Genomic DNA, 112,209 nt, shown 5'->3' with positions numbered 1-112,209 from the left:
GCTGGTCGTCCAGTCGTGGCTCGTCGGCGTGGGCTTCGTGGTCTTCGGCGGTGCCCTGGTCGGCCGGCTGCTCTACGAGGAGCGCTGGCACCTCGCCCGCGGCCTGGAACGCGGGCGCCGCCTGCTGCGCCGGCCGCGACGGCGCCGCTGAGGCCGGACGCACGGGGAAGGCCATCCCCCGCGAAGAGTGCAAGGATGGACACCGGCAGAGGCAGAAGAGGAAGCAGGGACACCTGCGGCACATCCGCACCACTGGTGACACCGGGACGGTCTGCACATGAACAGGAAGCCGACAGCCACCACGACGTCGGGGGTGACGTCCAGCAGCTCCGTGTTCGGTGCCCCGTGCTGGGTCAGTCTGATGACCCGCGATCTGCGTGCCGCGCAGGACTTCTACGGCGCGGTCATGGGGTGGGAATTCCGCCCGGCACGGCTCGGCGAGGAGTTCAGCGTCGCCCTGGAGGACGGGAAGCCGGTCGCCGGCATAGGAGCACTGGCCTCCGCCTTCCAGGTGGCCGTCGCCTGGACCCCGTACTTCGCCGTCCAGGACGCCGACCAGACGGCCGGCCGCATCCGCGAGCGCAGCGGCACGGTCGCCGTCGGGCCGGTCGGGTTCGTCGTCGGGCGGGGCGCCCTCGCCGCCGACCGGGACGGGGCGGTCTTCGGCATCTGGGAGGGCCAGCTCCTGTCCGGCTGGGAGACCTGGCGCGCCGCCGCGCCCGCCTGGCTGCGGCTGCGGACCCGGGACGCCTTCGAGGCCGCGATCTTCTACGGGGAGGTCTTCGACTGGGCGTGCGGCCGGCCGGGCTGCTGCGACGTGGAGTACGAGGCGGAAGAGGTCGTGCTGCGCAGCGCCGGCCACGTGGTGGCCCGGCTCAGCTCCGGCGCGCTGGAGGCCGCGCCCGACCCCGCGATCCGCCCCCGGTGGGAGGTGCACTTCCCGGTGCGCGACGTCGACGGCTGCGTGGCGTCCGCGCTGCGGCACGGCGGCACCATGCTCGACCACACGCCGGGCGTCCAGGCGACACTGCGGGACCCGGACGGGGGTTTGTTCACGGTCACCACGCGCACAACTGCTGAATGACCTTTTCCGATCTCGTGTACGCCGGTCTGGGCGTCGGCGCGCTGGCGGCGGCCGTCCTGCCCCGGGTGGCGTTCAGCCGCCCCTTCTCGATGCCGATGGTGTTCCTCGCGGTGGGCGCCGCCGTCCAGCTACTGCCCCTGCCCGTGCCCGTGGCCGACCCGGTGGGCAACCGGCTGTGGGTGGAGCACCTCACCGAGGTCTGCGTCATCGTGTCGCTGATGGGCGCCGGGCTGGCCATCAACCGGCCACCCGGCCTCCGCTCCTGGGCGGGGAGCTGGCGGCTGCTGGGCATCACCATGCCTCTGACGATCCTGGTGACCGCCGTGCTCGCGTGGGCGCTGCTGGACTGGCCGCCCGCCGTCGCCCTGCTGCTGGGCGCCGTGCTCGCGCCCACCGACCCGGTGCTGGCGGCGGAGGTACGGGTGGGGGAGCCGACCGACGCGGAGGAGGACGAGGACGAGGTCCGCTTCACGCTCACCGGGGAGGCCGGACTCAACGACGGGCTCGCCTTCCCCTTCGTGATGGCCGCCGTCGCGCTGGCCGCGTCGGCCGGGACCGGCTGGTCGGCCGACTGGGTCGGCGGCTGGGTGGGGACCGACGCGCTCGGCCGGGTCGCGATCGGGGTCCTCGCGGGGCTGGCGGTGGGCCGGCTGCTGGGGTGGATGTTCTTCCGCGCCAGGACGTCCGCGCTGCGGCTGTCGGAGCACATGGAGGGCTTCGTCGGCCTGGGCGCCACCTTCCTGTCGTACGGGGTCACGGAGCTGCTGCACGGCTACGGCTTCCTGGCGGTGTTCGTCGCCGCCTGCACCCTGCGCGCCGCCGAGCGCAGCCACGGCTACCACAAGGTGCTGCACGAGTTCACCGAGCAGACGGAGCGGCTGCTCACCGCGCTCCTGCTGTTCCTGCTCGGCGGCTTCGTCGCGGGCGGCGGCCTCGCGGCTCTGACCTGGCAGGCGGCGGCCGTCTCACTGCTCCTGGTGCTGGTCGTCCGGCCGGTCACCGGCTGGGTGGCGCAGCTGGGCTCGGCCGCCGGGCCGCGGGAGCGAATCGTCACGGCGGTGTTCGGGCTGCGGGGCATCGGGTCGCTGTACTACCTGGCGTACGCCCTCGGGGAGGACGATTTCGGCGGCCTGGACCGGCAGCTCTGGGCGGCCGTGGTCTTCACCGTCCTCGCCTCGGTGGTCCTGCACGGGGTGACGGCCGGCCCGGTGATCACCCGTCTCGACCGGATACGCGAGCGGGCCGCGCCGGGCGCTCCCCCGCCGTGACCCCGCGAGCGGGTGCCGGAGGACCCCGCCCGGCCGGACGCGGCCGGACGAACGTCGGCACCCGCGCCTAGGCCGGGAAGCGCTCCAGGAGGGCGCTCCGCTGGGCGTCCTCGCGCTCCAGGACCTCCGCCAGGACGTCGGTGTCCCGGTTGCCGCTGATCGCGTCCCGTACCAGGGCGGCCAGGGCGTCGGGGGGCAGCGCCTCGGCCTGGGTGGTGGAGGTGCCGGGGAAGGAGCGCCGTTCGCTGGCCTTCACCGGTGCGGTGGGCAGGCGGAACTCGGCGATCTGGTGCTCGGTGACGGCCAGCCGGTCGAAGTGCATCCGCACGTCGGGGGCGTCCAGCGCGGCGAAGGCCGTGACGTCCTCGGCGAGCGCGGTGAACAGGTGCACCCCGTTGGGGTCCCAGTCCCCGACGACCATGATCCGTACCGCGGCGTGGCCGCCCAGGGCGGCCCGCCGGGCGGCGGCGCGCTTGCCGGAGAGCCCGGCGGCGGACGCGTACACGGGCACGCCCCACGGGTCGGTGACCGAGGCGAGCTGCGGCACCAGGCCGGCCGTGTCGCACCAGACCTCCAGCCGGGCCTCCTGGCCGGCCTGGCGGTCGAGCCGGAAGCCCCGGACCGCCTCCAGTTGCGCCCGGCGGAAGCCCTCCGGGCCGTCGTACGCGACGGGTTCCACCACCGCGTCGGTGCCGTCGCCGATGGCGAGCCAGGAGATGCGGCCGGAGCGGCGGGCCATGCCGAGGAGGTCGACGAGGCGCTTGTAGGTGCGTTCCTGGCGGACGAGGACGCCGTCGGACACGGCCGCGTACCAGATCTGGCGGATGGTCAGGGGTAACTGCGCGGCGTACCTTCCGAGGATGAGTTCGACGGCGGCCAGCAGTTCCTGGGTGGCGGGGCGGGGCTGCCAGTCGGGCTGGTAGCCCCGAGGACGCCTGTCGGGCACCGTTGCCCCCTTCCCCGGCCGGGTGCGTATGGCGGGCCGGGACGCCCGGGCGTCCCGTTCCCTGTTCTCGGTCTGCCCACTACGGGCGCCCGAGTCACCTCCGGGCGGGGGCGGGTGCGGGTCAGCTCGCCTTGCGTCCCGCGAGGGGGGCGGTGTCCATGCCCGCGCCGTTCCGCATGCCGTCCAGCATCTCCTCGACGGCCTCCAGGGCGGTACGCCGGGGCCGCCAGCCCAGTTCCTCGTGGGCGCGCGTGCAGTCCAGGAGCGGCACGCGCAGCACGGCGTCGAAGAGGTGCGGGGAGGCGGGGATCAGGCGCATGCTCCACCCGGCCGCCAGCGCGGCCCGGATGGCAGGGCGGGGCAGGCGTACGACCCGGGCGTCGAGGAGGTCGGCCAGCCGGCGGGCGTCGAGGACCGGCTCGGCCGCCAGGTTGAAGGCGCCGCTCACCTCCTTGACGACGGCGAGCCGGTAGGCCTGGGCCGCGTCGTCGGTGTGCAGGGCCTGGAAGCGCAGGCCGGGGACGTCCGGCACGACCGGGATGGTCCGGGGCCCGGCGAGCGGTCCCGGCGCGAACCGGCCGGCGAAGATCCGCCGCTGTTCGCTCCCCGACTCCTCCTTGAACAGGAACGCCGGCCGCATCCGTACCACCCGGACTCCGGGGTTGCGGGCCTCGAAGGAGTCCAGGACACGTTCCAGGTAGGCCTTCTCCCGGGTGTAGGCGGCTCCGGGCCAGCCGTGCGTGGGCCAGGACTCGTCGACCGTCCGGTCCTTCGGTCCGGGCGAGTACGCGCCGACCGACGAGGCGTGGACGAGGACGGGCACACCCGCCGAGGAGACGTCCCGGAACACCTGGAGGCTGCCGAGGACGTTCGTGCGCCAGGTGGCCACCGGGTCGTGCGTGGGCTGGAACGCCCAGGCCAGGTGGATCACCGCGTCGGCGCCCTCGAAGTACCTGACCAGGTCGGTCTCCTCGCGGAGGTCCACGGCCGCCCAGTCGGTCCTGGGCGGTGACCAGCCGGGCAGCCGGCGGGCCAGGCCCAGTACGGACGAGATCCGGGGGTCCTCGGAGAGGGCCGCCACCACACTGGTACCGACGTTCCCCGTGGCTCCGGTGACGACGACCCGCTTACCGGCGTTCATGTTCACGGCTCCTGTCCTCCTACGGCGACGGCACTGCCCCGCCGGCGCCCCGGACGGGCGCGCGGGATCCTCCGGGTACCCCCTGTCCGGCACTCTCCACGTCATCCGGGGCGCGGGCGTGGCGGGCGACCGGCAGGGGAAGCCTGGGACGCGGGGGACGGCACACGAGAACGACATGACGAAGACGGCCCTCCTGGCGGTGGGCCGGGGTTTCGCCGAGGGGGCCGCCGGAACCGGCGTCACCGTCAACCCGATAATCGCGGGACCCACCCGAACGGGCGACGTGGAGGACGTCGGCTACGAGCCCGTCGACCGGGACCTGGCACGGAAGGACGCACAACGCGTGCTCATGCGTGAACACCGGCCCCCGTCCCTGCTCCAGCGGCTGATCGAGCCGGAGGAGATCGCCCACATGGTGGTATACCTGAGCTCCCCACAGGCTTCGGCGACGACGGGCGCGGCGGTGCGGGTCGACGGCGGTCACGTGGACTCGTTCCTGCCGCGACCGCGCCCGGCCCGGTTCCACCGGGCCGTTGGCATATGCCAGAAGCACCACCGTATCGAGTGTTGCCAAACCCCTTACAGGCCCTCTCCGCCTGTGCAACAGTCGTAACGGTCCTTCGTTTCAGAGACCCTGGCCGCCGCGCCCGTATCGGAGTACGACATGCCGTCCCATCTGTTCGCGGACCGTCCCGCCCCCCAGCCGCCCGAGCGCGGCACGCTGGACGCCCTGATCTCGCAGACCCGCAGGCTGCGCGGAGACGTCGATGCCGTGCGCCGGGACTCCGTGGCGGACGAGGACGACCCGCAGGGGCGCTGGCAGCGCGCGCTGTGCGACCTCGCCGTCCACCAGCTCGACGATCTGGGCGCCCAGTTGGGCCAGCTGAAGGAAGGGGTCCCGGACGGCCTCGCCGGCCCGGACGACCGGCCGGGGACCGAGGACACCGGCCCGGCGGACCCGGCGCCGTCCGACCCGCCGCCCACCGGCTCACTGCTCAGCCGGGTCGGCAGCGCGGAGTGGAACCTCCTCACCGACGAGGTGAGCTGGTCCGACGAGCTGTACGACATCTTCGGCCGCTCCCCCGAGGCCGGCCCCCTGACCCTGGACGAGCTGCCCTCCATGGTGTTCGCCGAGGACCAGGCGCTGCTGACCGCGATGGTGACGGGCTGTCTGATCGACGGCAAGCCCATCGACGGCGAGTTCCGGATCGTCCGCGCGGACGGCCGGGTGCGCACGCTTCACATGATGGGCGAGCCCGTCCTGGACGTCGACGGGTGCACCGCGTCGATGTGGGCGGTGTTACGGGACGTCAGCGAGCTGCGCCGGAGCGAGCGGGCCGTGCGCGAATCACGGGACTCGTTGCAGCGCCGCCAGCACATCGAGCAGACCGAGCACCGGATGGCCGTGGAATTGCAGGAGGCCGTCCTCCCGCCGTGGCGCGGCTCCGCCGGCTTCCCGCACGGCGGGCCGGCCGGGCTGGACCTGGCGGGGCAGTACCTGCCGTCCGGGACCAGCGCCACGATCGGCGGCGACTGGTACGACGCGCTCGAACTGCCGGACGGTGAAGCCCTGTTGACTGCGGGCGACCTGACCGGGCACGGCGTGTCCGCCACGTCCACCATGGCGATGCTGCTGGGCGCCCTGCGGGGCATGGCCGTCGCCGGCATCCGGCCCGGCCCGCTGATGGGCCACCTCAACCAGGTGCTGGACTCCTCGTCGCAGCCCGCCCTGGGCAGTGCCGTGTGCTGCCGCTACGAGCCGCGGACGCGGACGCTCACCTGGGCGCAGGCGGGCCACCCCGCCCCGCTGCTGTTCCGCGGCGGGACGGGGCGCGCGCTCACCCGCCCGGAGGGCGCCCTGCTCGGGGCGACCGCCGGGGCGACGTACGAGCAGGCCGAGGTCCGGCTGCTGCCCGGGGACCTGCTGGTGCTGCACACGGACGGGCTGACGCGCGGTCCGGGCAGGGACAGGCTGCTGGAGATGGCACCGCGGTTCGCCGTGGCGCGCGATGCGCAGGAGTGCGTGCGGTCGGTGGTGGAGGAGTTCGGCCGCTCACCGCGTGAGGGCGACGCCTGTGTGCTGATCGCCAGGGTCGGCGACCGGGCGTGAGTCCGGTCCGTGCGTCATCCGGCCCACGGACGTGGTGTTCCGCGGTCGTGGGCCCTACGGTCGTGACGGTCGTGGCGCGCTGGCCGGGCAAGGGCAGTGGTGGGGGTCGTGTCGCGTGCGGGTTCGGGTCGTGGCCGGGAGTTCCGGCAGCGATCACGCGCCGGGCGTGATGACGGCGCCTTCCCGTGCACACCGGCCGGGGCCGCGCGTCCCGTCGTGCGCCGTTCCGGTGGTGCCGCCGGCAGGCCCCTGTCAGGCCCGGTCCCGCCTCGGCCGCTTCACCGAACCCTTCGGCATGGCGAGCTGGATCTCCTCGCGGAGGTCCTCGATCTTCGAGTAGCCCGCGTACTGCCCGGTGAGCCGGTACATCTCCCGCAGCCGGTCCCAGGTCCGCTGGGACGAGGTCTCACCCATGGACATCAGCGCGAGCCGGGCGTACCGGTCGGCCTGCTCGGGGTCGTCCGCGATGAAGCACGCCGACGCCATGGACAGGTAGTCGAAGATCTTCGACCGCTGCCGGCCGTCGTTGCGCAGCGCCAGCGCCTTCTGCGCGAAGTACTGCGCCTGCTTGGCCGCGGCGGGCTCGTGCTCGGCCAGCGTCCGGTAGGCGAGGGCCTGCATCCCGTACAGGTCCTCGCTGCGGAAGGTCTGCATCCAGCTCGGCAGGGGCACGTCGGACTTGTCCGAGACGAACAGTTCCTCGGCCTCACCCAGGGTGCGGCGCATCGCCTGACCCCGGCCCATCGACGCCTGCGCCCAGGCCTCGATGGTGTGCAGCATGGCCTGGGTACGGGGCAGGATCTCGTCGCCGGAGCCGGACCTGGCCAGCTTCATCAGGTCCAGGGCCTCGTCGGGACGGCCCAGGTGGACCATCTGGCGGGCGGCGCGGGACAGCGCCTCGCCGGCCCGGGGCCGGTCGCCGCCCTCGCGCGCCGCGTGGGCGGCGATGACGAAGTACTTCTGGGCGGTGGGTTCCAGGCCCACGTCGTGGGACATCCACCCGGCCAGCACCGCCAGGTTGGCGGCGACCCCCCAGAGGCGGCGCTGGAGGTGGTCGGGGTGGCGGTAGGCCAGCATGCCGCCGACCTCGTTCAACTGGCCGACGACGGCCTTGCGCTGGAGCCCGCCGCCGCGGGCGGCGTCCCAGGCGCGGAACACCTCGACCGAGCGCTCCAGCGCCTCGATCTCCTGCGACCCGATGGGAGCGGCCTCGTAGCGGTCGAACCCGGCGGGGTCGGCGTGCAGGGGATTGTCGAGCCGCGGGGCGTCGGCGGCGAGAGCGGGATCGGTGTGGAGCCAGTCGTGCATGGCGCTGGTGAGTGCGGAGCCTGCGGCGAGCGCGGCGCCCGCGCCCACCAAGCCGCGTCGGTTGAGCATGAGGTCCATTCCCGTGAATTCGGTGAGGACCGCAGCCGTACGTTCGGGCGCCCAGGGCAGCCCGTCAGGGTTGTCGGTGTTCCTGACGTCCCGCCGTTTCCCGGCGCGCCCGTGTCGTACGAACCCGAGGTCCTCGATGGTCACGACACGGCCGAGTCGCTCGGTGAACAGGGACGCCAGCACCCGGGGGACGGGATCGCGCGGGGTCTCCCCCATGTCGATCCAGCGCCGGACCCGCGAGGTGTCGGTCGCCAGCTGGGGGTGGCCCATGGCCGCCGCCTGCCGGTTCACGAGTCTCGCGAGTTCCCCTTTCGACCAGCCGGCCAGGCCGAACAGGTCTGCAAGGCGGGTGTTGGGTTCTCCGGTCACGTCAAGCCCCCAGGTTCTCGGCTGAGTTGACACTAACCCGCCGGCATAGGGGTGGCGATGATTCGCCAGGGTTCGCCAGGGTGCGCCAGATGGTGTGCCACCCGCGCCCGGGTGTCAGGTAGGAAAGCGCCACCCCGCTCCGGCAATCGGCCCTCATTCCCCAGGGTGTCGGCCGGTTGCCGGGACGGGGCAGCGTACGCACATCGTCGGCACACGAAGGGATCTGTCTCTCCCATGTACACAGCATCGTCCTCCGTGTCCGCCCCGCCCCGGCCGCAGCGCACCGTCCCGGCCGGCAGCGGCCCGTACCTGGATCCCACCCAGGCGGGCCGGACCCGGCGCTGGGCGGGGACGGTGGCCGGACCGCTCAGCGGGAGAATCGACTTGTCCGGCACCCAGGGCGCCCAGTTGCGGAAGGTGATCGCGTCGGTGCACCGGATCTGCCCGGAGTTCAACCCGGTGCAGGTGATGCGGCGCAGCGGCCGCTCGGTCCTGCTCGTCGGGACCACCGGACGCGCCACCGCGGTCGCCAAGTGTTTACTGGACCACTCCCCCGCGTGGGTCGAGCGGTTCCGCCACGAGATCGCCGCCTACCGGGCCTTCGTGCGCCACCGCCCCCCGGTGCGGGCGCCCCGGCTGATCGCCGCCGACCCCGACGACTGCACGCTGGTGATCGAACGCATGCCGGGACGGGCCGCGGCGCTGACGCGGCACCCGGTGGAGGCGCCGCCCCGGGCGGACCTGCGCGCCGCGCTCGGCGCGATCACCCGGCTCAACGCGTGGCGGCCGCCCGCGGGGACGTTCGACGCCCCGCTCGACTACGGTTCGCGGATCTCGCGCTATCACGAGCTGGGGCTGTTCACCGACCGGGACCGGGACGACCTCCAGAAGCTGCTGCACGGCCTGGCGCACGCGGGCGGACGCCAGGGCATGGGCCAGTTCTGCCACGGTGACGCGCTGCTCTCCAACATCCTGCTGTCGCCGGCCGGTCCCGTGCTGGTCGACTGGGAGCACGCCGGCTGGTACCTGCCGGGGTACGACCTGGCGACCCTGTGGGCGGTGGTGGGTGACGCGCCCGCCGCCCGCCGTCACATCAGCCAGCTCGCGCAGCGCGGGGGCCCGGCGGAACGGGACGCGTTCCTGGTGAACCTGATGCTGGTGCTGACGCGGGAGATCCGTACGTACGAGACGGCCGTGCAGCGCACGATACGCGAGGCGCCACCCGTCGGTTCGGTCCCGGCCGCGCCGGGCGCGGTGTCGACCGGCGAGGAACAGCGGCTGCTGCTGCGGCGGCTGCACGACGACTGCGCGCTGGCACGGCGGGCCGTGCGCGCCGCGGTCGGCACGCGCTGACCGGCGACGAGGGGGGAGCGCGCCGCGCGCCCGGTGCCGACACACCGGTCGCGCGGCGCGCTGTCGCGTGCCCGGGCGTACGCGAGGGCGCCCGCGACGGGGCGGGGTGGCGGATCGGCGGCGGCGGGCCGCACGCCACGTCGGGTCTTCGGTCCCCGTGTCAGGGCCGCGGGGGCCACCGGCGTTTATCGGCCTCAGGGGCGGCAACGCGGTGTTGTGTCCCGCCGCGTGGCGGGACGTGCGGAAAGCTACGGGAGGTCGAGAATGGGAATCATCGCGTGGATCCTCATCGGGCTGCTGGCCGGTGCGATCGCCAAGGCGCTGATGCCGGGTCGTGACCCGGGCGGCATTCTGGTGACCATGCTGATCGGCATCGTGGGCGGTCTGCTGGGTGGCTGGCTGGGCAAGGTCATCTTCGGTGTGGACTCGATCGACGGGTTCTTCGACCTGTCGACGTGGATAGCCGCGATCGTCGGCTCGGTGATCGTTCTGGCCCTCTACCGGCTCATCGCCGGCCGGGGCCACCGGGGTCACGGGGTGCACGCCTGACCCCGCGCGGATTACGAGGAGTACGAGAGGAAGGCCGCATCATGAACGCTCCCGGCAGAAGACCCGTGCCGCCCGTCGCACCGACCGTGGGCACGGCTGCCGGGAGCGTTGCCCCGGCCGGGGCGCCGGCGGCCTCATGATCCGGGGACACACCACCGACGCGGCGTCGCTGAAGACCTACATCGAGCGGGAGATCACGACCCTGCGGTCGGAGGTCCGCCGCAAGGCGGAGACGGCCGGGGTCGCGGAGCCCACGGCCGGCCGGGCTCCCGGGCGGACCGCGGCCGCACCGGGCGCCGCCGGTACCCGATCGGCCCAGTGCCCCTGCGGCCAGGGCCACGGCGCTCCGCACCTGTGCGTGGACGCGCACGAGGGGCACGACCCCCGCACTTGTCCGTGCGCCGCCCTCCCGGCGATCCCCGTGTCGGCCGCGCTGCTGGCCCCGGTGCGCGACGACTCCGGTGGGATCACGGACTTCGTGATCCGCGCCGGGAACCACATCCGCTCCGCCGAATGGCTGGTCTCGCCGGACCAGCAGGCGGGGCAGCTTTTTTTCTCCGAGGCCCGCCCGGGTGCCGCGGCCGGCGGGCTGCCGGTCGCCCTCAAGGACGTCGTGGCGACGGGCCACGCTCTGAACGGCCTGGTCGTGGACTACACCGAGGAGCGCTACGGCCGGCTCCGGCGCGTCCAGCTCGTGCATTACGCGTCGGCGTGCGGCGACCAGGTGCTGACGACCTGGCGACCGGTGCGCAGCCAGGCGGAGCTGCTCACCATCGACGCGCAGCACCTGGCGTCCATGGGATGGGGCCGTTGGGACCTGCTGTCCGGATCGGTGACGTGGTCGGAGGGGTTGCAGCGGATCTTCCGCACGGACCCGGCGCTGCCCTGGTCGCTGCTGGAGCTGTGCGACGCGCTGGTACCGGCCGACGTGGGGCCGTTCGGGGAGTTCATCGCGTCCGTGCTGGCCGGCGAGGAGCCCGCCTGGACCCGTATCCGGTTCCTGGTGCTGGGCGAGGTCCGCACGGTCGACCTGCTGGGCCGCCCGGTGGCGGGCACGGACGGCAGGCCCTGGGCGCTCCAGATCGTGGCGCGGGACCTCACCCCGCAGATGCGCAGCCGCCGCAGGCTGGTGGAGAAGCAGGTCGAGACGGAGCAGCTCCGGCAACAGGCCGCGGCCGAGCGGCACGTGGCGTCGGCGCTGCGGGAGGCGCTGCTGCCGACGTACTCGGAGGGGCTGGCGGAGCTGGGGCTGTCGGTGGCGGCCGCCTACCTGCCGGCCGAGCCGGCTGCCGCGGTGGGTGGCGACTGGTACAAGTGCCGGCCGCTGGCGGACGGCCGGGCGCTGATCGCCATCGGGGACGCCAGCGGGCACGGCCTGGAGGCGGTCGCCCGGATGGCGCAGCAGCGCCACGCGGTGGCGGGGCTCGCCCAGACGGGGGCGTGCGGCGGGGACATCACCACCTGGCTGAACGAGCTGGTGTGCAGCGATCCCTCGTCGGCCACGGCCACGATGGTGGTCGGGGACATCGGCCCGGGGCGGATGCTGCGGTGGACGTGCGCGGGGCATCCCGCCCCGCTGCTGCTGCGCGAGGGGCACGCCTACGCGCTGCCGACGCGGCACCGGGGGCCGCTGCTGGGCGTGCTGCCGGGCCACACGTACGAGACGGCGGACTTCCCGCTCCAGCAGGGCGACGTCCTGCTGCTGTACACGGACGGGGTCGTCGAGCGGCGCGGCCAGGACATCTCCGAGGGCATCAACGCGCTGACCGGGCTCCTCGCCGCGAGCGCCGGGCTGTCGCCCCGGCGGATCGTCGACCGGCTCACCGAGGAGTACGAGCGCGGCGTCCACGACGACGACGCCTGTCTGCTCGCCGTCCGCGTCGACTGAACCGGCCGGGGGCCGTTCCGCGGAACCGGGCGGGCGGGGCGGCGCCATTGGTGCAGTCCGGTGACGTCCCGCAGGCCGCCGCGGCGCCGGGCCGGAAGCCCCCCGGAACATCTCCCCCACGCGTGAACAACCCCGTCGGCAGGCCCGATTGACGGGCGGTCCGGCAGCCGATACCCCTGTACGGGTTGGCCGCTCACCACCCGTCCCAGGAGGCCGCCTTGCCCGCTCCGGCTCGACGACACCCACGGCACGTACGGCACATGAGGACGGCGGGCGCGGCGGTGGCGTCCGTCGCGCTGCTGCTGCCCCTGGCCTCCGCCGCCCCGTCCGCGACGGCCGGGGCTCCGCCCGGCCCCGGATCGCTCCAGGGCGACTTCGCGGCGGCCGCCGCCGAGTACGGGGTGCCGCGCAGCGTGCTGCTGGCCGTCTCGTACCTCCAGTCCCGCTGGGACGGGCATGGCGGCGCGCCCAGCGTCACCGGCGGCTACGGGCCCATGCACCTCACCGACGCGCGCACCGCGCTCGCCTCGGCGCCGCACCACTCGCACGGCACGGAGGACGCGCGCGGCGACACCTCCCGCACCGCCAAGGACGTGGTGGAGGCGGCGGTGCCCGGTCCGGCCGCGCTGCCGCCCCGGCTGCGGACCCTGGAACGGGCCGCCGAGGCGTCCGGGATCGCCCCCGAGCGACTGCGCACCAGCCCGGCCGCGAACATCCGGGGCGGCGCGGCGCTCCTGGCGGCCGCCCAGCGGGAGCTGGGGCATCCGGCGAGCGCCGATCCCGGCGACTGGTACGGCGCGGTGGCGCGCTACTCGGGCGCCGACGACGCGGCGACCGCGAGAACGTACGCCGACGACGTGTACGACGTCATCCGTTCGGGTGAGCGGCGGACGACGGACAGCGGGCAGGAGGTGGCCCTGCCCGCCGACCCGGACGTCGCCCCGGAGACCTCTCAACTCGCGCGGCTGGGTCTGCGGGCCCCCCGGACGGACCGCACCGAGTGTCCGAGGACGGTGGCGTGCGAGTGGGTGCCGGCCCCGTACGAGGAGTTCGGTGCCGGCGACTACGGCAACCACGACAAGGCCCGGCGTCCGGTCTCCCAGTCGATCGACCACATCGTCGTGCACGACACCGAGGCGACCTGGGACGTGACGCTCAAGCTGGTGCAGGACCCGGCGTACGTGTCGTGGCAGTACTCGCTGCGCTCGTCGGACGGGCACGTCGCGCAGCACGTGCCGCTCCAGGACGTCGCCTGGCACGCGGGCAACTGGTACGTGAACGCCAAGTCGGTGGGCCTGGAGCACGAGGGCTTCCTGGTGGCGCCGGACGCCTGGTACACGGAGGCGATGTACCGCTCGTCCGCGCGGCTGGTGCGGTACCTGGCGAAGAGGTACGACATCCCGCTGGACCGGCAGCACATCCTGGGCCACGACAACGTGCCCGGCCCGACGACGGCGGCGGTGCGCGGCATGCACACGGACCCGGGCCCCTACTGGGACTGGGCGCACTACTTCGAGCTGCTGGGCCGGCCGTTCACCCCGACGGCGGGCCCGCACGCCGCGCTGGTGACGATCCGGCCCCGGTACGAGGCGCACCGGCCGCTCTACACGGACTGCGCCGGGCCCGGCGCGGCCTGCCCCCCGCACGGCAGCGGTGCGGTCCGGCTGCACACCGGACCCGCCGAGGACGCCCCGCTGGTCAGGGACGCCGGGCTGCGGCCGGGCGGCGAGGACTCGACCACGGGCGTCAACGACACCGGGGCGCGGGCCTCGACGGGCCAGCGGTACGCGGTGGCGGAGCGGCGCGGGGAGTGGACGGCGATCTGGTACCTGGGCCAGAAGGCCTGGTTCCACGACCCCCGGACCCGGCCGGCCTCGGTGGGCGCGCACGGCTGGGTGCTGACGCCCCGGGCCGGCCTGGCGGAGGTGCCCGTCTACGGGCGGGCCTACCCGGAGGCGTCCGCCTACCCGGCCGGAGTGCCGGTGCAGGCGGTCACGCCCCTGCCGTACACGCTCCCGGCGGGCCAGCGGTACGTGGTGGGCGACCGGGTGCCGGGCGAGTACTACTACGCGCCGGCCTTCGACACCTCGGGGCACCGGGTGGTGCGGGGCGCGGAGGAGTACTACCAGATCCAGTTCGGGCACCGGGTGGCCTTCGTGAAGGCGTCGGACGTGACCGTCTCGCGCGCCTGACGCGTGGGGCGGCGGGGGCGTACGGCGGGCGGCGGCGCGGGCGGGAAGGCGGTGGCGCGGGGGCGCGGGCGGGGGGACGCGGCGGGGGCGCGGTGTCGTCGGTACGACTAATCCGGCCCGCGGCGTGGGGCGGTGGCGCGAAGGGTAGGGGGTGGCGCGGTACGTCCACCCCCGAGGAAAGGCGCCGCGCGCATGGCTCAGCCCTTCGTCCTGCCGGATTTCTACCTGCCGTATCCGGCACGCCTCAATCCCCACGTGGAGGCGGCGCGTTCCCACACCAAGGAGTGGGCGCGCCGGATGGGGATGCTGGAGGGGTCGGGGATCTGGGACGAACGCGACCTGGACTCCCACGACTACGCGCTGCTGTGCGCCTACACCCACCCCGACTGTGACGCCGACGCCCTCTCCCTGGTGACCGACTGGTACGTCTGGGTGTTCTTCTTCGACGACCACTTCCTGGAGGTCTTCAAGCGCACCCAGGACCTCGTCGGTGGTACGGCGTACCTGGAGCGGATGCCCGCCTTCATGCCGAGCGACCTCTCGACGGGGATGCCCGAGCCCATGAACCAGGTGGAGGCGGGGCTGGCCGACCTGTGGACGCGGACCGTGCCGGGCATGTCGCCCGCGTGGCGGTCCCGGTTCGCCGAGGCGACCGAGCACCTGCTCAACGAGTCGCTGTGGGAGCTGGCGAACATCAACGAGGGGCGGATCGCCAACCCCGTCGAGTACATCGAGATGCGCCGCAAGGTGGGCGGCGCTCCGTGGTCGGCGGGACTGGTGGAGTTCGTGGCGGGGGCCGAGGTGCCGGAGTCGGTGGCCGGGTCCCGGCCGCTGCGGGTGCTGCGGGACGCGTTCTCCGACTCCGTGCACCTGCGCAACGACCTGTTCTCGTACCAGCGCGAGGTGGAGGACGAGGGCGAGAACAGCAACGGCGTCCTGGTGCTGGAGACCTTCCTGGAGTGCACCACCCAGGAGGCCGCCGAGACCGTCAACGACCTGCTGACCTCACGGCTCCAGCAGTTCGAGAACACCGCGCTGACCGAGGTCCCGCAGCTTTGCCTGGACGAGGGGGTGGGCCCCGAGGAGTGCGCCGCGATCGCCGCGTACACCAAGGGCCTCCAGGACTGGCAGGCCGGCGGCCACGAATGGCACAGGCGCTCCGGCCGGTACATGAACGAAGGAGCCGGGAGCGGGTCGCCGTCCCTCTTCGACGGGGTGCTGGGCACCTCGGCGCTGGACGTCACCACGCTGTTCGGCCGGCCCGCCGCCGCGCGGGCGCGGTCCCTCACCCATGTGCCGCACCAGCACACCGGGTCCTCGCTGCTGCCGGACTTCGACCTGCCGTATCCCCTGACGCTCAGCCCCCACCTGGACGACGCGCGCGCCAAGTCCCTGGAGTGGGCCGGCCGGATGGGGCTGCTCGACGACATCTGGGACGAGGAGCTGATGGCCGGGTTCGACCTGGCCCTGTGCTCGGCCGGGCTGGACCCGGACGCCACGGTGGAGGAGCTGGAGCTCAGCGCCGAGTGGCTCACCTGGGGCACGTACGGCGACGACTACTACCCGAGCGCCTTCGGGCGGCCGCGGGACCTCGCCGGGGCGAAGCTGTACAACGAGCGCCTGATGGCGTGCCTGACCGTCGACGCCCCCGAAGCGGGCACGGCGGGGGCGGTCAGCCCGATGGAGCGGGCGCTGGCCGATCTGTGGGGCCGGACCGCCGGGCCGATGGACCCCGGGGCGCGGGCGTCCTTGCGCGCGGCGGTGGGCGGCATGCTGGTGAGCTGGCTGTGGGAGCTGCACAACCAGGCCCAGCACCGGGTGCCCGACCCGGTGGACTACGTGGAGATGCGGCGGCTGACCTTCGGCTCGGACCTGACGATGAGCCTGGCGCGGCTGCGCCACGAGCACGACCTGCCGCGGGAGCTGTTGCGGAGCGGGACCGTGCGTGCCATGGAGAACGCCGTGGCGGACTACGCCGCCCTGCTCAACGACCTCTTCTCGTACCGGAAGGAGATCGAGGTCGAGGGCGAGGTGCACAACGGGGTGCTGGTGGTGCGGTCCTTCTTCGACTGCGACTACCCGGCGGGCGTACGGATCGTCGACGACCTGATGCGCGGCCGGCTGCGCCAGTTCGAGCACATCAAGTCGATCGAACTGCCGCTGCTGGGAGAGCGGTTGGGGCTGGACGGCACGGGGAGGGCGGCACTCGCCGCGTACGTGCGCGAGCTGGAGGACTGGCTTGCCGGGATCCTCCACTGGCACCGGAACGTGCGCCGGTACCGGGACGAGGACATCCGCTCCGGCGCCGGAACGCCCCTGCTGCGGAGGGGCCGGGACGGTGCGGCAACGCCGGCCGGCGGGTTCCCGGCGGGAGGGCCGCCCGTCGGGGGGCCGGCGGCCGGGGGGTTCCGCGCGGCGGGGCCGCGGGCCGGGGGCTTCCCGGCGGCGGGCTTCTCGGCAGCGGGCTTCCCCGGCGGGCCGACGGGGCTGGGGACCTCGGCGGCCCGGCCGGTGGGGCGGCCCTCCGCGTAGCCGCCGGGCGCGGGTCAGGACGGGCGGACGCCGCGGAGCTGGTCCAGTTCGCGGCGTTCCCGCTTGGTGGGGCGGCCGGCTCCCCGGTCCCGGACCCCCGCCAGGGCGACGTGCTCGCGGGGCGGCGGGGGCGGGCTGTTGTCCACGTACGCCTCCGCCGCCACGGGCGGGCCGACGCGCTTGGTGAGCACCTGCTTCACCTCGACGATCCGCTCGCGGCCGGCGTGGAACAGCCGTACCTCGTCGCCCGCCTTGACGGGCTGCGCCGGCTTGGCGCGCTCGCCGTTGACCCGTACGTGCCCGGCCCGGCAGGCGGTGGCGGCCTGCGAGCGGGTCTTCGTGAGCCGCACCGCCCAGATCCAGCTGTCGACGCGCGCGGTGGGGTTCCCTTCGTGTGCTGCCATGCACCCGACTGTAGTCCGCACCGGCGGGGGCCCGCCGGTGACCGGCCGGAGCCGGCGGGCGGGGCCGGGTTCAGCCCTGCTGGAAGAGCTCCGCGGGCAGCGGCTTGAGCAGCGCGTACAGGTCGTCGGTGATGGGGCGGTCCCAGCTGGCGATGGTGACGAGCACGTTGTCACTGCGGTCGAACTGCACGCAGGAGATGCGGCTCTCGGAGAGCTTGAGGCGGCGGACGATCAGCAGGTTGTCGCCCTGCATGACCGGCACGTCCTCGGTCTCGACGACCTCGACCGGCTCGTCGTTCTCCAGCGCCGCGAGGAGCTGCGCCACCTCGAAGGGGATCTGGCCCTCGGCGAGTTCCCGGGCCGGGGATCCCTCGGGGAGGTTGCCGATGATCATCGCGGGGCCGCGGCCGCCGAACAGGTCGTAACGGAGGAAGACGCCCTGGCAGGTGCCGTCGGGGGCGGGGAGGAGACCGGCGCCGAGATTGCCGGGCCAGTCCCCCGGGTCCATGGCCAGGACGTCGAAGTCCGGGCCCGCGGGTGTGGCGGCGCTGCGGCGGCGGAGGAAGGACATGCGGCCATGGTACGTGCCCGGGCTCCGCGACCGGCGCCCGGGCCCGCGCGCCCCGGGCCTCGGGATGGCCGTGTCGCGGGGGCGGGGAGACGTCCGGGATTCACCGGTTCGGGCGATGGGCGGGGCCTCGGCGGACGGGGCGCGCGGGGGCGGTCCGGGTGGGCTCCGGACGGACGGGCGGGGCGGCGGGCCGGTCAGGCGGACCGTTCCGCCAGACGGCGCAGCACGGTGAGGGCCTCGCCGGCCCGTGCGTGTTCGACGAACAGGTGGTCGTGGTGGAAACCGGCGATGACGTTGCAGCTCAGACCGGCGTCGGCGAGCTCCCGGGACACGGCGGCGGTCAGGCCGACGGCGTCGAGCGCGGAATGGACGCGGAGGGTGATCCAGCCGGCCACGTAGTGGTAGGGCAGCGAGGCGGCGTCGGCCTCGTCCTGGGACACGACGAGGGTGAGGCCCTCCGATTCGGTGACGGTGGCGACGGGGTGCAGTCCGGGCGGGACGGCGGGGCCGTCGACGGTCACGAAGACGAAGTGCCCGGGGTTGAGCTCGGGCCGCATGCCGGTGACCAGCCGGCCGAGGTCACGCTCTCCACTCATGCGTCCAGCGTAGGCCCGTGGCGGCCGGCCCCTCTCCCCCAACGCCGCGACGTGCCCCGGGACGTGCGCCGGCCATACGGCGGGCGGCGGGCGGCGGGCGGCGGGCGGCGGGCGGCGGGCGGCGGGCGGCGGGGCAGTGTCATGCGGGACATGACTCTTGCGTCGCATGACACCGCGCGACTATCATGTACCGCATGACAAAGGAGCTGCCGGCGACCGGTGACCAGCGGCGCAGTCAGCTCCTGCGGGGGGTGCTCGACCTCTGCCTGCTGTCATTGATCGCCGAACGGCCCCGCTATGGCTACGAGTTCGTGGAAGCACTCGAGGAGAGCGGGCTGGAGCTGGTGAGCGAGGGCAGCATCTATCCGCTGCTCGCGCGGATGGAGCGGGCGGAGCTGGTCGAGTCGTACCGCGCACCGTCGTCCAGCGGCGGGGCACCGCGCAAGTACTACCGGCTGACCGCGGCCGGCCGCGCCGAACTGACCCGCGGCCGGGCCGTCTGGCGGGACTTCACCGCCCAGGCCGGCCGGGTTCTCGACGAGCCGGAGAAGACCGGCAGGGACACGACGGGGGACACAGCACCATGACCAATGAGCGCGTACTGGCGGTGTGCCGCGCCAACTGGGAGTACCGCGGCATCGACGACACCACCGTGCGGGAGATGCTCGCCGAGCTCGCCGCACACCTGGAGGACGCCGCCGCGGCGGGGCGCGGGCCGGAGGACGTGGTCGGCGACGACGTCCGGGGGTTCGCCGCCACCTGGGCCCGGGCGCGGCAGCCACTGCACCGGAGGGCGGCACGGCTCGCGGCCGTGGTGCCGTCCGCGGTGGGGATGCTGATGCTGTTCTCCCACGCGCTGTGGCGGACCACCACGCTGCCCGTCACCGCCGGCCGTCTCGCGCTGATCGCCGCCATCGCCGCGGTCACGGTGGCGGTGGAACTGCGCAAGGGGCGGCTGGGACCGGCGAAGAGCTGGCTGGTGGGGGCCGTCGTCGGCCTGCCGGTCGCGTGGGTGGCCGACCGGCTGGCCGGCGACGGACCGCTGTTCTCCCTGCCCCTGTGGGTCACGCTCCTGCTCATCCTGCCGGGTGCGGTGTGCGCCGTCGCCGACGCCCGGTCCCGCAAGCGCGCGGAGCGGGGCCCCGCCGTCAGGTGAGGTCGAACTCCCCGTCCCTGGCGTTGAGCACGAAGGCGCGCCACTCGGCGGGGGTGAAGATCAGCGACGGGCTCTCCGGACGGCCGCCGTTGCGCATCGCGATGAATCCCTCGACGAAGGCGATCTGGACGTCGCCCGCTCCCTGACTTCCGGACCGCCAGTCCGCGTTGCTGAGGTCGAGGTCCGGCTTCTCCCAGCCCGCGCGCTGCTGCTGGGTGGTGATGGTCTCCGTCACGTGCCCGCTCCTCCCGGTTCGTCGTCCGCGCTCAGACTAGCCATCGGGGTCGGTCACGGACAGGGCGCGGCGCGCGGCCGGTCGCGTGGCGCCGGGCCCGGTCCGCGGCGCCGGGCCGCGGGCGGGCGCCGGTCCTCCCGAGGGTGCCGTTTCCCCGCGGGAGCAGGGAGGGGTAATACTCACAGCATGACTTCGCGTATGACAGCGACCGGCCGCGCCGCACGGGCGGGCGTCCGGCCGGTGCCGATCAGACGGGCGACGGCCCGGGACGCGAAGCGGCTGACCTCGCTGGTACGGAAGTCACGCGCCTACGAGGGTCCCTACGCGCCGATGGTGGCGGGCTACCGGGTGGGACCGGACTACATCGACGCCCACGAGGTCCACGTCGCCACCGGCCCGGACGACCGGGTGCTCGGTTTCTACGCCCTCGTGCTGTCCCCTCCGGAGCTGGATCTGCTGTTCGTCGCCGACTCCGCCCAGGGCCTCGGGATGGGCCGCGCGCTCGTCGCCCACATGTCCGAGCGGGCCCGGGCGGCGGGGGCGACGGCGGTCCGGGTCGTGTCCCACCCGCCCGCCGAGGACTTCTACCTCGGCGTGGGCGCCCGGCGGGTCGGCACCGTGGCCGCCAACCCGCCCGCCGTGATGTGGGACCGCCCCGATCTGGTCATCCCGGTCGCTCCGTAGGTCCGTGGCCCGGTAGCCCCGGCTCCGCCGACGGAATCGGCGCCGGGCGCCGGGAAAAAGTGCGGGTCCACCCCTTGCCTTCGGCGCGCGCGCTTGGATTACTGATCCCACCCGGTGGTCGACCGAATGGTCGGTCGACCACCGGACGGATGAGGACGGCCGGAGAACGGGAGTGCGGCGGATGACGGACTGGCTGGACGATGGGGAGCGACTGGGCCGCGCGGAACTCGAGACGCTCCAGTTGGAGCGGCTGCGGGCCACCCTGCGGCACGCGTACGAGAACGTGGACTTCTACCGGCAGTCCTTCGACAAGGCGGGGCTGCGCCCGGAGGACTGCCGTACGCTCGCCGACCTGGCCCGCTTCCCGTTCACCGTCAAGGCCGATCTGCGCGACCACTACCCCTTCGGGATGTTCGCGGTCGACCGGTCGCGGGTACGGCGGGTCCACGCCTCCAGCGGCACGACCGGCCGGCCCACCGTCGTCGGGTACACCGACCGCGACCTGGACACCTGGGCGGACGTGGTGGCGCGGTCGATCCGGGCCGCCGGGGGCCGGCCGGGCCACACGGTCCACGTGGCGTACGGGTACGGACTGTTCACCGGCGGGCTCGGGGCGCACTACGGCGCCGAACGGCTCGGCTGCACGGTGGTCCCGGCCTCCGGCGGGATGACGGCGCGCCAGGTGCGGCTCATCCAGGACTTCCGGCCCGAGATCATCATGGTGACCCCGTCGTACATGCTCACGCTGCTCGACGAGTTCGAACGGCAGGGCGTCGATCCGCGCGCCACGTCCCTCCGGGTGGGCATCTTCGGTGCCGAGCCGTGGACGGAGGAGATGCGGCGGGAGATCGAGGAGCGGTTCGCGATCGACGCCGTGGACATCTACGGCCTGTCGGAGGTGATCGGCCCGGGGGTGGCACAGGAGTGCGTGGAGACCAAGGACGGGCTGCACATCTGGGAGGACCACTTCTATCCCGAGGTCGTGGACCCCTTCACGGGTGAGGTGCTGCCGGACGGGGAACGGGGCGAGCTGGTGTTCACCTCGCTCACCAAGGAGGCCATGCCGGTCGTCCGCTACCGCACCCGCGACCTGACGCGGCTGCTGCCGGGCACGGCCCGGCCGGCGTTCCGGCGGATGGAGAAGGTCACCGGGCGCAGTGACGACATGGTGATCCTCCGGGGCGTGAACCTGTTCCCCACCCAGGTGGAGGAGATCGTGCTCCGTACGCCGGGACTCGCCCCGCACTTCCAGCTCCGGCTCACCCGGGAAGGGCGCCTGGACGCACTCACCGTACGGGTGGAGGCGCGGGCGGACGCCACCGGTGCGGTGCGCGACGAGGCGGGCCGCGCGCTGGTGGCGGCGGTGAAGGACGGCATCGGGGTGTCGGTCGGTGTGGAGGTGGTCGATCCGGGGACGCTGGAGCGGTCGGTGGGCAAGATCAAGCGGATCGTGGACCTGCGGACGGCGTGAGCGGCCGCCCCCGGTGCGGGGCTCGGCCGCCCGGCCGTGCGCGCCGGGGTGCTCAGCGCGCTTCCTGGAGCGGGACCTGGAGCCAGGGCGCCGGGCCGGTGCCGTCCGTCCAGGCGTCGAGCCCCTGCCGGTCCACGCAGAGGATGCCGCACTGGGCGGCGTACTCCGCGGCCGGCTCGGTGAACTCGCTGGTGGTGACGACGACGGCGACATGGGCGTCGTGGACGGCGAAGCAGGTCCCGCCGAATCGCTGGACGTCCTGGGAGCCGACCTTGTGGTCCGGTCCGTAGGCCTTGCACTGCACGACCACGCGGCGGCCGTCGGGCGCGGTGGCCACCACGTCCGCGCCCAGGTCGCCCGCCCCGCCGACGACCTCGACGTCCAGGCAGCCGTCCCGTACGCAGAGGTCGGCGACGGCCTGTTCGAAGGCGTCCGCGTCCAGGGCGGAGTAGTCCACGTACACGGCCGGCTCGACGGGGACGTCGGGCTCCACGAGCGCGACGACCGGGGCACCGCGCCGGCGGGCGGCCCGCACCAGGGACCAGGCCACGGCGAACGTGCCCACCACGGCCAGGGCGGCGGCGGGCACGTCGGCGGCGTCACCGACGGCCGCCCGCGCCATGGCCCCGCCGCCGAAGAGCAGGATGGCCACCAGCCCGAACCCGAGGACGGTGTCGCGCAGGCTGAAGCCCGGGCGGCGTACGCCCCGGCGGGTCGGGCGGGCCGTGCCTGGCCTGCGGACGGGTATCGCCATCTGCGGGCTCCCCTCGGGTGATCGGACGCGGACGATCTTGTGCTGCCCGTATGCCCCGTCGCCACGCTTTCGCACACCCGTCCGGTCCCCGGCGCGGCGGCGGGCCGGGGTGGCGGCGGGCGAGGCGTGCGGCACCGGATCGGGGGCAAGCGACCGACATTCCGCAAGAGAGGCAGGACGATGGTGCGCAGTGTGGGTGTCGAAGAGGAACTTCTCCTGGTGGACAGCCGGACGGGAGAACCGAGGGCCTTGTCGACGGCCGTACTGGCGGCCGCGGCGCGGGACCCCCGGAGCGACGAAGAGGTGTTCGAGAGCGAACTCCAGCGGCAGCAGCTCGAGTTCGCCACGAGCCCGCAGACGGTGATGGGCGAACTGGGGGACGAGATCCGGCGCTGCCGGGCGGAGGCGGCGCGGCTCGCCGAGGGGCTGGACGCCTCGGTCGCCGCGCTGGCGACCTCGCCGCTCCCGGTGAGCCCCACCATCGGGACGGGCGAGCGCCACCAGTGGCTGAAGGAGCACTTCGGCCTCACCGCCCAGGAGCAGCTCACGTCCGGCTGCCATGTGCACGTGTCGGTGGAGTCGGACGAGGAGGGCGTGGCCGTCCTGGACCGCATCCGGCCGTGGCTGCCGGTGCTGCTGGCGATGAGTACCAACTCGCCGTTCTGGCAGGGCGAGGAGAGCGGGTACGCCAGTTACCGCAACCGGGTGTGGGGACGCTGGCCGTCGGCCGGCCCGGTGGAGATCTTCGGTTCCGCCGACCGGTACCACGAGCAGGTGGCCGACATGGTGGCGAGCGGGGTGCTGCGGGACGAGGGCATGGTCTACTTCGACGCCCGGCTGTCCCACTCGTACCCGACCGTGGAGATCCGGGTGGCGGACGTCTGCCTCGACGCGTCCACCACCGTCCTGGTGGCCACGCTGGTGCGCGGCCTGGTGGAGACGGCGGCGCGGCAGTGGCGGGACGGTGAGCCGCCGGCCCGGCAGGGCGTGGCGCTGCTGCGGCTGGCCGCCTGGCGGGCCGCCCGCTCGGGGCTGGAGGGCGAGCTGATCCACCCGGTGACGATGCGGCCCGCCCCCGCGGAGGCGGTGGTACGGGCGCTGTTCGACCACGTCCGGGACGCGCTGGAGGACAGCGGTGACCTGCTGCCCGCCCAGGACGCCCTGGCCGGTCTGCTGAAGACGGGCAACGGCGCCCGGATCCAGCGGGATCTGCTGCGGCGGACCGGGAGCCTGCGCGAGGTGGTCGCGGAGTGCGTGCGCCTCACCCGGGGCTGAGACCGCACGGCCGGGGCGGGCGCCGCGCGGGGGGTGCGGGGCGGGCGGCCGCCCCGCCCGGTCCGCGGCCGCGGGTCGTGCGCGTCAGGGACTGAACGACAGGAAGACGAAGGCGGCGAACAGCACCAGGTGCACGCCGCCCTGGAGGAGGGTGGCCCGTCCGGGCACCACGGTCAGGGCGCTCACCGCCGCGGTGAGCGCCAGGAGGGCCAGGTGGAGCGGCCCCAGTCCCAGGACCAGGGGCCCGGACAGCCAGACCGAGGCGAGCGCGATCGCCGGGATGGTGAGGCCGATGCTGGCGATGGCGGAGCCGTAGGCGAGGTTGAGGCTGGTCTGCACGCGGTCGCGGCGGGCGGCCCGGACGGCCGCCAGGGTTTCGGGCAGCAGCACCATCAGGGCGATGACGACACCGACGACCGCCTTGGGCAGACCCGCGGACGCGACGCCGTCCTCGATGGTCGGTGAGACGAGTTTGGCGTTCCCGACGACGGCGACGAGGGCGAGCAGCAGGAGTCCCAGGCTCCACCAGGTCTCCCGCGGGCCGGGCGGCGCGGCTTCCTGCCCGTCGCTCTCCCGGGCGACGGGCAGGAAGTACTCGCGGTGACGCACGGTCTGCACGGCCACGAAGATGCCGTACAGGCAGAGGGACGCCGTGGCGGCGAAGACCAGTTGGGCGCCGGTGAACTCGGGGCCGGGATGACTGGTGGTGAAGCTGGGCAGCACCAGCGTCATGGCGGCGAGCGTGATGACGGTGGCGAGCGCTCCGCCGGACCCCTCGGCGTTGAAGACCGCGACCCGCCTGCGGAGGGCGGCCACCAGGAGCGAGAGGCCGACGATGCCGTTGCAGGTGATCATGACGGCGGCGAAGACGGTGTCCCGGGCGTAGGTGGACGCCTTGTCGCCGCCGCCGGCCATCAGCATGACGATGAGCCCGACCTCGATGACCGTCACGGCGACGGCGAGGACCAGTGACCCGAACGGTTCGCCGACGCGATGGGCGACGACCTCGGCGTGGTGCACGGCGGACAGGACGGAACCGAGCAGGCAGAGCCCGGCCACGGCGACGACCGGCCCGGACAGGTCGCGCCCCCAGCCCAGGGCCAGGACGAGCACGCCGAGCACGGGCACCCACGTCGTCCACTGACGGGTGAGCCGCCCCCCGCCCTGCCGGCTGCTCCGGCCGCCCGTGCCGTCGTCGGTGTCGGTGCCCGCGCCCGTGCCGGTACTCATGCCGCCACGCTGCCAGAGCGGGCGCGCCCCCGCGCGGTGAGGGCGCCGGAACGAGGGAAGTGTTCACACCGTCCGAGATGATCATGTCGATCATGCTGCCGGGGCTCCCCGCCGCCCGCTCCGGTGATGGCGGCCGCCACGGCGGGGAAGGGCGCGAAGCCGAAGAGGACGTGCTCGACACCCGGTCTCCCGGCCGGTTCCGTCTCCATGGGCGGCATGGATGCCGCAGGGGGACGGGCGAGGGAAGCCGCTTCTGATTTATCGTCAGATTCTTTCTGTGCGGCCGGTTCTTGACGGGGCCGGGGCCCGGTAAGAAAGTTTCACGTGGTGCGGATGGTGACGAAGGATTCTTTCAGCGACCCGGCGATGACCACCCGCGCCCGGATGTCCGCGCGAGCCCGCGGCACACCGCCGAGCCCGGCGGACGCCCCCGGGCGCCGGGGCGGCGGCGGGGCGGCTCCGGAACGGTTCGACGACGGTTCCGGGTGGGAAGGGCGACGGGGAGGGGGAGGCGTGATGGGCACGACGGAGGGGATGAGCCGCCGCCGGTTCGGTGGCGGGATGCTGGCCCTGGGAGGTGGGCTGATGATCGGTTCGATTCCGGGGGCCGCGGCGGCGGACGCCGGTTCCGGTGCGGGCTGGGGCGGCGGCCGGGCGACCCTGCGGCTGGGCTCGGCCGAGCGGGCCGGGCTGCTGCCCGAGCACCTCGACCGGCTGGTCGCCGAGGCCGAGCGCTTCCTGGACCCCTCCCCCAAGCACCCGTGGTACGCGGGGGCGGTGCTCCTCGCGGGGCGCGGGGCGACGGTGGCGCTGCACAAGGCGATCGGGCACGCGGTGCGGTACGCGGCGTACGACGAGAAGACGGACACGGGCGTCGAGTTGCCTCCGGAGCGGCGGATCCCGATGGCCGACGACACGGTGTTCGACCTGGCGTCGGTCTCGAAGCTGTTCACCTCCGTCCTGGCCGTGCAGCAGATCGAGCGCGGGGCGCTGGAGCTGGAGGAGAGGGTCACGGCCTATCTGCCGGAGTTCGGCGGCGGCGGCAAGCAGGACGTCACGGTCCGTCAGCTACTCACGCACACCTCCGGCTTCCGGGCCTGGATCCCGCTCTACAAGGAGCCCACACGGGAGGGGAAGCTGCGACTGCTGTGGCAGGAGGTGCCGGCCTCGCCGCCCGGGACGCGCTACCTCTACTCCGACCTCAACCTGATCTCGCTCCAGCTCGTTCTGGAGGAGCTCACCGGCCACTCGCTGGACGCCCTGCTCCGCAACGAGATCACCGCTCCCCTGGGGATGCACCGCACCCGCTTCAACCCGCCCGCGTCCTGGAGACCGAAGATCGCCGCCACCGAGGACGCCCGCGCCCCCTGGTCGGGGCTCGACCGCGGCATGGTGTGGGGCGAGGTGCACGACGAGAACGCCTACGGCCTCGGGGGCGTCGCCGGCCACGCCGGGGTCTTCTCCTGCGCCTGGGATTTGGCGGTCCTCGCCCGGACGCTGCTGAACGGCGGCGCCTACGGGCACGCCCGGATCCTGGAGCCGAAGTCGGTGGAGCTGATGTTCACCGACTTCAACACCGCCTTCCCCGGGGACGAGCACGGTCTCGGCTTCGAGCTCTACCAGCACTGGTACATGGGCGCCATGGCCACCCCGCGCACCGCGGGCCACACCGGCTTCACCGGCACCAGCCTCGTCCTCGACCCCACCACCGACTCGTTCCTGGTGCTGCTCGGCAACTCGGTGCACCCGGTGCGCGGTTGGCGGTCGGGGTCCGCGCCCCGCGTGGCCACCGCGAACAGCATGGCGCGCGCCGTCCCCGTACGCCCGGCACGGGGCCGTACCGCCTGGTACTCCGGCATGGCCCCGGGCACCGCGGCCACCCTCACCCTGCCGGACCTGACGCCCGCCTCGCCGCGCCCCCGGCTGCGCTGCCGGGTCTGGTGGGACACCGAGCCGGGCACGGACGGCGCGTACCTGGAGGCGTCCGGCGACGCGGGCGCCACCTGGCGGCCGCTGCCCTTCGTGACGACCGCGGGCCACGGACAGGAGCCCCGGCCGCACCCGGCGGGGTCGCTCAGCGGCTGGTCCGGGCGGACCTGGCACCGGCTGGAGGCCGACCTGGCGGCCTGGCGGGGCACGCCCGTACGGCTGCGCTGGCGGTACGCGACGGACCGGCTGTACGTGGGCCGCGGGGTGTACGTGGACGACATCAGGGTCCAGGACGGCGCCCGGACCCTGTTCGACGAGGCGCGGCCCGCGGACGCGGCCCGGGTCGAGGCGCACGGCTGGTCGGCCTCGGCGGACTGATCCGGAGCCGGAGGGCGGGCCGGGGGCCGGCCCGGGAGGGCCGTGCGGGAAGCCCGTGCGGGCCCGCGTCCGGGGCCGGACGCGGGCCCGGATGCGGGTTTCGCACAGGCGGGCGAAACTGAGGGGCGGGGGGTCACTCGGCGAGGAGGATGACCCTATGTCCGTGATGGACAAGCTCAAGCAGATGCTCAAGGGGCACGAACAGCAGGCCGGCAGAGGCGTCGACAAGGGCGGTGACCACGTCGACAGGAAGACCCGGGGCAAGTACAGCGGTCAGGTCGACACCGCACAGGACCGGCTGAAGGACGAGTTCGGCCGCGACCCGAACCAGGACCCGCCGACCCGCACCTGACGCGTCACGAACCTTCCCGTCCCCGGTGGCCGCCGTCCCACGGCCACCGGGGACGCGGTGCTGCCGGGGCGTCCCGCGCCGGGCACCGCGGGGTCCGCCGGGGGCCGGCCCACCGGGGTGGGGTGACGGCGGGTCCACCACCCGCCCGCGCGACTCGGCGTGCGGTCCGGCGGCGGCTGGTGAACAGTCGTGTCGAGTCCCCCAACTCGAAGGAGAAACTCATGCTTCGGCGCATCTCGCTCGTTCTGGCCGGTCTGATGGCGATCGGCTTCCTGGCCGCGGCTCCCGCCGCCGCCCACGGCTCGGACGTGGAAGGCTGCTGGGGTTCGGGCGGTCACGTCAAGGCCGGCGACGTCAAGGTCAAGCACTTCGACGCCACCTGCTGGGACGTCGGCTGATCACGAGCGATACACGGATGGGCGCCCGTGGTGGCGCCCATCCGTGTGTCCGGGGGCGGGAACCGGGCGTCAGACGCCCAGCACCGCCATGGCCGCGTTGTGACCCGGGATGCCGCTGACGCCGCCGCCCCGCACGGCCCCCGCCCCGCAGAGCAGCACATTGGGGTGGGCGGTCGCCACGCCCCACCGGCCGGCGGCCCCGCCCGGGTCGGTGGCCGCGGTGGCGCCGGTGGCCCCGCCGGCGTACGGGAAGGCCAGGTCGCCGTGGAAGATGTGGCCGCCCGGCAGCAGCAGGTCCCGCTCCAGGTCGAGCGGCGTCTTCACCTCGATGCACGGGCGGCCCTCGGCGTCGGTGGCGAGGCAGTCGGCGAGCGGTTCGTCCAGGTGCGCGTCGAGTTCGGCGAGGGTGGCCTTGAGCAGGGCGGCGCGCGTGGCGTCGTGGTCGGCGGCGAACAGCCGCCCCGGGGCGTGCAGACCGAAGAGCGTCAGCGTCTGGTAGCCCCGGGCGGCGAGCTCGGGGCCGAGGATCGACGGGTCGCTCAGCGAGTGGCAGTAGATCTCCGAGGGCGGGGCGCCCGGCAGCCGGCCGGCCGCCGCCTCCCGGTACGCGGCCGCCAACTGCCCGTATCCCTCCGCGATGTGGAAGGTGCCGGCGAACGCCTCGCGCGGATCGACCGACCGGTCGCGCAGCCGGGGCAGCCGCTCCAGGAGCATGTTCACCTTGAGCTGGGCACCCTCGGCGGGCGGCGGGGGCTCCTCACCCAGCAGCGCGGCCAGGACGTGCGGCGAGGCACCGACCAGGACGTGCCGGGCGGCGACCACGCCCTCGCCGTCCGGACCGCGGTGGACGACCTCGGCGTCGCGGCCGTCCGTGTGGATCCGGAGCGCCTCGTGGCCCGTGCGGATCTCGGCCCCGGCCGCGCGCGCGGCGTCCGCGAGGGCGCCGGTGAGGGCGCCCATGCCGCCCACGGGCACGTTCCACTCCCCCGTCCCGCCGCCGATCACGTGGTACAGGAAGCACCGGTTCTGGATCAGGGACGGGTCGTGGGCGTCGGCGAACGTGCCGATCAGCGCATCGGTGAGGACCACCCCGCGCACCAGGTCGTCGGCGAAGTGCTCCTCGACGGCGACGCCGATCGGTTCCTCGAAGAGGGTCCGCCATGCGGTGTCGTCCGCGACCCGGGCGCGCAGCTCCTCCCTGGCGGGCAGCGGCTCGGTGAGGGTGGGGAACACCCGCTCGGCGACCCGGCCCGTCATGGCGTAGAACCGCTGCCACGCCTCGTACTCGGCGTCCGACCCGGTGAGCGCGGCGAACGATTCGCGGGTGCGCTCCCCGCCCACCAGCAGCCCCGTGGGCCTCCCCCGGCGCTCGGCCGGGGTGTACGAGGAGATGGTGCGCCGGGCGACGGCGAACCGCAGGCCCAGGTCGCGCACGATCTTCGGCGGCAGCAGGGACACCAGGTAGGAGTAGCGCGACAGGCGGGCGTCCACCCCGGCGAAGGGACGGGTGGAGACGGCGGCCCCGCCCGTGCCGGGCAGCCGCTCCAGGACGAGGACGGAACGTCCGGCGCGGGCGAGGTAGGCGGCGGCGACCAGTGCGTTGTGGCCGCCGCCGACGATGACGGCGTCGTACGAGCGCTGTACGGTCATGGCCCTTCGTAGCACGCGCCCGGGCCGGCGCTCCAGTGGGCGCCGCCCGCCCCGCGCAGCGCGGCGACCCGCCGGTACAGCTCCGCGGCCTCGGCCTCCCGGCCGAGCTGCCGGAGGCAGTACGCCTGGTCGTGGCGGCTGGTCAGGGCGTCCGGGTGGGCGGGGCCCAGCACCCGGTCGCGGGCCTCGGCGACCCGCGCGTACACGGCCAGCGCCTCCGCCCAGCGGCCCAGCCAGCCGAGTCCCACGGCGATCTCCCGGCCGCTGACCAGGGTGTCGGGGTGATCGGGTCCCAGCACCCGCTCACGGCCGGCGCACACCTCCCGCGCCTCGGCGAGCGCCTCCCGCCAGCGCCCGAGCCGGCCGAGGTTGACGCCCAGGGCGTGGCGGGCGCGCAGGGTCTCGGGATGTCCGGGGCCGTGCGCCCGGGCGCGGGCGCCGACGAGGTCGCGGTACAGCTCCAGCGCCTCGTGGCTGCGTCCGAGCCTGCCGAGGCTTATGCCCGCCTCGTAGCGGGCGGCGAGCGTGTCGGGGTGGTCGGGGCCGAGGACGTGGGCGCGGGCCGCCGCGACGTCCCGGTAGGTGCCCAGCGCCTCGGCCCAGCGGCCGAGCTGCCCCAGCGCGTACGCCACCTCGTACCGGGTGACCAGGGTGTCGGGGTGCTCGGGGCCCAGCAGGCGGGCGCGGGCGTCGGCGACCTCGCGGGCCGTCCGGTGCGCCTCCTCCAGCCGCCCGAGCCGGCCGAGGTTGGAGGCCAGGTTGTGGCGGCAGCGCAGGGTGTCGGGGTGGTCGGCGCCCATGGTGCGGGTGCGTGCGTCGAGCACGGAGGCGTACACCTGGTGGGCCTCGTCGTGGCGCCCCAGCCGGCCCAGGACGTACGCCATCTCCTGACGGGCCGTGAGGGTGTCGGGGTGGTCGGGGCCGAGCACCCGGGCCCGGGCCTCGGCGACGCGGCCGAACTCGCGCAGCGCCTCGGCGTCGCGGCCGGTCCTGGCGAGCGCGTACCCGGCCTCGTACCGGCTGGTGAGGGTGTCGGGGTGGTCCGGGCCCAGGACCCGCTCCCGCTCGGCGGCGACGGCCCGGTGCTCCTCGCCCGCCTCCTCCCAGCGGCCGAGCCGCCCCAGGCGGAGGCCCGCGCCGTGCCGGCCGGCCATCCGGGCGAGCACCCCGGGCGGCGGCGCTCCCGGCGCCCCGCCGTGCGGGTCCGTCACCGGCCGGGTGGGCGCGGTGGGCGCGGGCGGGACGGAGGGGGTCGGGTGCCGGGGGCGGTACGGCGGGGGAACGGGAACGGCGCGGGCGCCCGCGCCGGCGGGGGTGGCGGGGCCGGCGGGGGTGGTCCACGCGCCGGTGAGGCCGGCCGGCGGGTCGTGCGGTGCGATGGAGTGCGGCAGGGTGGCGCCGACCGCCTTGGGGCCGGTGGTCATGCCCCGGGTCCAGGACGGCGGGTGGTGCGGGGCGCGTGGCGGCGCCGGCGGGGGGCGGAGGGCCTGGTCGGGGAACGCGGGCGCGGGGCCCGCCGGGGCGGGACGGGCGGCCGCGATACGGCGGCGGAGGTCGGCCGCGTCGGGAGGACGTCCCTCCGGGGTCTTGGCGAGCAGGTCCAGGACGGCCCGCTCGAAGAGCTCGGGGAGCTCCGCCCGGAGGTTGCGGGGCGGCTCGGGCTGGGTGTCGCGGTGGCCCACGAGTATGGCCCAGGCGTCGTCCAGGTCGAAGGGCGGTACGCCGGTGGCGATCTCGTACAGGACGCAGCCCAGTGAGTACAGGTCGCTGCGGTGGTCCACCTGGCCGCCGCTGATCTGCTCGGGCGACATGTAGTGCGGGGTGCCCATGGCGATGCCGGTGCCGGTGAGCCGGGCGCTGAACCCGACGTCGGCGCCCGGGCGGGCGATGCCGAAGTCGCAGATCTTCACCGTGCCGTCGCCGAGCCGCATGATGTTGGCGGGCTTGAGGTCCCGGTGCACGATGCCCTGCCGGTGGGTGTAGGCGAGGGCGTCGGCGACCTGTTCGGCGATGTCGACGACGTCGCCGACGGGCAGCGGGTGCTGCTGGTTGTCCTCCAGGAGCTGGCTGAGGTTGCGCCCTTCCAGGAGTTCCATGACCAGGTAGAGCAGACCGTCGGACTCCCCGAAGTCATGGACGACGGTGACGCCGCGGTGCTGGAGCGCGGCCGCGACGCGCGCCTCGCGGCGGAAGCGCTCGCGGAGCACGGTGACGACGTTCCGGTCCTGCCCGGGTCCCAGCGGTTTGAGGCACTTGACCGCCACCCGCCGGCCGAGCGCCTCGTCGGTGGCGCGCCACACCTCGCCCATGCCGCCGCGCCCGATCATCTCCTCGAGCCGGTAGCGGCCCTGGAGCAGCCTGGTCTCCCCCATCGCGTGCCATCGCCCCCGTCGAGTCCCCGTACTGCCCGTCGATCCGCGTCGCTAGGCCCTCCCCGGCCCGTCCAGTATGGCGGCCCGTCCGCCGAGTTCGCACGGGGCCGGGCGGGTGTCGGGACGCAGTCCGGTCACGGCTTTCAGGATGTGCTGCGGCGGGAGTCGCCGGCGGATACGGGAGGGGACGCAGCGCAGCAGGTTGCCAGCTCGGGGTCGTCGGCGCCGAGGCAGCCGGTGAATCCGCCGGACGCGCACCGGCCGGCCGGGGCCCGGGGGGCGACGGCCCAGGTGCCGGCGGGCCCAGGTGGCGACGGAACCGGGTGCCGACGGGCCCGGGTGGCGACGGAACCGCCCCGCACGCGGGCGCGCGGGGCGGGTGTCGGATACGGGTAGGGGCGCGGAGGTGGGGGCGGGCGCCGGCCGGCGGAGCGTGTCAGTCGCTGGAGAGCGCCTCGAGGAGGTCGCCGACCTGGGGGTCGGGGAGCCCCCGGGCGACATCGGCCTGGGCGATCATTCCCACCAGACGGTGGTCCTCGATCACCGGCAGCCGGCGCACCTTGTGCTCGGACATCTTCCGCAGCACCAGTTGCGCGTCGTCGTCCGCGTCCACGTACACCACGTCGCCCTGGGCGAGGTCGCCGGCGGTCGTGCGCGCCGGGTCCTTGCCCGCGCCCAGCGCCTTCACCACGATGTCGCGGTCGGTGAGCATGCCCTTGAGCCTGTCGTCGGCACCGCAGATCGGCATCGCGCCGACGCCGAGCTGCCTCATCATCTCGGCGGCCTGGAGGAGGGTGTCCCCCTCACCGACGCAGTCGACACCCCTGGTCATGAGCTGGCGTGCGGTGGCCATGCCGGACGCTCCTTCCTGCCGCTTCAGAGTGCGATCACCAGGGCCATGACGCCGAAGAGCGCCGCCACCAGGACGACGACGAGCAGGATCAGCACCATCGGTGCCTTCGCCCAGCCGGTCGTGGGGTTGTGCGTCTCCCTCGGCCCCGCCCCGGGCATGCTCGACTCCGCGGGCGGCGTCTCGCCGGGCGGGACGCCGCCACCGGCGTCGAGACCCGGGGTGCTGTCCGGATCGGGATCCGGGTTGGGGTTCGGGTTCGGGTTCGGGTGGGTCATGCGGTACGAGTGCGCAGGCCGGGGTCTTTCAATCCTCCCCGCGCGGCTCCGCCCGGGTCCGGCGCCGGTGGCTGGTGTCGCACCACGGGTAGCGGCGGCTGCGGCGGCAGGTGCAGACCGCGACCATGAAGCGGTCCGAGGCCGCCGTCGTCCCGTCCGGCAGCCGGATCTCCACGGGCCCCTCCATCAGGAGCGGCCCCTCCGGGTCGATCACCACCCGTTCGGCGGATCGTTCAGGTTCGTTGCGCACGGATCACCACCAGGTCCTCCTTGCGCTCCTCGGGCGCGATCAGCCCGCGCTCCTCCAGCCATCCGGCGTGCTCGGCCATGACCGGACCGAAGGGGATCGTGGTGCGCAGTTCGACACGTGCCTCCAGGCCCCCCGCCTGGAGCCGGTCCAGCGTCTCGTCGACGCCGGACAGCGCCGACTGCACCAGGAGCAGCACCCCTGTGTCCCGCAGCAGGCCCGGCGCCCGGGCGCAGAGCCGGTCGATGACCTGCCGCCCGTTCTCGCCCGCGTTCCAGGTGCGGTCCGACCCGCGCGAGGGGCGCGGGGACAGGACGTACGGCGGGTTCGACAGGATCAGGTCGAAACGCCGGCCCTCGACGGGTTCCGTCAGGTCGCCGCGGTGGACGTCGACCGGCAGGCCGAGGCGCCAGGCGTTGTAGCGCGCGACGAGCACGGCGCGCCAGGAGATGTCCACGGCGGTCACCCGGGCGCCCGGGCACTCGGCGGCCATCAGGGCCAGGGCACCGGTTCCGGTCCCCACGTCGAGCACCTCGACGCCCGGTTGCTCGCACAGCGCGCGCAGTTCGGCGCGCGCCGCCTGGGCGAGCAGTTCCGTGTCCTCCTGGGGCGCGTACACGCCGCGCGGTCTGAGTAGACGCATGCACAGCGGGTACCTCGGAGATCCCCGGCGAAACGCTGGTGAGCGGTGTGTGAGGAGTGAGCGATGAGCTTTGAGTCCGGTTCCGGTTCGGGGTCCCTGTGGATGGAGTACGCCCCCGGCCCCGCCCGTCCGGCCGTGGACGGCCCCGTCGAGACGGAGGTCGCCGTGGTGGGCGGCGGGATCGCCGGGCTCTGTACGGCCTGGGAACTCGCCCGGGCGGGGCATCCGGTGGTGCTGCTGGAGGCCGACCGCATCGCGTCCGGGGTGACCGGCCACACCACGGCGAAGCTGTCGGCCCTGCACGGCATGGTGTACGCCGACATCGCCAGGATCCACGGCGCCCGGGCGGCGCGGCTGTACGCCCATTCGCAGCAGATCGCCATCGAACGGGTGCGGGAGGTCAGCGAGGAGCTGGGCGTCGACTGCGACCTGGAGCGGCTGCCCGCCTACACCTACACCCAGGACCCGGCGCAGACGGACACGTTGCGCGCGGAGGCGGAGGCGGCCCGGGTGGCCGGGCTGCCCGCCACGTACGAGACGGACGTACCGCTGCCGTTCCCGGTGGCGGGCGCGGTCAAGGTCGAGGACCAGGCGCAGTTCCACCCCCGCAAGTACCTGCTGGCGCTCGCCGCCGACCTGGAGGTGCTGGGCGGGCGGATCTTCGAGCGGACGCGGGTCACGCGCCTCCAGGAGGGCTCGCCGTGCGAGCTCACCACGAGCACCGGGCACACCATCCGGGCGCGGGACGTCGTGATCGCCACGCACTACCCGGTGTTCGACCGGTCGCTGCTGTTCACGCGGCTGGAACCCAAGCGGGAGCTGGTGGTGGCGGGACCGCTCCCGGCCGCGGAGGACCCGGGCGGCATGTTCCTGACGTGGGAGGACAACACCCGGTCGGTGCGGACCGCCCCGATGGACGAGGACGGGCGGCGGATGCTGATCGTCACGGGCGAGAAGTTCCTGCCCGGCACGGTGGCCGAGGGCGAGGTCGGGGAACGGTTCGAGAAGCTCGCCGCATGGGCGCGGGAACGTTTCCCGGGGGTGCGGTTCACCCATCGCTGGGCCACCCAGGACAACGTCACGACGGACCGGGTGCCGTACGTCGGGCGGCTGCACGCCGGGGCGCGGCACGCCTACGTTGCCACCGGGTTCGCCGGCTGGGGCATGAGCAACGGGGTGATGGCGGGCGATCTGCTGGCGTCCCGCATCCGCGGCCGTGAGCCCGCCTGGACGAGCCTGTACGACCCGGTGCGGCTGCACCCGGTGAAGGAGGCGCCCGCGATGCTGCGGCTCCAGGCCCAGGTGGCGAAGCACTTCATCGGTGACCGGGTCCCGGGGGCGCACGCCGACTCGACGGCCGACATCCCCCGGGGCGGCGGAGCGGTCGTCCGGATCGGCGGACGGCGGATGGCGGTGCACCGGGACGCGGCCGGGACGCTGCACGCGCTGTCGGCGCGCTGCACCCACCTGGGGTGCGTCGTCCACTTCAACGACGAGGAGTGCGCGTGGGAGTGCCCGTGCCACGGCTCGCGGTTCGACGTGGACGGCAAGGTGGTGCAGGGGCCGGCGGTACAGCCGCTGGAGCAGATGGACGTCGAGGACACCGAGGAGGGCGCATGACGGAGCCCGGCGCTCCCCTGCCCGAGGAACGGGGCCCCCTGTCGGCGGCCGTGCTGCGCGTGCTGCGGGACGCGGACGCCGGCGGGGCGGCGCCGGAGGCGACCGTGGCCGGTGCCGACCCGCTCGGCGAGGACCTCCAGCTCGCGCTGTACCTGTCGTACGAGCCGCACTACCGGGCCCTGGAGGGCGTCGCGGACGACCGCGAGTGGGACCCGGCACTGCTGGCCCTGCGGCGGCCCATGGAGGAGGCGTTCCTCGGAGCCCTGCGCGAGGCGGTGCCCGGGGACGGCGACGTGACCGCGGCACTGGAGCCGCTGCTGGTGGAGCCGGTCGACGGGCACGGTGTCTCCCACCGGCTGATGGCGGACGGCACCTGGGAGCGGATGCGGGAGTACCTGGTGCACCGCTCGCTGTACCAGCTCAAGGAGTCCGATCCGCAGGCCTGGCTGATCCCGCGCCTGGAGGGACAGGCGAAGGCCTCCCTGGTGGCGGTGGCGTTCGACGAGTTCGGCGGGGGGCGCGGCGAGCGGGTGCACGCGCGGCTGTTCGCCGAGCTGATGGAGGGCGCCGGGCTGGACTCCTCGTACGGCCGCTATCTGGACCTCGCCCCGGCGACGACGCTGGCGACGGTGAACGTGATGTCGCTGTTCGGCCTGCGCCGCTCGCTGCGGGGCGCCGCGGCGGGCAACTTCGCGGTCCTGGAGATCACCTCGCCGCCGGGGGCCCGCCGGATGGCGAAGGCCCTGGAGCGGCTGGACGCCGAGCAGCGGTGCGTCCGGTTCTTCACCGAGCACATCGAGGCGGACGCGGTCCACGAGCAGGTCATGCGCCGTGACGTCCTGGGCGACCTGCTGGCACGCGAGCCGGGCCTCGCCGCCGACGTGGCGTTCGGCGTCCGGGCGACGGTCTGGCTGGACGAGCGCTGGGAGGAGCGGGTGCTCGCCGCCTGGGACCGGGGCCGGTCGTCCCTCCGGGGGCCGGTGGCGGCGTCACCGTCGGCACCGGGGACGGCGGCGGACCCGTCGGAGCCGGTACGAACGGTTTAGCGGGCGCGGGAGCGGCGGGAGCGCGAGGGCCCCGGGGCGCGCCGGAACGCACGGCGTGGACCCGGGGCCGACCGCCGCGGAGGGGCGGGCGGCGGGAACGGGCGGCCGGTGCGGCGGAGACGCCGGGCCGCCGGCGGCCGACGACCGAGGGGGCCGGAGGCCGAGGGGCGGCGGGGGGCGGGCAGGCCTTCGGGCCACGCGGCCGGGTGGTCGCGTGGCCCGGGGCCGTCCGGTCAGGGGAGGAGCTCGTCCAGGGCGGCCTTGCCCTTCTCGGCCAGCCTGCGCTCGGCCCAGGCCAGATTCTTGGGATTGACGTCACGTCCTGACGCGAGGACCAGGTCTTCCGCGTTGAAATCGCCTTCGGCGCCGCTGTGCAGAAGCCTGTCGGGCGTGACGCCCTCTCGCCGGGAGGTCGAATCGGGCTCAGCGTTCATGCCGCCTCCTTGCTCGTCCTGAAGACATTGTCGTCGCCGGGTACCCCGATCGCATCCCCTGCACCAGGCGCGACCGCGAACGATCGGATGCCGCCGCCCGGCGCGTCACCGCGTGCCCCCCGGAGGTCACGTGCGGTGCCGGCGGCCGGCGCCGGCCGCCGTCAGCGGACCAGGGCGGCGGCCTCCCGCACCGTGAGCCCGCCGCCCTCCGCGTGTGCGCGGGCGTACGTGTCGCCGTCCAGGACGGCACGCAGCTCCCGTTCGGCGCGGAGCCGGATCTCCTGTGCCGCCTCGGCGGAGAACTGGCGGAAGCCCGTACCGCCGGGGCCGTCGGCGTGCCGGTCGTACGCGCCGAGGAGCCGGGCCCCGTCCCGGGGGTCGCCCTGCTCGGCGAAGGCCCAGGCCGCGGTGGGGAACTGGCCGATGATCAGACGTGGAGCCACCATGTACGCCAGCGTCTCCATCCGGCGCACGGCCACGGCGAGGCGTTCCCGGGCGCCCGCGTGGTCGCCGTCGAGGCAGTCGAGCCAGCCCCGCAGCCCCAGCAGCATGCCGGTGAACAGGTCCGCCGTGCCGGTCGGCAACCCGGCCTCGATGACGTCCAGCTGCTGCCGGGCGAGGGCGACGCGACCGGTGCGGCCGTAGTGCTGGGCGAGCAGCAGCCGGGCGGTGCCGACCTGCTCGACGGCGGGTTCCGCCGGGTCCTCGGCCGCCTCCCGCAGCATCCGCTCGGCGGTCTCGCGCTGCTCCGGTCCGGCGTCGCCCTGGAGGCGGAGGTGCGCCAGCCGGGCCCGGAAGAGCGGTCCGAGGCCGCGCGCGCCGGAGCGCTCGGCCGCCTCGGCGGCCCGCTCGAAGTCCCGGGCGGCCCCGGCGTGGTCGCCCTCCCGCTCGTGGTGCTCGCCCCGGGCGCTGTGGGCCTCGGCGATGCCCCACGGGTCACCGGCGGCCTCGAAGCGGGCCAGGGCCTCCTCCGCGTCGTCGCCGGCGCCGGGCATCACCTTGGCCCGCATCAGCAGGGCGAACCCGAGGTCCGTGTCGTCGCCGTACGCCCGGCAGCAGGCCACGAAGGCGTCCATCGTCCGGGCCAGGTCGGGGAACTCGCCCAGCAGCAGCCGGACGAAGAACCACATCGTGCCGGGCTGGCGGCTGTTCTGCGGCATTCCGGGCCGGTAGGCGTCGGCGACCGCCGTCAGGTGGGCCCGGTTGCCGGGCTTCTCCATCGTGGCGGCGCCCTCGCTGCCGTCCGAGGCCAGCGCCATCAGCCGTACCCCGCGCCGGGCCTCCCAGAGCTGTTCCTCCTGCCACGGCGGCGGCAGGTCGGTGCACGGCCGGGCCAGCGGCACGGCGCGGCGCACGCCGTGGTCCCCGTCCGGAAGGAACGGGTCGGGACCGAGGGCGGCCACCTCCGCCGACCAGGCGCGGACGTCGGCCAGGTGGCCGCGTAGCTGCCAGAACCAGCCCAGGGACAGGACCATGCACAGCCCCTCCTGCTCCTCGCGCAGATCGACGGCGGTCCGCAGGGCCGCGCGGACGTTGTCGTGCTCGGTGTCGAGCGTCTCCAGCCACGCGGTCTGCCGCGGGCCGTGGAGCTGCCGGCCGGCGGTACGGACGAACTCGCGCACCGCCGTGAGGTGCCGGCGGGCGGTGCTCTCCCGCTCCCCCGCCTCGGCGAGCCGTTCGGCGGCGTAGTCGGCGACGGTCTCCAGGAGCCGGTAGCGCATCCCGTCCCCGCCCGGCCGGGGCACGGCGACGACGAGGGACTTGTCGACCAGGGAGGTGAGGGCCTCCAGGGTGCCGGGTTCGGCGCAGACCTCCTCGGCCAGGGCGAGGGAGCAGCCGCCGGAGAAGACGGCCAGCCGCCGCAGGACGACCCGCTCGGTCGTGTCGAGCAGGTCCCAGGACCAGTCGACGACCGCGCGGAGGGTCTGCTGGCGCGGCAGGGCGGTGCGGCTCCCCCGGTCGAGGAGGCGGAAGCGGTCGTCGAGCCGGTCGGCGATCTGGCGCGGCGTCAGGGCGCGCAGCCGTGCCGCGGCCAGTTCGATGCCGAGCGGCAGCCCGTCGAGGCGGCGGCAGAGCTCGGCGCACGCCTCCGGGTCGTCGTCCGTGCGGAAGCCGGGGCGGGCGGAGGCACCGCGGTCGGCGAGCAGCCGGAGCGCCGCGTCCTGGCGCAGTGGTTCGACGGGGCGTACGGCTTCGCCCGGGACACCGAGCGGTTCGCGGCTGGTGGCGAGGACGGTGACGCCGGGGCAGCGGGTGAGGAGGGTGTCGGCGAGGGTGGCGGCCGCGTCGACGAGGTGCTCGCAGTTGTCGAGGACGATCAGGAGCCTGCGCCCGGCGCAGTGGTCCACGAGCTGGGCGAGCGGTTCGCGCGGGGGGCCGTCGGCGGCGCCCCAGCGCGGGGGCTCGCGCACGCCGAGGGCGTGCAGCACGGCCTCCGGGACGTCGACCCCGTGGCGTACGGGGGCGAGTTCGGCGACGCAGGTGCCGTCGGGCCAGGCGTTCTCGGCCCGCGTGACGGCGTCGGCCGCCTCCAGGGCCAGCCGGGTCTTGCCGACCCCGCCGGGCCCGAGCAGGGTGACCAGCCGCCGGGCGCGCACCTCCTCGGTCAGGGCGGCCAGTTCGCCGGCCCGCCCGACGAAGGAGGTGAGCCGGGCGCGCGGGGCGCCGGGCGCGGGGGGTGCGGCAGGCGGGCGTCCGGTCCGCGCGTCGCCCGCCAGCAACTCGGCGTACAGCGAGGTGAGGTCGGGGCCGGGATCGGTGCCGAGCCGGTCGGCGAGCCGGGTGCGGACGTCCTCGTAGGCGGCCAGTGCTTCGGCGGGGCGGCCGGCGGAGCGCAGCGCCCGGATGTGCAGCGCGGCCAGGGGCTCGTCCAGGGGGTGCTCGGCGGTGAGCTCGGCGAGCCCCGCCAGGGCGGCCTCCGGGCGGCCGAGCGCGACCTCGGCGGCGAGCCGGTCACGGCGCGCCGCGGTGCGGCGGCGTGCGGCCCGTACGGCGAGGGGGTCGTCGTCCCGGTCGGGCAGGTCGGCCAGGGCGGGACCCTGCCAGAGGGCCAGTGCCCGGTCGAGCAGCCGGGCGGCGGCGGCCGGGTCGCCGGTGCCGAGCGCGGCGGTGCCGGCGACCGCGAGCCGCTCGAAGCGGAACAGGTCGACGTCGTCGGGGCGGGCGTCGAGCCGGTACCCGCCCGGGACGGACACGACGGCGTCCCGCCCCAGGGCCCGGCGCAGCCGCCCCACCAGCGCCTGTAGCGCGGCCGGTTCGTCCGCCGGAGGGGTACCGGTCCACACCTGGCCGGCCAGCCGGCCGACCGGGACGGCCCGCCCGCCGGCCGCCGCCAGCGCGGTGAGCAGCGCCCGCAGCCGCGCCCCGGCGACCGGCGCCTCCGTCCCGTCGGGGCGCACCGCGCGGGTGGCGCCGAGCACCCGGTAGCGGCACGGGCCGTCCCCTTCCCCGAGGGGGCGGCCGTCCGCCGCCGGGGCGTGCGCGGGCGGGCCGCCCGCGGGGCCGTGTGCCGAACCGTCTGCCGAGCCGTCTGCCGATGCCGAACCGTGTGTCACCGGCTCATTGTGACCCTGGCGGGCGCCCGCGTCGCCACGGATTTCCGGTACCTCGGCCGGTGCGCGTCCACGCCGCCGTACGGGGCGGAGGGGCGGCCGGTCGCCCGACCGGGGCGGCCCTCACGGCGGTCGGCGGGCCGGCGGCCGGGGCGCGGCGGGGTCACTTGGCGAAGTCGCCGCTCACGGTGGTCCGTTCGCCGTCCTGTCCGGTGGCGGTGATGGTGTAGCGGTCGCCGGTGGCGGCGCGGGTGCCCTCGGCGTGGTTGTACTGGGCCGCGAAGACGTGCCGGCCGGCCGGGGCGCCGCGGCCGGGCTTGAGCGTCCAGGTGTAGCGGAGGGCGCCGTCGCGGTCCTCGCGGACGGAGACGGTGAAGTCCTCCTCGGGCAGCGTGCGCCAGTGGCCGGTGCTGGCCACGCCGCCGGTCTGGGCGACCCGCAGCTCGACGGTGAGGGCGGTGAGCGGTCGGGGTGCGGTGAGGGTGATGTCGCTCTGTGCCCAGAAGCGGTTGCTGTGCGGGTCCACGACCCCCTCGGCGCGCAGGGGTGCGGCGGGCGCGGCGCTGGTGCCCCGGTCCGGCCGGTCGGTGTCGAGGACGGTGGTCGCGGTGTAGCCGCCCGCGACCAGCACCGCGGCGACGGCGGCGGTGGCGGCGGCGACCCGGGCCCAGGAGGTGCGCGACGGGGGGCGGTGGTGGCGCGCGGCGGCGGCCGGTGCCGCCATGCCGCGTTCGACCCGGGCGAGGATGCGGGCGCGGTCGGGCTCGTGGGCGCGGGCCGCTTCCCGCAGCCGCTGCTTCAGCTGGTCCATGTCTTCCCCACCAGGTGCGTCGCCGCCCGGTCGCCGAGCAGCCGTTGGAGCTGCGCCATCGCCTTGGACGTCTGGCTCTTCACCGTACCGACCGAGATTCCGAGGGCGAGGGCGGTGTCCCGTTCGGAGAGGTCGAAGGCGTGGCGCAGGACGACGCAGGCGCGTTTGCGGAACGGCAGGGTGCGCAGCGCGCCCTGGACGTCGACGACGGCCGGTACGTCGGGGCCGTCGGTGTACGGGGAGTGCTGGGACCAGAACAGGGCGATGCGGCGGCGCTCGCGCACGGCGCCGCGGATGCGGCTGCGGGCGAGGTTGGCGACGACGCCGCGGGCGTACGCGGCGGGGTGGTCGGCGGCGCGGACCCGGTCCCAGCGGTGCCAGAGCGCGAGCAGGGCGTCGGCGGCGATGTCGTCGGCCGCGTCCGGCTCGCCCGTCAGCAGGTGGGCGAGGCGGGCCAGTTCGGCGTAGTGGCGCTCGAAGAAGTCGTGGAACTCCGTGGCGGCGTCATCGGCCGGTGTCCCCACGGTGGCCCCTCCCCGCGCGTCGCGTCGCGCACTGCGTAACCCGGCCGTCGCCGGTGTGTGCTGATGTGTGCTCGCAGGGCCCCCTCCGCCACGATGCGAGGCCGTGATCCTAACAAGCGTTCGCCCAGGGTGTGTCAGCCGCCGAAGGGGACGCCCGGCAGGCCCTGTCCGGCGTCCGGGAGCACCAGCAGCGAGCCGTCCGGGTGGCGGGGGCGGGACAGGCCCGTGCGGGCGGTGGTGACGTAGAGGTCCCGCAGCCCGGGCCCGCCGAAGGCGCACGCGGTGGGCCGGTGCACGGGCAGTGGGACGACCTTGTCGAGGGTGCCGCCGGGGGTGTAGCGGCGGATCGCGGCGCCGTCCCAGAGGGCCACCCAGACGCAGCCGTCGGCGTCGACGGTGAGGCCGTCGGGGAAGCCGGCGCCCGGTTCGATCGTCACCAGGGGGCGGCGGTCGGTGAGGCGGCGGCCGTCGTCGGAGAGCCGGCACACGTCCACGCGCCGGGTGGGGCTGTCGACGTAGTACACCAGCGTGCCGTCGGGGCTGAAGCCGGTGCCGTTGCTGACGGTGACGCGGGGCAGGAGGGCGGTGGCGGTCCCGTCGGCGGCGATCCGGGTGAGGGCACCGCCGCCGTCGGCCTCGTCGTACCGCATGGTGCCGGCCCACAGGGACCCGTCGGGTGCGACCACGGCGTCGTTGCCGCGCCGCCCGGGGACGGGGTCGTGCACCAGCCAGCGGAAGGGGGCACCGCCCTCGCCGTACAGCCCGATGCCGTCCCGCAGGCTGACGACCAGTCCGCCCGTCGAGCGGGGTTTGGCGGCGCCGACGTGCTGGCCGGTGGCCATGACCGTCCGGCGGCCGGTCGCCGGGTCGTACGTGTGGACGCGGGCGCCGAGGATGTCGACCCATATCAGCCGCCGCGCGGCGGGGTCCCAGGTGGGGCCCTCGCCCAGCTCGGCGTGCTCCCGGACGGCGACCCGCACGGCCGGGTGCGCCGTCACCGGGCGCCACCGCGGTGGCCGAGACGCAGGGAGAGGTCCTCGGCGCCCTTGGCGGCGAGGGCGGCGAGCTCCGCCTCGCGCTGCTCGGTCCACCGGATCACGGGCACCGAGATGGACAGGGCGGCGACGACCCGGCCGCTGCCGTCGCGGACCGGGGCGGCCACACAGCTCACGTCCGGGTTGGACTCGCGGTGCTCGGTGGCCATGCCGCGCTCGCGGACGGCGGCGAGTTCGGCGCGCAGGGCGTCGGGGTCGGTCACACTGGCGGGGGTCATCGCCACCAGGTCGCGCCCGTCGAGGCGGGCCTCCAGCTCGGCGTGCGGCAGGGAGGCGAGGAGCATCTTGCCGACGGAGGTGCAGTGCGCGGGGAGCCGGCGGCCGGTCGCGGAGACCATCCGCACCGCGTGCGTGGAGTCGACCTTGGCGATGTAGATGACGTCGGTGTCCTCCAGGATGGCGAGGTGGACGGTCTCGTCGCACGTCTCGGCCACCTCCTGGGCGACCTGCCGGCCTTCGGCGGCCAGGTCGAGCTGTTCGGCGTACCGGCTGCCGAGCTGGTAGGTGCGGACACCCAGGCGGTAGCGGCCGGGCTGCTCGGGGACGGGCACCAGGTAGGAGCGGGCGGCGAGCGTGGTGAGCAGCTCGTGGACGGTGGTGCGGGGCAGTCGGAGCCGGCGGGTGACCTCCGGCGCCGAGAGGGTCCCGTCGCCCTGGAGGAACAGCTCCAGGATGTCGAGCGCCCTGGTCACCGCGGGAACGAGACGCCCCATGCCGTCCACCCACCCCTTCGTTCGAAACTTCGACCTTTGATCGGTATGACGAACACAGGCTAACCACAGGCGACTTCACCGGGCAATGGCCGGGGACGGATCCCGTTCGGGCGGAGACGCGCGAACCATTGACACCTTCCGGACCGCTGATTACGGTCACGCCAAGATTTCGAACGAGTGACGAAATATCGAACAAGCACGAGAGGGCAACCGCCGTGCGCATCACGGGAATCAGCACTCATGTCGTCGGGACCCCCTGGCGCAATCTGACCTACGTACGCGTCCACACCGACGAAGGGCTCACCGGCGTCGGAGAGACCCGCATGCTGGGGCACACCGACGCCCTGGTCGGCTACCTCAAGGAGGCCGAGACCAACCACATCGCCGGCTCCGACCCGTTCGCGGTGGAGGACCTCGTGCGCCGGATGAAGTACGGCGACTACGGCCGGGCGGGCGAGATCGTCATGTCGGGCATCGCGGTCGTCGAGATGGCGTGCTGGGACATCAAGGGCAAGGCGCTGGGGGTGCCCGTCTGGCAGCTCCTCGGCGGCAAGGTGACCGACAGGGTCAAGGCGTACGCCAACGGCTGGTACACCACCGAGCGGACCCCCGAGGCCTACCACCGGGCGGCCAAGGGCGTCATGGCGCGCGGCTACCGGGCGCTGAAGATCGATCCGTTCGGCACCGGCCATTTCGAGCTGGACGCGGAGCGGACCCGGTACGCGGTGTCGCTGATCGAGGCGGTACGGGACGCGATCGGGCCGGACGCCGAGCTGATGCTGGAGATGCACGGGCGGTTCAGCCCCGCGACCGCGGTACGGCTGGCGAAGGAGATGGCGCCGTTCGCCCCGGCCTGGCTGGAGGAACCGGTGCCGCCGGAGAACCTCAAGGCACTGGCCAAGGTCGCCGGGAAGGTGGACATCCCGGTGGCCACCGGTGAGCGCATCCACGACCGGATCGAGTTCCGGGAGCTGTTCGAGTCCCAGGCGGCCGACATCATCCAGCCGGACCTGGGGCACATCGGCGGCATCCTGGAGACCCGAAAGCTGGCGGCGACCGCCGAGACGCACTACACGCTGGTCGCCCCGCACAACGTGGGCGGCTCGGTGCTCACCGCGGCGTCCCTCCAACTGGCCGCGTGCACGCCCAACTTCAAGATCCTCGAACACTTCAACGACTTCGCGGACGCGGACATCAAGAAGGTCGTCAAGGGTGCTCCGCTGGTGGACCCGGCCACCGGCTGCTTCGAGGTGTCGCACGCGCCGGGCCTCGGCGTCGAACTCGACGTGGACGCGGCGGCGGAGTTCCCCCAGCAGCGGGCCCGGTTCGACCTGTGGGCCGAGGGCTGGGAGATGAGGGCGCCGAAGTGAGCCGCCCCCCGAGCGGCGCGCCCGGGACCCGGCCCAGCCGCGCGCTGCTCGTCGAGCGCCCCGGCGCCCACCGGCTCGTCGAGCGGGACGTGCCCGCCCCCGGCCCCGGCGAGGTCCGGGTGCGGGTGGCCGCGGCCGGGATCTGCATGAGCGACCGCGAGGTGTACGACGGACACCGGGACCCCGGGTACGTCAGGTACCCGGTGGTCCCGGGCCACGAGTGGTCCGGGACGGTCGAGGCGGTGGGCGAGGGCGTCGACCCGGCGCTGGCCGGCCGGAAGACGGTCGCGGAGGGGTTCCGCGCGTGCGGGGCGTGCGAGCGCTGCCGGTGCGGCGAGACCAGCCTGTGCGCGGGCGGGTACGCGGAGACGGGGTTCACCGAGCCCGGTGCCTTCGCCGACCACGTCACCGTGCCGGCGCGGCTGCTGCACCTCCTGCGGGACGACGCCGACCTGCGGGCCGCGGCCCTGCTGGAGCCCGCCGCCGTGATCGCCGCGGCGGTACGGGCGGGGCGGCCGCGCCCCGGTGAGCGGGTCGCGGTGGTGGGCGCGGGGACCCTGGGACTGCTGGCCGTGCAGTTGCTGGGCGCCTCGTCCCCGGCCGAGCTGACGGTGATCGACCCGCGGACGGCGCGGGGCGACCAGGCACTGCGGTTCGGCGCGAGCGAGTCGCTCGACCCGGCCGAGGCGGTCCGGCTGGAGGGCCGGTTCGACCTGGTGGTCGAGACGGCGGGGGCACCGACCACGGCCGCGTCCTCGTGCCGGCTGGCGCGCCGGGGCGGCCGGGTGGTGCTGACCGGGATGTTCACGCCCGGCGCGGCCGGCATCGACCCCGTCCACCTGTCGCTGAGCCAGCTCGAGATCCGCAGCGTCTTCGGTGCCCCCTCGTCGGCCTGGTCGGACGCGGTACGGGCCTTCGGGCTCGGGCTGCTCGACCCGGCGCCGCTGATCACGCACGAGTTCCCGCTGGAGCGGTTCACGGACGCCGTCGCCCTGGTGGGCGGCGGCGACCCGAAGACCGGCAAGGTGCTGCTGCGGCCCTGAGGCCCGCCCGCCGCGCCTCCCCGAGCCGTACGGCGGTACGGGGCGCCCTGCTCGCCCCCGTACCGCCGTACGCCCAACAGCGCGAACGACGTCCGGAATACCGAACCGAACACCAAGGAGCCCTGTGACCGTCCCGTCCGCACCAGCACCGGCGCCTCGCCGTCCCGGCGCCGAGGCCCTGGCCGTCATCGGCCATCCGGCGCCCGTCGCCGACCCCGCCGACGCCTCACCGCACGCCTTCCCCGACGGCGGGACCTGGCGCACCGAGATCCCGTCCGTGGAGGGCCCGGAGGCGCTGGCCGTCGTCCTCGAGGAGAGCGCCCGGCTCGACGTACCGGTCCACCGGGTCAGCCAGGGCAGCGGCGTCTGGATGCTCACCGACGCCGAGATCACCGGGATGGTGAAGGCCTGCGCGGAACGCGACATCGAGCTCTGCCTGTTCACCGGCCCGCGCGGCACCTGGGACATCGGCGCGGGAACCCGCACCGACTCGGGCGGCGCGGGGCTGCGCGCCCGCGGCCACGACGCGCTGGCCGGCTGCGTGGAGGACGCCTGCCGCGCCGCGGCGCTCGGCGTGCGCTGCCTGCTCGTCGCCGACGAGGGCGTGCTGTGGACGCTGCACCGGCTGCGCGCGGCCGGCCACCTGCCCGCCGACACCACGTTCAAGCTGTCCGCGCTCACCGGCCCGGTCAACCCGGCCTCGTACGCGGTGTACGAGCGGCTCGGCGCCGACTCCGTCAACGTGCCCTCCGACCTGACACTGGACCACCTCACCGAGATCCGGCTGGCCGCCCGGGCACCGATGGACATGTACGTCGAGGCGCCCGACGACCTCGGCGGTTACGTCCGGATGTACGAGGTGGCCGAGCTGATCCGGCGCGGCGCCCCGCTGTACCTGAAGTTCGGCCTCAGCCGCGCGCCCGGCATCTACCCGTACGGCGCGCATCTGCGCGACACCGCGCTCGCCACCGCCCGGGAGCGGGTCCGCCGGGGACGGCTCGTGCTGGACCTGCTGGCCCGGCACGGCGCGGACGGCGGGATGTCCCCGCTCGGCTCGCGACTGCCGGGCGAGCTCCCGCGCTTCCCCGTCCCGACAAACGTCCCGGCCAACGTCCCGACCAACGTCCCGGCAACCGTCCCGGAAGGCGACTGATCCATGCGCATCTCCCGCAGAACCGCGGTGGCGGCGTCGCTCGCCGCGCTGCTCACCGTCTCACTCACCGCCTGCGGCCAGGAGGCCAGGGGCGGCAGCCGCTACAAGCCCGCGGGCGGCAAGGGAGGCACCATCGGCCTCGCCATGCCGACCAAGGCCTCGGAGCGCTGGATAGCCGACGGCGAGAACATGGCGGAGCAGTTCCGGAAGGCGGGGTACGACACCGACCTCCAGTACGGCGACGACAAGGTCGAGAACCAGATCGCCCAGATCGAGAACATGATCACCAAGGGGCGCACGCTGCTGGTGGTCGCCGCGATCGACGGCTCCGCCCTCACCGAGGTGCTCCAGCGGGCGGAGGACGCGGGCATCCCGGTGATCTCCTACGACCGTCTCATCATGGGCACCGAACACGTCGACTACTACGCGTCGTTCGACAACGAACGGGTCGGCCGGCTCCAGGCGCAGTACATCGTCGACGCGCTGAGGCTGGGACCGGCGACCGCCCGGGGCGCGTCCTACAACATCGAGCTGTTCGCGGGCTCGCCCGACGACAACAACACGAAGTACTTCTGGAACGGCGCCCTGAAGGTCCTCCAGCCGTACCTCACGAGCGGCCGGCTCGTGGTGCGCAGCAAGCAGACGCGGATGAGCCAGGCGACCACACTGCGCTGGGACGGCGGCACCGCGCAGAAGCGGATGGACGACCTCCTCAGCAAGAACTACGGCGAGGAGCGCGTCGACGCGGTCCTCTCCCCCTACGACGGGATCTCCATCGGCATCATCTCCGCCCTGAAGAGCGCCGGTTACGGCACGAAGAGCCGGCCGCTGCCGGTGGTCACCGGGCAGGACGCCGAGCTGGCGTCGGTGAAGTCGATCATCCGTGGCGAGCAGACGCAGACCGTCTTCAAGGACACGCGCAAGCTGGCCGCGCGGGCGGTGGAGATGGGCGACGCCGTGCTCAACGGGAAGAAGCCCGAGGTCAACAACACGAAGGACTACCACAACGGCAAGAAGACCGTGCCGTCGTTCCTGCTGGACCCGGTCAGCATCGACAAGACCAACACCACGCTCCTCGTCGACGAGGGCTACTTCACCGCCGGGCAGCTCAAGTGACGCGGCCCGTGGCGGACAGGCCCGTACTGGAGATGCGCGGGATCACCAAGACGTTCCCCGGCGTCACGGCGCTCTCCGAGGTGAACCTCACGGTTCGGCCCGGGGAGGTCCACGCGGTCTGCGGCGAGAACGGCGCGGGCAAGTCGACCCTGGTGAAGGTGCTCAGCGGGGTCCACCCGCACGGCTCGTACGAGGGCGAGATCCGCTTCGAGGGCGAGCCGGTGGCCTTCAAGGACATCCGGGCCAGCGAGCGGCACGGCATCGTGATCATCCACCAGGAGCTGGCGCTCGTCCCGTACCTGTCGATCGCCGAGAACATCTTCCTGGGCAACGAGCGGGCGACGCGCGGGCTGATCGACTGGAACGAGACGCTCCGGCGGGCGGGCGCGCTGCTCAAGCGCGTGGGGCTGCGGGAGAAGCCGCAGACGCCGGTCGCCGACCTCGGCGTGGGCAAGCAGCAACTGGTGGAGATCGCCAAGGCGCTGGCCAAGGAGGTGAAGCTGCTCATCCTCGACGAGCCGACGGCCGCGCTCAACGACGAGGACAGCGCCAAGCTCCTCGACCTGATCCTAGGGCTGCGCGACCAGGGCATCGCCAGCATCATCATCTCGCACAAGCTGAACGAGATCCGGCGGATCACCGACTCCGTGACGATCCTCCGCGACGGGCGGACCATCGAGACCCTGACGGTCCGGGAGACCCCGGACGCCGAACCGCGACTGTCGGAGGACCGGATCATCCGGGGCATGGTCGGCCGCGACCTCGACCAGCGGTTCCCGGACCGCACGCCGTACGAGGGCGACGACGCCGGCCAGGTCGCGCTGGCCGTACGCGGCTGGACCGTCCGGCACCCGGTCGACCACCAGCGCACGGTCGTCGACGACGTGTCCCTGACCGTGCGGCGCGGCGAGATCGTCGGCATCGCGGGGCTCATGGGCGCGGGCCGTACCGAGCTGGCCATGTCCGTCTTCGGCCGCTCGTACGGCATCCACGCGGCCGGAACGGTCGAGGTGGGCGGGCGGGAGGTGGCGACGAAATCCGTGCCGGCGGCGATCGAGGCAGGCCTCGCGTACGTCACCGAGGACCGCAAGACGTACGGCCTGAACCTGATCGACGACATCAACCGCAACATCTCCCTGGCCTCGCTGCCGGGGATGCGGCGCCGGGGCTTCGTCGACGGGCACCACGAGCGCCGCGTCGCCGAGCGGTACCGCACCACGATGAACATCAAGGCGCCGACCGTCTTCGAGCAGGTGGGACGGTTGTCGGGCGGCAACCAGCAGAAGGTCGTCCTCAGCAAGTGGATCCACGCCGACCCCGAGGTGCTGATCCTCGACGAGCCGACGCGCGGGATCGACGTGGGCGCCAAGTACGAGATCTACACCGTCATCGACCGGCTCGCGGCGCAGGGCAAGGCCGTGCTGTTCATCTCCTCCGAACTGCCGGAGCTGCTCGGGATGTGCGACCGGATCTACACGATGGCCGAGGGCCGGCTGACCGGTGAGGTCGCCCGCGCCGACGCCACCCAGGAAGTCCTGATGCGCCGGATGACCACGAACAGAAGCTGAGGCCCCGCCATGACCACCACGACCACTCCCCCACGCCCCCGGCCGCAGGACGCCCCGCCGCGGCCGTCGGCGCTCGCGCTGCTGCTCGACGGCGTGCGCGGCAACATGCGCCAGTACGGCATGCTGATCGCGCTCGCGTTCATCGTCGTGCTGTTCCAGATCTGGACCGACGGCACGCTGCTCCTGCCGAACAACGTCTCCAACCTGATCCAGCAGAACGGCTACATCCTCATCCTGGCCATGGGCATGATGATCGTCATCATCGCCGGCCACATCGACCTGTCCGTCGGCTCGGTCGTCGCCTTCGTCGGGGCCATGTCGGCGGTGATGATGGTCAAGCACGACATGCCGTGGGTGCTCGCGCTGGTGCTGTCCCTGCTGATCGGCGCGGTCTCGGGCGCCTGGCAGGGCTTCTTCATCGCGTACGTGGGCATCCCGTCGTTCATCGTGACGCTGGCCGGCATGCTGCTCTTCCGCGGGCTCACGCAGATCGTGCTGGAGGGGCAGTCGATCGCCCCGTTCCCCGACGGCTTCCAGAACATCGCCAAGGGGTTCATCCCCGAGATGGGTCCCTACACGCAGTACCACAACCCCACCCTCCTGCTGGGGCTGGTCGCGGTGGTGTTCCTGCTGCTGCGCGAGTGGCGGGACCGGCGGCGGCAGCTCGCCCACGAGCTGGACGTGCCGCCGTTCGCCCTGTGGGCGCTGAAGTGCACCGCCGTCACGGCCGCCGTTGTCGCGTTCACACTGACGCTGGCCAGCTTCCACGGCGTGCCGGTGGTCATGCTCATCATGTGCGCGCTGCTGATCACTCTCGGCTACGTGATGCGCAACGCGGTGATCGGACGCCATGTGTACGCGCTGGGCGGCAACAAGGCGGCGGCGAAGCTGTCGGGCGTCAAGGACAAGCGGGTCACCTTCCTGGTCTTCGTCACCATGGGCGTGCTGGCGGCCCTGGCGGGCTGCGTGTACGCGGCCCGGCTCAACGCGGGCACCCCGCAGGCGGGCCTGAACTTCGAACTGGAGGCGATCGCCGCGTCGTTCATCGGCGGTGCCTCGATGAGCGGCGGCGTCGGCACGGTGATGGGCGCCGTGATCGGCGGCCTGGTGCTGGGCGTGCTGAACAACGGCATGTCGCTGGTCGGTGTCGGCACCGACTACCAGCAGGTCATCAAGGGGCTCGTGCTGCTCGCCGCGGTCGGGTTCGACGTCTGGAACAAGCGCAGGGCCGGCAAGTAGTCCACCCCTTCGAGAACTTCGGGAGTTCTGATGGAGACGAGCAGACGGACGGTGCTGGCGGCCGCGGCCGCCGCGGGACTCACGGCGGCGGCCCCGGCCACCGCGTACGCGTCGGGAGGCGGGAGACCGGTGAGGGAACTCTTCGGCAGGCTCGCCGACGGCACGAAGGTGCACCGCTGGACGCTGGAGAACGGCGGCACGCGGCTGAAGGTGCTGTCGTACGGCGGCATCGTGCAGTCCCTGGAGACACCGGACCGCCGCGGCCGGTACGCCAACGTGTCGCTGGGCTTCGACGACCTCGACGCGTACGTGTCGTCGTCGCCGTTCTTCGGGGCGCTGATCGGCCGGTACGGCAACCGGATCGGGGGCGGTCGCTTCACCCTGGACGGCACGGAGTACCGGCTGTCCGTCAACGACGGGCCGAACAGCCTGCACGGCGGCGCCCAGGGGTTCGACAAACGGGTGTGGGACGTGGAGCCGTTCTCCGACCGCACGGGCGTCGGCCTGGTGCTGCGGTACGTGAGCGCGGACGGCGAGATGGGCTACCCGGGCACGCTGAGGGTGACGGTGACGTACACCCTCACCCCGCGCGGGGACTGGCGCGTCGACTACGCGGCGACCACCGACCGGGCCACGGTGGTGAACCTGACGAACCACACCTACTACAACCTGGCGGGCGAGGGCAGCGGTGACGTCCTGGGCCACGAGCTGCGGCTGGCGGCCTCCCGCTACACCCCGACCGACGCGACCCTCATCCCGACCGGCGAACTGGTGCCGGTGGCGGGCACACCGTTCGACTTCCGTCGCGCGAAGACGATCGGCGAGGACATCCGCACGGCGCATCCACAACTGGTCCTCGCCCAGGGGTACGACCACAACTGGGTGCTGGACAAGGGCGTCACGGCCCGCCCCCTGCCCTTCGCGACGCTGCGCGACCCCGGCTCGGGGCGCACGATGACGATCGCGACGACCGAGCCGGGCGTGCAGTTCTACTCGGGCAACTTCCTGGACGGCACGCTGGCCGGGCCGTCCGGGCGCACGTACCGGCAGGGCGACGGGCTGTGCCTGGAGACGCAGCACTTCCCCGACTCGCCGAACCGGCCGGCGTTCCCGTCGACGGTGCTGCGGCCGGGCCGGACGTACCGGTCGACCACGGTGCACGGCTTCTCGGCGCGCTGAGCCGGCGCCTCAGACGGGCGCGACCGTGCGGAGCAGGAGCAGGGCGATGTCGTCGTGGCGGGGAGCCGACTCACGGGCGTGGCCGATGAGCGCGTCGGCCAGGTCGTCCATGCTCTCGTCCCCGCTCCAGGCGAGCTGCCCGGCCAGCTCGGCGGTCGCGTCGTCGATGTCGACACCGGGTGACTCGACGAGGCCGTCGGTGAAGAAGGCCAGCACGGTGCCCAGGGGCAGGGCGAGCCCGGCCGTGGGGTAGTCGGCGGCCGGGTCGATGCCCAGGAGCAGGCCGGGCGGCATGTCGAGCGCCTCGGTGTGCCCGTCCGGGTGGCGCACCAGGGGCGGCGGGTGGCCCGCGGTGGCGAGCAGGGCCCGGTGGTGCTTCAGGTCGATGTGCGCGTACAGGCAGCTCGTGAACAGGCCCGGGTCGAGGTCGGTCAGCAGGCGGTTGGTACGGGCGAGGACCTCGCCGGGCGGCGCGCCGGCGCTCGCGTGGACGGCGGCCCTCACCTGCCCCATGAGGGCCGCGGCCTCGACGTTGTGGCCCTGGACGTCGCCGATGGTCGCGGCGGCGGTCGTGCCGCTGAGCCTGATCAGGTCGTAGAAGTCACCGCCGACGCCCGTGCCGTGGCCGGCGGGCAGGTAGCGGGCGGCGACCTCCAGTCCGGGGACGTGCGGAAGGGTGTGCGGCAGCAGGCCCGCCTGGAGGCGCCGGGCGAGTTCGTGCTTGCTGTCGTAGAGCCTCGCCCGGTCCAGGGCCTGGGCGAGGAGACCGGCCAGCGAGGTGAGGATGGCCCGCTCGCCCGGGTGGAAGTTCCGCGGCCGGTCGTAGCCGAGGACCAGCGAGCCGACCGGGCGGCCCGAGGCGATCAGCGGCAGGAAGGCCCAGGCGGCGCCGGCGCTGCCCAGGACGACCGCGTCGGGGAAGTCACGCTCCAGTTCCGCCCGGCTGCCGAAGAACAGCGGGGCCCGGGTGACCAGGACGCGGGCCGCCGGGGTGTCGGAGGCCAGCGGGGCGGAGTCGAACCGGGCCACGGCCTCGGCGTAACCGCGGTGGCCGACGACCCGCAGGCGGCCGTCCTCGGCGGTCAGCAGGGCGAGGGCGTGGACGCCGAGGGCAGGGGTGATCTGGTCGGCGGCCTGGTCGATCACCTCCTGCACCCCGGCGGCCTCGGTCAGCGTGGCGGCCAGGTGCATCAGGTGGTAGAGGCTGGTCGCCCGGCTCGGCAGGACGGACTGCGGCGTGTGCTCCTCCTCTTCCTGGCGGGTGCTGCCCGTACCGGCGGCGCCTCCTTCCGGGTCGGCCGGGGTGATGCGGACGCTGATGCCGGTGGCGTCCGGGTGCAGCTCGAAGCGGAGCCAGTGGTCGGGTGGGCGCAGCGTGGTGAACGACGTGGTCCGGCGGCTGATGACCGCCGCGCGGTACCGGTCCTCGACCGCCGGGTTGTCCATCCAGGGGAGCACTTCCCACGGCAGGGCGCCGGTCAGTTCCTCGGCGGCGACCCCGAGGAGGTCGGCCGCCTCCTCGGTGAAGAAGGTGACACGGCCGTTCAGGTCCAGTGCGCAGCTCCCGCCGGGCAGGCGGTGGACGAACTCCACCGCCGCCGTGGCCTCGATGGGCCCGGGGGTGCGCCGGGTGGGACGGACGATCCGGGGGGTCCGCCCCGGGACCACGGGCCGGCCCTCGTCGTCCGCGCGGGCCAGGATCTGCGCCATGCGGTCGCAGCCGCTGTGGACGGCGTCCTCCTCCGGCGCGGCGAGCCGCGGTGCGTGCCCCCCGGGCCACAGCAGCACCAGGCCGCCCCCTGTGGTGCCCGCACCGGAGATCGGGGCGGCGGCCAGGGAGAACGCGTACGGCAGGACGAGCCCCGGCCGGGGGTAGCGGCGGGCCATCTCCTCCCGGTCCCCGATCCACACCAGCCGTCCTTCGGCCACGGCGTCCGCCAGGGGCACGGGGTCGCGCGGCATGACCCGCATCCACGGGGCGGCGAACTCCAGCGAGACGCCGCTCAGCACCGCCAGGCGGAGGGCGCTCTCCCCGGGCGGGCGCAGGTAGACCATGCCGATGGCCGCGCCCGTCCGCCGCATGGCGTCGGACAGGGCGGTGCCCAGCGACCGCAGGCCCGAGCCGGCCTCCTCGGGGTTCTTCACGCTTCAAGCGTGCCCCGGCGGACCGCCGGGCGCAGTTCGGCGATGGCGGGGAGCGGTTCGGCAGTGGCCGGGAGCGGTTCGGCGGTGGACGGGCCGGCCGGTTCGCCGGGTGCCCGGCGCACGGGGTCAGTGAGCGGCCGGTCCTTCCCGCAGCCAGGCCAGCCTCTCCTCGGCCGCCCGCAGCCGGGGGTGTCCGGGGCCGTGGATCCGCCGGTAGTCGCGTACGCAGCGGTCGAGCAGTTCGGCGGCCTCGGCGTGCCGGCCCACGTCGATCAGTACGTTGGCGAGGTTGTCCCGGACGGCGACGGTGGCGGGGTGGTCGTCGCCGTGCAGGGTCTCGCTGCTGTCGAGGATCGCGCGCAGGATGGGGACGGCGTCCTCGTAGCGTTCCATGCCGTGCAGGACGGCGGCGAGATTGTTGCGCGCCGACAGCGTGGACTCGTGGTGCGGGCCCAAGGTCGCGTCGGACACCTGCACGACGGTACGGAGGTGCTGTTCCGCCTCGGCGTAGCGGTCCAGCCGGCACAGGACGGCGCCCAGGTTGGTCCGGGCGGCGATCGTGCGCTCGTGCGCGCTCCCGTACCGGTCCTCCAGCCGGGGCACGAGGCCGCGCAGGGCGCGCTCGGCCTCCTCGTGGCGGCCGCACCTGATCAGCGCGGCGGCGTGGGTGTTCGCGGAGGTCAGGACGTCGGGGTGGTCGGGGCCGAGCAGCCGGACACGGCGTTCCAGGACGTCCCGCAGCAGCGGCTCGGCCTCAGGGGCGCGGTCCAGGTCCTGAAGGACCGCCGCGAGGCCGGTCGCGCAGGCCAGTGTGCCGGGGTGGTCACGGCCGAGCGTCTCGGCGCGGCGGCGGAAGGTGTCGCGCCACGCCTCCTCGGCGAGGCGCAGGTCACCGGTCTCGTGGAGGAGGCCGGCGAGTTCGGCGGAGGTGCGCAGGGTCTCCTCGTCGCGGTCGCCGAGGACGGTCCACTGGGTGCGTACGACGTGCTGGTAGAGCTCGACGGCCTCCCCGCCCCGCCCGGGAGCGGACGCGAGGACGCGGGCGAGGGCGCGCATGGCGGTGAGGGCTTCCGGGTGCTCGGGGCCCAGCCGGTCGATGGCGGACTGCGCCCGCATGGCGGCGGCCTGCTCGGGGGAGATGTCGATGCGGAAGACTTCCTGCTCCTCCCCTCCCTCCATCACCTCGGAGAGGGTGATGTGTCCCCCGCCGGGACGCCTCGTGCCTCCGGACTCCGCCGTGGGCGGCTCGCCTGTTCCTGGTGGGTTCTCGTGCGTCCGGTGAGGCAGCGGCTGGGCGCCTGCCTCCCGGCCGTCCTCCGCGGCTCGCCGCCGCCACCATCGGCTCATCGTGACAGCCTCCTCGTCGCTCCGGGTGTCGTCAGGCGCCCGCGTGCACGTGTGCCGCCCACAGGCTGGGACTGGCCGCGAAGGCGGCGCGGCAGCGCAGGACCGCCTGGTGCAGGGCGGTGGCCGCCCTCGTGTCGTCGAGTTCCGGGCCGTCGCCTGCCGCGCCGGCACACAGGCCCTGGTAGAGGAGGCGCGTGACGCGGACGGCCACCACGTCGTGCACCGGCCAGAGCGTTCCGACGGCACTCGGGTATCCCGCGAGCTGGAACGCCGAGGTGATGTGGATCGCCTCGTCGGCCAGTTCGCCGCCGCCCCGCGCGGTCTCGCAGGCGGAGAGCACCGCGAGCCGCGCGGCGGGCAGGTCCAGCCGGGAGATCGCGCGGACGGTCAGCGGACGGGTCGGGTGGTCGTGCACCAGGAGCCGGCCGTTCGAGGGGTCGTCCGGTTCGCTGACCCCGTGGCAGGCGAAGTGCACGTAGGGGTGGTGGGGCAGGGCTTCCATCACCTGCTCGAAGGTGGCGTCCTGCCCGTGCAGTACGTCGGTGGGGACGAGGCCCCGCAGCACCTCCACCTCCCGCCGCGCGCCGCCGAGCGGCCGGGCGCCCGGGGTCTGCGGGAGGGCCACGGCGAGCAGCCGGCCGTGCGGTCGCGGCGCGGCGGCCCGGGCCCTGGCGTACCGGAGGGCTCCGACCGTCGGGGTGTACGAGGAGACCACCCGGTCCAGCACGGTCCGGGGTCCGGGCCCCGCCGGATACGGCGCGGGGGCGGCTCCGTCGCCGGGCACCGTGCCGGGGCCCTCGCCGTGGTGACCGGCCGCGTGCAGCGGCAGGGAGGCGAGGGCGCCCCCCGGCGACCACCAGAGGCGCGGCCACTCGTGACCCGGCGGGGGCCCGTGCAGGCCGAGCCGGTCGAGCACGGGGCCGGTGACGTGGTCCCAGGTCCAGCGGAGCACCTCGTCGACCGCCTGCTGGGCCGCCCGGTCGCGGGCGGGGTCGGCCGCGTCGGCGAGTGCGCGTGCGAGGCGGTCGGCCTGCTCGCCGACGGCCTCCGGGGTGGCGTCGGGCAGCGGCACGAGAACGACCTCGCCGTCCCGCAGCACCAGTGCGTCACTGCGGTACGCGCTGCAGTAGGCGAGCACCACCGGGCCCCGGTCGGCGCACGCCGCCAGGGCCCGGGGGGAGGGCGCGGCAAGGAAGTCGGAGAAGCCGGGCCGGGAGCGGATCTCGGCGACCAGGTCCTCCAGTTCGGCGGCGAGGGCGTGCCGCCGGTCGGTGGTGTCGGCCGGCAACAGGCCTTGCGCGGTGTCCGCGACGCCGGCGGCCTCCAGGGCGTCGAGCCGTTCCCTCAGCCGTGCGAAGCGTTCGGCGAGTGCGGGGTGGGCGCCGCGCAGGCGTCCGAGCCCGTCGCGGGTGGCCATGGCCCGGCCCAGCAGGACACCCCGGCCCTGCTCCAGCAGGAGCACCGCCTGCTCCGGCCGCCCGGCGTTGACCGCGCACGCGGCGGCCTCGGCGGCCAGGCCCCGCACCCGGGACAGGCCGCGCTCCTGGTCACTGCGGACCAGCCGGCCGGAGGCGGCGAACGGCAGCAGGTCCAGTGCCAGCCGGTAGCCCGGCAGGGCCTCGGCCCAGCGCTGGCCGTCGGCGGCGGCGGCGCCCCACTCCCAGGCCGCGAGGACCCGCTCGTGGGCGGGCAGGGCGGTGGTTTCGGCGGCCTGCCGGTAGGCGTCCTCGGCGGCACGGAGCACTCCCCGGTCGCCGTCCCGCTCGTACAGGGCACGCAGCGCGTCCCCGTACGCCTTCAGATGGCCGCCGTGGGTCGAGGTGTGCTCGGTGACGGCCCATACGGCGCGGCCCAGTTCGCTGACGGCCTGCTCCAACTCGCCCGGCGCGCCGGTGACATGGTGCTTGGTGAGCCGGGCGGAGCCGAGGTTGGAGAGGACCATGGCGAGCGCCGGGTCGCCGTAGGGGGCCTGCCGGGCTGCTTCCTCCAGCAGTGCGACGGCTTCGTCGAGGTCCGCCACGTCGGCGGTGTCGTCGAACCGGGCCCGCAGCGCGTTGGCCAGGTGGTTCAGCCGGTCGGCGCGCGGTAATCCGGCCGCGGGTGCCAGGGCGAGCGCCCGACGGGCCGCGTCGATCGCCTCGCCGGCGGCCGCGGTGTCCCCGGTAGCTCCGTGCCAGCTCTGCAGCACCACCCCCAGGTTGCCGAGACGCACGACCTGGGCGGCGGGCGGTGCCTGGGACGCGTGGAGCGCTTCCCTGGCCAGTCGGGCGGCTTCCCACAGGGAGGTCAGGTCGTCGGTCTGGAGGGCGCGCTGCCGCAGGGTGACGGCGAGGTTGGCCAGGGTCCCGGCGTACTCCTCCGTGCCCGGTTCCTGCTCGGCGAGGGCGGCGCGCAAGGTGGCGACGGCCTCGTCGAGCAGCGCCGCGTCACCGGTCCGCTGCGCCAGCCTGTGCAAGGTGTTCCCGAGGCTTTTCAGCCTGTTGGCGTGCTCCGGGGTGCCGGGGCGGAACAGGGTCAGGGCCTCGCGCAGCAGGGCCGCCGACTCCTCCAGCAGGGCCGGCTCGTCGGTGGCCTCGGCGGCCAGGCGCAGCGCGATGCCGAGCCCGGCGAGCCGCTCGGCACGGGCCGGGGAGCCGTGCGGGCACTCTGCCAGGGCCATGCGGTGGGTCCGCAGCATTTCCGGGAGGTGGGTGTCGTCGGAGGCGTGCTCGTGCCACTGGCGCAGGCCGTGCCCGAGGTTCCCGAGGACGAGCGGGCGGTCGGGGTCGCCGGGCGGGACGGCCTCCACGGCGGCGCGCCACAGGTCGAGGGCCTCACGCAGGGCATCGAGGTCCCCGTCGACGAGGTACGCGTCGTGGCGCAGCCCGGCGAGGTTGCTCAGGTGAACGCGCCGGGCGGGCGATCCGGCCGGCAACACCCGGAGCGCGCGCCGTCCGGCGTCCGTGGCGCGGAGGAGGTCCGCCGCGGGGTCCCGGGCGCCCGGCCGGCCGGGCGTCCGTGCGGCCAGCCCGTGCCGCAGACGGAGCACCTCGACGAGTCCGCCCAGGGACTGCGCCGCGGTCTCGGCCTCCTGGGGCAGGAGGGCCGCCCGCTCGAACGCCTCCGCCGCCCGGTCGAGGTCCTCGGGTCGCTCCCGGACGGCGAACCTCTGCTGGTGGGCGATGCCCAGGAGCCGTACGTCCTGGGGGTTCGCCGGCTCACGGGCCGCCTGCCGGCGCCCCAGCTCCACCAGGGCGTCCAGGTCGTCCGGGTGCCGCACCAACTGGTACCGGCTGTGGAGGGCGACCATGAGGTTGCCCGCCCGGGTGGCGGCGTGCGCGGCGTCCACCGCCGGGGACGCGAGGTACCGCCGGTAGAGGTCGATCGCCGTGTCGAGGGCCTGCCGGTCGCCCGTCCGGAGGTGGTGGGCCAGCAGCCGATCGGCCTCCCGTCCCGCGTCGGGGTCCTCCGCCGCTCGCGCTCGGTTCGTGCGGAACACGCCCACCCCCCGGTGTCACGCGGCCGTGACCGCGGCCCCTCGATACCGTCGGCCCGTGCTCACGATAGCGAACGGACCGCCGGACCGCGGTCGTTCGGTGGACGTACAATCACGGCGACCGACATCCGGCGTCCGAGGGGGAACGGTGGAGATCGAGACCGGGGGGCGAAGGGGGCCGCGAGCCGGACACGCCAGGCTGGGAGAGCTGTGCCGGCGGCTGACGGACGACTCCGGACCGCTGGAGCTCGGTGAACGGGGCCTGGGGCTCGTCGAGTCCATCGTCTCCGGCCTGCGGGCCGGCCGGGCCCCCGAGGAACTGGAGGACGTCTTCGACGAGTTGGAGGAGGAGCTGCTCGTGGCCGGGCACAGTGCCGGCCTGGGCTCCTACCGCACGACTCCGCCGCCCCCGCCCGGTTACCAAAGTCTCCCCGTCGCGGGGCCGGGGCACCCGGCGTTGCACGTGCTGGCCTGCCCGCTCGGTCACTGCGGGCGGGTGGAGGCACCCGCCGAGGAGGCCCCGCACCCGGGCTGCCGGGTGTTCGACCGGCCGCTGCGCGCGGTGCCCCTGCGGTGACCAGTGCCTTCCTCAGCGCGCTGGGCGGCCGGATCGCCGAGCGGTGGCTGACGCTGCTGGCCCTGCCGGGGCTGCTCTTCCTCGCCACGCTGACCACGGCCGTGGTGCTGGGGCACGAGCGATGGGCCGATGTCGGGCGGCTGCGGTCCTGGCTCGACGCCCTCGCCTCCTCCCCCGCCTCGGGGAGCACCGGAACGGTCGTCCTGGTGGCTCTGGGGGTGCTGGCCGGTGCCGCGGTGACGGGTGCGGCGGCCCAGAGCCTGGGCGCGGGGGTGGAGCTGCTGTGGTGCGCGGAGCCGCGCGGGCCGCTGCTGCGGCGGCTCGCCGACCGCCGGCTGCGCCGCTGGCGCGCCGCCGACGCGGCCTTCCGCACCGCGCTGGTCACGGCCGGCCGGGCACGCATCGAGGGGGCGCCGGAGGCCGACCGGCTCGCCGCCGTCGCGGAGCGCCGCTACGCCGACCGTGGCCGCATCGCCGCGGCGCCGCCCCGTCATCCCTTCGGGACGGGTGACCGGCTCGCCGCGCCGGGGCAGCGGCTCTGGCGCGCCCACCGGGTGGACCTGGCAGCCGCCTGGCCGCACCTGTGGCTCCTGGCCTCCGACGGCACACGGGCCGAACTGCACGCCGCCCGCGTGCGGCTGAGTGCGTCGGCACGGCTGTGCGCCTGGGGCGCGGGGTACCTGGTGCTGGCGTTCTGGTGGTGGCCGGCGGGGCTGGCGGGTGGGGTCGCGGTCGTCGCGGGGGTACGGCGCGGGCGGGCCGCGGCGGAGGCGTTCGGCGAGCTCACCGAGGCGCTCGCCGACCTGCACCTGCGGGACGTGGCGGCGGCGCTGGGCGTCGAGTGCGACGGGAGCGTCGACCGGGTCGTCGGTGAGCGCCTCTCCCGGGCGCTGCGCAAGGAGCCGGAGCCCGGGCAGGGCGGCTGATCCCGGGTGCGCCCGGGCGCGCGCCGCACGGCCCGCCGGGTGCCGGGGCGCGGGGAGCGGTGCCGCCGGGAAGGGGGCCTTCCCGGCCGGCTCGGCCGGGGGTCCGGGTGCCCGGCCGGGTGTCCGGGTGCCCGGGTGCCCGGCCGGGCCTTTCCGCGCTTCTATCCCGCCTTGATCCGCATGAAGGTGACGGAGTGGGCCGGGAAGGTGTACGTGAACTCCTCGCCGATCCCGCGAAGGGTGGACGTCCGGGGCCGGACCGGCCGGGCGTCGGCGGTGTTCACCGCGTCCGGTGCCCCGGTGAGGGTGATGAGCCGGGCCGTGGGGGCGACCTTCGCCGTACCGAGGTCGACGCGGGTGCGGGCGGGCGCGGCCCCGGCGTTGACGACCTTGACCACGAGGTCACCCTTGTCCCGGGTGACGACCTGCCGGAAGGGTTCGGCGGGCTTGTCGTCGGTGAAGCTACCCCATTCCCGTCCGTCGAGGTAGAGGGTGACCTGGCGCCCGCGGACCTTGACGTGGATGTCGTAGGTGCGTCCGGTCTCGATGGTGGTGGCGTTCTCGGTCAGCGTCTCCTTGCCGCCGTCCACGGCCGCCTCGACGGCGGAGCGGGTGTTGTTCCAGCCGCCCAGGTTCCACCAGTAGTGGTTGCCGGTGTCCCGGACGCCGAAGGCGATCAGGAAGCCCTCCCTGCCGGACTTCTTTGTGGCCTTCAGCCGCAGGTCGTAGTCGTGCCAGCCCTTGTCGCCCGCCGTCACCAGGGTGTCCTCGGCGGTCGCGTCGGTCTGGAGGTACGCGCCGTCCCGGACCGTCCAGTCGCCCCGCCCGGTGGCCCGTGTCCAGCGGGTGTCGCCGGCCGAGAAGTCGTCCTCCAGGAGCGTGGTCCCGTCCGCGGCGGTGACCTCCACGTCGTCGTACGCGGCGCTGGTGGCCCACGTGGACAGGCCGACGGCCCCGGTGATCGGGCCGGAGACGGCGGGGGTGGTGGTGGCCCGGCTGGGTACGACCCGGTCGCCGGTGTTGGTCATGAACAGCTTCTGCACCTCGTAGCTGGTCGAGCCCCAGGAGCGGTGGTTGTCGAACCAGATCATGTCGGGGCGCCACTGCGTGGTGTCCGTGTCGGCGAGCAGCGGGGCGTAGGAGGCGAGCCTGACGACGTCGGCGTTGCGCTCCAGGCCGGTCATGAAGGCGGCTTCCGCCAGCGCGTTGCGGAACCGGTCGTCGCGCGAGGCGTACTCGCCGAGGAAGACCTTGGGGCCCTTCCGGTCGTAGGCGTCGTAGCGGTCGTTGTGCCGCAGGAACCACTGCGGGCTGTTGTAGTAGTGCTCGTCGACCATGTCGACGCGGGCTTCCCGGTTGAGCTGCCAGGCGCGGTCGGAGACGCTCCCGGCGTCGTCGGGCCCGGAGTTGCTGATCACCGTGATGTCCGGGTACCTGGCCGCGATGGCCTCGCGGAACGCGGTGAAGCGGCTGAGGAACTGGTCGGGCAGGGTCTCCTCGTTGCCGACGGCGAGGTGGGTCAGGCCGAAGGGCTTCGGGTGGCCCATGGCGGCACGCTTGCGGCCCCATGCGGAGGTGGCGGGGCCGTTGGCGAACTCGATCAGGTCGAGCGTGTCCCGGATGTGCCGCTCCAGCAGCGCCGGGTCGTCGGTGGCCCGGTTCTCGCCGCAGCCGGTGACCAGGGCGGGCACCACGGGGAGCGGCATCGCGCCGATGTCCTCGGCGAACTGGAAGTACTCGTAGTAGCCGAGGCCGTAACTCTGGTGGTAACCCCAGAAGTTGGCGTTGACGGCCCGCTGCTCGACCGGGCCGATGGTGTCCTTCCACTGGTAGGAGCGGCGGCGTTCCCAGTCCGGCGCCTCGTACGCCCGGTGGCTGCCGGTGTTGACCAGGCAGCCGCCGGGGAAGCGGAGGAATCCGGGCTCCAGGGCGGCGATCTTCTCGGCGAGGTCCTTGCGGAGCCCGTTGGCCCGGCCCTTGTAGGTGTCGCGCGGGAAGAGCGAGACCATGTCGAGGCGCAGGGTGCCGCCGCCCGCCGCGGTGACGGCGAGGCGCCCTCCGGTGGTCGTCACCTCGGGGGTGAGCGTGCCGGTGTACTTGGTCCAGCGGTCGCCGCGCACGGTGATGCCCAGCGGCGTGGACACGGGGGTGCCGTCGGCGGTGCGCAGCTCGGCGGTGAGGCGGGTGCCCGCGGCGCTGTCGGTGCGCGCCCAGACGGAGAAGTCGTGGCGGGCGCCTTCCCTGAGCGCCATGCCGGCCCCGTGGCCGCTGTTGACGATGCCGAAGCGGGCGCCCTCGCCGCCGGCGCCGGTGAGGGCGAGGCGGAGGTGGTGGCGGTTGCGCTCGTTCAGGCGCTCGGCGTCGTCGACGACCTGGAGGGTGCCGGTGGCGCCGCCGGTCGCGGTCTGCTGCCAGGCGGTGAGGGGGGTGAAGGACCGGTTGTCGGCGGGGCCGAACTCGAAGGAGCGGTTCCGGACGAGCTCGGCGTACAGGCCGCCGTCGGCGGCGTTGTTGATGTCCTCGAAGAAGACGCCGTACATGGTCGGACCGATCGCCGGGCCGGCCCGGTCGGGGGTGACCGTGATCGTGTGGTCGGCCGGGGGTGGGGCGTCGGCCCGGGTGGGGGCGGCCATGGCCGTGCCCACCATGAGGGCCGCCAGCGCGAGGACGAGCCTCGGCCGTATGGGTGCCATGTGTGTGCTCCTGGATGTCTTCAGTTGTTCGAAATACCGGACGTTGACCAGAACTTCGAACAGGAAGATAGGGAGGGGCAGTTGGGGCGTCAACCCTCCCGGCCGCCCGCTTCCGATTACCCAGCGGTAGGGCCGTCTCACCGAACGTCGACCGCCACCGGCGCCCGTCCGGCCCGCCGGGCGGCGCCGATGCCTTGGCGTTCCCGCCCGACCGGCTCGACAATGAGGGGGATGACGGACAACCGGGCACACAGCGGCGAGATCGGGCCCACCGAGCGGCTCGCCATGAACCGTACGGGCAGCTTCGACTGGGACCTCGACGCGGGCACGATCGACATCGACGAGGCGGGGCTCCTCGTGTTCGGCCTGGCGCCCGGTACGTTCGACGCCCGGCCCGCCTCCCTGGTGCACCGGCTGGAGACCGAGGAGCGCGCCCGGCTGGACGCCGTGATCAGGGAGGCGCTGTCCAGCGGCCGGTCCTCGTACGCCGCGCGCTTCCAGATCCCCCTGGACGACGGTTCCGTGCAGTGGACGCACGTCCAGGCCCGCATCCTGCGCGACCGGGACGGCCGGGCCCACCGGATCGTCGGGATCGTCCGGGACGCCACCTCCGAGATCACCCACTCCGCCTTCGTGCTGGAGCTGGAGAAGCGCCGGAAACGGCAGACCAACATGGTGGAGCGCACCACCCAGGCGCTGTCGCGCGCGGTGACGGTGGACGACGTCACCGCCGCGCTCACCGGCCCCGGGGGCCTGGCCCGGCTGGGGGCCGACGGCTTCGCGCTGGGCCTGGTCGAGAACGGCTCGCTGAACATCATCGCCCTCAGCGGTGAGTCCCTGGACGTCCTGGAGCACTTGCGGATGCGGCGGCTGGAGCCCGGGATGCCGCTGGCGGAGACCGTGCTGAGCGGGCGCCCGCTGTTCAGCAGCTCGTTCCAGGAGCTGATCAAGGACTACCCGGTGCTGGCCCCCTTCGCCGGGAGGATGCGGTTCCGGGCGGCCGCCTACCTGCCGCTGGTCGCCCAGGCGCGCACGCTGGGCGGGATGGCGCTGTTCTACCGGGGGCGCACCGCCTTCAGCGCCGACGAGCGGAACCTCTCGCTGGGGCTGGCCGCCATCGTCGCCCAGTCGCTCCAGCGGGCGATCCTGTTCGACGAGGAGCGCGAACTCGCCACGGGCCTCCAGGCCACCATGCTCCCCCGCCGCATCCCGGCGGTCGAGGGTGGGGAGATCGCCGTGCGGTACCACTCGGCGTGGAGCGGCCGGCAGGTCGGCGGCGACTGGTACGACGTGGTCCCGCTGCCCCGGGGGCGGGTCGGCATCGTGGTCGGTGACGTCCAGGGTCACGACACGCACGCCGCCGCCATCATGGGCCAGCTCCGGATCGCGCTGCGGGCGTACGCGGGCGAGGGCCACGCCCCCTCCACGGTGCTCGCCCGGGCGTCCCGGTTCCTCGCGGAGCTGGACACGGAGCGGTTCGCCACATGTACGTACGCCCAGGTGGACCTGGATTCGGGCACGGTACGGGCGGTGCGGGCGGGCCACCTGGGGCCGCTGATCCGGCACACGGACGGGCGCGTCGGGCGGCCCAAGCTGCCGGGGGGCCTCCCACTGGGGGTGGCGTCGGTGTTCGGGGACGAGGAGTTCCCCGAGACGCGGCTGGACCTGGTGCCCGGCGAGACGCTGGTGATGTGCACCGACGGGCTGGTCGAACAGCCGGGGGCGGACATCGGGGAGGGCATGGACGCCCTGGAGGCGGCGGTGAGCAGCGGGCCGCCCGGCGCGGAGGCGCTGGCCGACCACCTGTCGCAGCGGTTCTGGGAGCGGTGGGGCGCCGGTGACGACGTGGCTCTGCTGGTGCTGCGGCGCAGCCCGGACCCGGGCACCCCGCGGGCGCCGCGCATCCACCAGTACATCCACCAGGCCGACCCGCAGGGGCTCTCGGAGGCGCGGGCGGTGGTCCGGCGGGCGCTGCGGGACTGGGACATGCGGGCGTTCGCGGACGACGCCGAGCTGGTGACCGGGGAACTGCTCGGGAACGTGCTGCTGCACACCGAGGGCGGCGCGGTGCTCACCCTGGAGGTGCTGCCGGAACCGGTGCGGCGGGTGCGGCTGACGGTGCAGGACCGTTCCAGCGCCTGGCCCCGGCGCCGTACACCGGGCGAGGCGGCCACCTCGGGGCGGGGACTGCTGCTGCTGGACGCGCTGGCCCTGCGGTGGGGCGTGGAACCGCGCGGCGAGGGCAAGGCGGTGTGGTGCGAGATCGGCCCGTCGTCACGGGGCGGACGAACGGGCGGACGACCGGAGGAGGCCTGAGGCCATGGACCCCGTCGAGGCACTGGACCGGATCGCCTATCTGCTGGAGCGGTCACTGGCGCCGACGTACCGGGTGCGGGCCTTCCGCACCGCGTCGGCGGCGCTCTCGGCGCTCGGCGAGGGCGAGGCGGCCGAGCGGGCGGCGGCCGGGACCCTGGAGCGGCTGAAGGGCATCGGCCCGAAGACCGCGCAGGTGGTGCGGGAGGCGCTGGCCGGGGAGGTGCCGGCGTACCTGCGGAAGCTGGAGGGCGAGGCGGAGGCCGCGCCGGGGCTGGGGGCGGAGCTGCGGGCGGCGCTGCGCGGCGACTGCCACCTGCACTCCGACTGGTCGGACGGCGGGAGCCCCATCGAGGCCATGGGTCGGGCCGCGGCGGCGCTCGGCCACGAGTGGGCGGTGCTCACCGACCACTCGCCCCGGCTGACGGTGGCCCGCGGCCTGACGGCGGACCGGCTGCGGGAGCAGCTCGACGTGGTGGCGGAACTGAACGAGGGCTGGGCGCCCTTCCGGCTGCTGACGGGCATCGAGTGCGACATCCTGCTGGACGGTTCGCTCGACCAGGAGGACGAACTCCTGGACCAACTGGACGTGGTGGTCGCCTCGGTCCACTCCAAGCTGCGGATGGACGCCGCGCCGATGACCCGGCGGATGGTGAGGGCCGTGAGCAACCCCCTGGTGGACGTCCTGGGCCACTGCACGGGCCGGCTGGTCGGCGGGAAGCGGCCGGAGTCGGAGTTCGACGCGGAGCGGGTGTTCGCGGCGTGCGCCGAGGCGGGCACCGCGGTGGAGATCAACAGCCGGCCGGAGCGCCTGGACCCGCCCCGGCGGCTGCTGCGGCAGGCCGTGGACGCCGGGGTGTTCTTCGCGGTGGACACCGACGCCCACGCCCCGGGGCAGCTCGACTGGCAGGTCCTCGGCTGCGCCCGCGCCGAGGAGTGCGGCGTCCCGGCCGACCGCGTCGTCAACACCTGGTCCGCCGAGGACCTGCTCACCTGGACCCGTACGCGCCGGGCCCCCGGGGCCGGTTGAGGCGAGGCGCCCGCCGGGGGGGCGGCCGAGGCGCGGGCCCATGGGGGCTGCGGAAGAATGCCGTCGCCCGGGCCGCGTGCCCTTCGTACACTGGCGCGCATGGCATGCCGTATCAGTGAGCTGGTCGTCGACTGCGCCGATCCCGAGCGGCTCGCCGCGTTCTGGGCCGGGGTCCTCGGGTACGTCGAGCTGGAGCGGGAGGACGACGGGAGCATCGCGATCGGGCCGGCCGGCACCGGCTTCGGCGGGCCGCAGCCCGTCCTCGTGCTCAGCCCCAGCGACGATCCGCGGACCGGGAAGCTCCGGCTGCACATCGACGTCAGCGCCACCGACCGCTACCAGGACGCGGAGTTGGAGCGGCTGCTGGGGCTCGGCGCCCGGCGCGTCGACGTCGGCCAGACCGGCACGGAGGACTGGCACGTGCTGGCCGACCCGGAAGGCAACGAGTTCTGCCTCCTGCGCGGCCGGATCGAGCCCGTCTGACCACGGGCCGGGGTGGACTCGCGCCGCATGCGGGCGGGTCGGGGTCCGCCGCCTATCACGGGGGACGTACCGATGATTCGGTGTGGCGGCCCGTAAGGCCCTGGCTCGACCTTGCGGTATCCACGCGATGCCCGGCAGGGCACGCTGCCCGTGCCCTGCGTTGCCCGTTTCTGGCATGAGGCGCGGACAACGCCCCCCGTAATAGCGGTTTCGCGGACCGGCGGCGCCCGGTGGACGAGCCGATCAACCCGTCCAGGATGCAGCAATCCCCACGGGATTTCTTCTGATGCTTCTTCCGTGAAAAACCTTCGGCCAACGGACGGGCCCCGGAGGCCGGATCGTCACGCTCCGGGCCCCCCACCCCGCTGTTCCTCCGCTCCGGCCACCTCCTCCGCCATCCGCCGGCGCTCGGCGGACAGGGCCCAGCGGTAGGAGAGCGCCGCGAGGGTGGGAGCGCCCCAGCGGGCGCGCAGCACGCCGAGTTCCTTGGTCAGGGTGCGCAGCCCGATGCTCAGCCGCCGGGCGGTGATGCGCTGGTCGACGCCGGCCGCCGTGTCGATGAGGATCTCCCGCTGACGGTGGGTCAGTCCGCCGCCGTCGTCGGGGGCGGCCCGCCGGGGGTCGCCGTGCCAGATGTCGGCGCGCCGCCAGGCGTCCTCGAACCCCTCGGCGATGAACGCGACCAGCGCCCGGTCCATCACGTGCCAGGCGGCGTGCGTGGGCGTGGAGTTGACCACGTGGTCGGGGATGAAGGCCTGGCGCCGGTCGACGACGACACAGCTCTGGTACGGGGCGGCCAGCGTGCGGAACTGGGCGCCCCGCGCGGTGAGCCGGGTCACCCGGTCGCGGGTCGCCGCGTCGTCCCGCTCGCCGTCGCGGTACAGGGTGCGCACCCGCACCCCGCGGGCCAGGGCGCGGACGTCCCGGGCGAACGCGGCCTCCAGGGCGTCGGCGCCGGCGGGGCCGAGCGGCTGGGCGGTCAGCAGCTCGGTCTCGGCCTGGCCCACGGCCTCGCCGATCCGGGCGCCGACCTGCTCGGGCTCGGCGAGGAACTCGCTGCCCGCCCCGGAACGCCACTTGGCGCGCTCGAAGTGCAGGGCCAGTTCGTCGGCGACGGCGGGGACGGCCGCCATGCCGGCGGCCCGGGCGGCCAGCTCCCGCAGCCCCTCGTCGAGCCGCCGCCGGCCCGCCTCCTGGGGGTCCAGCGCGATCGGCGCCCCGGGCCGGTCGGGGTCGACGGTGACCAGGTGCCAGGCCAGCAGCTCCCGGAGCGCCGCGCCGTCCGCCGGGCCGGCGGGCTCGCCCCGGGTGATCGACGCGTACAGGGCCCTGGCGGCCGGGGACAGGGCGTCGGGGCCGCCGGCCGGCGCACCGGCCCGCTCCTCGGCCCACCCGGGCGCGGGCGCCCGTCCCCGGTCCCCTTCCCGGGCGTGGGCGGCGGAACCGCCGCGCACGGAACTGTCCTCTTCCATCGCTCTTGCCCCCGTTTACGCCTGCGTGTGTGCGCCGTGCGCATGTACGCACCACGCGAACGCTTGATCGCTGACGTGCGACGGGCCAGCGTACCCGTGTGGCCCTTCCGCGCTCTGTTCCCGCGAGGGGCCGCGGCACACCACGGCGGCCACGGCACCACCGGCGGCCGCCCCCTTGGGGAAGAAAGCGTCATGGACAAGCTTGCACTGCGTCTCCTGCTCAGCGAGCGCCGGGCGTCGATCACGCCGGAGAGCCAGGGACTGACACGCCCCACACGGCAGGGCAGGCGTGCGCGCGGGCTGTCCCAGGCGCAGATCGACCAGATCCTGCACCGCGCCCCGGACACCTACGGCCGTCTGGAGTCGGGCCGTTACCCCAATCCGCCGGTGGACCTCCTCCAGGACGTGGCGCGGCTGTTCCGCATGAACGAGCAGGAGTGGATCGCGCTGTGGCGGTACGCGCTGGGCCAGGACCCGCCCCGCCCGCTCGACTTCCGCTCCGGGGAGGAGCTCCCCGGCGTCTGGCAGGAGATCCTCCGCGGCGTCTCCCACCCCGCGTACATCAACGACCGCTCATGGAACGTCCTGGCGCACAACGCCCCCTTCGCGGCGCTGTTCCCGCACCGCCGGGTGCCCGCCAACGCCATGCGGTGGATGACCGTCGAACCGGGAGCCCGGGACGTCCTCGCGGACTGGGAGACCGCCTGGGCCCCGCTGGTCCTCCCCCAGCTTCGGGTGGCGCTGGCCGCCGACCCGTCCGACAAGACGCTGTGCGCGATCGAGCAGGACGTCCTGGCCGACCCGGTGGCGGCCCCGCTCTACGAGGAGGCGAGCTCCTACAGCCACCTCGACGGCGACCAGCGGCCGCTGTGCCACCCGGTCCTGGGGCGCGGCTGGGTGACCATGTGCGCGGCCCAGCCCATGGCGGCCCCGGGGTCACGGCTGATCGTCCTGGTCTTCCACCCCGGCCCGCGCCGCCTCCGCACCCCGTCGCTGCGCGCCCGGCCGGACGACCCGGTGGACCGGGCCGGGACGGGCGGGTGAGGCACCGCCCGGAAGGGGTACCCGGGGCGGACGTCCGTCACCGTCCACCGGGAAGGGCAGCATCGTGCGCGATTCCGCCGAGTTCACGCGGTCCGCGAGCCGTTTCACGGACCGGATCACCGCCGACGGCCGTGACGGCCGGCCGGTGGAGGCCGGGCGGTACCGGCTGGTCGTCAGCCGGGCCTGCCCCTGGGCGAGCCGCTCCCTGGTGGTGCGGCGGCTGCTGGGACTGGAGGAGGCCCTGTCCCTCGCCGTCGCCGACCCGGTGCAGGACGAGCGGAGCTGGCGCTTCACCCTCGACCCCGACGAACGGGACCCGGTCCTGGGCATCCGCTTCCTCGGCGAGGCGTACGAGGCCAGGGAGAAGGGGTACGACGGCCCGGTGAGCGTGCCGGCGCTCGTCGACGTGCCGAGCGGGCGACTGGTGTCCAACGACTACCAGCGGATCACCCTGGACCTGTCCACCGAGTGGCGGGCCCTGCACCGCGAGGGCGCGCCCGACCTCTACCCGGAGGCACTGCGCGACGAGATCGACGAGCGGATGGAAGGCATCTACCAGGACGTGAACAACGGCGTGTACCGCGCCGGGTTCGCCAAGGGCCAGGAGGCGTACGACGCGGCCTACGCGCGGCTGTTCGCCCGGCTGGACCAGTTGTCGGAGCACCTGGCCGGGCAGCGCTACCTGGTCGGGGACACGATCACCGAGGCGGATGTACGGCTGTTCACCACGCTGGTGCGGTTCGACGCCGTCTACCACGGCCACTTCAAGTGCAACCGCAACAAGCTCACCGAGGACCGGGTCCTGTGGGCGTACGCGCGGGACCTGTTCCAGACGCCCGGCTTCGGTGACACGGTGGACTTCGACCACATCAAGCGGCACTACTACGTGGTCCACGAGGACATCAACCCGACGCGGATCGTGCCGCGCGGCCCGGACCTGCGGGGCTGGCGGGCGCCGCACCACCGGGAGGAGCTGGGCGGGCGCCCGTTCGGCGACGGCACGCCGCCGCCCCCTCCCCCGCCCGGCGAGGTCGTCCCTCCGCTGTGACCCCTCCCCGTACTGCCCGGGCGCCCGGGAGCCCGGGGCAGTACGGGGAGTGCGGCTAGGACGCCTGCCAGACGGTGGTGGCGTTGCAGAACTCCTTGATGCCGTGCCCGGACAGTTCCCGCCCGTACCCCGACCGCTTGACGCCGCCGAACGGCAGCGCGGGGTGGGAGGCCGTCATGCCGTTGACGAACACTCCGCCCGCCTCCAGGTCCCGGACGAACCTCCGGACGTCCTCCTCGTCCCGCGTCCAGACGTTGGAGCTGAGGCCGAAGTACGTGTCGTTGGCGACCGCCACCGCCTCCTCGGCGTCCGCGACCCGGTAGAGCGTGGCGACCGGGCCGAAGGTCTCCTCCTGGTGGATCCGCATGGCGGGCGTGATGCCGGTCAGCACGGTCGGCTCGTAGAACCAGCCGCGCTCCAGGCCCTCCGGCAGGTGGCGCGGCCGGCCGCCGCCGCACAGGACCGTCGCACCCCGGCGGACCGCGTCCTCGACGAGCTCCTGGAGCCCGTCCCGGCCGGACTCGCTGGCCAGCGGCCCCACGTCGGTGGACTCGTCCATCGGGTCGCCGACGGTCAGCGCGGCCATGCCCGCCGTAAAGCGCTCGCGGAACGCGTCGAAGACGTCCGTGTGGACGATGAAGCGCTTGGCGGCGATGCAGGACTGGCCGTTGTTCTGGGCGCGGGCGGTGACGGCGACCCGGGCGGCCTCCTCGATGTCCGCCGAGGGCATCACCACGTACGGGTCGCTGCCGCCGAGTTCCAGGACGGTCTTCTTGATCTCGTCACCGGCGACGGCGGCCACGGAGCGGCCGGCGGGTTCGCTGCCGGTGAGGGTGGCGGCGGCCACCCGGTCGTCGCGCAGGATGCCCTCGACGGCACGTGAGCCGACCAGCAGCGTGCGGAAGCAGCCGTCGGGGTAGCCCGCCCGGCGGAAGAGGTCCTCCAGGTAGAGCGCGGTCTGCGGGACGTTGGAGGCGTGCTTGAGCAGCCCCACGTTGCCCGCCATGAGAGCGGGGGCGGCGAACCGCACCACCTGCCAGAGCGGGAAGTTCCACGGCATGACGGCCAGGACGGGGCCGAGCGGGCGGTAGTGCACGCGCGCGTGGACCGCGCCGGAGTCCCGGATGTCGGCCTCGGGCGGGTGCTCGTCGGCGAGGAGCCGCTCGGCGTTGGCCGCGTACCAGCGCATCGCCTTCACGCATTTGGCCGCCTCCGCCCGGGCGGCGCCGAGGGGCTTGCCCATCTCGGTGGTCATCGTGCGGGCGATGTCGTCCCGGTCGGCCTCCAGCAGGTCGGCGGCGCGTTCCAGCAGGCGGGCCCGCTCGGCGAACGTGGTCGTGCGGTAGCCGCGGAAGGCCGCGTCGGCGGCGGCCAGGCACCGTTCGATCCCGTCGGGCGTGAGCTCGTCGAAGGTCTTGAGCGTCTCGCCGGTGGCGGGGTTCACGGTCGCGATGGGCATGGGCGGGTCCTCCTCGCAGTGGCTGCCTCGACCCTGCCGCCCAGGTCGCGGCGCCGCAACGCGAACGTCCGCGGCGCCCGGGCGGCGGGTTATGACGGGTCTCTCGGGTAACCCGTGGCGGTATGGCACACACAGGTGATGACAAGGAAAGAGGCGCCGGGGCGCCGGAGGAACCCACCGACCTGTCGGCCGGCTCCTGGCGGGCGGTCCTCAAGCGCACCGGCAAGGAGTTCATGGACGACGAGCTCCCCGACCGGGCCGCGGCCCTGACGTACTACAGCGTCCTGTCGATCTTCCCCGCCCTGCTGGTCCTGGTGTCGGTCCTGGGTGTGATCGGCGAATCGGCGACCCGCGCGGTGCTGGACAACCTCCAGAAGCTGGCGCCGGGGCCGGTGCGGGACATCCTCGGCGACGCCGTCAAACAGCTTCAGGACAGCCCGGGGGCCAGCGGCGTGGTGGCGGTCATCAGCCTGCTCGGTGCGATCTGGTCGGCCTCGGGGTACGTGGGCGGCTTCATCCGCACCGCCAACGCCGTGTACGACCTCCCGGAGGGCCGCCCGGTGTGGAAGCTGACCCCGCTGCGGGTCGGGCTGACGCTGGTGCTGATGGTGCTGCTCGCGGTGAGCGCGATGATCGTGGTGTTCACCGGCCCGCTGGCGGCCCGCGCGGGAGAGGCGATCGGGCTGGGCGACGAGGCGGTCACCGTGTGGAACATCGCCAAGTGGCCGGTGCTGATCGTCCTGGTGATCGTGATGATCGCGCTGCTGTTCTGGCGGGCGCCGAACGTGCACGGGCAGGGCTTCCGCTGGCTGAGCCCGGGCAGCGTCCTGGCGGTGCTGCTGTGGCTGATCGCCTCGGGCGGTTTCGCGCTGTACGTGGCGAACTTCGGCTCGTACAACAAGACCTACGGGACCCTGGCCGGTGTCATCACCTTCCTGATCTGGCTGTGGCTGTCGAACCTGTCCATCCTGCTGGGGCTGGAGCTGGACGCGGAGCTGGCCCGGCAGCGGGCGATCAGCAGCGGGATGCCGGAGTCGGAGGAGCCGTACGTGGAGCCGCGTGACACCCGCAAGTGGCCGGCGGAGCTCCGCGAGGAGACCGAGGGGACCGAGGGGACCGGCGGCGACTCCCGTCCCCACTGAGGGCGCCGGCCCGCTCCCACGGGGGCGGGCGGGGGCGGTCCGGGGGGCGCGCGGAGCGTGCCCCCCGGACCGCCCCGGGTGTTCAGCGGGTGTTTCCGGCCGGGGCCATGGTGGCCCCGGCGTCGTCCAGGTCGTGCAGGAGCTGCTGGAGCTCCGCCACCAGACCGCCCACCGAGGTGGCGGTCTCGCCGTCCTGGTCGACCAGCCGCGCCTTCAGGCGCCGGTGGGCCTCCCAGGCCCGCCCCAGGGCCTCCTCGCGGCCGTCGCCGACGTCTCCGGCGTCACCGGCGTCTCCGTCTCCGCACCGGCCGGGGGCGCCGTCCGGGCCGCGGACGCCTCCCGGTGCGCGGAGGGCGGCGCTGTCGGCCTCGCACACGTCCGCGAGGGCGTACAGCAGCGGCGGGACCTCCGCCAGGACCGTGTCCGGCGGGGGCCGCAGCCGGGGGCTCTCGCCCGCCGCCTCCACGAGGGTCCGGGTGAGCGCGGTGAGATGGTCGGCGATCCGCTCCCAGGCGGCGTCCCACTGCGTGGACGGCAGTGCGGGTCCCGGACGGCGGATGCGCCCCGCCGGGTTGAGCCGGAGGCTCTCCCGGGTCCACATCCGCGCGTTGCGGAGGTCCGCGAGCCGCTGCGGCAGCGTCCGCGCCCGGTTGTGCCACTCCTGCGCCTGGTGGCGGGCGTGACCACGCTCCATCTCACCGGCCATCGTCCGCAGCAGTTCCGCGCCGTCGCGCGGCACCCGGCACAGGGACTCGTGGGCGTGCCGCAGGTGGACGGGTGGCAGGACGAGCGCGTTGACGGCGATGCCGATGACCGCGCCGAGGAGCGTCTCCAGCAGCCGGTGCAGGATGTCGAACCCGCTGTACGAGCCGTAGACCAGGACGAACAGCGCCGTGGTGGAGGCGTACACGCCCTGGTCCTCGAAGCGGGAGTAGTTGCCGAGCAGCGCGGTGACGGGCAGTACGAGGGCCATCGCCGCCATGGTGTCGCCGGTCAGTCCTGCGGCGGCCGCGGCGAGGACGGTGCCGGCGGCGATGAGCACGACCTGCTGGACGCCCGTCCGTACGGAGCGGTAGACGGTGCTCTGGACGAGGGCGACCGCCGTCCAGGGGGCCATCAGCGCCAGCGGGGCCTGCCACCACCAGCCGGCGACCGCCCAGGCGAGGATGGCGGCCCCGGCGGCCTTGACGGCCTGCACGGCCAGGTCCCGCTCCGGACCGGGGCCGGTGAGGGCCCGGCGGACGGACCGGCCGACCGCCGCGGCCTCCCAGCCGGCCCGGTACCACAGGTCACGCGCGCGTGCGGCCGGGCTCACGGGAGCGGGGTGCCGCCGGTGGCGTTGACGATCTCCCCGGTGATGTAACTCGCGCCGGACGAGGCGAGGAAGACGTACGCGGGTGCCATCTCGGCGGGCTGTGCGGGGCGCCCCAGCGGCGACTGCTTGCCGAACTCGGACGTGTCGGGCATGGTGGCCGGGATGAGCGGCGTCCACACCGGCCCGGGGGCGACCGCGTTCACCCGGATGCCGCGCGGGGCGAGCATCTGCGCCAGCCCCTGGGTGAAGGTGACGATGGCGCCCTTGGTCATGGCGTAGTCGAGCAGCGGCGGGCTGGGTTTGTACGCCTGCACGGAGGTCGTGTTGATGACCGAGCCGCCCTTGGGGATGTGCGGGAGCGCCGCCCGGGTGAGCCAGAACATGCCGTACAGGTTGGTCTTCATCACCCGGTCGAACTGCTCGGTCGTGATCGCCTCGATGCCGTCCGGCTGTGCCATCTGGTAAGCGGCGTTGTTCACCAGGACGTCGATCCGGCCGAACTCGTCGGCGACGCGCCGGACCAGGGCACCGCACTGTTCCTCGTCCCGGTTGTCGGCGGCCAGCGCGATGGCCTTGCGGCCGGCCTCCTCGACGAGCCGGGCCGTCTCCCGCGCCTCGTCCTCCTCCTCCGGGAGGTGGGTGAGGACGACGTCGGCGCCTTCGCGCGCGTACGCCAGGCTCACCGCGCGCCCGATGCCGGAGTCGCCGCCGGTGACGATCGCGACGCGGTCCCGCAGCAGGCCGGTGCCCCGGTAGGACTCCTCGCCGTGGTCCGGCGGCGGGTCCATCGGGGCGGTCAGTCCCGGGTGGGGCTGGTCCTGGTCCGGGAAGTCCGGCCGCGGGTGGCGCGTGACCGGGTCCTGGGGTTCGCGGGGGTCTGTCATGGTCCGCCTTTCTGGTCCTCTGTCAGGGGGGATGGACTACTCGCGTTCCCCAGACTCATGGACCGAACCATTCGCCGCGAATCAGGCGGCACCGGGCGTCAGGGTACGGCGATGCGCCGTTCGGCGGCGGTGATGGGCACGTCGTTGATGCTCGCCCAGCGCTCGCGCATCAGCCCGTGCTCGTCGAACTCCCAGTTCTCGTTGCCGTACGCGCGGAACCACTGCCCGGCGTCGTCGTGGTACTCGTACGCGAACCGCACGGCGATGCGATGGCCGGTGAAGGCCCACAGGTCCTTGCGGAGCCGGTAGCCGTGCTCGCGCCGCCACTTGGCGGTGAGGAAGGCGACGATCTCGTCCCGGCCGCGGAGGAACACGTCGCGATTGCGCCACTCGGAGTCCTCGGTGTAGGCGAGGGCGACCTTCTCCGGATCGCGGGTGTTCCACGCCTCCTCGGCCAGACGCACCTTCAGTCGGGCCGTCTCCTCGGTGAACGGGGGCAGGGGTGGACGCATGGCGCTCTCCTCTCGGACCGGGCGAGAACGATCGTTCTCACCCGGTCGTGTACGGTACGAGAACGACGGTTCTCACGCAAGGGGCGCAAGGGAGTGGCGACATGGGCACCGAGGAGGCCAGGGCCCGGGTCCTCGACGCGGCCGAGGAGCTGTTCTACGGGCGGGGCGTGCAGGCCGTCGGCATGGACGCCGTGCGCGCCGCATCCGGGGTCACTCTGCGGCGCCTGTACCAGCTCTACCCCTCCAAGGGCGCGCTGGTCGAGGCCTACCTGCTGCGGCGCGACGCCCGCTGGCGCGCCCGGCTGGCCGCCCACGTGGACGCCGTGGACGGCCCGCCGCGCGAACGGGTGCTGGCGGTCTTCGACTGGTTGCGCGACTGGTTCACCGAACCCGGCTTCCGCGGCTGCGCGTTCGTCAACTCCTTCGGGGAGCTGGGCGCCACGTCGCCGGAGGTGGCCGGGGCGGCGCGCCGGCACAAGGAGGAGTTCCGGCGGTACGTCACCGGCCTGGTGACCCGGGCGGGCTCCCCGGCCGCGACCGGCGCCCAGGTGACGCTGCTGGCGGAGGGCGCCATGACCGCCGCCGCCCTCGGCGGCACGTCCGCCCCCGCGGCCGAGGCCCGCGATGCGGCGGCCCTGCTGCTGGACGCGACGGCGGCCCGCGCCTGACGGGCCCCGACCGCCGGGCGGGCCCGCACCCGCCCGACCCGCCCGACCCGCCCGACCCGCCCGACCCGCACCGCCGAACCGGTGAATCGGCGTCACCCCACGCATGGGGCGCCGGCCTTCTCGCAAGGAACCCCCTGGGGAATCCGATCTGCGAAAGGATGGAGATGCGCCTTGCCCCTTCCTCACTGGGTGCCGCCGCACTGGCCCTCGTGCTGAGCACGACCGGCTGCGCACCCGCGCCGGAACGGTCGTCCGCGCTCTCCCTCCTGGCCGCCGCCGCCCCGGCGCACCCGCGCACAGAGGCGGGCGGCTGCCGTCCGGCCACGGAGAAGAAACGTCACTGCACACGAGTGCCCCGCCCCCATCTCGGCCGGCGGGTCGTCACCATCGACATCCTGGCCGGGTTCACTCCCCGCGCGGCCGGCGAGGCGGGCGGGGAGCGCACCCTCCGGGCGAGGATCCGGCAGGCGGTCACCTCCACCTCCCAGGCGTTCGCCGCGAGCGCCGTCCACGCCCGCCTCCGGCTCACCGGCATCGTCCGCGCCCGGGTACCCGGCCGGCTGGACCGCTCCGGTGACGCCCTGTTGAAGGCCGTCGCCCGGCGTGGTGACGGGGTCGCCGACGACCTGCCCCGCCTCCGCGACCGGGTGGGGGCCGATCTGGTCACGGTGGTGACGGGCAGCGAGGGCGCCGCCGGGCTCGCCAACCGGCCGCGCCGGGTGACGTCCCGGACCAGCGCCCACGGGTACAGCCTCGTCGCCCAGCGGGCCCTCGCCCACCACTCGCTCGCCCACGAGATCGCCCACAACCTGGGCGCCATGCACGATTACGTGACCGCGCCCCGCGGGGCGAACAGCGCCCGCGGCTACTTCCCGCCCTCGGGCAGATGGTCGACGCTGGAGGCGTACGAGTCGAGTTGCCGCCGGGCGACGGGCGGCCCCTGCCGGCGCATCAACCGCTTCTCCAACCCCCGCCAGACCCACCGCGGCGAAGCGCTGGGCAGTCCGCTGGGCCGGCCACGGCCCGCCGACAGCGTCCGCGCCTTCAACGCTGTCGTCCGCATCGTGGCCGACTACCGCCGCCGCCCCGGCCGGTGACCGGGGCCCGCCCGTCACCACCGATGACGCGCCGGAGAGGGCTCCCCCGGGGCGTCCGGGGGCCCTGGAAGTCCGTAATTCCGGACTCCCCAGGCACATATCGGCCCGGAAAGATAAAATTGCCCTATGGGAGAGCGGCCATATGTGCCCACAGCGCCCGAGCTGGTCCTCGACATCGACGGGGACTCCACCGTGATGAGTCCGAGCCGGGAGTACCGCATCGGGCGTGATCCGGCGAGCGACATCGTGCTCGCCGACGCCCGGATCTCCTGGCACCACGCGGTGTTGCGTCCCGAGGGGGGACGGTGGACCGTTCAGGACGAGGGCAGTACGAACGGAACCTTCGCCGAAGGCACGCGCGTCCAGGCCTGGACCATCGGGCCGGGGAGCGTCCTGCACTTCGGGCATCCGGCCGACGGGCCGTGCGCCCTGCTGTCGGCGCCCGAACCACCGGGGCCGCCCGAGCGGCCCGCCCCGGCACCGTCCTGGTCGCACGCACCGCCGGCGTCGCACGCCCCACCCGGGTCCCACGCACCGCCGGCGTCGCACGCACCGTCCGGGTCGCACGTGCCACCCGCGGCCCACCCGCCGCACGTGCCCCGGCCGTCCTCGGTGTCGCTGCCCGGTGCCACCGGGACGTTCCGGCAGCCGACCTCCGTACGGCCGCTGCCCACCCGGACCGTGCGCATCGGACGTGCCCCCGACAACGACCTGGTCGTCGACGACCTGACCGTCTCCCGGCGGCACGCCGAGCTGCTGGCCCAGCCGGACGGCACGTACTGGATCCAGGACCTGGACAGTCACAACGGCACGTTCCTCAACGGCCAGCCGGTCGGACGCGCCCGGGTGACGCCCGACGACATCGTGGGCATCGGACACTCGGCGTTCTGCCTCGTCGGCACCCAACTGGTGGAGTTCACCGACACCGGTGAGGTGTCGCTGGACGTCCAGGACCTGGCGGTCATGGTGGACAAGGGCCGCAAGACCCTCATCGACGACGTGTCCTTCCCGGTGGGCGAGAAGTGCCTGCTCGGCGTCGTCGGCCCCAGTGGTTCCGGCAAGTCGACCCTGCTCAACGCGCTGACCGGGCTGCGCCCCGCCGACCGGGGCACGGTGCTCTACGACGGCCGTGACCTCTACCGGGACTACGCGGAGCTGCGCCGCCGCATCGGCCTCGTACCGCAGGACGACATCCTGCACCTCCAGCTCACCGTGCGCCGCGCCCTGTCGTACGCGGCGGAGCTGCGCTTCCCCGAGGACACCGCCCGCTCCGAGCGGCAGGCCCGGGTGGACGAGGTGATCGAGGAGCTGGGCCTCCAGCAGCGCGTCGACCAGCCGATCCACAGTCTGTCCGGCGGGCAGCGCAAGCGGGTCAGCGTGGCCCTGGAGCTGCTCACGAAGCCGTCCCTGCTGTTCCTGGACGAGCCGACCTCCGGTCTCGACCCGGGCATGGACCGGTCGGTGATGAACATGCTGCGCGGGCTCGCCGACGACGGCCGTACGGTCATCGTGGTCACCCACAGCGTGCTCAGCCTGGAGGTCTGCGACCGGCTGCTGGTCCTCGCACCGGGCGGACGGATCGCCTACTACGGGCCGCCCGAGGAGTCGCTGGGCTTCTTCGGCTTCACCGAGTGGCCCGAGGCGTTCGAGGCCTTCGAGAACGACCGGAGCCGTGACTGGGCGGGGGACTACCGCGCGTCCCGGCTGCACCACCAGTACATCGCGGGCGTCATGGAGCGGCCCGCGCCGCCCGACGGCGAGGTGGCCGCCCTGCCGCCCGTGCCACCGCCGAAGGCACAGAGCTGGGGCGCCCAGCTCCGGACGCTCGTGCGGCGGTACACGGCCGCGCTCAGCGCCGACCGCACCTTCATCGCCATCATGATCGCGCTGCCGTTCGTGATGGGCGCGATGGCCCGGGCCCTCTCGGAGGGCAAGTTCGGCCGTGAGTCGACGATGAACGTGCTGCTCATCCTGTGCGTCGGCGGAGTGCTGACCGGCGCCGCCAACGCGGTGCGGGAGCTGGTGAAGGAGCGGACCATCTACCGCCGGGAGAGAGCCGTCGGCCTGTCCAGATCGGCGTACCTGATGTCCAAGGTCGTGGTGCTCGGTGTGATCACGGTCGTGCAGGCCGTCGTCCTCACGCTGGTCGCGCTGGTCGGCGTCCCACTGAACGCGCCGGGTGGCAAGGGCGTGCTGATGCCGCCGCTGGTGGAGATCACCCTGGCCGTGGCGCTGCTGTCGTTCACGGCGATGATGCTCGGCCTGTTCGTGTCCGCCGTGGTGCGCAAGGAGGAGGTCACCATGCCGCTCCTGGTGCTCCTCGCGATCGTCCAGGTGGTGTTCTGCGGCGGCCTGCTGAAGATCCACGGGGCTCTGGTCCTGGAGCAGCTCGCGTGGCTCATCCCGTCCCGCTGGGCCTTCGGGGCCATGGGCGCCACGGTCGACATCCAGAGGCTGTCACCGACCGACAAGACCGCGGACCCGCTGTTCGACCACACGGCGGCGACATGGCTGCTCGACATGGGGATGCTGGTGGTGCTGTCCCTGCTGCTGGGGTTCCTGGTGGCGAGAATGCTGCGCCGGCACGAACCGGTGATCATGCGAAAGTAGGCAGCGGCTGATGGTCTTCCCCGGCTCCCCGGGAGCCTCCCGTTCCCCGGACGACGATTTCCGGCCGAGCCATGTCGTGCCCGCCGAGGGGCTGCCCGCCTGGGACGCGCCGGACCCGGGCCGCCCCACGGTACCGCTGGACCCGTTCCTGCCCGTGCAACTGCTGGAGCGGATCGGCGACTGGGGACGGGTGCTGTGTTCCAACGGGTGGTCGGCGTGGGTCGACGGACGGCTGCTCGTGTCCGTACCGCCGGAGCCCCCGGCCGCGGGGCAGCCGATGGGCCGGGCCGCCGATCCGCGGCCGCTGCTCGCCCGCGCCGAGGAGGCGGTGAGCCGCTACCGGCTGGCCGCCGAGGACCTGGCGGCGGGGCGCGTGGACGGCGAGGTGTTCCGGCGCAGGACCCAGGGGCTGCGGATCGGCCTGGTCGTGGACGGCGAGGCGCTGTGGATGTACGACGCGCGGCGGGAGCGGTGGCTGTACTGCGACGGGGCGCGGCTCGTCACGTACGCCGCCTCGTCGGGCCCGTCGACCGCGGGCACCGGTGCGGACGCCGGTGCGGAGCCGCCACCCCCGGCCGGCGCGGGGCCACCGCCCCCCGCCGGCGCGGGGCCCGCCGCCCCATCCGCCCCGCCGGCCGCCGAGACGGCCGTCCTGCCCGCCGCGGAGACGGCCGTCGTCCCGACCCCGCAACCGGCCCCCGCGACGGCCGGGGAGCCCCCCGGACCGCCGGGGTACGAGCCGACCCGGGTCGTCGAGCACCCGCCGCCGCCCGACACGGGCCCCGAACCCACCCGGGTGGCCGAGCACCCGCCGCCGCCCGACACGGGCCCCGAACCCACCCGGGTGGTCGAGCACCCGCCGCCGCCCGACACGGGCCACGAGCCGACCCGGATGGTGGAGCACCCGCCGCCCGACACGGGCCACGAGCCGACCCGGATGGTCGAGCACCCGCCGCCGCCCGACACGGGCGCCGAGCCGACCCGGGTGGTGGAGCACGCGCCGGTGCCCGACGCGGGTCACGAGCCGACCCGGCTGGTGGATCTCGGGGACGCGGGGGGCGAGGACGAGGACCCGGACGGTCCGCCGGACCGGACGGGTGACGGCTGATGGCGGACCGCGTCACCCGCGAGGACCTGCCCGGCGGCCGGCCGTCGGGGCTGGTCGGCAAGCAGATCGCGGACTACCGGGTGGAGGACGAGATCGGGCGCGGCGGGATGGCCGTGGTGTACCGGGCCCGGGACCTGCGGCTGGACCGCTCGGTGGCGCTGAAGCTCCTCGCCCCGGAGCTGGCCCGCAACGACACGTTCCGCAAGCGGTTCGCGCACGAGTCCCGGGTGGCCGCCGCAATCGACCACCCGCACATCGTGCCGGTGTTCGAGGCCGGGGAGGCCGAGGGCGTGCTCTACATCGCCATGCGGTACGTGGCGGGGCAGGACCTCCGGGCGCTGCTGGACCGGGAGGGACCGCTGCCGCCCGACAAGGCGGGCCGGATCGCCGCGCAGGTGGCGTCGGCGCTGGACGCGGCGCACGCGCACGACCTGGTGCACCGGGACGTCAAGCCCGGCAACATCCTGGTGGCGCCGGGCACCGACAGCGAGCACCCCGAGCACGCGTACCTCACGGACTTCGGTCTGACGAAGAAGTCCCTGTCCCTGACCGGGTTCACCAGCGTGGGTCAGTTCGTCGGCACCCTCGACTACGTGGCGCCCGAGCAGATCTCGGGGCGTCCGGTGGACGGCCGGTGCGATGTGTACAGCCTGGGCTGCGTGGTGTTCGAGACGCTGGCGGGAGTGCCGCCGTTCCGGCGCGACGACGACATGGCACTGCTCTGGGCCCACCAGTACGATCCCGCGCCGCCCCTGACCGGTGAGCGGCGGGGGCTGCCGGCCGCGGTGGACGCCGTGCTGGGGAAGGCGCTGGCCAAGACGCCGGACGAGCGGTACGAGACCTGTCTCCAGTTCGTGGCCGAGCTGCGGGCGGCGCTGGCGGGCGACGACGGCACCGTGCGGCCGCCGCCCGCCCTGCCCGCCTGGGCCCTGCCGGTGTTCCGCGAGCTGTGAGCGTGCGGGTCAGGCCGTCTCGCCCCGGCGGCGTACACGCGAGGCCAGCAGACCGCCGAGCAGTCCGGCGACCAGGCCCCACAGAAGGGCGAGACCGGCGGCCAGCCACACGTGCGGGTGCAGCGCCACCCGGCCGCCCAGGTCGTCGACCTCCACGATGCCCAGCACCGACAGGCCCAGCCGGGCGACCACCCGGGTGAGCGGAGTGATCACGAGCATGGTCAACGCGAAGGCGATGCCCAGGTGGAGGGCGTGCTGCCACAGCCTGGTGCCGGCCGGTGAGCGCACCGCCGCCACGAAGGCGGCGGCCAGCAGCAGCACGGCGGCGAGGGGGATGAGCAGCCAGGCCCGTCCGTCGTGCTGGGCGAGGGCGGCGACGTTCAGGGTGGTGTCCTCGGAGCCGCGCAGCGCCTGGTCCAGGACGTGGGGCATGGGCAGCCCGAAGGGTCCCTCCACCCGGCCTTCCCAGGAGGCTCCGATGCCCAGCCCCAGGGCGAGCCAGACCACGTTGGGCAGGCCCAGCAGGATCACGGCGAACGTCTGGGCGGCGTGCCCCCGCGTGGCCGCCACGATCAGGCCGGTGACCAGGCCGATGACGACGTAGGCCAGCAGCAGGAGCAGCATGGCGGAGGCGGCCGGCCGTACTGGTGCCTGGTACCGCAGCAGCCGGGCGGGGAGCGGGGCCCGGCGGGAGACGAGCAGGGCGATCAGGAGGACGCCGAGCAGCCAGACCAGGCCGAACAGGAGCGTCAGCCCCACATCGGCGCTGAAGCCGACGGTGGGCGTCGCGTCCAGCAGCCCGCCGATGACGTCGACGGGCGAGCCGGGCTGCGCGAGGGTGAAGGTGTGCCGGGCCAGTGCGGTCAGCGCGGCGAGTGCGGCCAGCCACAGGACGGCCGTCCGGGCGACCCGGGCGAGGAGCTCGCCGGTGCCGGTGACGGCGCGGTGCCGCAGCGGCCGCAGGAAGCAGTAGCCGGCCACCAGTGCTCCGGTGAGGGCGACGGACAGCGGCATGAGGGTGAGTTCGGCCTGGGTTCCGGCGAGCTCACCCGCCTGGCCGGAGACGCCCACGTCGCCGCCGGCGGCGATGAGGACGACGGCAGCGACGACGTGCGGGAAGGCGCCGCCCGGCAGGTCGGTGGCGCCCGCCGCCCACAGGCCCAGGGCGGCCACCACGGCCATGGCGACCAGCGCGGCGAGGACGGTGACCAGGGCGTCGCCCCAGGGACGCAAGGTGGGGTTCACGCTGCCACGGTAGGCGGGCAAGGGCGGGCGCGCCTGCGGACGGCGACCGTGTGCCACCGGGCGGACGCGGTCCGCTTGCGGTCGGCACCCCTGTCGGACTCACAATGGGCGCGGAACGGAAGAAAGGGAAAAACGTGACTTCCCAACCGCCCTCCGAGCGTCCGACCGGCCCTCCCCGGGGACCCGTCTCGGGACCCTCCTCGCATCCCCAGGGCCCGCCGCCCCCCTCCTCCCCCGGGGGCGGTGGCGGTGGTACCGGCGGCCCCGGGGGCAGCAGCTCCGCGGGCGCCCCGGGGGGCGGCGGTGACCGGCCGTGGTGGCGGTCGGCCCCCCGGATCGCGATCGCCACGGCCGCGATCGTCGCGGCCGTGGTGGTGGCCGTCGTCCTGACCCGCCCCGACGGCGGCGGTGACAAGAAGAAGGAGGGCGGGACGACCGCCGGCGGGGGCGGCACGATCTCCCTCCAGAACGCCGCGGCCAGCGGCCCGGACCCGTTCACCGACTCCACGGCCCGCGAGCCGGCCGATGCGGCCTCCCCCAGCGTCCAGGTGCCCACCACCGCGCCGCCGGCCGGCGACAACGCCGTCCGGCAGTACCAGGGTTCGCAGCGCGGCCTGTACGGCGGCACCAAGAACGTCGCGAGCTGCGACGTCGAGCGCCAGATCGAGTACCTGTCGAAGGAGCCGGCCAAGAACCGGGCCTTCGCCTCGGCGCTGCGCATCCAGCCCTCCACCGTGCCCGACTACCTGCGGTCGCTGACCCCGCTGCGGCTGCGCGCGGACACCTGGGTCACCAACCACGGCTACCGGGACGGGGCCGCGAGGGCGTACCAGGCCGTCCTCCAGGCGGGAACGGCCGTGATGGTGGACGACCACGGGGCGCCGCGCGTGCGGTGCGCGTGCGGCAACCCGCTCGGCGACCCGGTCGTCCCCCGGCAGGCCCCGCGCCCCGTCGGCACCCCCTGGCCGGGCTACAGCCTGTCGAACACGGTGGTCGTCAAGCCGGCCCCGCAGGTGATCAAGGTCTTCGTGATCGTCGACATCGACACCGGCGAGTACATCGCCCGGCGCGGGGGCGACTCCAACGCCGACCGCGACAAGGAGACCAAGGCGCCGACGGCCAGCCCCACCAGGACGGCGACCTCCCCGCCCCCGTCCTCGCCCAAGCCCGAGCCGCCCTCCTCCCCCGCGCCGCAGAGCCCCGAGTCGCCGGTGAGCCCCGTGACTCCGCCGCCGCCGCCGGACACCGGAACGACGACGGAGCCGCCCTCGGGCGAGACGACCGCCGAGCAGCAGTCGCCCGACTCCGGCTCGCCCCCGGTCTCCCCGGCGGGCTGACCCACCGCGCGCCCGGGCTCACTGCCCGGGCGCGTGGAAGCGCACCTCCGGGAAGCGCGCTGTCGGCCCGTCCAGGAGCGGCTGGTGCCGGTGACCGAGGTGGAGGTCGAAGAAGGCCGCCGTGTAGGCGCGCGTGATGTCGACGGCCCGTCCGGCGGGGATCGTCGGCCGCGTCCCCGGGTACGGCAGGTCGAGCTGGTCGAACACCACGGGCATGTCCGAGAAGGTGAAGTGGTGGGTGCCCGCCACCGCCAGCCAGCGCTTCCAGCCGTCCAGGTTGCGCCACGCGTCCCCCCAGGTGGCGTCCTCGCCGCCCGGCCGGTGCACCGCGTCGTCGGTGCCGAGCATCAGGAACGGCCGCTTCCCGAGTCCGGACGCGGGGACGGGGTCGCCGAACGCCCCGTCCATGTTGACGCCGGCGATCACGCGGTCGTCCCGCGCCATCACCGAGGCCGCCGCGGCACCGCCCAGCGAATGGCCGGCGGCACCGATCCGGTGCCGGTCGATCAGCGACGCGTGCCGCCAGGCCGGGCGCGGCCCGGTCAGCCGGTCGAGAAGGAACGACAGGTCCTGGGCGCGGTTGACGGTGGCCTTCCGCATGTCCTCCGCCGTCTGCGCCTTCTCGCAGGCCACACACGTGAGGACCCGCCCGCCCGGGAACACCGTCCCCGACGACTCGTAGGCGTGGTCCACCAGGGCGACGACGTACCCCTTGCCGGCGAGGTCCTCGGCGAGGGTGGTCAGGGTGAAGCGCGGGGCGCCGAACCCGGGCGACAGCAGCACCAGCGGATGGCGGCCACGCCCGGGCCGGGCGCCCGCGACGGCATGGGTGCGGGTGGCGCCCAGCCGCGCCGCGGCGGTGCCGTCCTTCCCTCCCGCCGCCTCGACCAGCAGCCGGGCCTCACGCGGGTCGGCGTACGGGGCCGGGGCGCCGGCGCCGGTCCGCGCCGGGTAGAACAGGTCGGCCATGAGCTCGCGCGGCCGCTCGGGCATCCACAGGTCCTGCCGGGACGGGTCGACCAGGTGAAGCGCGGACCGGCCCACCGGCGCCGGTCCGCCCGGCGCCGGCAGCACGATGCCCGGCACCTCCTCCTGCACGGCGGCCGCGGTCCCGGTCCGTGCGTGTGCGGCGGGGGCGAGGAGAGCGACGGCGAGGGCGGCGAGTGCCGCGAGGCGCGGTATGCGTAACGTCTTCATGGACGGAACGCTATGGGGGCGGTGGTGCGGCCTACGTCCGCCCGGGGTCGCGACCGGGTACGACCTGAGAGGTACGGTCCCGCGCCCCACGATCCGCTCGGCGTACGACCTGGGCCGCCCCGGGCGCACCGCCCGGGGGGCACGGGAGAGGGCGCCGCCCCGGTTCCGTTGTGCCCACCCGTTCCGCCCCGGCGGAACGCATGCCCACAACGGGCGCACCGGGGCGACAAGGCGACGCCCGCCGGGGGGCGTCAGGCGTGGAGGCGGAAGTAGCAGCGGATGGTGGTCCCGCCGTCCGTCGTGTGGACGCGCACCAGGTCCGCGAGGTAGTTGACCAACAGCAGCCCCCGGCCGCCGATCTGACCCGGCGCGGCCGGGCGGCGGCCGGCGAGGGGGTCGGCGAGCGTGCCCCGGTCCTGGACCTCGAACACCACGTGGCCGCCCTCGGCCCACACCCGCAGCGTTCCGGTGCCGCCGCCGTGGATGACGCTGTTGGTGGTCAGCTCGGACACGGCCAGGGCCACGTCGTCGTGCCGGTCGCCGGGCAGGCCGAGCCGGTCCGCGCGGTCCAGGGCGAAGCCCCGCGCGTCGGGCAGCAGATCGGCGTCGTAGACCAGGTCGTCGACGCCGGCCGGCCGGGCCAGGGGCAGGTTGTAGCCGGCCACGACGCGGTCGGGCGCGTACGCGTCGCTGGCCCGCTCGATGCCGTCCTCGACCAGCACCGGGTGGGTGGCCCGGGCGTCGGCGAGGACCACCGGGTCGAGCGCGGAGGTGTCGTACGGGCACAGGATGGTGACCTCGCGCCCGGTGAAGGCGTGGTTGATCAGCGCCTCGTGCTGGGCGCAGGCCGGGTACTCGTCGGCGCTGCGGCCCTGCCAGATCGGTTCTCCGATGATGCGGGCGCGACGGCCGGGGTGGGCGTCGGCGAATCCGCGCAGCACGCGCGGGATGATCCGCCCGGGGTTGCGTCCCGCCTGCTCCATGTCGAGCATGCGCACGCGGTCGGCGTCGCCGCCGAGCACCTTGCGCAGCAGGGCGAGGTTCTCACCGGGTACGGCCACCGCGACCGGGTCCCCGGCGGCGAGTCCCGCCAGGACGAACGGCACGGTGCCCGCCAGGTAGCCGGCCTCGTCCGCGTAGAACAGGGCGGGATGGGTGAACGGCTCGGCCGTCAGCGCCACGTCGTTCATTCCACCACCTCGATCGCCGGGTGTTCCGGCCAGAAAAGGTCCAGCACACGCCGTAGCGAGGCCGGCGGCTTGCGGACCACGATCCGCCGTCCCACGGGCAGGCCCTGCGCGGCGCGTGCGAGCGATGTCGCACCCGCTACGTCGACGAACGTGAGACCCGACAGGTCCATGCGGATGTCGCCCTCGCGCTGGAGCAGGCCGCCGAGGATCCGCTCCCAGTCCGTGAGCGTGTCGAGGAAGACCTGTCCGGACACGTGGACGCAGCCTCCCTGTCCGCACTCGTCCCACACCAGGGGGCGCCATGGGCGACCGGACGCGGAACCGTCCTCGGTGTGCAGCACCGCCATGGTCCCTCCGTGATCTCCGTCCGGCCCCCCGACCGTACCTCTGCCGCGGCCGTACGCGAAGCCGGTTCCGGGTGGAGCCCCTTGGACCCGAGCGCGTTCCCACGTTTCGTCCGTTATGTTCGCTCTAGCCTGACGCCATGTCCGATTCACATGATGCCAAGACGGCCGGGGGCCCTTCGCACGGGGTCCACGGCCGTCCCCCGACCCGGGCCGACACCTGGGCGGCGTTCAAGAGGTCGCCCTTCCTGCCGGCCTCCGTGCTGGTGCTGATCCTGGCCGCGGCGGCGGCGCTGTTCGCCGGCTCGTACACGTACACCATGGCGAACCCGACACCGCGTCACATCCCGACGGCGGTCGTCGGGGCCATGGGCACGGCGCAGGGGCAGCGCTTCGTCGACGGCATGGAGCGGGCGCTCGACGCGTCGCTGGAGCTGCGCCGGTACGCGGGCGAGGCGGAGGCGCGGCGCGCGGTCGACGAGCAGGAGGTCTTCGCCGTCCTCACCGTCCTCCCCGGCCGCTCCGGCGTCCGGCTGGACGTGGTGGGGGCATCGGGGGCGTCGGTGGCGCAGCTACTGGCGGAGGCGGGCGTGGCGGTGGGCAGGGCGACGGGCGTGCCGGTGGCCGTGCGGGACGTCAAGCCGCTCCAGAAGGGCGACCCGCGCGGGCTGGCGCTGTTCTACATCTCGCTCGCCGCGGTGATCATCGGCTTCGTGGGGGCGATCCAGCTCAGCGTGCACGCCCGGGCGCTCGACCCGGCCGAGCGGATCGCCTTCACGGTGGTGTACGCGCTGCTCGGCGGTTTCGCCATCGCCGCGACGGTCGACTGGCTGCTGGGCGCCCTCGACCTGCCGTTCGGGGAGTCGTGGCTGATCCTCGCTTTGACCATGTTCGCGTCCGGAATGGTGTTCACCATGTTCAACACCCTGATCGGGCGGTGGGCGATGCTGCCGACCTGGGGGCTCATGGTGCTGCTGGGCAACCCGTCGTCGGGCGGCGCCGTGTCGTGGCCGCTGCTGCCGTCCGTCCTCGGTCACATCGGGCGGTGGCTGCCGCCCGGGGCGTCCGTGAACGCCCAGCACACGGCCGTGTACTTCAGCGGCCACCAGCACCTGTTCCCGTTCGCGGTACTGGGTGCGTGGGCGCTGGTGTCCAGTGGCGTCTTCTGGTTCTGGCGGCACCGCCATCCGGGCGGCCGCGACCGGACCCCGGCGCACGCGGCCGCCTGAGCGGCGGCGCGGGCGCCGGGGCCGGTGCGCCGATCAGCCCCGGCCGCGCAGCCGGTTCATCTCGGTGATCTCGGCGGACTGCGAGGCGATGATCTCGCCGGCCAGGGCCTTGGCGGGCGGGTGGGAGCCCTGGGCCCGCTCGGTCCGCGCCATCGCCACCGCGCCCCGGTGGTGCTCGACCATCAGTTCCAGGAAGGCGGTGTCGAAGGCCTTGCCGGAGGACCTGGCCAGCCGGTCCATCTGCTGCGGGGTCATCATCCCGGCCGCTCCGTCACCGTGACCGGAGTGGCCCGCGTGGCCGGAGGCGTCGGCGGCGGGCACCGGCTCGCCCCAGGAGGCGAGCCACCCGGACAGCGTCCGGATCTCGGGGTCCTGGGCCTTCCTGATCGCCGCCGCGAGGTCCCGTACCTCCTGGGCGGAGGCCCGGCTCGCGGCCATGCCGGCCATGTCGACGGCCTGCCGGTGGTGCGGGACCATGCCCCGCGCGAAGGCGACGTCCGCCGCGTTGTGACCGCCCCGCTCGGCGGAGGCGGAGGCCGAGGCCGAGGCGGCGGCGGGCCCGTCGCCGTGCCCGGTGTGGCCCGGGGAGGTTCCGGCGCCGGTGCCGCCGCAGCCGGCCAGCAGCAGGGCGCAGGCCGCGACGGCGGTGGTGGTGACGGCGGCGCCGCGCGCGCGCCGGGGGAAAGGGCCGGGGAAGAGACGTCGTGCGGTCTTTCGTGCGGTCATGGGTGGTGCCACTCCTCGTGTGCACAGGCATGCGCTCTGGTGGGACGTGTGCGCGGCACGGCGCCGACGCCCTCGGTGGGCGGGCGGTGCGCCGCGCGGGGCGTCCCTATATGCGGAGGAGTTGCAGCCGGGCCAGGTCCGGCGGAGCGCGGTCGGTCGCCGTCGCGGCACCGGGCCGGGCGCGGAGGCGGTCGTCGGCGTCCCGCTCGGCGCCGCCCGTGAGCAGGGGCGCCTGGCCGGGCGCGGTGGGGACACCACCGGCCGCGCACGTGGAGTCCGCGTGCGCGGCGTGTCCGGAGCCGCCGCCGCCCTCGTCCAGGTGCGCGCAGGCGTCGCCCCTCACATGGGCGGCGCCGTGGGCATGGGCCTGGCCATGGGCATGGGCCCGGGCATGGGCTGCGGTGCCGGGGGCCAGTCCGTGCATGGCGAGCACCCCGGCGAGCACCGCCAGGACCAGCAGCGCCGTGCGGTACGCCCGGGGGCGGGCCGGGACGCGCGGCTGACGGGAGCTCATGAGCCCCATCGTAGGGGGCGGACCGGATCCCGCCGTGACGGAGGAGCCACCGGTGGACGAGCCGCGAAGGCAAGCAGCGGGAAGACTCGACGGCGGAAAGGCGCCGGTGGACAAGCCGAGGCCCCCGGACGGTCACCCGTCCGGGGGCCTGGCCCAGCAACCCCTGTGGCGGAGCGCTTGGAGTTAACGGTGCCCACCCTGCCAGCGCGGTCCGGTCCGCCCGGGCGGACACGACCGGGACACGGTGCCGTGTCACCCGTCCGGCCCGGCGCCACGGGCGCGGGGGCGTCAGACCTGGCCCCGCCACCCACCGGTCTCCGCGCCGCGCGACTCGATGAAGGACTTGAACCGCTTGAGGTCTCCGGTGACCTGCCGCTTGACGAAGCCCAGCTTGTCGCCGACGGTCTCGGTGAAGCCGTCGGGCTCGAAGTCCATCTGGAGCATGACCTTCGTGGTGGTCTCGTCGATGCGGTGGAACGTCACCACACCAGCCTGCCGCGCCTCGCCGCCGACGGTGGTCCAGGCGACCCGCTCGTCCGGGATCTGCTCGGTGATGGTGGCGTCGAACTCGCGCGCGGCGCCGTTCACCTGGGTCACCCAGTGGGTGAGGGTGTCGGTGCGCTGCTCGATCCGCTCCACGCCCTCCATGAACTCCGGGAAGCTCTCGAACTGGGTCCACTGGTTGTAGGCGGTGCGCACCGGCACGCGGACCTCGATGGATTCCTCGACCTGCGACATGTGCTGTTGCGTCCTTCCCGGGACCCGACAGCCCCGGCCGTACGCCGGGTGTCGACCGCATCGGTTCCCTCGGGCCCTCGTGTGCCCCCTCCCTCCGCGATCATGACCCCGTTTTCGGCACAGGCGTGTCCGGGACCGGGCGGGGGCGCCACGGCGGGACCCGGCGGGCGGGGCCGGGCGGAGGCTCGGCGGGCGGTGCGGCGGGCGCGTCACATGGCCAGGTGGGCCGGTATGTGCGTCACCTCCTCGATCTCGCCCCCGGCCTTCTTCATCAGGTTCCGGGAGAGCTCGTTGAGGCAGCGGGCCGCGGCGATCTCCTCGCCGACGCGCTGCTGCTCGCTGTCGTCCGGGTGCCGCTTGGCATGGCCGTGAGCGCGCAGTTCGGTGCCGTCCGGGAGCCTGACCATGCAGGCCGCGCGGGTCCTGCCGGTGTCCTCGTCCTCGGTGAACTCGAGTTCCACATGCCATCCGACGATCGTCTTCATCACTCACACCTCCAGGTCACTCCGTCACCCCTCCAGCGTGCACCCGTGGATGCCCGCTCGCCCGTTCGGCCCATGGCGCGGGGACCGGTCGGCGGCGGGTGCTGAACGGAACGCGGGGGTGGTCCGTACTGGTGCGGTGAAACGTCTCTGCGACAGACAGGAGCGGCGATGAGCGAGCGTGACGAGGCGACGATGCGAGGGCTTCCGGACGGCAGCGCGGAGGTGTCGGTGGTCCTGCGACTGCGGTGGGACGACATCGCGGCGCTCGGCCGGGAGGCCGGCCGGCTGGCCGAGCAGCGGGGCGCGCCGGTGAGCCTGGACGACGCGGTCAGCCACCGGCTGCGTACCTGGTCCTCGGTGGCACACGCGCCCGAGGAGCGCAGCAAGGCGGCCCCGGCCGCCGCTCCGGCCACGGCGGCGATATCCGGCACGCCGGCCGGCGGTGACCGGGGCCGGCACCAGGTGGGACACCTGAGCGAGACGGCCCCGGTGGCCTCCATCACGGCGCACCCGGCCCGCCCGGCATAGGAAAACCGATACCGCCGATAGGCTCACCCATTGGTTCGCTCCAGGTGCCCGGCCGTACGGTCGAGGACATCGACCGCACACCTGGGAGACACACCATGTCGAAGATCCTTTTCGTGATGACCGGCGCCGACCACTGGACGCTGGCGGACGGCACCAAGCACCCCAGCGGCTTCTGGGCCGAGGAGGTCGTGGCCCCGTACGAGGCGTTCACGGCGGCCGGCCACGAGGTCGTGGTCGCGACCCCGGGCGGCGTCGTGCCCACCGTCGACCGGGCGAGCCTGGCCGCCGAGGTCAACGGCGGCCAGGACGGCGCCGACCGGGTCGAGCGCACCCTCGCGTCCCTCACCGAACTGCACCGTCCGGTGGCCCTCGCGGACGTGGACCCCGCCGAGTACGCCGCGGTGTTCGTCCCGGGCGGGCACGGCCCCATGGAGGACCTGGCGGTGGACGCGGAGTCGGGCCGCCTGCTGACCGGCGTGCTGGAGTCGGGGACGCCGCTCGGCGTGGTCTGCCACGGCCCGGCCGCGCTGCTCGCCGCCCGCCGGGAGGACGGCTCCAACGCCTTCGCGGGCTACCGGCTGACCGGGTTCACCAACGCCGAGGAGACCCAGGCCGGTCTCGCGGCGAAGGCGCCGTGGCTGCTCCAGGACCGGCTGGAGGGCATCGGCGCCGACTTCCGGGAGGGTGAGCCGTGGGCGCCGCACGTGGTCGTCGACCGCGATCTGGTGACCGGCCAGAACCCGGCCTCCTCGGCCCCGCTCGCCGCCGAACTGCTCAAGAAGCTGGGCTGACCCGGCCCGATGGGCCCGCCCGCCGGCACGCCGTCGCGCGCCGTCACGCGTCGTCGGCCGCGTGGACGCGCTCGCCCTCCACGTAGGTGAGCGCGACCCGGGTCGCACCGATGGCCTCCGGCGGTCCGGCGTACGGGTCGCGGTCCAGGACGACCAGGTCGGCCAGGGCCCCGGTCCGTACGCTGCCGGTGCCGTCGAGGTGGTTCACGTACGCGGAGCCGGCGGTGTACGCCGTGAGCGCGGCGGTCAGGCCGATGCGCTGGCCGGGCAGGAAGACGGGCCCGCTCCCGCCGGGCAGGACGCGGTTGACGGCGACGTGCACCCCCTGAAGGGGGTCGGGGCTGCTGACCGGCCAGTCGCTGCCCGCGGCGAGGGTCGCGCCCGCGTGGAGCAGCGCGGCGAACGGGTACTGCCGGGCGGTCCGTTCGGGGCCGAGGAAGGGGATCGTCAGGTCGTCCATCTGCGGTTCGTGCGCGGCCCACAGGGGCTGGACGGTGGCGGTGGCGCCGAGCCGTGCGAAGCGCGGGACGTCGTCGGGGTGGACGACCTGGAGGTGCGCGAGGTGCGGGCGGGTGTCGCGGGGGCCGTTGGCCGCGCGGGCCGCCTCGACGGCGTCCAGGGCGTCGCGCACGGCGCGGTCGCCGAGGGCGTGGAAGTGCGTCTGGAACCCGAGGGCGTCCAGCGCGGTGACGTAGCCGGGGAGGCGGTCGCGGTCGATGAAGCTGGTGCCGCTGTTGGCGGTGGCGCAGCCGCAGCGGTCCAGGTAGGGGGCGAGCAGGGCGGCGGTGCCGTTCTCGGCGACGCCGTCCAGCATGATCTTGACGGTGCCGGCGCGGAACCGGCCGTGGCCGAGGGCGGCCCGCCGTGCGACCAGTTCGGGGATCTGTTCGGCGCCGCGTTCGCGGTCCCACCACAGGGCGCCCACGACGCGGGCGGTCAGCGTGCCGTCGCGGGCGGCGGTCTGATAGGCGTCCGACGGGTCGTCCATGCCGAGGAAGCCACCGAGGAGGGCGTCCTGCCAGGCGGTCACGCCCAGGGCGTGCAGGGTGCGCTGGGCGTGCAGCAGGGCGGCCAGCCGTTCGGCGGCGGTGGAGGGCGGGGTGAGCCGCCCCACGAGTTCCATGGCCCCTTCCTGGAGCATGCCGGTGGGTTCGCCGGCAGCGTCGCGCTCGATGCGTCCGTCGGACGGGTCGGGGGTGTCACGGGTGATGCCGGCGAGGGCCAGGGCGCGGCTGTTGACCCAGGCCCCGTGGTGGTCCCGGTTGGGCAGGTAGACCGGGCGGTCGGGGACCACCGGGTCGAGGAGGTCCTTGGTGGGCGTGCCGCCGTCGAACGCCTCCATGGCCCAGCCTCCGCCGGTGATCCACTCCCGGTCGGGATGGGCGGCCGCGTAGGCGCGTACGGCCGCGAGGGTGTCGGCGGCGGTGTCCGCCGCCGTCAGGTCGCACCGGGCGGACTCCAGCCCGGCGGGGACCGGGTGGACGTGCGCGTCCTGGAACCCGGGGAGCAGCAGCCGTCCCCCGAGGTCGACGACCTCCGTCCTGGGCCCGATCAGCTCGTGCACGTGGTGCGGGTCGCCGACGGCGCTGATCCGGCCGCCGGTGACGGCGACCGCGGTCGCGGGTGCCCCGTCGGGGCCGGGCGCGCTGTCGGGGGTGAGGACGGGGCCACCGGTGAAGACGAGGTCGGCGTGGCGAGGGGTCTGCATGGGGGCATCGAAGCGGGGCGGCCGCCGGCGGGTCAATGGCGTTGGCACAAGGCGGGGCCGCCCTGGCCACGGCGCCGCCGTTCCGGTGCCACCGGGCTTCCGGTGCCACCGGGCCGGCCGGACCGTGGCCACCCGGCCCCGTACGGCCGCCGGGCCGGGCACGGTGGGTCGGCCTCGTACGGCCGCCGGGCCGGCATGGCTGTCGGTGCGTCAGGCGGAGGGTGCCCGTCCGGACGGCGGGGCGGTCCGGGCGGGGCCGGTCGAGATGCGGTGCCGCAGCCGGTGCAGTCCCCGCCGGGTGTGGCTCTTGACGGTGCCGAGCGGGATGCCGGTGCGCTCGGCGATCTGGGTCTGGGTCAGGTCCTCGTAGAAGGCCAGGCACAGCACCTCACGCTGCTGCCGGGGAAGCCGCGCCAGTTCCTCGGTCAGGAGCACCCGGTCCAGCACCCGGTCGGCCGCCGGGGCGGCGGGGTGCGGTACGCCGGTGGCCTCCGCCGCGCGGACCGCCGCGTCGACGAGGGTGAGGCGGCGCGTCCGGGCGGCCAGCGCGTCCACGGTCTTGCGGCGGGCGATGCCGACGAGCCACGCGCCGAGCGGCCCGCGCTCGGGGTGGAAGCCGGCCCGTCCGCGCCAGGCCGCGAGGAAGACCTGCTGGGTGACGTCCTCGGCCTCCCGGGCGTCGCCGAGCGAGCGGGCGGCCATGGTGTGGACGAGGGGGCTCCACCGCCGGTAGATCGCGGCGAACGCGCTCTCGTCGGAGGCCAGCAAGCCCGTCTGGAGCACCTGTTCGAACGCCGCGCCCGGGGCGGCGGGCCGGGAAGGCGCGCGGTGGGTGGTCGGGCTCATGGTTACGTCCTCCTGCCGGGCCTTCTGCCGGGGCCTGCCGCGCGGTGCGCCGATGGCGGGGAAGAGGCGGAAGGGGGGCGGAACCGTGGCGGTCCGGGCGCCTTCGGGCACCGTGTGGCTCCAGTCTTGGACGCACGAACGACGCAAGCAACATGCATCGTTTGTGCGTCGTAGGCTGGCCGGGTGGCTACTGACGGAGAGCGTTCCCCCGGCCGACTCCCCGACCACGGACGGCCCCCCGAGCCCGGCGCCCCGCCCGAGCACGGCGGGCTGACGACCGGTGAGGTCGCGAGGCGTCTGGGCGTCGCCGCGACGACCCTGCGTTCCTGGGACCGTCGCTACGGCATGGGGCCCGCCGCCCACTCGGGCGGCAAGCACCGGCGCTGGACCCCCGGGGACATCGCCCGGCTGGAGCGCATGTGCGCCCTGACGTCCACGGGAGTGCCGCCCGCCGAGGCGGCCCGCATGGTCCGCGACGGGGTCGCGGGGACGGGCGCCCCCGGGGCTGCGGGACCCGGCGGCCGCCCCGGCGGGACGCGGCCCGTCCCGCGCGGCAGCGTCCCCGGCCGGGCCCGCACCGGACTGCAACTCGGGGACGTACGCCAGGAGTGCAAGGGGCTCGCCCGGGCCGCGCTGCGCCTGGACGCCCCGGCCCTGGAGGGGCTGCTGTCGGAGGTGATCACCGCGTACGGGCCGGTCACGGCCTGGAACGAGGTGATCATGCCAACGCTCCAGGCCGTCGGCCGCAAGTGGGAGACGTCCGGCGAGCGGTACGTCGAGGTCGAGCACTTCCTGTCCTGGCACGTGTCCGGCGCCCTGCGGCGGGCCGCGCCCCCGGCTCCGGCCGGCCCGCGGGGCGCCACCGTGGTGCTGGCCTGCGTGCCCGGCGAGAACCACACGCTGGCGCTGGAGGCACTGACCACCGCCCTCGCCGAGCGGGGGTTCCTGGTGCGCATGTTCGGCGCGGCCCTGCCGGTGGAGGCGCTCGTCGAGGCGGTGCGCCGGACCGGACCGGCCGCGGTGGGCCTGTGGGCCCAGTCCCGGACGACCGCCAGCCGGCCGCTCGCGCAGCACGTGGCGGGCATGGAGTGGGGTGTCCGGGGCGCCCGCCGGCGGCCCGTCGTCCTGGCCCTGGGCCCGGGCTGGGCCGGGCGGACCGCGCCGGGGCTGCTCCGGCCGCCGGGGCTCGCCGAGGCGCTGGACACCCTGGAAGCGGCGCTGCGGCCCTGACCCGTACACCATCCCCGGCGGCCGGGGGCGCGCCGGCACTACGGCGATGGAGTGGACTTCTCCCCCGAAGGCGCCCCGGCGCATCCACCGGCGTGCCGTGACGGGAACAGACACCGGAGGCCCGAGCCCGTGCACCCCCCGGTGCACGCGGGGATCCGAGGGAAAGGCGTCCCATGAGCAAGGACAAGAAGCTGAGCAAGGGTGACGAGGTCACCTGGAGCAGCCACGGGAAGTCCGTCCGCGGCAAGGTGAAGAAGAAGATCACCAGCCGCACGGAGGCGGCCGGACGGACGGTCGCCGCGTCGAAGGACGAGCCGCAGTACGAGGTCGAGAGCGAGAAGTCCGGCGGTCGCGCGGTCCACAAGCCGGAGTCGCTGCGCAAGAAGGGCGAACGCTCGTGAGCGGCGGGACACAGGACCGGGAGGAGACCCTGCGGCGCTTCGACGAGGCGGTGAACATGACCGCGGGCGAGATGGAGAAGTGGCTGGAGACCGACGAGTCCCGGGCCGTCGGGCAGTCCGACGGCTCCGGGGAGAGCGTCGGCCACGCCTCGGGCCGGCGCATCGTGGACCTCCTGCGCACCAGGAAGGCGGATCTGACCGAGGACGACGTCGCGCACATGCGCAAGGTCGTGGGGTACGTGCACCGGCACGTGTCCCAGCGCCCCGACGGGGACGTCGCGGACACCCGGTGGCGGCACTCCTTGATGAACTGGGGTCATGATCCGACCAAGTGAGACCGGGGACGGGATGAACAGCGCGGACGGGGGTACTCCCCGTCCGTCACCACGACAAGGAGCGGACCATGAACGCTTTCCGTGACGCCAGTGACGCCGCCGCGTATCCCCGGACCCGCGTACAGCAGGCGGCCCTGCTGGTGGGCGCCGTGTTCCTGCTGGTGGGCGTCCTGGGCTTCATCCCCGGGATCACCACCGACTACGACACGCTCACCTTCGCCGGGCACGACTCGGAGGCCAAGCTGCTGGGCGTGTTCCAGGTGTCGATCCTGCACAACCTCGTCCACCTGCTCTTCGGCCTCGCCGGGCTCTCCATGTCGCGCGCGGCCTCGACCGCCCGGTCGTTCCTCGTCGGCGGTGGCGTGGTCTACCTGGCGCTGTGGCTGTACGGGCTCCTCATCGACCACGACAGCGGAGCCAACTTCGTCCCGGTCAACAGGGCCGACGACTGGCTGCACTTCGCGCTGGGCGTCGGCATGATCGCTCTGGGCGTCCTCCTGGGCCGCCGTCGCGTGGCCCGGTGATGACCCGCTGATCCCGCCGCCCCGGCGGCCGGTCCGGTGACCGGCCGCCGGGACCGGAGCGCGGTGCCCGCAGGGGCCGACGCGGCTGGTACGGCCGGATGCGGCCGTACGGTCAGACCCGGCCGTGGGCCTTCTGGGCCCGCCGCGACAGGGAGTCGATGACCACGGCCACCAGCAGCACCCCGCCCGTGATCATGAACTGGACGGCCGCCTGGATGCCCAGCAGGGCCACGCCCGAGGCGATCGACTGGATGACCAGCACGCCCAGCAGCGCCGACCAGACCCTGCCGCGCCCGCCGAAGAGGCTGGTGCCCCCGATGACGGCCGCGGCGATCACGTTCATCAGCAGGTTGCCGCCGCCCGAGGCCTGGCTGGCCGAGGTGACCCGGGAGGCCAGGAAGAGCCCGCCGACCGCGGCCATGGTGCCCGAGACGGCGAACACCGAGATCCGGACCCACACCACTCCGAGCCCGGCCCGCCGGGCGGCCTCCACGTTCCCGCCGATCGCGAAGACCATGCGCCCGTAGACGGTGCGGCGCAGGACGTGGTCCAGGCCGACGAGGACCACGAGGAAGACCAGCAGGGCCAGCGGCAGCCCCTGGAAGCGGTTGAGCACGAACGCGGCGGCGAAGGCGACCAGGGCCAGCGCCCCGGTGCGTACGGCGATGACGGGCAGGGGCCGGGACGGCACCCCGGCGGCCACGCGGCGCCGTGCGTCCCGGAAGGACACCAGGAAGTAGCCCGCCGTGCCGAGCGCCGCCACCCCGTACGCGACGGCCACGTCAGTGAAGTAGTGGCCGGTGAGCTGGGCGACCAGGCCCTCGTCGTCGAGGTTGACGGTGCCGCTCGACCCGAGGATGTAGAGCATCAGCCCGTTCCAGCCCAGCAGGCCGGCCAGGGTGACGACGAACGCGGGCACCCCCACCCGCGCGAAGAAGAACCCCTGCGCCGCCCCGATCGCCGCCCCGAGGACCACCGCGACCACGACGGCGGGCCCCTCCGCCATGCCGTGCTGCACGTTCAGCACGGCGAACACGGCCGCCGCGAGACCGCTCACGGAGGCGACGGACAGGTCGATCTCCCCCAGCAGCAGGACGAAGACGACACCCACGGCGATCATCCCGGTGCCCACGATGTCCACGCTCAGGTTGGACAGGTTGCGCGGCGAGAGGAACTTCTCGTCGAGGATCACGAAGATCAGCCAGATCGCCGCCAGGCTCAGCAGGACGGGGAGGGAGCCGAGTTCCCCGCTGCGGAGGCTCTGCCTGAGCCCGGCGACGGAGTACGCCGTCGGGGTGGCGCCCCCTGCCGCGCCACCGCCCGTACCGCCCGCGCCCCCGCCCGTACCGCTCACGCCACCCCCACCGCCCGTACCGCTCATCAGCCGGCCTCCCAGTCGCGCGACGCGCGGCGGGTGACGGCGTTGTCCGTGGCCCCGGTGATGGAGGAGATGATCTGTTCGTGGGAGGTCGTGGTCACGTCGAAGAAGCCGTTGTTCCGGCCGAGGCGGAGCACGGCGATCCAGTCCGCGACGGCCTTGACGTCCCCCATGTTGTGGCTGATGAGGAGGACACCGAGCCCCCGTTCGCGCAGCCGGTCCACGAGGTCGAGGACCCTGGCCGTCTGTTCGATGCCCAGCGCGGCGGTCGGCTCGTCCAGCAGCACGAGCCGGGGTTCGCCCAGCAGCGACCGGGAGATGGCGACGGTCTGCCGCTGGCCGCCGGACAGGGAGGCGACGGGGACCCGCACGCTCGGCATCCGGATGGCGAAGCTGTCGAGGAGACCGAGGGTGCGGCGCTCCATCTCCACCTCGTCCAGGACGCCCACCCGGTGGATCTCCCGGCCCAGGAACAGGTTGCCGACGACGTCGAGGTTGTCGCAGAGCGCCAGGTCCTGGTGCACGGTCGCGATGCCCAGCGCCTGCGCGTCGTGCGGCCGGGTGAGGTGGACCGGCCGGCCCTCCCATTCGATGGTCCCCCGGTCGGCTGCGTCCACCCCGGCGATGACCTTCACCAGCGTGGACTTGCCGGCCCCGTTGTCACCCACCAGGGCGACGACCTCGCCCGCGCGGATTTCCAGGTCGATGTCCGCGAGCGCCCGCACGGCGCCGAACCGTTTGGAGACGCCCTTCAGCGCCAACAGGGGCGGTGCTGCCATCGGTGACCCACTTCCTCGCCGTGCGGCACCCCTCCCGGCGTCCTCCCGGGCCCCTACGGGGTCAGTCCGGCCCGCTCGCAGCCGGCCGCGTACTTCGGGGTGCAGATCTGGTCGACCGTGTACATGCCGTCCTTGATCACGGTCTCCCTGATGTTGTCGGCAGTCACGGAGACCGGCATGAGCAGAACGGACGGAATGCCGCGCGTGGTGGGGCTGTCGACCTTCCCGGTCGCCACACGGTCCGGCCGCTGCCCGCGGGCCAGTGCGACGGCCATGTCGGCGGCCGCGTACGCCTCCAGCCGGAAGGGCTTGTAGACGGTCATGAACTGCTCCCCCGCGACGATCCGCTGGATCGCGGCGAGCTCCGCGTCCTGCCCGGTCACCGGGGGCAGCGGCCGGATCTTGGCCGACTTGAGGGCGGAGATGATCCCGGAGGCGAGGCCGTCGTTGGCCGAGTACACGCCGTCGATGCGGTCGGCGCCCAGGGAGGCGATGGCCCCCGACATGTTGATGTGGGCGTACAGCGGCCGCCACTCGGTGGTGTCGTACGCCTTCCCGATCGTGACCTTCCCCTCCAGGGCCGCGAGCGCGCCCCTCTTGAACCAGGCCGAGTTGGGGTCGGTGGCGGCGCCGTTCATCATCACGATCTGGCCGCCGCGCGCGTCGTCCCCGAGGGCCCTCAGGAGCGCCTCGCCCTGGAGCCGCCCCACGCGTTCGCCGTCGAAGGAGACGTACGCGGAGACCGGGCCCTCCACCAGCCGGTCGTAGGCGACGACGTCGATGCCCGCCTCCCGCGCCCGCTCGACCGAGGAGCGGAGCGACTTGGAGTCGACGGCGTCGAGGACCAGCACCCGGACCCCCTTGGTGATCATCGCGTCGACCTGCTGCTGCTGGGTCGCCACGTCGGCCTGCGCGCTGGCGAACTCGACGTCGCACTCGGGGCACGTCCGGGCGATCCGCTCCATGATCAGGGGCCGGTCGAAGGCGTCGAAGCGGTTGGTGTTGTCGGGCAGCAGCAGCCCGATCGTGCGGCCGTCGCGGTCGACCCGCTCGCCCGGGTCGCGTACCTCGGCGGCCTTGCCGCAGGCCGTCAGGCCGGAGGTGAGGGCCAGCGCGGCGGCCAGCAGGGCCGCGGGCACCAGTCGGCGGCGGCGCGCCGTCCCCGGCGCGGGGAGCGCGGGGAGCCCGTGCGTCCCGGCCGCCCCGTTCCCGCGCGTCCCGCGCGACCACCCGCTCATCCCGGTCACCTCCGCCGCTCCCCGTCGCCGGCGACCGGCTCGCGCGGGGACAGGGCGACCTCGCACCACACCTGCTTGCCGCCGCTCAGCGGCACCGAACCCCAGGAGGTGGACAGCGCTTCGACGAGCATGAGCCCCCGGCCGCCGGTGGCCTCCCAGTCCACGCTGGGGGACTTGACGGGGGTCCGGGGCGAGGCGTCGTTCACCGCGATGCGCAGCCGGTCCCCCGCCAGCGTCAGATCGAGCCGTACCTCCCCCTGGGTGTGCGCGATGGCGTTCGTCACCAGCTCGGACACCACCAGCAGGGCCATGTCGACCTCCTCGGCGACACCCCAGCCGCGCAGAGTGCGGGCCGCGAAACGGCGGGCGTGCATCACGGCGTCGGGCAGCCGCCACACCGCCCACCGGGCGCGGATGGGACGGACCCGCATACCGTCGTAGCGCAGCAGCAGGAGCGCCACGTCGTCGTCGCGCCGGCGGGTGCCCGCGACCAGTTCGTCGGCGACCCGCCCGGGGTCGGCCGGATCGGCGGTCCGCAGCGCCTCGCACACCGCGCGCAGTCCGTCCTCCAGGCGGAGGGTCGCCGACTCCACCAGGCCGTCGGTGAGCAGGGCGATCAGGGTGCCGGGCGCGAGGCCGACCTCGGTCAGCGGGAAGTCGGCCTCCACCATGACGCCCAGGGGTGGGCCGCCCTCGACCTCCAGCGCCTCGGAGGTGCCGTCGGGCAGGCGCAGCAGCGGCGGCAGGTGCCCGGCCCGGACGATCCAGGCGAGGCCCTCCTCCATGTCGAGGTCGACGTAGGCGCAGGTGGCGAACAGGTCGGTCTCCATGCCGACGAGGAGCCGGTTGGCGTGGGCCACCACCACGTCGGGCGGGTGTCCCTCCACCGCGTAGGCCCTGATCGCGGTCCGCATCTGCCCCATGATGGTGGCCGCGCCGGCGCTGTGGCCCTGTACGTCGCCGATGACCAGGGCCACGTGCCCGTCGGCGAGCGGGATGACGTCGTACCAGTCGCCGCCCACTTCGAGGCCGACCGTCGCGGGCAGGTACCGGGCGACGGCCTCCCCGCCCGGCAGGGCCGGGAGCTTGCGGGGCAGCAGGCTCCGCTGGAGCATCGTGGCGAGTTCGTGCCCGGCGTTGAGGGCGTGGGCCCGGGTGAGGGCCTGGCCGACCAGACCGGCCGTCGCCGTCAGCAGGGACCGTTCCTCCGGTCCGAAGCGGTGCTCGCCCTCCCACCCGACCAGGCACACCCCGACCATCCGGCCCTCGGCCGGCAGGGGCAGCACGGCGAGCCCGCCGGGACCGATGCCCGCGAGGCCCGGTTCCAGGGGGGCGCCCGGCGGCCACAGCGCCACATGGCCCTCCCGGAGGGCGCTCTCCAGGGTGGGCAGGGACTGGCAGGAGGCGTCCGGCCATTCCGAGCGCCACTCGGAGCGCCACACCTCCGGCCAGGCGTCGGGTTCCGGCGGGTGGAGCAGGGTGACCACCAGCCGGTCGCCCTCCAGCTCGCCGACGGCGACACGGTCGGCGGCCAGCGGGGTGCGCAGCGATTCGACGACCACCCGGCTGACGTCCCGGATGGTGGTGGCGCCGGCCAGGGCGGCGGACAGCCGCTGCACCAGGGACACCTCGTCGGGCGTGGGCCGCAGGTAGGAGGCGTCGCCGACGACGCCGAGGATGCGTTCGGGTCTGCCGTCCGGGGCGGTCAGGACGCGGCAGCGCAGCCCCAGCCAGCGCAGTTCCCCGCCGGGGCGGCGCACGCGGAACGCGAGCTGCTGGTGGGCGGCGGCCCCCCGGTCCGGTTCGACGATCGACATCAGGGCCGGGACGTCGTCGGGGACGGCGCACTCCAGCAGCGTGGACACGTGCCCGTCGTAGTCGGCCCGGGCCACGCCGAGCAGGCGCAGTACCTGGGCGTCCACGTCCATGCGGCCGGTCCGGAGGGACAGGACGAAGGTGCCGCCGCGCAGCGGCAGCAGCGCCGGGCCCGGGGGCTTGCCGGTCTCGACGGGCGGGACGACCCGGGCCGCGGCCGCCTCCAGCCCGGCCGCCGCCTGGTCGGCGTACAGCTCCAGGAAGGCGCGCTGGTCGGCGTCGAAGCCGCGCCCGTCCTTGCGGAGCACCAGCAGGCAGCCCAGGAGCCGGGGGTCCCCGCCCAGGGGCAGGGCGCCCAGCGACACCGGGCCGTCGGCGGGCGGCAGCCGCCCGTCCCGCGGCGGCACCGGCCCGTCGGCCGGCGGCCGGGTGCCGTCGGGCGGTGGTACGAGGCCGCCGGTGCCGCCGGCCGGGTCCGGGGCGCGGGACGTCAGCCACAGGGGCCGTCCGGCGCGGCAGGCGTCGGCCACCGCCGAGCGGCCGGACAGGGCGTACGAGGGCGGCATCTCGTACGGCCCGGCCGCGTCCCCGGCCACCTCGGCGAGACGCAGCTCGTCGATGTTCTCGGACGGCACGTAGACAGCGGCCAGCTCCACCCCGCAGGTCGCAAAGATCTGCCCGCTCAACGCGTGCACCGCCTCCGTACCCGGGAAGCCGCCGGCGTGCGCCGCTGGCCGTCGCCTCCACCCCATGCTGCGCCCTTCCGGGCTCCGGCAGCCAGTCGGAACGGCGGTCGGGGGGGCCGTCCGCGTCGGGTCGGCCGTGGTCAGCCGGCCGCCGGGAACGCGTCGGCGCGGACGTGCGGCATGGGGCTGCCGACCACCCGGTAGGGGTCGTCCGGCGGCCGGGTGGCCGGGGTGATGCGTACGGTGAGGGGTCCGGCCCACTCGTAGCCGTGGCGCTCCCCGTGGCGGGCGAGGGCGTCCGTCAGCTCCTGGCCGACCTCGCCGCCGCCCCGGCGGAGCAGCTCCTGGTAGACCCGTGCGTCGAGTTCCACCTCGTACGCGTTGGGGACGACCACTCTGCTCTCGCTGCACACCACGGCGTGGGCGTCGCACTCACGGCGCAGCGCGTCGAGCAGTTCGACCGGATCGTGTCCGAGGGCCTTGGAGACCAGGGCGCTCTGCCAGCGCTCCAGCGCTCGTTCCCATCGCGTCAGTGTTCCCTTGGCCATGTGCCCGCTCGCCCTCCTCGGTACCGGTCACCGGCGGCCGCGCAGCCGGCCGAGCAGTTGGCGGGCCTGGGCGCGCTTGCGCGGGTCGGCGGCGGCGCGCCGGGCGGACGCGATCGCCCGCTGCCCCTGGGGACTGCGGGTGAACTGCTTGATACGGGTCATCAGTCCGGACATGGATCCTCCTCCAGTGGGTGTACGGCGCGTCTACCCGGTGCTCCGGCGAGGATGTGTGGCAGGGGCCATCAGGTCGCGCGCGGCCTCGGCGGCCCGCACGGCGGCGTCGGCGCAGCAGTTGTTGAACAGCACGTGGACGTGGGCGGCCCGGTCGGCGAGGGCGCGGAGGCGGGGCAGCCACTCCGCCAGTTCGGCGTCCGTGTAGCGGTGCCGGAAGCGGTCCTCCTTGGTGCCGGTGCCCCAGGCGGCGCTGCGGCCGTGGAAGCGGACCACCGCGAGGTCGTCGGAGGTGACGGGGGCGAGCGGCGGCAGGGAGGTGGGCAGGCCCTGGGCCATGTCCACGGCCACGGCCGCGGTGTCCAGGTCCCGCAACAGGGCGGTGGTGTCCGCCCGTCGGTCCTCCCGCCACCAGCCGGGGTGCCGGAACTCGACGGCCACGGGCCAGCCGTCGGCGCGTGCGCGGGTGCGGCGGAGCACGGTCTCCGAGCGGGCCCCGGGGCCGAACCAGGGCGGGAACTGGAACAGGAGGGTGCCGAGGCGGTCCGCCTCCCGCAGCGGGCGCAGCGCTTCGCCGAAGCGGTGCCACACCTCGTCGAGGAGGCCGGGGTCGCCGGTGGGGTGGCCGCGCAGGTCGGCGGGGAGGGCGGCCTGCCGGGTGGGATGACCGGTCAGCAGGGAGAACGCCTTGACGTCGAACCGGAAGCCCTCGGGGGTGCGTTGGGCCCACAGCAGGCTGTTCCGGGCGCTGGGGAGCGCGTAGTAGGTGGCGTCGACCTCGACCACGGGGAAGTGTTCGGCGTAGTGCCGCAGCCGCCCCTCCGCGTCGCGCCGGCCCGGCGGGTACCACCCGCTCGCCACAAGTGCCTTGTCCGTCCAGGAACATGTACCGATGAGGATCTCGCCCATGCCCCCCGCCTACCCGCGGGGACGGGTGTGACGACGCACTGCGAGGAACCCGATGACCGACAGTCCCACCTCCTTCGAACTCCACCCGGGCGACCCGGATTCGCCCGTGATCCTGCACGTCCCCCACTCCGCCCGGGCGGTCCCCGCCGACGTCCGCGCCGGGATCGTCCTCGACGACGCGGCGCTGGAGGCGGAGTTGGACCACATCACGGACGCGTACACGGCGGAGATCGCCGCCGCCGCGGCCGGGGCCGCGGCCCTGACGCCCTGGCGGTTCGTCAACCGGCTGTCCCGGCTGGTCGTCGACCCGGAGCGGTTTCCCGACGAGCGCGAGGAGATGGCGGCGGTGGGCATGGGCGCGGTCTACACGCGCACCACGCACCGGGAGGAGCTGCGTCCCGAGGGCGCCGACCCCCGGCCGCTGGTCGAGCGCTATTTCCACCCGTACGCCGAGGCGATGACGGCGGCCGTGGCCGGGCGGCTGGCGGCGGCCGGACGTGCCGTGGTCCTGGACGTCCACTCGTACCCGGCCGAGGCGTTGCCGTACGAGCTCCACGGTGACGGGCCGCGTCCGCCGGTCTGCCTGGGCACCGATCCGTTCCACACGCCGGCGCCGCTGGTGGACGCGGCCCGGCGGGCGTTCGCGGGCCTCGGCGGCACGGCGCTGGACACCCCGTTCGCCGGGACGTACGTACCGCTGCGGTACTACGGGCGGGACGCCAGGGTGGGGGCGCTGATGGTGGAGATCCGGCGCGATCTGTACCTCGACGGGCGGGGGGCGCCCCGCGCCGAGGGCCTGGACGCGCTGGCGGGCGCCCTCGCCGCCCTCGTCGACGTCGCCTGACGGGGCCTACCGGGCCGGCGGGGCTGGGGGGTGTGGGGGGTGTGGGGCCCGGGGCCGGTCGGGGCTGCCGGGGCCGAGGGGGGCGGATGCGGCCGATGGGGGCGAGGGGACGGATGCGGCCGATGGGGCGCGCGGTCCGGGGCCGGCCGGGCCACCCGCACGGGCGACCGGGGTCGCCGGGCGCGTCCGCCACCGTGACGCTGGAGGAGGGCCGGACGTCACGGCCCGGCACGGGAAGGCACGACGGACGGCACGGGGAAGGCGGCCCATGACCACCGAGGTACCGAGCAGGGCGGCGGCCATGCTCTTCAAGGGCGGACCGAGCCTGATCGACCTGCTCGTCGACGACACGGACCTGCGGATCACGGTCACCGGGCCGGGGATGCTGTTCCAGCACCTGGACCTGCTCACCACGCTGTCCCCGTTCGACGGCTGCACCGTCCAGGGGCTCCGGGAGTTCGCCGGTCATCTGGAGGGGACCGTCCTCTGCGGCCTGGTCGGCACCGAGCGGGTGCCGGTCGAGGTCGTGACGGACCGCGCCGGGGGGACGCTCCGGATCGGTCTCGGGCCCGCGAACATGTACCAGAGCGAGCTGGTGCTGCGCACCACGACGGGCGAGACGCTCCGCGCGCTGGCCCGGCGGCTGCTCACCCGCGCTCCGGACCGCCCGTTCTTCGCCGGTCTGCACGCGGTGCCCGCGACCGGCCACATGGAGCACGGCCCGGCGTCCGGCGGCCACCCCCCGGACCACCCGCACGGCCCCGGTCACGGTCACAGTCACGGCAACGACCACGGCCGGGGCGACGACCGCGACCCGGGCAGCCGCCAGGACCACGACCACCAGCACGACCACGGCCACGACCCGCACGCGGGCCGGCACGGCGGCCACCCGGGAGGCGGGAACCATGGACGTCCGTAAGAGCGCGGTCGACCTCACGACGCAGGAACGCGACCGGTTCCTGGAGGCGCTGGTCCGCCTCAAGCACCGGCCCGCCCCCGGCGCGCCCGCCGGAGCCGGCGTCTACGACCGGTTCGTGGCCCTGCACAAGGCCGTCATGGCCGTCGTCAGCCCCGGGCTGCCACCGGACACGACCGTCAACTTCGGCCACTGGAACATCGGCTTCTGCCCCTGGCACCGCAAGTACCTCAGGGAGTTCGAGAAGGCCCTCCAGGCGGAGGTGCCCGGTGTGACGATCCCCTACTGGGACTGGACCGACCACCCGGCCGCCCTCGCCCGCCTGTTCACCCCCGACTTCCTGGGCTCGCTGCACGACGGGGCACCCGTGCCGCTGGCCGACAGCGTGCTGCGCGACCCCGTCCCCCCGGCGGACCGCCCCGCCTGGTGGCCGCCCGGTGCCGGCGGCTTCCCGGTCCACCCGCTCCTGGAGGAGGGGTTCGGCACCGGCCTGGCGCGCGGCAGCACCGGGCTCGGCTGGCCGCCCACCCTGAGCGGCATCCAGAACCTCGTTCAGCTCGTGGTGGACGAACTGCCCGACGACCACCCCTTCTGGGCGTTCTGGCTCGTGCTGGAACAGGGTTCCCTCACCACCCCCACCCACAACGGCGGCCACAACTTCATCGGTGGTCACATGTCCCAGGCCTACTCCCCCAACGACCCCGTCTTCTGGCTCCACCACGCCAACGTCGACCGGCTGTGGGCCGACTGGCAACGGCGGCGGCTGGACGACGTCCCCGGGTCCAAGCCGGAGGACCACTACCCGCCGGCCGACGCCCTCTCCCCCTTCACCGGCGAGGAGATCCCCCCGGGTCACCGCCCGGACGACGTGATGTGGCCGTGGGTCGGGACCGCTCCCGGCTACGACGTGGTCATCGAGCCGGACATCAGGCCGCTGCTGCCGGACTTCACCGGCGCCCCGCCCACGACCGTCAAGGACGTGCTGGACACCACGACGCTCGACGCCACGGGATACCGCTACGCCGCAGCCGGAACACCCTGACCCGGCGGCGCCCTTGCCGGGGACGGGCCGGCCGGGCCGCCCGGTGAGCACCGCCGACGGGCGCGGACCAGGCCGAGTTGGGGAGCGCCGCCCCGGATCAATATGATCCGGCGATGATCACAAGAAGGCGACTGGCGGCCGGGGTGTGCGGCCTGCTGGTCACATGGACGGGCGCACTGTTCCCGGCGGCCGCCCACGCGGATACCGCGCCTGCCGGCGAGCAGGCACCCAAGGTCGAACTGGTGCTGGACGTCAGCGGCTCCATGCGGGCGACCGACATCGACGGCAAGTCCCGCATGGCGGCGGCGAAGCAGGCGTTCAACGAGGTGCTGGACGCCGTGCCGCCGGAGGTGCAGCTCGGCATCCGCACGCTCGGCGCCGACTACCCCGGCAAGGACCGCAAGACCGGCTGCAAGGACACCCGGCAGCTCTATCCGGTCGGCCCGCTGGACCGGACCGAGGCCAAGACGGCGGTGGCCACCCTGGCGCCGACCGGCTGGACCCCGATCGGACCGGCGCTCCTCGGTGCGGCCGACGACCTGGAGGGCGGTGACGCCACCCGGCGGATCGTCCTCATCACCGACGGCGAAGACACCTGTGCCCCGCTCGACCCGTGCGAGGTGGCACGCGAGATCGCGGCCAAGGGCATCCACCTCACCATCGACACGCTCGGCCTGGTGCCGGACGCCAGGACCCGCGCGCAGCTCGTCTGCATCGCGGAGGCCACCGGCGGGACGTACACGTCGGTCCGGCACACGGAGGAGTTGTCGGACCGGGTCAGCCAACTGGTGGACCGGGCGGCCGAACCCACGCTCACACCGGTCGCCGCCCGGGGCGCGGACGCGTGCGAGAAGGCGCCGGCGCTGAAGCCGGGGCTGTACACCGACCGGGAGGCGTTCGGTGAGCACCGCTGGTACCGCGTGGAGGTGCTGCCGGGCCAGGAGCTGCGCGCCTCGGTGAGCGTCGCCGCCGACCGGGCGGTCAACCGCGACTACGGCGTACTGCTGCGGGCGTCGACCCTGCGCGGCCGGGAGATCGTGCGCGGTGAGGCCGCCGGGGACGGCCGTACGGACGTGGTGTCGACCGGTCTGCGCTACCCCCGGCCGGAGAGCGACGCCGACGACGATGACGGCTCCGGCAAGCCGGCGGCCGAGACGGTGTGCCTGCGGGTCAGCAACTCCTTCTCCGCCGGCGCCGGGGTGAAGACCCAGCCCGGTCTTCCCGTGGAGCTGAGCGTCGCCCTCGTGGACGGCCCCGACGAGGGCACGGACGCCGCCTTCCTGGGCCTCGGTCACGGCTGGTGGCTGCTGGGCGTGCTGGTCCTCACCGGCTTCGTGGCCGGTGTGGTGTGGGGCTGGCTGTCACGCTGGCGCATCTCGGTGTGGAGGACCAACTGATGGGTACGGTACGGATCCTGACGGCGGCCGCGGTTCTGGCCGGTTCCGCGCTGCTGGGCCTGCCGGGCGCGGCGGCGGCGGCCCCGTCGCCGAGCCCGGCCGGTGAGGACGGCGGCGCCGCGGCTCCGACGGAGGCGGGCACGTCCTTCCGGACGGCCACCGCCGTGCGCCCCGGACAGCGCGCGACCGCCCCGGCGTCGACCGGTGACTACCTGTACTGGCAGTTCGCGGCCGACGCGGGCGCGCGGGCCACCGTCCGCGCCACCGTGAAGCTGTCGGAGAGCGCCGCGCTCCGGGCGGGATCGACCTGGCAGATCGACGTCTACGACGGCCTCCGGCGCCGCCAGGCCTGCCGCTTCGGCAGCCAGACGAAGGCCGTGGCGGCGGGCACGACGTCGGTCGAGCTCGCCTGCCACCTCCGCACGGTGCGCGCCTTCGCCGAACCGTGGGCGAACGACCCGCTGCCGGGCGCGTACTACGTGCGTCTGACGGCGGTGCGGCTGGCCGCCGGCGACATCGGTCAGCCCCTCGACGCGGCGCTGGACGTCACCCTCGACGACGCGGGCGGTGCGGCGGCCGTCGACGGCAGCCTGGCCGCCCCGCTGGTGCAGGGCTCGTCCGCCACGGTGGAGCCGGAGGACGGCTGGTCGTCCGGCCTGTGGTCCACCCGCTGGCTGTGGACCGCCGGGGGCGCGGTGCTCGCGGCCATGGCCGGCATCGGGGGCTACCGCCTCACCCGCGGCGCCGGCCACCCGGCCGCCCGCGGCTGACGCCCCGGCCCCCCGCCCCGCCGCCCCGGCCCCGGCCCCGCAGCCGGCCCGGGCGCGCGGGGCGGGGGCCAGGGACCGGGGCCGTCACCGGGCCGCGAGCGCCCTCGCCCCATGGGATCCGGGGATCACTCCCCCGGGCGCGAAACGGCCCGGTTCGCCATGCGGCCGGCTGGAGCGGTCTGTTCCAGGCGGGCGCCCAGAGTGCCGGCGAAGTCCTCGGCGCGGGAGAGCTGAACGCGGAGCTTCTCGACCTGCTCGGCGGCGGCCTGCCGGTAGGTCCGCACGCGCTCCAGCAGCGCCTCGCGCTCGTCGGCGCCGAGATCCGCGCCGTCATCAAGGCGGTCGGTGGCGTCCAGGAGGTCGCGCATCTGGTCCAGGGTGAAGCCGAGCGGCTTCATGCGGCGGATGACCATGAGGCGGGCGACGTCGGCCTCGGTGTAGAGGCGGAAGCCGCCCTGGGAGCGGGCGGAGGGGATGACCAGGCCGGTCTCCTCGTAGTGCCGGATGGTGCGCAGGGACAGGTCCGTTCGCGCGGCGACCTCGCCGATCTGCATGTGCTTGCCGTCCACGCCCGTACCCCTGGCCTTCCCGTCGTGGTGGGCCGCGTCCCGTACGACACCACCAACCTTAACTCTAACGTTAGGGTAGAGTTGCTGGTGAGGGGTGGCTCGGCCGCCCCGCTGCTGCCGTTTCCGGGGCCGATGGCGCCCCCGGCGAAGATCCGATTCTTGCGGGAGAGAGCGTGCGCGAGCCCATGACGCCGATCGCCGCCGCCTGCCCGCCGTGACCCTTCGCCCTCCGACGTGAGCCGCGAGGCGCCCGCGCGCGCCGCCGTCTCGCGTCTGCCTTCCCGCACGTCCGGCCCCGTTCTGCGGGCTGTGCGCGGGGTGCCGTCCCGGTTCCCCGCGCGCCCTTCCCGCGCGCCCCGCCTGCCGTAGGGGTGTGCCCGAGCACGACAGGTACGCGTCTCCTTGTCTTCTGCCGCTGTGACTCCCGCCGCGTGGCTGCGCGGCCTCAAGCCCGACTGGCTGAACAGCCCGAAGGTCTGGCGCACCGAGGTCCTCGGGGGCCTGGTCGTCGCGCTGGCTCTGATCCCCGAGGCGATCTCGTTCTCGATCATCGCCGGTGTCGACCCCGCGGTCGGCCTGTTCACCTGCTTCACCATGGCCGTGGTCATCTCGGTCGTGGGCGGCCGGCGGGCGATGATCTCGGCCGCCACCGGCGCCGTCGCCCTCGTCACCGCACCCCTGAACCGCGAGCACGGCCTGGGCCACCTGATCGCCGCCGTCATCCTGGCCGGCGTCTTCCAGGTGATCCTGGGCGCGGTCGGCGTGGCGAGGTTG

Annotated in this window: 101 protein-coding genes and 1 pseudogene (2 of these 102 running past the window's edge); 54 read left to right on the top strand and 48 right to left on the bottom strand. The window is 74.5% G+C overall.

The window, feature by feature from the left end:
- The 3 genes from ACF068_RS10435 to ACF068_RS10425 form a co-directional block, all read left to right on the top strand.
- Positions 1-151, top strand: the final stretch of a protein-coding gene (locus tag ACF068_RS10435; RefSeq protein WP_392273769.1) for a ribonuclease BN. It extends 731 nt beyond the left edge of the window; only the last 151 of its 882 coding nucleotides appear in the window; its start codon lies beyond the left edge, outside the window; the stop codon is at positions 149-151.
- A 126-nt stretch (positions 152-277) separates the two neighbouring features.
- Positions 278-1,084 carry a VOC family protein gene (locus tag ACF068_RS10430; RefSeq protein ID WP_392273768.1) on the top strand — a complete coding sequence of 269 codons (807 nt, stop codon included), beginning with the start codon at positions 278-280 and terminating at the stop codon, positions 1,082-1,084.
- The gene (locus ACF068_RS10425) at positions 1,081-2,352 is read left to right on the top strand and encodes a cation:proton antiporter (protein ID WP_392273767.1); all 1,272 of its coding nucleotides are present in this window, start codon (positions 1,081-1,083) and stop codon (positions 2,350-2,352) included. The genes ACF068_RS10430 and ACF068_RS10425 overlap by 4 nt, the downstream gene beginning before the upstream one ends.
- Before the next feature lie 67 nt (positions 2,353-2,419).
- Here ACF068_RS10425 and ACF068_RS10420 read toward each other — a convergent pair whose 3' ends face one another.
- On the bottom strand, positions 2,420-3,298 hold the full coding sequence (locus tag ACF068_RS10420) for a hypothetical protein (RefSeq protein WP_392273766.1): 879 nt from the start codon (positions 3,296-3,298) through the stop codon (positions 2,420-2,422).
- 121 nt (positions 3,299-3,419) lie between these two features.
- Complete coding sequence (locus ACF068_RS10415) at positions 3,420-4,439, bottom strand: NAD-dependent epimerase/dehydratase family protein (RefSeq protein WP_392273765.1); 1,020 nt, start codon at positions 4,437-4,439, stop codon at positions 3,420-3,422.
- 175 nt (positions 4,440-4,614) lie between these two features.
- Between ACF068_RS10415 and ACF068_RS10410 the strand changes: the two are divergent.
- Together ACF068_RS10410 and ACF068_RS10405 are read left to right on the top strand one after the other, a co-directional pair.
- Positions 4,615-4,941, top strand: a pseudogene (locus ACF068_RS10410) (SDR family oxidoreductase); the annotation flags it as partial.
- A 162-nt stretch (positions 4,942-5,103) separates the two neighbouring features.
- Positions 5,104-6,549 (top strand): PP2C family protein-serine/threonine phosphatase, encoded by a 1,446-nt coding sequence (locus tag ACF068_RS10405; RefSeq protein ID WP_392273764.1) that lies wholly within the window; start codon positions 5,104-5,106, stop codon positions 6,547-6,549.
- A 252-nt stretch (positions 6,550-6,801) separates the two neighbouring features.
- Here ACF068_RS10405 and ACF068_RS10400 read toward each other — a convergent pair whose 3' ends face one another.
- Positions 6,802-8,295, bottom strand: a complete 1,494-nt coding sequence (locus ACF068_RS10400; protein WP_392273763.1) for a hypothetical protein — start codon at positions 8,293-8,295, stop codon at positions 6,802-6,804.
- 234 nt (positions 8,296-8,529) lie between these two features.
- Here ACF068_RS10400 and ACF068_RS10395 point away from each other — a divergent pair, with 234 nt between their 5' ends.
- The 5 genes from ACF068_RS10395 (at position 8,530) to ACF068_RS10375 (ending at position 16,809) form a co-directional block, all read left to right on the top strand.
- Entirely contained in the window at positions 8,530-9,648 is a 1,119-nt protein-coding gene (locus ACF068_RS10395) for an aminoglycoside phosphotransferase family protein (protein ID WP_392273762.1), read from the top strand.
- Positions 9,649-9,912: 264 nt separating this feature from the next.
- Entirely contained in the window at positions 9,913-10,197 is a 285-nt protein-coding gene (locus tag ACF068_RS10390; RefSeq protein ID WP_392273761.1) for a GlsB/YeaQ/YmgE family stress response membrane protein, read from the top strand.
- 136 nt (positions 10,198-10,333) lie between these two features.
- Positions 10,334-12,085 carry a PP2C family protein-serine/threonine phosphatase gene (locus ACF068_RS10385; RefSeq protein WP_392273760.1) on the top strand — a complete coding sequence of 584 codons (1,752 nt, stop codon included), beginning with the start codon at positions 10,334-10,336 and terminating at the stop codon, positions 12,083-12,085.
- Between the two features lie 260 nt (positions 12,086-12,345).
- Positions 12,346-14,277 carry an N-acetylmuramoyl-L-alanine amidase gene (locus tag ACF068_RS10380; RefSeq protein WP_392273759.1) on the top strand — a complete coding sequence of 644 codons (1,932 nt, stop codon included), beginning with the start codon at positions 12,346-12,348 and terminating at the stop codon, positions 14,275-14,277.
- Between the two features lie 192 nt (positions 14,278-14,469).
- Positions 14,470-16,809, top strand: a complete 2,340-nt coding sequence (locus ACF068_RS10375; protein WP_392273758.1) for a germacradienol/geosmin synthase — start codon at positions 14,470-14,472, stop codon at positions 16,807-16,809.
- Positions 16,810-16,823: 14 nt separating this feature from the next.
- Here the strand turns inward: ACF068_RS10375 and ACF068_RS10370 are convergent, their stop codons facing one another.
- From ACF068_RS10370 to ACF068_RS10360, 3 genes are all read right to left on the bottom strand, one after another.
- Positions 16,824-17,213 carry an RNA-binding S4 domain-containing protein gene (locus ACF068_RS10370; protein ID WP_392273757.1) on the bottom strand — a complete coding sequence of 130 codons (390 nt, stop codon included), beginning with the start codon at positions 17,211-17,213 and terminating at the stop codon, positions 16,824-16,826.
- 70 nt (positions 17,214-17,283) lie between these two features.
- On the bottom strand, positions 17,284-17,784 hold the full coding sequence (locus ACF068_RS10365) for a hypothetical protein (RefSeq protein ID WP_064070633.1): 501 nt from the start codon (positions 17,782-17,784) through the stop codon (positions 17,284-17,286).
- Between the two features lie 194 nt (positions 17,785-17,978).
- A complete protein-coding gene (locus ACF068_RS10360) occupies positions 17,979-18,380 on the bottom strand; it encodes an ACT domain-containing protein (RefSeq protein WP_392273756.1) in 402 nt (133 codons plus the stop codon).
- 194 nt (positions 18,381-18,574) lie between these two features.
- Here ACF068_RS10360 and ACF068_RS10355 point away from each other — a divergent pair, with 194 nt between their 5' ends.
- Positions 18,575-18,967 carry a PadR family transcriptional regulator gene (locus tag ACF068_RS10355; RefSeq protein WP_392273755.1) on the top strand — a complete coding sequence of 131 codons (393 nt, stop codon included), beginning with the start codon at positions 18,575-18,577 and terminating at the stop codon, positions 18,965-18,967.
- Positions 18,964-19,536 carry a hypothetical protein gene (locus ACF068_RS10350; RefSeq protein ID WP_392273754.1) on the top strand — a complete coding sequence of 191 codons (573 nt, stop codon included), beginning with the start codon at positions 18,964-18,966 and terminating at the stop codon, positions 19,534-19,536. Before ACF068_RS10355 ends, ACF068_RS10350 begins: the two co-directional genes overlap by 4 nt.
- Here ACF068_RS10350 and ACF068_RS10345 read toward each other — a convergent pair.
- Entirely contained in the window at positions 19,529-19,771 is a 243-nt protein-coding gene (locus tag ACF068_RS10345) for a DUF397 domain-containing protein (protein ID WP_392273753.1), read from the bottom strand. The two genes, ACF068_RS10350 and ACF068_RS10345, sit on opposite strands and share 8 nt — an antisense overlap.
- A 186-nt stretch (positions 19,772-19,957) precedes the next feature.
- Here ACF068_RS10345 and ACF068_RS10340 point away from each other — a divergent pair, with 186 nt between their 5' ends.
- Together ACF068_RS10340 and paaK are read left to right on the top strand one after the other, a co-directional pair.
- Entirely contained in the window at positions 19,958-20,455 is a 498-nt protein-coding gene (locus ACF068_RS10340; RefSeq protein WP_392273752.1) for a GNAT family N-acetyltransferase, read from the top strand.
- Positions 20,456-20,636: 181 nt separating this feature from the next.
- Positions 20,637-21,926 (top strand): phenylacetate--CoA ligase PaaK, encoded by a 1,290-nt coding sequence (paaK, locus tag ACF068_RS10335; RefSeq protein ID WP_392273751.1) that lies wholly within the window; start codon positions 20,637-20,639, stop codon positions 21,924-21,926.
- A 52-nt stretch (positions 21,927-21,978) separates the two neighbouring features.
- Here paaK and ACF068_RS10330 read toward each other — a convergent pair whose 3' ends face one another.
- Complete coding sequence (locus ACF068_RS10330; protein ID WP_392273750.1) at positions 21,979-22,680, bottom strand: restriction endonuclease; 702 nt, start codon at positions 22,678-22,680, stop codon at positions 21,979-21,981.
- A gap of 183 nt (positions 22,681-22,863) precedes the next feature.
- On the opposite strand from ACF068_RS10330, the gene ACF068_RS10325 reads away from it, so the two are divergent.
- The gene (locus tag ACF068_RS10325) at positions 22,864-23,955 is read left to right on the top strand and encodes a glutamate--cysteine ligase (RefSeq protein WP_392273870.1); all 1,092 of its coding nucleotides are present in this window, start codon (positions 22,864-22,866) and stop codon (positions 23,953-23,955) included.
- Between the two features lie 84 nt (positions 23,956-24,039).
- Here ACF068_RS10325 and ACF068_RS10320 read toward each other — a convergent pair whose 3' ends face one another.
- Complete coding sequence (locus ACF068_RS10320) at positions 24,040-25,185, bottom strand: calcium:proton antiporter (protein WP_392273749.1); 1,146 nt, start codon at positions 25,183-25,185, stop codon at positions 24,040-24,042.
- A 516-nt stretch (positions 25,186-25,701) separates the two neighbouring features.
- Between ACF068_RS10320 and ACF068_RS10315 the strand changes: the two genes are divergently transcribed.
- From ACF068_RS10315 to ACF068_RS10305, 3 genes are all read left to right on the top strand, one after another.
- Positions 25,702-27,492 carry a serine hydrolase gene (locus tag ACF068_RS10315; protein WP_392273748.1) on the top strand — a complete coding sequence of 597 codons (1,791 nt, stop codon included), beginning with the start codon at positions 25,702-25,704 and terminating at the stop codon, positions 27,490-27,492.
- A 157-nt stretch (positions 27,493-27,649) separates the two neighbouring features.
- Positions 27,650-27,844 carry an antitoxin gene (locus ACF068_RS10310; RefSeq protein ID WP_392273747.1) on the top strand — a complete coding sequence of 65 codons (195 nt, stop codon included), beginning with the start codon at positions 27,650-27,652 and terminating at the stop codon, positions 27,842-27,844.
- A 221-nt stretch (positions 27,845-28,065) separates the two neighbouring features.
- Positions 28,066-28,242: a hypothetical protein gene (locus ACF068_RS10305; RefSeq protein WP_392273746.1), complete on the top strand. Its 177-nt coding sequence runs from the start codon at positions 28,066-28,068 to the stop codon at positions 28,240-28,242.
- Between the two features lie 69 nt (positions 28,243-28,311).
- Here the strand turns inward: ACF068_RS10305 and ACF068_RS10300 are convergent, their stop codons facing one another.
- The 6 genes from ACF068_RS10300 to ACF068_RS10275 all read right to left on the bottom strand — a co-directional run bounded on the left by ACF068_RS10300 (position 28,312) and on the right by ACF068_RS10275 (position 34,282).
- Positions 28,312-29,892, bottom strand: a complete 1,581-nt coding sequence (locus tag ACF068_RS10300; RefSeq protein ID WP_392273745.1) for a phytoene desaturase family protein — start codon at positions 29,890-29,892, stop codon at positions 28,312-28,314.
- Positions 29,889-32,264, bottom strand: coding sequence for a tetratricopeptide repeat protein (locus ACF068_RS10295; RefSeq protein WP_392273744.1), 2,376 nt, complete (start codon positions 32,262-32,264; stop codon positions 29,889-29,891). Before ACF068_RS10295 ends, ACF068_RS10300 begins: the two co-directional genes overlap by 4 nt.
- A 436-nt stretch (positions 32,265-32,700) precedes the next feature.
- Positions 32,701-33,117 carry a CBS domain-containing protein gene (locus ACF068_RS10290; RefSeq protein WP_392273743.1) on the bottom strand — a complete coding sequence of 139 codons (417 nt, stop codon included), beginning with the start codon at positions 33,115-33,117 and terminating at the stop codon, positions 32,701-32,703.
- Between the two features lie 23 nt (positions 33,118-33,140).
- A complete protein-coding gene (locus ACF068_RS10285) occupies positions 33,141-33,392 on the bottom strand; it encodes a DUF6480 family protein (protein WP_392273742.1) in 252 nt (83 codons plus the stop codon).
- Between the two features lie 28 nt (positions 33,393-33,420).
- Entirely contained in the window at positions 33,421-33,642 is a 222-nt protein-coding gene (locus ACF068_RS10280; protein ID WP_392273741.1) for a CDGSH iron-sulfur domain-containing protein, read from the bottom strand.
- A complete protein-coding gene (locus tag ACF068_RS10275; protein ID WP_392273740.1) occupies positions 33,626-34,282 on the bottom strand; it encodes a HemK2/MTQ2 family protein methyltransferase in 657 nt (218 codons plus the stop codon). Before ACF068_RS10275 ends, ACF068_RS10280 begins: the two co-directional genes overlap by 17 nt.
- A 63-nt stretch (positions 34,283-34,345) precedes the next feature.
- Between ACF068_RS10275 and ACF068_RS10270 the strand changes: the two genes are divergently transcribed.
- Both ACF068_RS10270 and ACF068_RS10265 read left to right on the top strand, forming a co-directional pair.
- Entirely contained in the window at positions 34,346-35,902 is a 1,557-nt protein-coding gene (locus ACF068_RS10270; RefSeq protein WP_392273739.1) for an FAD-dependent oxidoreductase, read from the top strand.
- Complete coding sequence (locus ACF068_RS10265; protein WP_392273738.1) at positions 35,899-36,948, top strand: iron-containing redox enzyme family protein; 1,050 nt, start codon at positions 35,899-35,901, stop codon at positions 36,946-36,948. The genes ACF068_RS10270 and ACF068_RS10265 overlap by 4 nt, the downstream gene beginning before the upstream one ends.
- A 233-nt stretch (positions 36,949-37,181) precedes the next feature.
- Here ACF068_RS10265 and ACF068_RS10260 read toward each other — a convergent pair whose 3' ends face one another.
- From ACF068_RS10260 to ACF068_RS10235, 6 genes are all read right to left on the bottom strand, one after another.
- A complete protein-coding gene (locus ACF068_RS10260) occupies positions 37,182-37,382 on the bottom strand; it encodes a hypothetical protein (RefSeq protein WP_392273737.1) in 201 nt (66 codons plus the stop codon).
- A 161-nt stretch (positions 37,383-37,543) separates the two neighbouring features.
- Complete coding sequence (locus ACF068_RS10255) at positions 37,544-40,936, bottom strand: ATP-binding protein (RefSeq protein WP_392273736.1); 3,393 nt, start codon at positions 40,934-40,936, stop codon at positions 37,544-37,546.
- 160 nt (positions 40,937-41,096) lie between these two features.
- Positions 41,097-41,744, bottom strand: a complete 648-nt coding sequence (locus ACF068_RS10250) for a hypothetical protein (protein WP_392273735.1) — start codon at positions 41,742-41,744, stop codon at positions 41,097-41,099.
- Positions 41,732-42,268, bottom strand: coding sequence for a SigE family RNA polymerase sigma factor (locus tag ACF068_RS10245; protein WP_392273734.1), 537 nt, complete (start codon positions 42,266-42,268; stop codon positions 41,732-41,734). The genes ACF068_RS10250 and ACF068_RS10245 overlap by 13 nt, the downstream gene beginning before the upstream one ends.
- A 134-nt stretch (positions 42,269-42,402) precedes the next feature.
- On the bottom strand, positions 42,403-43,266 hold the full coding sequence (locus ACF068_RS10240) for an SMP-30/gluconolactonase/LRE family protein (protein WP_392273733.1): 864 nt from the start codon (positions 43,264-43,266) through the stop codon (positions 42,403-42,405).
- Positions 43,263-44,036 (bottom strand): IclR family transcriptional regulator, encoded by a 774-nt coding sequence (locus tag ACF068_RS10235; RefSeq protein WP_392273732.1) that lies wholly within the window; start codon positions 44,034-44,036, stop codon positions 43,263-43,265. The genes ACF068_RS10240 and ACF068_RS10235 overlap by 4 nt, the downstream gene beginning before the upstream one ends.
- Positions 44,037-44,251: 215 nt before the next feature.
- On the opposite strand from ACF068_RS10235, the gene ACF068_RS10230 reads away from it, so the two are divergent.
- The 7 genes from ACF068_RS10230 to ACF068_RS10200 all read left to right on the top strand — a co-directional run bounded on the left by ACF068_RS10230 (position 44,252) and on the right by ACF068_RS10200 (position 52,704).
- A complete protein-coding gene (locus tag ACF068_RS10230) occupies positions 44,252-45,406 on the top strand; it encodes a mandelate racemase/muconate lactonizing enzyme family protein (RefSeq protein WP_392273731.1) in 1,155 nt (384 codons plus the stop codon).
- Entirely contained in the window at positions 45,403-46,449 is a 1,047-nt protein-coding gene (locus ACF068_RS10225) for a zinc-binding dehydrogenase (RefSeq protein WP_392273730.1), read from the top strand. Before ACF068_RS10230 ends, ACF068_RS10225 begins: the two co-directional genes overlap by 4 nt.
- 124 nt (positions 46,450-46,573) lie before the next feature.
- Positions 46,574-47,602, top strand: a complete 1,029-nt coding sequence (locus ACF068_RS10220) for a hypothetical protein (RefSeq protein WP_392273729.1) — start codon at positions 46,574-46,576, stop codon at positions 47,600-47,602.
- Positions 47,603-47,605: 3 nt separating this feature from the next.
- Positions 47,606-48,718, top strand: coding sequence for a multiple monosaccharide ABC transporter substrate-binding protein (chvE, locus tag ACF068_RS10215; protein ID WP_392273728.1), 1,113 nt, complete (start codon positions 47,606-47,608; stop codon positions 48,716-48,718).
- 32 nt (positions 48,719-48,750) lie between these two features.
- Positions 48,751-50,286, top strand: a complete 1,536-nt coding sequence (mmsA, locus tag ACF068_RS10210; protein ID WP_392273869.1) for a multiple monosaccharide ABC transporter ATP-binding protein — start codon at positions 48,751-48,753, stop codon at positions 50,284-50,286.
- A gap of 9 nt (positions 50,287-50,295) precedes the next feature.
- Complete coding sequence (mmsB, locus tag ACF068_RS10205; RefSeq protein ID WP_392273727.1) at positions 50,296-51,525, top strand: multiple monosaccharide ABC transporter permease; 1,230 nt, start codon at positions 50,296-50,298, stop codon at positions 51,523-51,525.
- Positions 51,526-51,555: 30 nt separating this feature from the next.
- The gene (locus tag ACF068_RS10200) at positions 51,556-52,704 is read left to right on the top strand and encodes an aldose epimerase family protein (RefSeq protein ID WP_392273726.1); all 1,149 of its coding nucleotides are present in this window, start codon (positions 51,556-51,558) and stop codon (positions 52,702-52,704) included.
- A gap of 9 nt (positions 52,705-52,713) precedes the next feature.
- On the opposite strand, the gene ACF068_RS10195 is transcribed toward ACF068_RS10200, so the two are convergent.
- The 3 genes from ACF068_RS10195 to ACF068_RS10185 all read right to left on the bottom strand — a co-directional run bounded on the left by ACF068_RS10195 (position 52,714) and on the right by ACF068_RS10185 (position 59,674).
- Positions 52,714-54,786: a SpoIIE family protein phosphatase gene (locus ACF068_RS10195; RefSeq protein WP_392273868.1), complete on the bottom strand. Its 2,073-nt coding sequence runs from the start codon at positions 54,784-54,786 to the stop codon at positions 52,714-52,716.
- A 189-nt stretch (positions 54,787-54,975) separates the two neighbouring features.
- On the bottom strand, positions 54,976-56,028 hold the full coding sequence (locus ACF068_RS10190) for a tetratricopeptide repeat protein (RefSeq protein ID WP_392273867.1): 1,053 nt from the start codon (positions 56,026-56,028) through the stop codon (positions 54,976-54,978).
- Positions 56,029-56,227: 199 nt separating this feature from the next.
- Positions 56,228-59,674: a CHAT domain-containing protein gene (locus ACF068_RS10185; protein ID WP_392273725.1), complete on the bottom strand. Its 3,447-nt coding sequence runs from the start codon at positions 59,672-59,674 to the stop codon at positions 56,228-56,230.
- A 145-nt stretch (positions 59,675-59,819) separates the two neighbouring features.
- Between ACF068_RS10185 and ACF068_RS10180 the strand changes: the two genes are divergently transcribed.
- Both ACF068_RS10180 and ACF068_RS10175 read left to right on the top strand, forming a co-directional pair.
- Positions 59,820-60,248: a hypothetical protein gene (locus ACF068_RS10180; protein WP_392273724.1), complete on the top strand. Its 429-nt coding sequence runs from the start codon at positions 59,820-59,822 to the stop codon at positions 60,246-60,248.
- Positions 60,245-61,174: a hypothetical protein gene (locus tag ACF068_RS10175; protein ID WP_392273723.1), complete on the top strand. Its 930-nt coding sequence runs from the start codon at positions 60,245-60,247 to the stop codon at positions 61,172-61,174. Before ACF068_RS10180 ends, ACF068_RS10175 begins: the two co-directional genes overlap by 4 nt.
- Positions 61,175-61,335: 161 nt before the next feature.
- Here the strand turns inward: ACF068_RS10175 and ACF068_RS10170 are convergent, their stop codons facing one another.
- A complete protein-coding gene (locus ACF068_RS10170) occupies positions 61,336-63,867 on the bottom strand; it encodes an alpha-L-arabinofuranosidase C-terminal domain-containing protein (RefSeq protein ID WP_392273722.1) in 2,532 nt (843 codons plus the stop codon).
- A gap of 231 nt (positions 63,868-64,098) precedes the next feature.
- Between ACF068_RS10170 and ACF068_RS10165 the strand changes: the two genes are divergently transcribed.
- The 3 genes from ACF068_RS10165 (at position 64,099) to ACF068_RS10155 (ending at position 67,693) form a co-directional block, all read left to right on the top strand.
- Positions 64,099-66,183 carry a SpoIIE family protein phosphatase gene (locus tag ACF068_RS10165; protein WP_392273721.1) on the top strand — a complete coding sequence of 695 codons (2,085 nt, stop codon included), beginning with the start codon at positions 64,099-64,101 and terminating at the stop codon, positions 66,181-66,183.
- Between the two features lie 4 nt (positions 66,184-66,187).
- The gene (locus ACF068_RS10160) at positions 66,188-67,210 is read left to right on the top strand and encodes a PHP domain-containing protein (protein ID WP_392273720.1); all 1,023 of its coding nucleotides are present in this window, start codon (positions 66,188-66,190) and stop codon (positions 67,208-67,210) included.
- Positions 67,211-67,309: 99 nt separating this feature from the next.
- Positions 67,310-67,693 carry a VOC family protein gene (locus tag ACF068_RS10155; RefSeq protein ID WP_392273719.1) on the top strand — a complete coding sequence of 128 codons (384 nt, stop codon included), beginning with the start codon at positions 67,310-67,312 and terminating at the stop codon, positions 67,691-67,693.
- 341 nt (positions 67,694-68,034) lie between these two features.
- Here the strand turns inward: ACF068_RS10155 and ACF068_RS10150 are convergent, their stop codons facing one another.
- On the bottom strand, positions 68,035-69,165 hold the full coding sequence (locus tag ACF068_RS10150) for a hypothetical protein (RefSeq protein WP_392273718.1): 1,131 nt from the start codon (positions 69,163-69,165) through the stop codon (positions 68,035-68,037).
- Positions 69,166-69,357: 192 nt separating this feature from the next.
- Between ACF068_RS10150 and ACF068_RS10145 the strand changes: the two genes are divergently transcribed.
- Together ACF068_RS10145 and ACF068_RS10140 are read left to right on the top strand one after the other, a co-directional pair.
- Positions 69,358-70,209, top strand: coding sequence for a helix-turn-helix domain-containing protein (locus ACF068_RS10145; RefSeq protein ID WP_392273717.1), 852 nt, complete (start codon positions 69,358-69,360; stop codon positions 70,207-70,209).
- Between the two features lie 64 nt (positions 70,210-70,273).
- Positions 70,274-71,257, top strand: a complete 984-nt coding sequence (locus ACF068_RS10140; RefSeq protein ID WP_392273716.1) for a glutathione S-transferase family protein — start codon at positions 70,274-70,276, stop codon at positions 71,255-71,257.
- A 55-nt stretch (positions 71,258-71,312) separates the two neighbouring features.
- Here ACF068_RS10140 and ACF068_RS10135 read toward each other — a convergent pair whose 3' ends face one another.
- On the bottom strand, positions 71,313-72,716 hold the full coding sequence (locus ACF068_RS10135; protein WP_392273715.1) for an NADP-dependent succinic semialdehyde dehydrogenase: 1,404 nt from the start codon (positions 72,714-72,716) through the stop codon (positions 71,313-71,315).
- 122 nt (positions 72,717-72,838) lie between these two features.
- Between ACF068_RS10135 and ACF068_RS10130 the strand changes: the two genes are divergently transcribed.
- A complete protein-coding gene (locus ACF068_RS10130) occupies positions 72,839-73,858 on the top strand; it encodes a YihY/virulence factor BrkB family protein (RefSeq protein WP_392273714.1) in 1,020 nt (339 codons plus the stop codon).
- An 82-nt stretch (positions 73,859-73,940) separates the two neighbouring features.
- Here the strand turns inward: ACF068_RS10130 and ACF068_RS10125 are convergent, their stop codons facing one another.
- The 3 genes from ACF068_RS10125 to ACF068_RS10115 form a co-directional block, all read right to left on the bottom strand.
- Positions 73,941-75,173, bottom strand: coding sequence for an aromatic acid exporter family protein (locus ACF068_RS10125; RefSeq protein WP_392273713.1), 1,233 nt, complete (start codon positions 75,171-75,173; stop codon positions 73,941-73,943).
- Positions 75,170-76,057, bottom strand: a complete 888-nt coding sequence (locus tag ACF068_RS10120; protein WP_392273712.1) for an SDR family oxidoreductase — start codon at positions 76,055-76,057, stop codon at positions 75,170-75,172. The genes ACF068_RS10125 and ACF068_RS10120 overlap by 4 nt, the downstream gene beginning before the upstream one ends.
- A 98-nt stretch (positions 76,058-76,155) precedes the next feature.
- Positions 76,156-76,569 (bottom strand): DUF1348 family protein, encoded by a 414-nt coding sequence (locus tag ACF068_RS10115; RefSeq protein WP_392273711.1) that lies wholly within the window; start codon positions 76,567-76,569, stop codon positions 76,156-76,158.
- Between the two features lie 101 nt (positions 76,570-76,670).
- On the opposite strand from ACF068_RS10115, the gene ACF068_RS10110 reads away from it, so the two are divergent.
- The 5 genes from ACF068_RS10110 to ACF068_RS10090 all read left to right on the top strand — a co-directional run bounded on the left by ACF068_RS10110 (position 76,671) and on the right by ACF068_RS10090 (position 83,005).
- Complete coding sequence (locus ACF068_RS10110) at positions 76,671-77,237, top strand: TetR/AcrR family transcriptional regulator (protein ID WP_392273710.1); 567 nt, start codon at positions 76,671-76,673, stop codon at positions 77,235-77,237.
- Between the two features lie 164 nt (positions 77,238-77,401).
- Positions 77,402-78,334 (top strand): zinc-dependent metalloprotease family protein, encoded by a 933-nt coding sequence (locus ACF068_RS10105; RefSeq protein ID WP_392273709.1) that lies wholly within the window; start codon positions 77,402-77,404, stop codon positions 78,332-78,334.
- 126 nt (positions 78,335-78,460) lie between these two features.
- Positions 78,461-80,944 carry an FHA domain-containing protein gene (locus ACF068_RS10100; protein ID WP_392273708.1) on the top strand — a complete coding sequence of 828 codons (2,484 nt, stop codon included), beginning with the start codon at positions 78,461-78,463 and terminating at the stop codon, positions 80,942-80,944.
- A gap of 10 nt (positions 80,945-80,954) precedes the next feature.
- Positions 80,955-82,052, top strand: coding sequence for a hypothetical protein (locus ACF068_RS10095; protein WP_392273707.1), 1,098 nt, complete (start codon positions 80,955-80,957; stop codon positions 82,050-82,052).
- Positions 82,052-83,005 (top strand): serine/threonine-protein kinase, encoded by a 954-nt coding sequence (locus tag ACF068_RS10090; protein ID WP_392273706.1) that lies wholly within the window; start codon positions 82,052-82,054, stop codon positions 83,003-83,005. Before ACF068_RS10095 ends, ACF068_RS10090 begins: the two co-directional genes overlap by 1 nt.
- Positions 83,006-83,014: 9 nt before the next feature.
- Here the strand turns inward: ACF068_RS10090 and ACF068_RS10085 are convergent, their stop codons facing one another.
- Entirely contained in the window at positions 83,015-84,250 is a 1,236-nt protein-coding gene (locus ACF068_RS10085) for a streptophobe family protein (protein ID WP_392273705.1), read from the bottom strand.
- Between the two features lie 368 nt (positions 84,251-84,618).
- Here ACF068_RS10085 and ACF068_RS10080 point away from each other — a divergent pair, with 368 nt between their 5' ends.
- Positions 84,619-85,587: a DUF6777 domain-containing protein gene (locus ACF068_RS10080; RefSeq protein WP_392273704.1), complete on the top strand. Its 969-nt coding sequence runs from the start codon at positions 84,619-84,621 to the stop codon at positions 85,585-85,587.
- A gap of 18 nt (positions 85,588-85,605) precedes the next feature.
- Here the strand turns inward: ACF068_RS10080 and ACF068_RS10075 are convergent, their stop codons facing one another.
- The 3 genes from ACF068_RS10075 to ACF068_RS10065 all read right to left on the bottom strand — a co-directional run bounded on the left by ACF068_RS10075 (position 85,606) and on the right by ACF068_RS10065 (position 88,321).
- Positions 85,606-86,784 carry an alpha/beta hydrolase family protein gene (locus ACF068_RS10075; RefSeq protein ID WP_392273703.1) on the bottom strand — a complete coding sequence of 393 codons (1,179 nt, stop codon included), beginning with the start codon at positions 86,782-86,784 and terminating at the stop codon, positions 85,606-85,608.
- 251 nt (positions 86,785-87,035) lie between these two features.
- A complete protein-coding gene (locus ACF068_RS10070; RefSeq protein WP_392273702.1) occupies positions 87,036-87,974 on the bottom strand; it encodes an anti-sigma factor RsbA family regulatory protein in 939 nt (312 codons plus the stop codon).
- Positions 87,971-88,321 (bottom strand): lipid asymmetry maintenance protein MlaB, encoded by a 351-nt coding sequence (locus tag ACF068_RS10065; RefSeq protein WP_392273701.1) that lies wholly within the window; start codon positions 88,319-88,321, stop codon positions 87,971-87,973. The genes ACF068_RS10070 and ACF068_RS10065 overlap by 4 nt, the downstream gene beginning before the upstream one ends.
- Before the next feature lie 137 nt (positions 88,322-88,458).
- On the opposite strand from ACF068_RS10065, the gene ACF068_RS10060 reads away from it, so the two are divergent.
- Positions 88,459-89,547 (top strand): ABC transporter permease, encoded by a 1,089-nt coding sequence (locus ACF068_RS10060; protein WP_392273700.1) that lies wholly within the window; start codon positions 88,459-88,461, stop codon positions 89,545-89,547.
- A 33-nt stretch (positions 89,548-89,580) separates the two neighbouring features.
- On the opposite strand, the gene ACF068_RS10055 is transcribed toward ACF068_RS10060, so the two are convergent.
- From ACF068_RS10055 to ACF068_RS10040, 4 genes are all read right to left on the bottom strand, one after another.
- Positions 89,581-90,273 carry a DUF305 domain-containing protein gene (locus tag ACF068_RS10055; protein ID WP_392273699.1) on the bottom strand — a complete coding sequence of 231 codons (693 nt, stop codon included), beginning with the start codon at positions 90,271-90,273 and terminating at the stop codon, positions 89,581-89,583.
- Between the two features lie 106 nt (positions 90,274-90,379).
- Positions 90,380-90,787, bottom strand: a complete 408-nt coding sequence (locus ACF068_RS10050; RefSeq protein ID WP_392273698.1) for a DUF6153 family protein — start codon at positions 90,785-90,787, stop codon at positions 90,380-90,382.
- 288 nt (positions 90,788-91,075) lie between these two features.
- Complete coding sequence (locus ACF068_RS10045) at positions 91,076-91,525, bottom strand: SRPBCC family protein (RefSeq protein WP_392273697.1); 450 nt, start codon at positions 91,523-91,525, stop codon at positions 91,076-91,078.
- Between the two features lie 209 nt (positions 91,526-91,734).
- Complete coding sequence (locus ACF068_RS10040; protein WP_392273696.1) at positions 91,735-92,010, bottom strand: DUF1876 domain-containing protein; 276 nt, start codon at positions 92,008-92,010, stop codon at positions 91,735-91,737.
- A 168-nt stretch (positions 92,011-92,178) separates the two neighbouring features.
- On the opposite strand from ACF068_RS10040, the gene ACF068_RS10035 reads away from it, so the two are divergent.
- Together ACF068_RS10035 and ACF068_RS10030 are read left to right on the top strand one after the other, a co-directional pair.
- A complete protein-coding gene (locus ACF068_RS10035) occupies positions 92,179-92,538 on the top strand; it encodes a hypothetical protein (RefSeq protein ID WP_392273695.1) in 360 nt (119 codons plus the stop codon).
- Positions 92,539-92,633: 95 nt separating this feature from the next.
- Positions 92,634-93,329, top strand: a complete 696-nt coding sequence (locus tag ACF068_RS10030) for a type 1 glutamine amidotransferase domain-containing protein (RefSeq protein ID WP_392273694.1) — start codon at positions 92,634-92,636, stop codon at positions 93,327-93,329.
- A 43-nt stretch (positions 93,330-93,372) separates the two neighbouring features.
- On the opposite strand, the gene ACF068_RS10025 is transcribed toward ACF068_RS10030, so the two are convergent.
- On the bottom strand, positions 93,373-95,037 hold the full coding sequence (locus tag ACF068_RS10025; protein WP_392273693.1) for an amidohydrolase: 1,665 nt from the start codon (positions 95,035-95,037) through the stop codon (positions 93,373-93,375).
- Between the two features lie 210 nt (positions 95,038-95,247).
- Positions 95,248-95,883: an RNA polymerase sigma factor gene (locus tag ACF068_RS10020; RefSeq protein WP_392273692.1), complete on the bottom strand. Its 636-nt coding sequence runs from the start codon at positions 95,881-95,883 to the stop codon at positions 95,248-95,250.
- Between the two features lie 270 nt (positions 95,884-96,153).
- Between ACF068_RS10020 and ACF068_RS10015 the strand changes: the two genes are divergently transcribed.
- From ACF068_RS10015 to ACF068_RS10000, 4 genes are all read left to right on the top strand, one after another.
- Positions 96,154-97,113, top strand: a complete 960-nt coding sequence (locus tag ACF068_RS10015) for a MerR family transcriptional regulator (RefSeq protein WP_392273866.1) — start codon at positions 96,154-96,156, stop codon at positions 97,111-97,113.
- Between the two features lie 173 nt (positions 97,114-97,286).
- Complete coding sequence (locus tag ACF068_RS10010) at positions 97,287-97,514, top strand: DUF2945 domain-containing protein (RefSeq protein ID WP_392273691.1); 228 nt, start codon at positions 97,287-97,289, stop codon at positions 97,512-97,514.
- A complete protein-coding gene (locus tag ACF068_RS10005) occupies positions 97,511-97,849 on the top strand; it encodes a DUF3140 domain-containing protein (RefSeq protein ID WP_392273690.1) in 339 nt (112 codons plus the stop codon). Before ACF068_RS10010 ends, ACF068_RS10005 begins: the two co-directional genes overlap by 4 nt.
- 68 nt (positions 97,850-97,917) lie before the next feature.
- On the top strand, positions 97,918-98,373 hold the full coding sequence (locus ACF068_RS10000; RefSeq protein WP_392273689.1) for a DUF4383 domain-containing protein: 456 nt from the start codon (positions 97,918-97,920) through the stop codon (positions 98,371-98,373).
- A 112-nt stretch (positions 98,374-98,485) separates the two neighbouring features.
- On the opposite strand, the gene ACF068_RS09995 is transcribed toward ACF068_RS10000, so the two are convergent.
- The 7 genes from ACF068_RS09995 to ACF068_RS09965 form a co-directional block, all read right to left on the bottom strand.
- Positions 98,486-99,754, bottom strand: coding sequence for a sugar ABC transporter permease (locus ACF068_RS09995; RefSeq protein WP_392273688.1), 1,269 nt, complete (start codon positions 99,752-99,754; stop codon positions 98,486-98,488).
- Entirely contained in the window at positions 99,754-100,530 is a 777-nt protein-coding gene (locus tag ACF068_RS09990; protein ID WP_392273687.1) for an ATP-binding cassette domain-containing protein, read from the bottom strand. Before ACF068_RS09990 ends, ACF068_RS09995 begins: the two co-directional genes overlap by 1 nt.
- A 53-nt stretch (positions 100,531-100,583) precedes the next feature.
- Positions 100,584-101,672: a sugar ABC transporter substrate-binding protein gene (locus ACF068_RS09985; RefSeq protein ID WP_392273865.1), complete on the bottom strand. Its 1,089-nt coding sequence runs from the start codon at positions 101,670-101,672 to the stop codon at positions 100,584-100,586.
- A gap of 101 nt (positions 101,673-101,773) precedes the next feature.
- Complete coding sequence (locus ACF068_RS09980) at positions 101,774-104,269, bottom strand: SpoIIE family protein phosphatase (RefSeq protein WP_392273686.1); 2,496 nt, start codon at positions 104,267-104,269, stop codon at positions 101,774-101,776.
- 140 nt (positions 104,270-104,409) lie between these two features.
- On the bottom strand, positions 104,410-104,817 hold the full coding sequence (locus tag ACF068_RS09975) for a DUF3662 domain-containing protein (RefSeq protein ID WP_392273685.1): 408 nt from the start codon (positions 104,815-104,817) through the stop codon (positions 104,410-104,412).
- A gap of 27 nt (positions 104,818-104,844) precedes the next feature.
- Positions 104,845-104,991 (bottom strand): hypothetical protein, encoded by a 147-nt coding sequence (locus ACF068_RS09970; protein WP_392273684.1) that lies wholly within the window; start codon positions 104,989-104,991, stop codon positions 104,845-104,847.
- A 30-nt stretch (positions 104,992-105,021) separates the two neighbouring features.
- Positions 105,022-105,897 (bottom strand): DUF72 domain-containing protein, encoded by an 876-nt coding sequence (locus tag ACF068_RS09965; protein ID WP_392273683.1) that lies wholly within the window; start codon positions 105,895-105,897, stop codon positions 105,022-105,024.
- A gap of 52 nt (positions 105,898-105,949) precedes the next feature.
- Between ACF068_RS09965 and ACF068_RS09960 the strand changes: the two genes are divergently transcribed.
- From ACF068_RS09960 to ACF068_RS09940, 5 genes are all read left to right on the top strand, one after another.
- A complete protein-coding gene (locus ACF068_RS09960) occupies positions 105,950-106,741 on the top strand; it encodes an N-formylglutamate amidohydrolase (protein WP_392273682.1) in 792 nt (263 codons plus the stop codon).
- A gap of 268 nt (positions 106,742-107,009) precedes the next feature.
- Positions 107,010-107,660 carry a hypothetical protein gene (locus ACF068_RS09955; protein WP_392273681.1) on the top strand — a complete coding sequence of 217 codons (651 nt, stop codon included), beginning with the start codon at positions 107,010-107,012 and terminating at the stop codon, positions 107,658-107,660.
- On the top strand, positions 107,647-108,699 hold the full coding sequence (locus tag ACF068_RS09950; protein ID WP_392273680.1) for a tyrosinase family protein: 1,053 nt from the start codon (positions 107,647-107,649) through the stop codon (positions 108,697-108,699). The genes ACF068_RS09955 and ACF068_RS09950 overlap by 14 nt, the downstream gene beginning before the upstream one ends.
- Positions 108,700-108,812: 113 nt before the next feature.
- Positions 108,813-110,096, top strand: coding sequence for a VWA domain-containing protein (locus tag ACF068_RS09945; RefSeq protein WP_392273679.1), 1,284 nt, complete (start codon positions 108,813-108,815; stop codon positions 110,094-110,096).
- Entirely contained in the window at positions 110,096-110,866 is a 771-nt protein-coding gene (locus tag ACF068_RS09940; protein ID WP_392273678.1) for a hypothetical protein, read from the top strand. Before ACF068_RS09945 ends, ACF068_RS09940 begins: the two co-directional genes overlap by 1 nt.
- Positions 110,867-110,991: 125 nt before the next feature.
- Here ACF068_RS09940 and ACF068_RS09935 read toward each other — a convergent pair whose 3' ends face one another.
- Positions 110,992-111,435, bottom strand: coding sequence for a MerR family transcriptional regulator (locus tag ACF068_RS09935; protein WP_392273677.1), 444 nt, complete (start codon positions 111,433-111,435; stop codon positions 110,992-110,994).
- Positions 111,436-111,852: 417 nt separating this feature from the next.
- On the opposite strand from ACF068_RS09935, the gene ACF068_RS09930 reads away from it, so the two are divergent.
- Positions 111,853-112,209: the start of a SulP family inorganic anion transporter gene (locus ACF068_RS09930; RefSeq protein WP_392273676.1), read on the top strand. 1,134 nt of this gene lie beyond the right edge of the window; only the first 357 of its 1,491 coding nucleotides appear in the window; the start codon lies at positions 111,853-111,855; its stop codon lies beyond the right edge, outside the window.

This window comes from Streptomyces sp. NPDC016309 (genome assembly GCF_043077235.1).
Taxonomy (GTDB): Bacteria; Actinomycetota; Actinomycetes; order Streptomycetales; family Streptomycetaceae; genus Streptomyces.
Note: the sequence above shows the minus strand (reverse complement) of the source record. Positions and strands in the feature narration are given on the sequence as shown.

Excerpts from the sequence above, each read along its gene's own strand:
- ACF068_RS10430 (WP_392273768.1), top strand. The coding sequence starts at position 278 with ATGAACAGGAAGCCGACAGCCACCACGACGTCGGGGGTGACGTCCAGC.
- ACF068_RS10425 (WP_392273767.1), top strand. The coding sequence starts at position 1,081 with ATGACCTTTTCCGATCTCGTGTACGCCGGTCTGGGCGTCGGCGCGCTG.
- ACF068_RS10415 (WP_392273765.1), bottom strand. The coding sequence starts at position 4,439 with ATGAACGCCGGTAAGCGGGTCGTCGTCACCGGAGCCACGGGGAACGTC.
- ACF068_RS10405 (WP_392273764.1), top strand. The coding sequence starts at position 5,104 with ATGCCGTCCCATCTGTTCGCGGACCGTCCCGCCCCCCAGCCGCCCGAG.
- ACF068_RS10395 (WP_392273762.1), top strand. The coding sequence starts at position 8,530 with ATGTACACAGCATCGTCCTCCGTGTCCGCCCCGCCCCGGCCGCAGCGC.
- ACF068_RS10390 (WP_392273761.1), top strand. The coding sequence starts at position 9,913 with ATGGGAATCATCGCGTGGATCCTCATCGGGCTGCTGGCCGGTGCGATC.
- ACF068_RS10385 (WP_392273760.1), top strand. The coding sequence starts at position 10,334 with ATGATCCGGGGACACACCACCGACGCGGCGTCGCTGAAGACCTACATC.
- ACF068_RS10380 (WP_392273759.1), top strand. The coding sequence starts at position 12,346 with ATGAGGACGGCGGGCGCGGCGGTGGCGTCCGTCGCGCTGCTGCTGCCC.
- ACF068_RS10375 (WP_392273758.1), top strand. The coding sequence starts at position 14,470 with ATGGCTCAGCCCTTCGTCCTGCCGGATTTCTACCTGCCGTATCCGGCA.
- ACF068_RS10370 (WP_392273757.1), bottom strand. The coding sequence starts at position 17,213 with ATGGCAGCACACGAAGGGAACCCCACCGCGCGCGTCGACAGCTGGATC.
- ACF068_RS10365 (WP_064070633.1), bottom strand. The coding sequence starts at position 17,784 with ATGTCCTTCCTCCGCCGCCGCAGCGCCGCCACACCCGCGGGCCCGGAC.
- ACF068_RS10360 (WP_392273756.1), bottom strand. The coding sequence starts at position 18,380 with ATGAGTGGAGAGCGTGACCTCGGCCGGCTGGTCACCGGCATGCGGCCC.
- ACF068_RS10355 (WP_392273755.1), top strand. The coding sequence starts at position 18,575 with ATGACAAAGGAGCTGCCGGCGACCGGTGACCAGCGGCGCAGTCAGCTC.
- ACF068_RS10350 (WP_392273754.1), top strand. The coding sequence starts at position 18,964 with ATGACCAATGAGCGCGTACTGGCGGTGTGCCGCGCCAACTGGGAGTAC.
- ACF068_RS10340 (WP_392273752.1), top strand. The coding sequence starts at position 19,958 with ATGACTTCGCGTATGACAGCGACCGGCCGCGCCGCACGGGCGGGCGTC.
- paaK (WP_392273751.1), top strand. The coding sequence starts at position 20,637 with ATGACGGACTGGCTGGACGATGGGGAGCGACTGGGCCGCGCGGAACTC.
- ACF068_RS10330 (WP_392273750.1), bottom strand. The coding sequence starts at position 22,680 with ATGGCGATACCCGTCCGCAGGCCAGGCACGGCCCGCCCGACCCGCCGG.
- ACF068_RS10320 (WP_392273749.1), bottom strand. The coding sequence starts at position 25,185 with ATGAGTACCGGCACGGGCGCGGGCACCGACACCGACGACGGCACGGGC.
- ACF068_RS10315 (WP_392273748.1), top strand. The coding sequence starts at position 25,702 with ATGGGCACGACGGAGGGGATGAGCCGCCGCCGGTTCGGTGGCGGGATG.
- ACF068_RS10310 (WP_392273747.1), top strand. The coding sequence starts at position 27,650 with ATGTCCGTGATGGACAAGCTCAAGCAGATGCTCAAGGGGCACGAACAG.
- ACF068_RS10305 (WP_392273746.1), top strand. The coding sequence starts at position 28,066 with ATGCTTCGGCGCATCTCGCTCGTTCTGGCCGGTCTGATGGCGATCGGC.
- ACF068_RS10300 (WP_392273745.1), bottom strand. The coding sequence starts at position 29,892 with ATGACCGTACAGCGCTCGTACGACGCCGTCATCGTCGGCGGCGGCCAC.
- ACF068_RS10295 (WP_392273744.1), bottom strand. The coding sequence starts at position 32,264 with ATGGGGGAGACCAGGCTGCTCCAGGGCCGCTACCGGCTCGAGGAGATG.
- ACF068_RS10290 (WP_392273743.1), bottom strand. The coding sequence starts at position 33,117 with ATGGCCACCGCACGCCAGCTCATGACCAGGGGTGTCGACTGCGTCGGT.
- ACF068_RS10285 (WP_392273742.1), bottom strand. The coding sequence starts at position 33,392 with ATGACCCACCCGAACCCGAACCCGAACCCCAACCCGGATCCCGATCCG.
- ACF068_RS10275 (WP_392273740.1), bottom strand. The coding sequence starts at position 34,282 with ATGCGTCTACTCAGACCGCGCGGCGTGTACGCGCCCCAGGAGGACACG.
- ACF068_RS10270 (WP_392273739.1), top strand. The coding sequence starts at position 34,346 with ATGAGCTTTGAGTCCGGTTCCGGTTCGGGGTCCCTGTGGATGGAGTAC.
- ACF068_RS10265 (WP_392273738.1), top strand. The coding sequence starts at position 35,899 with ATGACGGAGCCCGGCGCTCCCCTGCCCGAGGAACGGGGCCCCCTGTCG.
- ACF068_RS10260 (WP_392273737.1), bottom strand. The coding sequence starts at position 37,382 with ATGAACGCTGAGCCCGATTCGACCTCCCGGCGAGAGGGCGTCACGCCC.
- ACF068_RS10250 (WP_392273735.1), bottom strand. The coding sequence starts at position 41,744 with ATGGACCAGCTGAAGCAGCGGCTGCGGGAAGCGGCCCGCGCCCACGAG.
- ACF068_RS10235 (WP_392273732.1), bottom strand. The coding sequence starts at position 44,036 with ATGGGGCGTCTCGTTCCCGCGGTGACCAGGGCGCTCGACATCCTGGAG.
- chvE (WP_392273728.1), top strand. The coding sequence starts at position 47,606 with ATGCGCATCTCCCGCAGAACCGCGGTGGCGGCGTCGCTCGCCGCGCTG.
- mmsA (WP_392273869.1), top strand. The coding sequence starts at position 48,751 with ATGCGCGGGATCACCAAGACGTTCCCCGGCGTCACGGCGCTCTCCGAG.
- mmsB (WP_392273727.1), top strand. The coding sequence starts at position 50,296 with ATGACCACCACGACCACTCCCCCACGCCCCCGGCCGCAGGACGCCCCG.
- ACF068_RS10200 (WP_392273726.1), top strand. The coding sequence starts at position 51,556 with ATGGAGACGAGCAGACGGACGGTGCTGGCGGCCGCGGCCGCCGCGGGA.
- ACF068_RS10195 (WP_392273868.1), bottom strand. The coding sequence starts at position 54,786 with ATGCGGCGGACGGGCGCGGCCATCGGCATGGTCTACCTGCGCCCGCCC.
- ACF068_RS10190 (WP_392273867.1), bottom strand. The coding sequence starts at position 56,028 with ATGGAGGGAGGGGAGGAGCAGGAAGTCTTCCGCATCGACATCTCCCCC.
- ACF068_RS10170 (WP_392273722.1), bottom strand. The coding sequence starts at position 63,867 with ATGGCACCCATACGGCCGAGGCTCGTCCTCGCGCTGGCGGCCCTCATG.
- ACF068_RS10165 (WP_392273721.1), top strand. The coding sequence starts at position 64,099 with ATGACGGACAACCGGGCACACAGCGGCGAGATCGGGCCCACCGAGCGG.
- ACF068_RS10160 (WP_392273720.1), top strand. The coding sequence starts at position 66,188 with ATGGACCCCGTCGAGGCACTGGACCGGATCGCCTATCTGCTGGAGCGG.
- ACF068_RS10155 (WP_392273719.1), top strand. The coding sequence starts at position 67,310 with ATGGCATGCCGTATCAGTGAGCTGGTCGTCGACTGCGCCGATCCCGAG.
- ACF068_RS10150 (WP_392273718.1), bottom strand. The coding sequence starts at position 69,165 with ATGGAAGAGGACAGTTCCGTGCGCGGCGGTTCCGCCGCCCACGCCCGG.
- ACF068_RS10145 (WP_392273717.1), top strand. The coding sequence starts at position 69,358 with ATGGACAAGCTTGCACTGCGTCTCCTGCTCAGCGAGCGCCGGGCGTCG.
- ACF068_RS10135 (WP_392273715.1), bottom strand. The coding sequence starts at position 72,716 with ATGCCCATCGCGACCGTGAACCCCGCCACCGGCGAGACGCTCAAGACC.
- ACF068_RS10130 (WP_392273714.1), top strand. The coding sequence starts at position 72,839 with ATGGCACACACAGGTGATGACAAGGAAAGAGGCGCCGGGGCGCCGGAG.
- ACF068_RS10120 (WP_392273712.1), bottom strand. The coding sequence starts at position 76,057 with ATGACAGACCCCCGCGAACCCCAGGACCCGGTCACGCGCCACCCGCGG.
- ACF068_RS10115 (WP_392273711.1), bottom strand. The coding sequence starts at position 76,569 with ATGCGTCCACCCCTGCCCCCGTTCACCGAGGAGACGGCCCGACTGAAG.
- ACF068_RS10110 (WP_392273710.1), top strand. The coding sequence starts at position 76,671 with ATGGGCACCGAGGAGGCCAGGGCCCGGGTCCTCGACGCGGCCGAGGAG.
- ACF068_RS10105 (WP_392273709.1), top strand. The coding sequence starts at position 77,402 with ATGCGCCTTGCCCCTTCCTCACTGGGTGCCGCCGCACTGGCCCTCGTG.
- ACF068_RS10100 (WP_392273708.1), top strand. The coding sequence starts at position 78,461 with ATGGGAGAGCGGCCATATGTGCCCACAGCGCCCGAGCTGGTCCTCGAC.
- ACF068_RS10095 (WP_392273707.1), top strand. The coding sequence starts at position 80,955 with ATGGTCTTCCCCGGCTCCCCGGGAGCCTCCCGTTCCCCGGACGACGAT.
- ACF068_RS10090 (WP_392273706.1), top strand. The coding sequence starts at position 82,052 with ATGGCGGACCGCGTCACCCGCGAGGACCTGCCCGGCGGCCGGCCGTCG.
- ACF068_RS10075 (WP_392273703.1), bottom strand. The coding sequence starts at position 86,784 with ATGAAGACGTTACGCATACCGCGCCTCGCGGCACTCGCCGCCCTCGCC.
- ACF068_RS10070 (WP_392273702.1), bottom strand. The coding sequence starts at position 87,974 with ATGAACGACGTGGCGCTGACGGCCGAGCCGTTCACCCATCCCGCCCTG.
- ACF068_RS10065 (WP_392273701.1), bottom strand. The coding sequence starts at position 88,321 with ATGGCGGTGCTGCACACCGAGGACGGTTCCGCGTCCGGTCGCCCATGG.
- ACF068_RS10060 (WP_392273700.1), top strand. The coding sequence starts at position 88,459 with ATGTCCGATTCACATGATGCCAAGACGGCCGGGGGCCCTTCGCACGGG.
- ACF068_RS10055 (WP_392273699.1), bottom strand. The coding sequence starts at position 90,273 with ATGACCGCACGAAAGACCGCACGACGTCTCTTCCCCGGCCCTTTCCCC.
- ACF068_RS10050 (WP_392273698.1), bottom strand. The coding sequence starts at position 90,787 with ATGAGCTCCCGTCAGCCGCGCGTCCCGGCCCGCCCCCGGGCGTACCGC.
- ACF068_RS10045 (WP_392273697.1), bottom strand. The coding sequence starts at position 91,525 with ATGTCGCAGGTCGAGGAATCCATCGAGGTCCGCGTGCCGGTGCGCACC.
- ACF068_RS10040 (WP_392273696.1), bottom strand. The coding sequence starts at position 92,010 with ATGAAGACGATCGTCGGATGGCATGTGGAACTCGAGTTCACCGAGGAC.
- ACF068_RS10035 (WP_392273695.1), top strand. The coding sequence starts at position 92,179 with ATGAGCGAGCGTGACGAGGCGACGATGCGAGGGCTTCCGGACGGCAGC.
- ACF068_RS10030 (WP_392273694.1), top strand. The coding sequence starts at position 92,634 with ATGTCGAAGATCCTTTTCGTGATGACCGGCGCCGACCACTGGACGCTG.
- ACF068_RS10025 (WP_392273693.1), bottom strand. The coding sequence starts at position 95,037 with ATGCAGACCCCTCGCCACGCCGACCTCGTCTTCACCGGTGGCCCCGTC.
- ACF068_RS10020 (WP_392273692.1), bottom strand. The coding sequence starts at position 95,883 with ATGAGCCCGACCACCCACCGCGCGCCTTCCCGGCCCGCCGCCCCGGGC.
- ACF068_RS10010 (WP_392273691.1), top strand. The coding sequence starts at position 97,287 with ATGAGCAAGGACAAGAAGCTGAGCAAGGGTGACGAGGTCACCTGGAGC.
- ACF068_RS10000 (WP_392273689.1), top strand. The coding sequence starts at position 97,918 with ATGAACGCTTTCCGTGACGCCAGTGACGCCGCCGCGTATCCCCGGACC.
- ACF068_RS09995 (WP_392273688.1), bottom strand. The coding sequence starts at position 99,754 with ATGAGCGGTACGGGCGGTGGGGGTGGCGTGAGCGGTACGGGCGGGGGC.
- ACF068_RS09990 (WP_392273687.1), bottom strand. The coding sequence starts at position 100,530 with ATGGCAGCACCGCCCCTGTTGGCGCTGAAGGGCGTCTCCAAACGGTTC.
- ACF068_RS09975 (WP_392273685.1), bottom strand. The coding sequence starts at position 104,817 with ATGGCCAAGGGAACACTGACGCGATGGGAACGAGCGCTGGAGCGCTGG.
- ACF068_RS09970 (WP_392273684.1), bottom strand. The coding sequence starts at position 104,991 with ATGTCCGGACTGATGACCCGTATCAAGCAGTTCACCCGCAGTCCCCAG.
- ACF068_RS09965 (WP_392273683.1), bottom strand. The coding sequence starts at position 105,897 with ATGGGCGAGATCCTCATCGGTACATGTTCCTGGACGGACAAGGCACTT.
- ACF068_RS09960 (WP_392273682.1), top strand. The coding sequence starts at position 105,950 with ATGACCGACAGTCCCACCTCCTTCGAACTCCACCCGGGCGACCCGGAT.
- ACF068_RS09955 (WP_392273681.1), top strand. The coding sequence starts at position 107,010 with ATGACCACCGAGGTACCGAGCAGGGCGGCGGCCATGCTCTTCAAGGGC.
- ACF068_RS09950 (WP_392273680.1), top strand. The coding sequence starts at position 107,647 with ATGGACGTCCGTAAGAGCGCGGTCGACCTCACGACGCAGGAACGCGAC.
- ACF068_RS09945 (WP_392273679.1), top strand. The coding sequence starts at position 108,813 with ATGATCACAAGAAGGCGACTGGCGGCCGGGGTGTGCGGCCTGCTGGTC.
- ACF068_RS09940 (WP_392273678.1), top strand. The coding sequence starts at position 110,096 with ATGGGTACGGTACGGATCCTGACGGCGGCCGCGGTTCTGGCCGGTTCC.